The sequence below is a fragment of the Paenibacillus praedii genome (genome assembly GCF_049725345.1).
Lineage (GTDB): Bacteria > Bacillota > Bacilli > Paenibacillales > Paenibacillaceae > Pristimantibacillus.
In genome coordinates, this window is record NZ_JBMWAM010000017.1 from 1 (window position 1) to 93,377 (window position 93,377).

Below are 93,377 nucleotides of genomic sequence, written 5' to 3' on the forward strand. Positions count from 1 at the left end.
AAAAGGCATGAGTCCGGTACAATACCGAACTCATGCCGAACAGGTTGCCTAAATATAGATGTCTAACTTTTTGGGGTGTCGACGCTGGTATTTTAATAAGAGAAAAGGGAATGAAGAATGACTCTATACAGGCGTTATCAAAGCAACTTCCACGTCTTGAATGGCTGCCCTTTAGTTTCTTTTCCTCAAGAAGATTGCCAATACAATGTGAAAAGACACCTGGATAGGTGTCTTTTTTACTGCCTGGGGAAAAGATACGGGGTCAATTCCCTTGCAATAGCGCGATGCCCCCGATCATTTGGATGGATGGGCATAAATCCGCTCAACGCATCTTCAATTTTTCCATTTCGATATCCATAGATAAGATCTGCTTGTTTTCCTTCAAACCACGCATGAACGGGAGCGATATTTACATCGTAGCTTCTTGCGAGCCTGCTCGTCATACGATTTAATCTGCCAATCCACTCAACCGCAATGGGACTGTTCGGAAATGGATTGTATTGCGTGCAGCAAATGATTCTGGCACGACTTCCTTTTTTTATATGAGTTAGAATGGCGTTTAAATTTGTCTTATAGTCGTTTAAAGCTTGTTGTGCATGTAATGGTTGCTGGTTTCTAAATGAAGACAGTGCCGAGTTGGCTAAATCCACTCCTCCGATCCATATAGAAACAACAGCAGATTCACTAATAATGGATGATCCCTGCCGTATCACCGCATTTAATAGATCATTGCTGCTCCAACCAGGCAGGGCCAAAACATACCCGGTAACCTTACGGGAGCGTGAATTTAAAGTAGATACGGCCAATTGGGGATAAGCCTTTGCCATAGAGGAGGCATTTTCTCCAAATGTAATGGAATCTCCAAGAGCTGTATAGATCATAAGAATATCACCAACCCCGTTTCATTATACATACTGCGCAAATAGCCTGATGAAAAATTAATTTTAAAGATCAACTGTTTGCTTGCTCGTGTATTTCTTCAAGTGCATCTTAGAAATATAATATTGTAATCATGTGCAGTTTGTGTGGACACTAACAATGAATGCTTCATGTCCATTTCTAATCCGTTTCCCCTCCCCCCCCATGTAAAACCCCGATTTTCTTATTTCCGCGGCAGTTGCTCACTACAATGAAATAAAATACGCCAGAATGTTTTTTTGAGGAGGAGATTCAACAACAATGTTTCTCCATTGCGATGCGGAAAGAAGCGAATGCCCATATGTACGCTATTGAAGTTCCTGCTGAATTCCTCACCAAGTACGGAGAGAAATTCCAAATTAAGCTTTCAACGGAGCTGGGCAGCATGCTCCTTCGAGGAAACATGCTGGCTAATAATGAAGCGGCAGGAGAACAAGAAAAGATATCCATAATGATGGCCAAATCTGAGGTTCCGCAAAATGCCGCAATTCAAGGGAAGGTAGGAGTCGTTATAGACCTGCACGTTGAATCGGAGGGGCAAGCTCTTGCTTATAACAATAAGGATGCTGCTGTGACGGTGCAAATTCCTTATGCGCTAAGCGAGGAAGAGCTGGAAAATGTAGAATTATTGTCAGTTTGGTACGTGGATGAGCAAGGTCATGTTCAGTTGGTGCCTACTGGAAAATATGATTTTACTTCTAAGGAAATGCGCTTCCAAACAAGCCACTTTAGTAAATATGCCATTTCCTATTTAACAAAATCATTTAATGATCTAAGCCCAGTCCCTTGGGCTCCACAAGCGATTCAGGTACTAGCATCGAAAGGTATTATTAATGGCGTCACGGATCGTTCTTATCAACCGGGTTCCTTCATAACCCGCGCCGATTTCACGAAAATATTAATCGAAGCGCTGGGCATCACAGCAGCTGTAAATACATCCTTTGTGGATGTAAATCAAGATGATTATTACTATGAAGCGGTAGGAATCGCACATTCGCTAGGAATCATCGAAGGAAGTGGAGATCGCAAATTCAAGGCTTTGATCTCAGGTTATGCTGCAGATGCTGTTGCAGCATTGGTGAAGATGGGATTGGTGCGCAGGGAAGTTATGGCCGAATCGAACCTATGCAGCCTACAACGCGTGCTGAGGCTGCAGTAATCGTGTATAAATTAATTAACTATGTATTCAATTCATACAATTAATAACTGAATAACTGAATTATCCTCTCACCGTGCTAACAATCCTTTGTTGGCACGGTGTTTTCATAACCGTAAATTATTTTTCAAACGAGTAATAATTGTTGATGACGTTAATGCCCTCTCGCGGGCTATCATAATGGAAACAGAACAGAAAGAGGTGCAATCGTGGAACCTGCCATTACTGCGAACAAAAATAATCGAACGAGTGCCAGAAAAAAACGACTTCAAGAAAGCATTGCCGGAAATTCGAACAGGATGTCTTCAAGTATCCGATTGAATGGATTCCTACAAATTTTAATGGCCCTACAAACTACATGAAAGTTTGGGTAGGGGATTATCCGTTTTACCTCTATTATTGGAATACGATCAAAGTTACGCTTTTGACGACATCAGAGCGGCAGCCTTTTTAATATGGTAAAATACATTTAAGATAAGGCTATTGTTTCACCCAGTAGTATAAACTATAATGAGTACTAATTGTAGTTTATTGTCGATACATATATAGTCGTTCTGAAAAATTTCATAACGAAAGGGCACACTCGTTGAAAAATGAGGTCGCAAAGCTATAGGGGCTATCACATTTCCGGATTGGAAATGTTATGCCAGCCAGTTACCGAAGGTAAGGAAACTCTTCTTTTCGGGAGAGTTTTTTTTGTTGCTACAAGAAGATTTAAAAGGTGGTAGAGCAGTGAGTAAATGGAATAAGCCGATCTTTCATATCATAGCGCTGATTGTATTCGCACTTTTAGGCAATATGTTCAACCTGTCTCTTTTGCTTGGGGTCAATTTTATTTTTGGCAGTATATTTACCTTGTTATTATTGCGAATATACGGTCTGAAATGGGCATTAGTGGCATCAATTATTGTGAATGCTTATACCTTGCTGCTATGGAACCATCCTTATGCTTTCATTGTTTTTGTGCTGGAAACGCTATTTGTCGGCCTCTTCTCCAGAGGAAAGAAGATTGTTCTAAATGTTACTCTATATTGGGTGATTTTGGGTATGCCGCTCATTTTTGTGTTTTATCATTATGCTCTGCATATGAATGTCACTGCTTCCTTGCTCATCTCGCTTAAGGATGCGGTGAATGGCATCTGGAATGCATTGATTGCCAGCTTAATCGTTACCTATTTGCCTCTTATTAAATGGCCGGCATTCCAGAAACGTAAAATATCCAGCTCCTTTCACGAGGTTTTATTCAACCACTTTGTCACACTGATCTTCCTTTCTTTGCTTCTTGTGACAGTGATGATCGGCCGCGAACAATACCGCAATATCAAAGAGGAAATAAAATCTGAGACGGAAGCGGATTCCTCCCTCATCCGCAATGACATCATGGATTGGGGAAAAGCCCATGTGGCTGCGGTGAACCTGTTATCGATGGCAGCAGCTGAAAATAGGCTGGAAAAGCTGGACTACTTGCAGCGCCAAGCCGCTTCAGTCCAGACGTTATATCCGGATTTTATTAATTTGTACATTGCTAATCGCAATGGAACTACTAAGGTATTCAATCCATTGCGAAATAACAAAGGAGAGTCAACGATCGGCTTAAACTTCGCGGATCGGCCTTACTTTGAATACATGAGAGAATATCACCAACCGGTTGTTTCCGATGTGTTTCAAGGAAGAGGCGGAATAACCGTGCCCACTGTGATTATTGGCAATCCTATTATGATTAACGGAGAGTTTCAAGGGGCTGCCGTAGGTGCGCTTGATCTTAACTACATTACAACAGAGTTAAAAAATCTGGTGAAAAATAGCTTAATGTATGTCACGATCGTAGATCAAAATAATAAGGTCATTGCAAGCACCCGTGATGATCTAGCCGTTATGAACGAGTATGACTGGACAAAAAGCGGTGGAATACATGTATTGGATGACCGTTTGTACCACTGGTACCCAGACACCATCAAAAATCCAATGAGCAGATGGGGAGAGTCCTCTTATTTTAAAATCATGACGATTCCGCATATGGGGGATTGGCGTATTATAGCCGAGACACCGATTGCTCCTTATCGTGACCGTTTGTATAGCTTTTACATTAATATATTTAGTATCTTATTGGTCTGTGGATTGTTATCCATTCTCATTTCCAATATGATTAGTCGTATTATCGTTAGACCGATCAAGCAATTAACCTACACGACCACAGATTTGCCTGAGAAAATAGCCGAGAACCAGCTCGTGAACTGGAAGGGCAGTTTCATAGAAGAAATTAATACCCTTATTTCGAACAGCAAAGAAATGGCTTTGAGAATTCAAAGCATGTTTGCAGAAATTCAGCTTTTGGCATATTACGACAGCTTAACCGGCTTGCCCAACCGAGTCTACTTTAATCAACGACTGCAAGCCTACTTGGAGGAAGCGAGTGACCTTGGCCACACGGCAGCCGTCCTGTTCATCGATATCGATCGATTTAAGATGGTGAATGATATGTTTGGTCATGCAAATGGCGACTCGTTATTAAAGGAGGCGGCCCGGAGGATTCAAGGCTGTATTGGTCAGGACGCGATCCTCTCAAGGATGGGTGGTGATGAGTTTGTCGCATTACTTCCGAATAGGACCCGTGAACAATCGGAACAAATCGTCCAAACCGTCCTTCAGGCATTTAAAATACCGATGTCGATAAGTGATCATGAAGTGTATACCACACCAAGTATCGGAATCAGCCTCTTTCCATCGGATGGGAAAAGTGACTTGGAGCTCATCAAGAACGCGGATCAAGCGATGTATGCGGTAAAAGAGACAGGTCGTAATGGGTATAGTTTCTATGAGGGAAAGCTAAACACGTCCTTGTCAAACAAGATGAGCCTGGAGACGATGCTTTATAAAGCATTGGATAATGACGAGTTTGAACTATTCTATCAGCCTCGAATGGATTTGAAGACGGATCAAATCATAGGATTAGAGGCTCTGATTCGATGGCGGCATCCTGTTCAAGGCATGATCAGCCCAGCGGACTTTATACCGATAGCCGAAGAGACCGGTCTGATCAGGCCCATTGGAGAATGGGTGATGCGAACGGCTTGCGCGCAAAATAAAGCATGGCAAAATGAGGGCTACGAGCCTGTCTGTGTCTCCGTCAATCTATCCGTAAGACAATTCAAAGATGAGAATCTTGTTCGGATCATCTCAGATATCCTAAACGAGACCCGGCTTGATCCCCAATATTTGGAGCTGGAGATTACGGAAAATATAAGCATGAACATTGAAGACCAGGTACTTTCCATTTTACAGGAGATAAGAAAGTTGGGTGTGAAGATTTCCATTGATGATTTCGGTACGGGGTATTCTTCTTTGAATTATCTTAAAAAATACCCTATCGATTTTCTTAAAATTGATCAGTCTTTCGTTCGAAACATTCAAGGCCAATCAAATGATGAGCCCATTGTGAAGGCCATCATCTACATCGCGCACAGCATCGGTTTAAAGGTTATAGCGGAAGGCGTCGAAACAAAGGAGCAATTGGACTTGCTGCGTGAATTGCGTTGTGATGAGGTTCAGGGGTATTTTATAAGCAAGCCGTTACAAAGTGAAGGGGTAAAGGATTTCTTATTCGCTGCACAGTAATGGGATTTAAAAGACGATAACTCGAATCGAAGAAGCAGTCAAAAAGGCTTAACCCACCGGTTCAATGTCATTAAGATAAGGCGCAGAGCCAAATATCAAGAAAAAGAGCAGGTTATCAAAAAGATAACCCGCTCTTTTTCTTATGTAAGGCTCTGTTAAATTCTAATGTTGATAATTGACCATTATAAAACCGCCTTGGCGCGAAGGCGGTTATTGAGCTATTGAATTCATTTATATATGATGTCATGACTCACCACTTTGCCGTTTTCATCAAAATGAAGTTGCAATAAAGTAACCTTAACCCCTAATCCCGCACTCCCGATGTAGTACAAGAATGTTCTTGATGGTTCAGTTAACTGTTCTGCTGGTTCTCCAAGCAAGTCGATTATTTCATTCTCTGTCATACCCTTAAGTTTATACTTACTTGTTAAACTGCCCATCATATCGTGTCTCTCTTCTGGTTCTTTTAGCCATACTTCTTGGTCAAATTGGCTACATGAACAAAGAATGAGTACCATTAAAAACGAGATTATAGTTTTCTTCATCGGAACATCCCCTCAGTTCATCAAGAATAAGCAGAAAGCCGAAGCTTTTTGTTCGTGTCGGTGACAGTAAACAGGCACGATTTGACCAACATATTTTTCTTATTCGATGCTGTATTCTCATATTCCTTGCTGTCCATATAACGGAACCAAGCCAAATAATGTTGCTTGGTCCTTGCTGATACCACAATATAGGGCTTTTCCGCCTCGTTTACGTGGCTTGCGTTCGGTGATGTTCCGCTTGCCCTTTTCCGAGTACAGAAAGTAGGTCTCGTCCATGTCAACGATACCTTGGAATGACTCGGTTGGAATCTGTTTCAGGGCAGCAAGAATCTTATGTCGCCAGTAAAATAAGGTGACATGTGTGACTTCGTCGTTTACTCATCTTATGTGTATTCTTTTATCGGCGAATTTCATAAGAAATTTTATCATTCAAGCTGCCGCAGCTGATGCGATTCCGCCATCTCTGGGTCTATCTTGTAAGCTTCTGGCGCTAGGTTATCTTCCTCCGTGTTCTCCAAATCCTCGCGTATGAGTAAATGAACCCACTGGCGTATGGCCTCACTCATTTCGTTAGCCGCTTTCGTCGGCAGCTGGTGCTTTTCTTTGCTGAAAGTAACAAGCGTAGCATGGGGAAGCCCCTGCAGCAGTTTTTTGCTGTAGCGCTTAAAGCCGCTGTCTTTTCCTCCATAGAGTAGAAGGATAGGTGCTTTGATTTTGGAGAGCTGCTTCGTGCAATTATAGTTCAGACTGTAACGGTAATATTGATGGATATTGCGGGTGTTCCCGTTTTTTGTATCGTTCAGCAGATTGCGAAAGGTTTGGACGCTGTCAGCATTGCCCCATGTAATGCCCAGCATTAGTATGCGGATCGCAGACTTCCATCTGGACAAACCGATCGCGATACGAATACGATTCCGCAGCAAAACATCGCTTGCCTCTGACATGGCACTAATAAGAACCCCGCCTAAAAAACGATCCGGATAATTAAGCATGGCTTCCAATGCGACAGTTCCTCCGGTCGAATAACCGCATACGATGGCTTGTTTGATGTTCAGATGATCCAGCAGCTGTATAATATCCTCGGCAATCAGCTTATAGGTGATAGGGGTCCTTGATTCCTCGCTTCGTCCATGTCCACGGATATCAAAGGTGATGATCTGATATTCATCGGACAGCTGCGCAAGCTGATATTGGAAATTAGCACTTGTAAGCAGAGGGGGATGGATGAACACAAGGGGTGTTCCTTTACCGTTTGTGTGGAAATGGAGCCTGACTCCGTTAATTTCCTTGATGGGCATAAATATTCCCTCCTTTGATCGATCGTAAAAATTCTCATTTAGCTTTTCCTGACAACGTATTAAATTATCCCAGGTTGCTTTGTTTTTCCAGAATAAGCTCGATCTTACCTTGGAGAAGAGAGTGTGACTGCAAGCATTTCATCTCTAAGGGACGTCTTCTTCATTGGCGATAACTTTATCCATTCGCGCTTGAACATGTTATAATAGAAAGTATTCCGATTGATTAGGAATAAGAAGGGATGCTCATATGCAGGGGTTTGAAGACTGGAACCAGAAAGTGAAAAAAACATTTAATGCAACAAGCAATGAAGATGTATTGACAGTAACTGAGGCAGGACTATCGTTAGGCCTATCCAAAGACCACATGAAAATATATGTGGATAAACATAAATTAACCAAAGTTCCTATTTCAAGAAGTGTCCATAGATACCTGTTATTAAAAAGCGAGATTGATCAAATTGCGGGTACGAAATAAAAAAATGAATAATTTTCTTCAGCTTTGCAATTTTAGCAAAGCTGTGTTATAGTTAGTAAATCGTATATGAGACTTCAAGTCACATATTGGAAAGGGTTGCGATGCTGCCTTTTTCGGTATGTGACTTTTTTAATCGTCTATGTAATGTTTTATAAAAGGAGGAAATAACATGCAAACAGGTACAGTAAAATGGTTTAACGCAGAAAAAGGATTTGGTTTTATCGAGGTAGAGGGCGGCGACGATGTATTCGTACATTTCAGTGCAATCACTGGCGACGGCTTCAAATCGCTTGACGAAGGCCAACGCGTTGAGTTCAACGTCGTTCAAGGCAACCGTGGCAAGCAAGCCGAAAACGTTGTAAAATTGTAATATCCAGCTACCCTGCTTCGACGAAGTAGGGTAGCTTTTTTTTAGAGGCATAGAAGGGGCGTGCTTGTCTATGTATTACTCTCGGAAGAGACCTATAGCAGATTTTCCATGCGAAATGACGGCCATTTGGTCGTGTACGAAGGAAGGCTGCAACGGATGGATGAGAGACAATTATTCGTTTAATGACGTTCCAACCTGCTCGCAGTGTCTTTCTCCAATGAACCGCAGTATGAAAGAACTCCCCATTCTCCAAGATTCCTATGGCCTAAAAATGGCGATAAAGAAAATGGAAGCAAACGTTTAGTCTTTTGGACTGGGTTTAATTCCTGCGCCTCCACCATGTTAAACCCGACCGCATGAGGTCGGGTTTTTGTTTTTTTTTCTCGTGTCTTGCAGTACTGATAGATGAACCGAAGCGATCAGGGAACGATCCGGAAATCTAGAAAGTGCCGTCGGACGCCGGGCTGCCGGTCAAATATTTTTCGGTCAAAATAGACAGCAGCTGGATGCCAACCTCGTTGTGCCCGCCTTCGGGTATGATCAGGTTGGCGTATTTTTTGGACGGCTCGATAAATGCTTCGTGCATCGGCTTTACCGTATTCAAATACTGGTCGTGAATCGACTGAATAGTCCGGCCGCGTTCCTCGATATCCCGAAGCACCCGACGAAGTATACGAACATCGGGATCAGTATCGACGAATACTTTGATATCGAGCAGCTCGCGAAGATTTGCGTCGGACAGCACATGAAGTCCTTCGAGAATGACAATATTGTTCGGCTTAAGCTCTACCGTCTCGACTGTGGAGCGGGCATGAACCGAAAATTCATAGACTGGAGCTTGCGCGGTCTGGCCCTCTTTGAGCCGAATGAGGTCCTCAATCAGGAGTTCATTGTCAAAGGCGAAGGGGTGATCGTAATTAATTAGTTCACATTCCGACATATTGAGATGTGAATGGTCTTTATAGTAATTATCCTGAGATATGAAGGTCACTTTGTCAGATCCAAGACGGTCAATGACGGAGCGGGCAACCGTTGTTTTGCCGGAGCCGGTTCCGCCGGCGATACCAATAATAAGCATGGCGATTCAAGAAACCTCCCTAAGTTGATTGCCGTTGCAATTCTAGTATTGTAGCACAGGACACGTATTTTTTCACCTGGGCGGAACCTATAATGCGGCCTTTATGCTGCGATTGTAGTGTAGAAAGTGCAGTGGATAACTATTGCGATGCTAATTTTTCACAACGGTGCAAACCTACACGACCCAGTACGTCAATAATGAAAGGGATATGTAAAATAGATCGAAAATTCTGATTGCATTATTCGGGATGGGGGCCTATAATAGACCAAATTACATATGGAAAATATTTGTAAGATTCTAATGAAATGCTATATGGCTAGCGAAGGCCTTACGTATAACGAAAGAGAAGGGCTTAGATAAGGTGTTTTTAGTTTGCGATAAAGACAATATGGCGGGGGAGAGTGTTGGCCATGGGCATTGAGCTTTTGACAGAACGTTTAATCATTCGAGACTTTCATGTTGACGATTGGCAGTCTGTTCATCAATATGCTTCCAATCCTTCGGTAGCGAAATACATGATTTGGGGGCCAAATACAGAAGAAGAGACAAAGGCATTCATCCAGCATACGATGAACATGCAGAAGCCTACACCGCGTACGGGTTTCGAGCTGGCGGTTACACTCCGAACAAATGGCAAGCTTATTGGAGGAGTCGGTATTCATGCTTCAGACCGGCAAGGTGAGATGGGCTACTGTCTTCACCCTGATTATTGGCGGCAAGGATATGCTTCGGAGGCAGCGGCAGAGATGCTTCGATTTGGGTTTCGGGAGCTGGGGCTGCATCGGATCTTTGCGACATGCCGTCCAGACAATATCGGATCAGCCAGCGTCATGAAAAAGATTGGCATGCTATACGAGGGCCGCCTCCGCGAGCATATGTTTCATAAAGAGAAATGGCATGACTCCTTTCAGTACTCTATCCTGGAGCATGAATTCAAGGGATTGAATAACGCTTAGAAGGATGTATAATTATATACTTACCTATACTATTTTCTCATTTCGACATTTTCAGTCGTATGCTTACGGAGGTAGACCGATGCTTAATAAAAACAAAACCGTTGTGAAATCTCTGGACCTCCTTAATCTTTTTCTTTCTCATGAAAAATTAAGCCTGAATGAAATGGTGCAGCTCTCGGGTATTCCCAAAACGTCGATTCATCGTATGATCGGTTCACTCGAAGAGATGGGTTTTCTTCATAAGGACAAGGAAGGTAAATATTCGCTTGGATTATTATTTCTGCAATTCGGTCAATTGGTTGCCGAGAGGCTGGATATTAGGCAGGTCGCCAGGCCGGTAATGCAAGCGCTTCGCGATGAATTTGAAGAAGCGGTAAACCTGGTGATCAAGGACCGCAACGAATGCATTTATATCGAGAAGCTGGAATCGACCCATCCGGTTCGGCTTTACACGAAAATTGGCCGGAGAGCGCCTTTATATGCTGGTGCATGCGCCCGCATTATTCTCAGTTTTTTACCGGAGAAGGAAAGGGAGCAATATTTGAATACGATTAATTTGGCGCCTTTTGCGCTTGGAACCATCACCGATATGGAGAAGCTCCGCCAAATGTTAGAAGAGTCGAGGCTACAAGGGTACAGCATCAGTCATTCTGAGCTTGAGGATCATACCGCTTCTCTGGCTGCGCCTATTTTTGATCATTCCGGGCAAGTGGTTGGGGGACTTAGTATCGCGGGTCCTGACGTCCGCTTTCAGGAGGACCGCCTGCCTGAATTGATTGAGAGGGTCAAACGGTCAGCTAACGACATTTCTCAAAAATTAGGATGGATGAATACTATTCAAGTGTAAGTTTGAAGGGTGTTTCTATTTTCCGATGTGAAAAAGCTCATTTCCACTTATTTATAGATAAGAGGGATGGGCTTTTTTATGCTTTGCGGGAGCGCTGCTGGGCCTGTGTTATATTTTCTAACAAACCCATTGAAAAATAGTGTCGAATTAGCTATAATTCAGATATTAAGTAAAAAGTGGAATTCATATTCCGTAATTCGGAACATTAACTGAACGAATAGAGGCGGTGAAAAAATGACGGTGCCAGGTTGTACGATAGCTGCCTATCGCAGCGGTGAGCGTTATCTGTTAGCCTCGAATAGTGATAATCCATGGGATACGCGGACCAAAGTTTGCGTTGTGAATGGAGACCGCTTCAGGTATATGGGGACGCAGCTTATTTGTCCGGATGACAGTCTGCCGTGGTCCAACATGATTACCAGGGGAATTAACGAGAAGGGCATTGCTTTTACCTTTGCCTATGTCGACTGTCAGCCTGAATTGTATCAGGGGGGCGTGGGCTTCAAGGATTTTGGAGATCATGTGCTGGGCAGCTTCCAAACGCTGCAAGAAATTGAGCAGTACCTTCAAGAGCATCCTGTTCAGGTTCATGGCAATTTTCTGTTCGCTGATGATCACGGCAATTTGCTCGTAAGCGAAATTCATCCCTCACGCAAGCATTTTGAATGGAATCCGAAGCAGCCTATCATTCGCACGAACCATTTTTTGAATCTTCCCTTTGCCAATGAGCAGGAAATCTTGGAAACATGTTCGGTTATTCGTTATCAATCCGGTAGCTATAGACTGGAACAACAAGAACAGGACCAATTGGACGAGGTAAAAACGCTTTTACGCAATCATCATCTCAGGGAGCAAGGCGCGCACTGGGGAGGCTCGACCTGTAACCACGGAGAAAAGGTGGGGTCGATAAGCTCGGAAATCATTGATCCTCTAACAAGAGAGCTTCAGTATTGTTACGGGCCTCCATGCGGAGAGAGTTCGAAGATGGGAAGCTGGGGCAAATATGTGCCGTTCAAGCTGAATGATTGGGCTGGAGAAGAAACAACAGCTTTAACAACATTAGACGGTAAAATAGTACATAAGGGGGATCACTGATGCTAAACAGCTGGATTGGCTACGCTATTATGCTTGCCTTTGGGGTCATTATGGTTATTGTATCTATTCTTTCAACACGAAACAGCAAAAAAAATATCGATGACTTTTTCTCTGCCCGGGAAAGCATGAGCTTGCCGATGGCAATGGGTTCATTGGTTGTGGTTTGGGTTTGGAGCAGTTCCTTGATGGGGGCAGCTGAAGGGGCCTACAATTTTGGTGTGGCTGGTTTTTATATGTACGGCATCTCGGTACTTATATCCGCATTGCTGCTAGGCAGGCCAATTTTCAAAAGAGTTCGCAAGCTTGCGCCTTTAATCAGTACGATGCCTGAATTTATGAAGGCCAGAATCGGCAAGCAAACCCATATTGTATTTACGATTGTAGGTATTTTGCAATCGTTCTTCTGGGCCGTGCTTCAGATGACCGCAATCGGGCTTGTAATGAATGTTTTGTTTGGCATTCCTCATGCCGCATCTGTTATGCTTGGTGCAATTATCGTCATTACTTATGTGACCATCGGCGGTCTGAGAGCATCGATCGGAACGGATGTTGTGCATTTTACGATGCTGCTTGTTTTACTCGCGATCGTTATACCGGTCTGCTTATGGGTTGCCGGCGGTCCTCGTGAAATTTATCAAGGACTGGTGAACTCGTCTGTTGATACGGCGACATTGCTTTGGACAAAGGAAAGTATTACAGGCTGGCTTCTTGTCAGTGTTCTGTCTTTCATTAATTATGCGATCATTGATCAGAGCGTGTGGCAGCGGGTTTACGCAACCAAGAAAGGAAACGAATCCAAGCTGGTGCTTGGGACAACCTTTGCGTGGCTTCCAATCCCTGCGGTAGCTGGACTTATGGGTATGGTTGGCTTGGCGCAGGGATTGGATGTGAATCCATCGGAGATTTTCCCTGCCGTTGTGGGAGAGCTGCTTGGCACTTGGGGCATCTATGCGATGGCGATCATCATGATTGCTACTATTTTATCGACTACCGATTCTTGTCTCAATGCGTTATCTACCTTAATTGTAAAAGATATTTATATTCCATACTTTAAGAAAAATGCACCAATGACTTCGAATCAGGAAATGAAAATCGCCCGTTTTGTCGTCATCATTAGCGGATTGGCAATCGCATTATTCAGCTTGGCGCAATTCTCGATTCTTTATCTGAATTACGCGGTCGGCGCGTTGACGCTTGCGATGACTTGGCCGTTCGTGTTGTCAGTCTTCATGAAAAAGCTTAATAAAAATGCCGCATATTGGGGTTTGGTGATCGGTACCATCTCCGGACTATTCTTTGCCGTCATCCCTGGAGCGGGATTAATGGAACCGATCGTGCCTTTGTGGGTAGGCTATTTGATCTCTCATGCAATCGCTGCGGGCATACCGCTGATTGGCACATTAATTAAGCCGGATCATGAATTCCAATTTGAAAAGGCATTTAAACAGGAGGCGATATAAATGGAAATGAGTGAAAATGCATTCGTCATTACCGTCTATGTCCTGCTAGCTTGGTTTATTATTGCGAATCTTCTTTTGGCGGGGTTTAGTTTAAAGGATTGGATTATCATGACGTTTAAACAGCCGAAGCCTAAACAGCAGAATCATCAGAATAAAGAACTGTAATAGAATGACTGTACATATAGAAACCTAGCTGACTGAGCTAGGTTTCTATTCACAGTCAAGAGATGAAAGAAGGCAGGCGTACGATATGAACCGGATTGACTTAAATTGTGACCTCGGGGAAAGCTTTGGCGCCTATACGCTGGGTCTGGATGAGCAGGTGCTGCCTATCGTTACATCGGTGAACATTGCATGCGGATATCATGCAGGTGATCCTGGGGTGATGCGCAGAACAGTCAAGCTTGCACTCGAGAACAACGTGGCCATTGGCGCGCATCCCGGACTTCCTGATTTGATCGGCTTTGGCCGGCGGAATATGGAGATTACCCCTCAAGATGGTTACGATATGGTCCTTTACCAAATCGGGGCGCTGGACGGATTTGTGAAATCCGAAGGGGGCGTCATGCAGCATGTAAAGCCTCATGGCGCGCTTTATAATATGGCAGCTAAGAAAAGGGAATTGGCCCAAGCGATCGCTGAAGCCGTGTACCGCTATAATCCGGAGCTCATTTTATTCGGTCTCTCCGGCAGTCAACTGATACGGGCTGGGGAGGAAATTGGTCTTCAAACCGCGGATGAGGTTTTCGCTGACCGCACGTATCAGTCGGATGGTTCCTTAACGCCGAGAAATCTTCCCGATGCTGTCATTACTGATCATAATCAAGCGATTTCGAATGTTCTGCGTATGGTTAAAGAAGCTGCTGTACAGTCCCAGCAGGGAGTGGACATCAAGATCAAGGCAGACACCGTCTGCATACATGGCGATAACGCGCAGGCTTTACTGCTTGCCCGTCAAATTCGGGAACGCTGCGAAGCGTCGGGCATTTCAGTCCGCGCGGCAGGACGACGATAGGAAAGGATGAGCGTAATGAGTAATCTGGCTAATAGGAATGCAGCTGAGATCCGTTCCTTGATTCGAAACAATGAATTAATAAAGCCAACATCAGGTATGGCAAGCGGTTTTACACAAGCGAACCTGGCTATTTTGAAAAAAGAGCTTGCCTTTGAATTTCTGCTGTTCTGCCAGCGGAATCCAAAGTCATGTCCAATCATCGACGTCACGGAGCCGGGCTCCCCAATCCCGCTGCTGTCCGCTCCAGGAGCGGATCTGAGAACGGATATCCCGAAATATAGAATTTATAAGCATGGGGTACTAGTTGAAGAGGTAACGGATATCATGAGCTATTGGGAAGACGATATGGTCGCTTTCCTTATCGGCTGCAGCTTCACCTTTGAGCACCCGTTAATGAATAACGGGATTACGGTGCGGCATATCGAGGAAAACTGCAATGTGCCGATGTATAAGACGAATATCCCATGTATAAAAGCAGGAAGATTCGAAGGGCCTACTGTGGTTAGTATGCGCCCGATTCCGGAGAAGGACGTTGTACGGGCGGTTCAAGTTACTTCTCGCTTTCCGGCTGTCCATGGCGCTCCCATCCATATCGGCAATCCTGCAAGCATTGGCATTCAAGATATTCACAAGCCTGACTTTGGAGATCGCGTTACGATCAAAGAAGGAGAGGTTCCGGTGTTCTGGGCATGCGGTGTGACTCCGCAAGCGGTTGCGATGCATGTGAAGCCGGAGCTTATGATTACGCACGCTCCAGGGCATATGTTTATTTCAGACCTGCGCGATGAGCAGTTCGGTGTAATATAGTATCCTCATCAATGAAACGATAGCTGACACGGCAAGCTGAGAGCAGTGCTACTTGAAGATAAGTTCATTCGATGAATGGGCTGTCCAGGGTTTGCCCGCTTGAACTGCCGATTGTCAGCTATATTTTTTTAACGTTGATCGTCCATTTTGGGAGGGGTTCATGAAGTGTAAGGTTATGCCTTGTGAATTCAGTGTGAATCGCATTATAATGGGATTAGGATAGTTCATAATTCGGAATATCAATACCGAATATCGGAATAGAGGGGATGAAGTGAAGCAGATTATGAATAAAGATGAATTTCCGGTGCAGATCGTCCCGCTGGGGGAATCGGCGATTCGAATGGAATTGGGAAACAGCATTCATCCAGATATCCATCGTAAGGTAAAGAGAATCGTAGACGGTCTTGATAAGTATCCATTTCCAGGGATGATAGAATGCGTACCGGCGTTCACGAGCGTTACGGTATTCTATGACCCTTTGAAAATAAGAAAACTACACATCAGCCGCCCGGAGTTCGCTGATCAATCGTGTTATGAGATAGTTTCCGCCACGCTGCAGCAGCTGGTGTCAAAGCTTGATGATCATGCCGATGATAAGCCAAGGATAGTGGAAATTCCGGTATGCTATGGGGGAGAATTTGGACCCGATTTAGATGATGTGGCGGCGCATAATGGATTAACGCCGGAGGAAGTCATCGCCATTCATTCCAGCGGGGAATATCTTGTTTACATGATCGGGTTCGCCCCTGGGTTCCCCTATTTGGGTGAAATGTCTGAGCGGATTGCGACTCCGAGAAGGTCATCGCCGCGAACGGAGATTCCGGCAGGATCGGTAGGGATTGCAGGCATGCAAACGGGCATTTACCCGATCTCCACACCGGGGGGCTGGCAGTTAATTGGACGGACGCCTCTGCAGCTGTTTCGACCAAAAGAAGAACAGCCAAGTCTTCTGCGATCAGGAGATACCATCATTTTTCGTTCGATCTCCTTGGAGGAATTCGAGAGCTGGGGGGGACGAATCGATGAGTATTAGCGTGCTGCAGCCAGGAATGTTGTCGAGTATACAAGATTTGGGCAGGTTTGGCTACCAAAAGCATGGCGTGATCGTGAGCGGTGCGATGGATGCCTATTCTCTTCGTACGGCAAACCTGCTGGTTGGAAATGAAGAAGCTGAAGCCGCGTTGGAGATGACGTTAATGGGGCCTTCGCTGCTTTTAAAAGAAGATACCCTGCTCGCCATAACAGGCGGTGACTTATCGCCCACCCTGAATAAACAGCCGGTTCCCATGTGGAGACCGCTCTATGTCAAGGCAGGCAGTGTACTCGAATTTGGCGCTTGCAAATCGGGATGCCGGGCTTATCTGGCCGTTGCAGGAGGGTACCATATTCCAGTTGTCATGGGCAGCAAGAGTACATATCTGCGGGCCGGTATTGGAGGCTATGAGGGACGAGCTTTAAAAGAAGGGGACGAGCTTGCCTTGCAGCCGATGACGGAACAAAACATCCGCTTGATGAGGCGTTTGCAGAAGGAAGCGGGATCGCGCTCGGTTGCTTTCACCCCTTGGTATGCGGAAGGCTCGATTCTACAGCAAACCGGAGACATCACGGTGCGTGTTACTCGGGGCAGTCAATTTGAGCAGTTTGATGATCCTAGCCGGCAACGTTTCTATAGCCAGCCATTTCAGATTACCCCTCAGTCGGATCGAATGGGGTATCGATTGTCTGGACCGGCGCTGCAGTTGAAGGAATCGCTTGAGATGATTTCAGAAGGGGTTTGTCTTGGTACGATTCAAGTGCCTCCTGACGGCAATCCTATTATATTGTTAGCTGACAGACAAACCGCAGGCGGTTATCCGAGCATTGCTCAGGTGGCCGCGGTGGATATTGCGGTTATAGCCCAAATGAAGCCGGGTCAAAAACTGACATTTCAAGAGATTACGGTGAAAGAAGCAGAGCAGCTGTATTTCGATAGAGAACGGGACATGGAAGAGATGAAAACCGCAATCCACTTGAAGTTTACTTAGACAATTGCAGCGTAATCAGCTCAGCCTGCTAAACCAAACAAATAAGCTTGAGGGAGTTATGTAATGTCTACTATTAACGAGCTAAGAGAAATGATTAAAATGGTGGAACAGTCCTCTATCCAGCGTTTTGAGCATGAGACAACACGAATAGTTATTGTCAAAGGTGACGGATCTGCGGAGAAATCGATAAAGATGGACATCGATGTATCGCATGGTGAGCCTTCAGCTAGAAATTTAATAGCCGATGCGGTCGCAGAATTAAAGCAGCCTCAAGCAGATGCAAATCTGCACAAGATCACCTCGCCCACAATGGGGACGTATTATTCCGCCTCACAGCCAGGTGAAGAACCATTCGTCACAATCGGCCAGTCCGTGAGTGCGGCTACGGTCGTTTGTGTATTGGAAGCGATGAAGCTGTTTACTGAAATCGTTGCAGGAGTCGAGGGGCAGATCGAAGAGGTGTTGGTTAAGGACGGGGATTTTATTGAGTATGGACAACCTCTGTTCATCGTTAGAAAAGGGGAATGATCATGTTCAACAAGGTGTTAATCGCCAATCGGGGTGAAATTGCCGTTCGGATTATAAGAGCCTGCCGCGAGATGGGCATCGCTACGGTGGCTGTATACTCGGAAGCGGACCGGCATGCGCTGCACGCGCAGCTGGCGGATGAAGCCTATTGCATCGGGCCTACGGCATCGAAGCACAGCTATTTGAATATAGCGCATTTAATGACGCTAGCCAAATTCACCCAAGCGGATGCCATCCATCCGGGTTATGGCTTTCTGGCTGAAAATGCTGATTTCGCACAAATATGCGCAGCCAATGGCATTGTATTTATCGGTCCGGAAGCGGAAGCGATTAGAAATATGGGAGACAAAGCGATTGCCAGGGAAACGATGAAGCAGGCAGGCGTTCCTACAGTTCCAGGGACAGAAGGCCTCATTGAAGATCTGGAAACAGCGGCTCGTGTAGCTGAAGAGATCGGGTACCCCGTTATTGTAAAAGCAACCGCCGGTGGCGGCGGGAAAGGTATGCGTGTCGCCCAAGATAAGGAAGAGCTCAGTAAATGTATCCGTCAGGCGCAGCAGGAAGCGGAAACGGCATTTGGCGATGCCGGTGTTTATTTGGAAAAGTATTTGGAAGAGCCCAGACATATCGAGATTCAAATTATGGCTGATAAGCATGGCCATGTCGTCTATCTTGGAGAACGGGACTGCTCCATTCAGCGCCGTCATCAGAAGCTCGTTGAGGAGGCCCCATCGCCTGCAATTGATCAAGCGATGAGGGATCAAATGGGCCGCGTGGCTGTGTTGGCTGCTCATGCTGTGAATTACCACGGAGCCGGCACGGTGGAGTTTCTTCTGGATAAGCACGGTCAATTTTATTTCATGGAAATGAATACCCGGATTCAAGTGGAGCATCCGGTAACCGAGCTTGTGACAGGCGTGGATCTCATTAAAGAGCAGATCGCCGTGGCGGCAGGAGCTCCTCTTTCCTTTAGGCAAGAAGAGGTCAGCATTAAGGGATGGGCGATCGAGTGCCGAATTAATGCGGAGAATCCCGCCCTTAATTTTATGCCGTCACCGGGCACGGTTGAGCAGTACCGTCCTCCGGGCGGCTTCGGTGTCCGAATTGACAGTGCCGTGTTTGCCGGTTATGAAATTTCCCCTTTCTATGATTCGATGGTGGCCAAATTGATTGTATGGGGAAAGGATCGTCAGGAGGCGATACAGCGAATGAAGCGGGCATTAAGCGAATTTACGATTAAAGGAATAGAGACCACCATTCCGTTTCACCAACGTTTGCTGGAGCACGAACAGTTTGTCAGCGGGGATTTTAATACCAAATTTCTCGAAATGTATTCCATTATGGATGCCGAGCAACGTTAGAAAAATAGCGGTTCGGCAGGACGAGCACGGAAAGAGGGTATCCCAAAAGGTCAAACGGACCTAAGGGATGCCTCATTTTTTTTTAGTTACATCATCCCGCGTACATCTGTTACCTCAAAGTAAGGCCATGCCGTACCGAACCAATAAGAGAAGATCAGGACGATGATGAAATAAAGAGCAAACACCAAGTCTGATGCGGAATAACCGACCTTGTAATAATAGGTCCGCTGCGCATCGTTAGTGAATTGTCTGGATTCCATTGCAATGGCAATGCGTTGTGCTCGGCGGATGCTCTGTGCTAGCAGCGGAATTGCATAACGTTGGATAGTTAAATACAGGCCCCTAGGCGTATAGCTGTTGCGCACGCCTCTGACCTTCAGCGCATGCCTTAGCGTTTGGAATTCCTCCAGCAGCAGCGGGAGCATGCGCATGGCCGCCAAGAAGCTGTAAGCGTATTTTGGAGGTAATTTGTACTGCTGCATCAAGGAATAGAACAGGTAGACAGGTCTTGTGGTCAGTCCGAACATCAGACCGGCAGCTGCCATATTTAACGCTCTGAAGCCTAAGTGCAGCCCGCGAAAGAAGCTCTCCTCTGTAATATGGATTAAGCCGTAGCGAAGCCAGGTCGTACTGCCTTGACCGAACAGCATCATGCCGGTAGAGGTGGATAGGAACACGAGCAGAAAGGGCGATGAATATAACAGCAGACGCTTCCACGGATGACCGGACCATAGAGCCAATAAAAGCAGAACGCCAATCGTCAAGTTAATTAAAATATTCAGGTTGTGTACAAGAAGGACGACTACGAACAGCGCAATGAATAGCAACAGCTTCAGCCCGGGATTTACGCGATGCAGCCAGGTTTGATGATGCGGAAACGTTAATTGCATGGCTCATCGGCCTCCTTGCAGCGAACCATCGTGAGCTTTCCGGCTTGAATTTCCCATACACGGGTGGAGTAATGCTGGACGATTTCCTCGTCATGCGTGACGAGGATGATCGTTGCGCCTTGTATGCGCAATTGCTCCAATCGGTCGAGCATGGAAAATGTGTTTCTTGCATCCAGTCCGAAGGTCGGTTCATCCAGCAGCAGAAGCTTTTGCCCTCGCTCAATCGAGACCGCGACGCTGAGGCGCCTTTTTTGCCCCATCGATAGCTGATAAGGATGCCTGTTCTTGTAGGGGAGCAGGTGGAAGCGCTCAAGCACATCCAATACACGCCTTTTTCGTTCATCCTTGTCGATTGTTTCGAGTTGAAAGGAATAGGCAATCTCATCTTCTACGGAGTTCGTAATGAATTGAAATTCCGGGTTTTGGAATACGAAGGCGATGCGATCAGCGAGTAGCTCGATTTTGTTTGTAATCAGCCCGCTGACTGAACAAATGCCGTCTGTTTTAATCAGCCTCATGATGGCAAGTAATAACGAGCTTTTTCCAGCTCCATTCGCTCCGATGACGGATATCCACTCGCCTGCTGTTACGTCCATGTGGTTGACGACAATTTTAGGCAGGCCTCCACGGTAGCCTCGAAACTGCTCCATATGGAGCAGGGCGGAATTGTCCGGTTGATCTACAGGCTTCGCAGTGGATGTTCGTTTTTGGTTGTTATCCCTATGATCGCGCCAAACCCCGGGATACCAAATGCCATACTCGATAAACTGCTGCTTATGAGAAGCAAATACTTCAGCGGGCGTTCCCTCTGTCAGTAATGCTCCATCCGGACTCATCACGATCAAGCGGTCCACCCAATCGACAATTTGATCTATTTTATGTTCTACAATAATAAGTGTTTGTTCCGAGGTACTGCGCTTAATTGAATCCCATACTTGCTTGGTGCCTTCCGAATCGAGCAGCGCGGTGGGCTCGTCCAGAAATAATACGTCAGGCTCCAGCGCCATGGCCGAAGCGACGGCAAGCCTTTGCTTCATCCCTTGGGACAAGGACTGGATTAATGTATGTGTATGCTCCAGCTGCAGCCCGACCCTCGCCAACAGCCGCTCGATCCGCGCAGGCATTTCCTCACGGGGAACACAAAGGTTTTCTAAGACGAAAGCCAATTCCTCATCTACATAGGGCATGCAAAACTGGGCGTCTGGATCTTGAAAAACGTAACCGGAACGTTCAGGCACGGTAATGGCGTCCTGCTTCATAGGCAGCTCGATCGAACGCGGCACGAGACCGCTCAGCACTTGCAGCACGGTCGATTTGCCGCACCCGCTCGGACCGAGTAGCAGCACCTTTTCGCCTTGTTGAACAGAAAGAGACAGCCCCTTAAAAAGCAGGCCGTCCTCTCCTGGATATTTTAAACGTAGGTTTGTGAATCCTGCTGCTAGTGTAGGCTGCATGCTCACTACCCCAGCGTGTCGTAGTCTTTTTTGGATACGGGACGCAGCAGGTGAGTGACTCCGGTTTTCTCGAGGGCCTTCGATAGGGCATAAGCGAAAATACCTGCAATGATGATGCTGCCGAGCACCCGGAGAATAATGAGCAGGGATAAGTTCCATGCTGATAAAAACTCAATATAACCGTAGTAATTATCAACAATCAATGAGGCTGCGGCTGCGCCGACTGCCGCCAAAGAAGCGACAAATACGTTTATGGTGCGATATCGGAACAGAGCGAAGAAAATTTCGGCGCCTAGTCCTTGCGCGAGTCCGTATATGAGTGTAGCGACCCCCCACTCTGCACCCAATAACGCGGATACGGTAGCGGCTGCTACCTCAGCGAGGATGGCTACTCCCGGCTTGCGGATAATGAGGAAGGCAAGGGTTCCTGCAATAAACCACATGCCGTATACCAGCTGCTCTGCATGTGTGCCGAAGGGCTTGACTACATCGTACATAGGACCCCATAGTTTGTAAATGACTCCGAAAACGGCGGCTATTACGATGGTAACCAGAATATCGGTTAGCGTAAGCCCCTTGGACTTTGTTGAAGTTTTTGACATGGTACGGTTCTTCCTCTCGTTCTTATAATGGTTGAATCCGTAAGGAGACATAAAAAAAGGCCCTCGGAATACCGTAGGCCTCATGATATGCAAAAAAATGCACATATGCTCTCTACGCTGGCATTACCCAGATCAGATTGACGGTCAGAGGCACAAGGCCGCTATCTCAGCAAGACTTCATCAAGCTCCCGTTTATGCGATTCAATATGAATTAACTTACAGGATAAAGGTGAATTTGACAATACTTTTTTACAGAAATCGGCGGAATAGCTGATTCTTATTGTTTTTTAAACGAATATGTTCGCTTTCCGCTTTCGTTAAACCCGGAGTCATTATCAATGGTTACATAGTATAATCCATCATTCGATAAAGATTGAACCTCATCAAGAAAATTCGGTGGTAAAATGGTGGGTGTAGAGAAATGAAGGGATCGAAGCTTAGTGATTGGAGGTGTGCCAGATGAATTTATTTCAAATGAAATCAGACCTTAATGGGATCAACCGCATGGCGGAATTTCTGAAGGACAATTATGTATGTTTTGGTTTACCGGGTATCGGTGATTTGGAGCATGTCAGTAAGGAAGAGTTAAAGGAACGGCTTACCCAGGTCTGCCAGCTAGAGGAACAGGAATTAACTGTACAATGGGAGGCGGCCAGCACCTTTGCACATATCATGCAGGACGGGGACTATCTGTTTGTTGCGAATGACGACTATGTACATCTTGGGGATCTTGGCGACTATTATTACCTCGAGCATTTCGACACGATCGAGGATAACACGTGTCATCGGCGTGGCGTGACTTGGTTAAAGAGTCTTCTGCGAGAGGAGTTACATCCAGACCTGCAGTCATTTTTGGATAAGAAGGCGACAATCGCAAAGTTCGAACGTGACGTTTCTCACGAGCAGTTGGAACGCTGGCTGGAGAAGCCTAAAGAAAATAGGCAGCACAGCGGGCATCCGGTGAATATAGATTCCGATACAGTTGAGGAAGCGATAGAAATACTTAAAATGGCTATGCGAAGCGAAGACGCTGAGCGGAGGGAACGGGCGGCTATAGCGATTTTGCGGTATGCGAAATGATTGCTTCACAATTGAATCCTAGCGGGTCATATTTCTTGTCAACGGTTTAAACAGGTATAATGATAGAGGTACGCAGTAAACTAATGGTAAACCATCTGAAAGGAGTGTTGATCGTGAAGCATAGGAGACTGGGCAGCACGGATTTGAATGTGTCGGTTATTGGAATTGGAACCTGGCAGTTTGGGGGAGAATGGGGTCGGGAGTATTCGCAGGAGGAAGCCGACGCTATTCTGGATAAAGGCCAAGAGCTTGGCATCAATCTCATTGATACAGCGGAATGCTACGGCGATCATCTTTCCGAGTCGCTTATCGGCGATTATATCAGCCGCAGAAATCGCGAGGATTGGATTATTGCGACGAAGTTTGGTCATCATTTTCATGAGCGTTTCTCGCGCACCGATGTCTTTGATGCCGATGGCGTCGTCGCTCAACTGGATGCATCGCTGAAGGCGTTGAAGACAGACTACATCGACTTGTATCAATTCCATTCCGGGCCCGACCAAGCCTTTGATAACGACGAGCTTTGGACCACGCTGGACAAGCAGATTGCAGCGGGCAAAATTCGTTTTCTTGGCACTTCGATCGGCAGCAATGACAATATACATCAGACAGATGCATCTACGAAGGTAAACGCTCGTACGATTCAAGTCGTATATAACCGATTAGATCGCGCGCCGGAGGAGCGGGTCTTTCCGTCCAGCCAGCGGCAGGATTTGGGTGTGCTTGCCCGCGTTCCGTTGGCAAGCGGCTACCTGAGCGGGAAGTACAAGCCTGGCGCCGTATTCGGCAAGACGGATGTACGCCACCGGCATGATGCGGAGAACACGCTGCTCAAGCTGCAGGAGGTTGAGCGGATTAAGCGCGAGGAGGTGCCGCAAGGTATGGATATGGCCAGCTGGGCACTCGCCTGGTGCTTGAAGCATCCAGCGGTAACTGCAGTTATACCTGGCTGCAAGGATCCGGAGCAGGTTGCGGCGAATGCCAGAGCGGCGCAGCTTGTCGCCGAGCCTCATCCGCAGGATATTCGCCTATAACCCAAATTTGCATTTACAGATAAAAACGACAAGACACCCGAAAGGGTGTTTTGCTGCTTTTACCGCCATTACAATTTGAAAACATACATAGTAACATAGGATTATTATTTCTGTTTCATTTAAAAACATGATGTTATAATATTCACATCGTCAATCCTATGAGGAGATTTATTTATGATAAAATTACTAAAAATGTCATTACTTAAAAAGAATGTTCTTTTGTATCTATTACTTGTAGGCTTGCCGATTAGTTTGTTCAGTTTTACTTATTTACACTACAAAACGAACAGTGCTTACTCTGCATTGGTAGAGGAGGCGAATAAGAATGCGAGTCTGCATGCGTTATATATCGAGAATTTTATTGGAGAGACAGTCGGCCGATTAGAGAGCTTAGCGATGATTTTGTCGGATCAGCAGAATAATAATATTTTTATAGAGGACCTTTTGAAAAATATTCATGGCCAGGATCCTCGTTTTTCCGGATTTTATTGGGTGGATCGTGACGGGGATATTCTCGAAAGCTCCAATCCGCTGCTAGGTAAGCTCAACATTGCTGATCGGTTATATTTTCAAGATGCCGTTCATACGGGTCGCACTCAAATTTCGAATCCCCATATTGGAATGGTGACGGGTAGATATATTTTCTCGATCGCTACCCCTGTTATTAATAAAGATGATCAAATACAAGGCGTGCTGGTTGGAAGCGTTCAATTAAATATGATGGAAGAATATGTTCAGGAGCTGGTTTTGGATGAGGTTATTCAAGTTTTGGACGACAACGGGCAAATCCTATTGCAGACCCGCGGGCTGCTTGATCATCGGCAGTGGGCAAGCTCGTTTATTAAGCTTAAAGCGGTGCCATGGAAAGTGAACGCAATGCTGAAGCTGGATTACAATCAATCCGTTTTAAGACCTTTTCTGATCTATCTGGCAATCGCTTTAGTTCTGACAAATATTATGTTCATCCTTATTCAATCTCTTCTGTCCAGACGAGAAATAGCAAGGGAATTGAGTCAGAACGAAGCCGATAAGCTGAAGCTGATAAGTACGATCGCGGCGGGGACGGCACATGAGATACGCAATCCTTTAACAGGGATTAAAGGATTTATCTCACTGCTTAGTGAAAAATATAAGGACAGCAAGGATCAGTATTATTTTTCGTTAATCCAAACGGAAGTGGATCGCATTAATGCGATCGTAAGCGAGCTCTTGATTATCGGAAAACCTGCCGTAGCCTCGTCAGAGATTGTGGCGATCAATAATGTTCTCAAGGAAATGATACCCTTGATTGAATCGGAAGCGCGTATGTACAACGTGGAGCTGTCGGTCAGACTAACGATGGAGCCTGATTATGTGAATATTTCCAGAGATCATCTGAAGCAAATTGTACTAAATCTTGTTAAAAATGCGTTGGAAGCGATGGAGACGGGCGGGAGGCTGTCCATTGTGTCGGAAAGGGCGGAGAATCACGCGCTGATCAAGATCATCGATACGGGCCAGGGCATGTCGCCAGAAGTCGTCAAAGGTTTATTTATTCCTTTTTTCACGAAGAAGGAAAACGGAACGGGGCTTGGCCTTGTCGTTTCTAAGCGAATTCTGGACAGTTACCGGGGGGAGCTGCTAGTAGATAGCGAGGAAGGTATTGGAACGCAGATGACCATTCGTATTCCATTGGTTCAGCAGCCGAGAACATTATCCATCTAAATCCACAACCGCAAAAGGTTGTGGATTTTTTCTGTTCTATGGATAATAATAAAGCTCTGCTATGTTTAAATGCTGACTTATGCTAATTAGGGGGAGTTTTTGGTGTATAAAGTGCTTCTGGTAGATGATGAGGCGGATGTCAGGGAAGGACTCGTGCAGGAGATCGACTGGGCGGCATGCGGATTTATAATCGTTGGGACAGCTGAGAACGGGAAAGAGGCGATGGAGCTGGCGGACCGGCTGGAGCCGGATGTCGTCATCACGGATATCAGCATGCCCTTTAAGGATGGTCTAAAGCTGTCCGAATGGCTGCGCGCCCACTACCCGCTTACGAAGATTGTCATTCTGACTGGTTATGATGAATTCGATTATGCCCGGCAAGCGATCAGACTTAGTGTGGACGAGTATTTGCTGAAGCCATTCTCTGCGGACAGCTTTATGGAACTGCTTCTGAAGATCAGACATAAAATCGAAACGGAGGTGGCGGAGAGAGAGGATGTGCGGCAGCTTAAGGAGCATTATCGCACCAGTCTGCCGCTGCTTCGCGAAACCTTTCTTGCATCCTTGCTCACCCGAAAGCTTTCCAGAGCCAAAATCGAAGAGAAGACGATGAATTACGGACTCCATTTATCCGGATCAAAGTATGCGGTGGCGGTTATAGCGCTGCACCCGTCCGATGAAGCAGGGCCGGAAGTCTCCGAGCATTCGCTTAGGCATTCGGGCGATCTCGACTTAATGCTGCATGCGATGCTTAATATTGCTAAAGAAATTTGGGAGTCGCAGTTTCATGGAAGCGCTTTTATTCATCAAGACAGCATCGCGCTGCTGGCAATCGATACGATTGGCGAGGAGGAGACTTGGCTGCGCGAGACACAAGATGCGCTCGAAAGTATATTGAAGAGCATCGTGCACTATTTAAAGCTGCCCGTGACAATTGGCGTTGGTTCCGTTGTGACCAACATTGCAGATGTGAAATATTCCTACGGGGATGCACTACTGGCGCTCGATTACCGTCTGGTCCTTGGACCTGGGAAGGTTATTCTCATTCATGATGTGGAGGATCGGCGCTGCGAGAAGCTCCGGTTCGACGAGCTGAAGGAGCAGGCCTTGATTCGAAGTCTGAAGGTGGGAACGACAGAAGAGCTAAGTGCTGCGGTAGGCGCTATTTTCAATGAGCTTTCCGAATCGACCTATGCGTATAGCGACATTCAGGTCTATCTGCTGGAAGTGGTTACAGCGGTATTGCGTACGGCGAAGGATTCCGATGTCGATTTAGATGAATTGTTTGGTGCGGGATTCCAGCTGCATGCCGAGATTTTTAAATTTTCCGGCTTGCAAGAAGCGCAGCGCTGGTTCTCCGACTTATGCCAACGCATTATGAAGCATATTTCGAGTAAACGTCAGCATACCTACAAGGATATCGTCGAGAAGGCGGTACAGTATACAAAGGATAATTACAGCGATCCTGAAATATCGATTCAGCGGCTCTGCTCGCATTTGCACATCAGCACGGGTTATTTTAGCGGCGTTTTTAAAAAGGAGGTCAAAATGACCTTTGTGCAGTATTTGATGCACACGCGCATGGATGCGGCTAAGGAGCTGCTGCGAACAACGGAGCTGAAGGCTTTTGAGATAGCGGAGCGCGTCGGCTTCGCTGATCCGAATTATTTTAGCTTCTGCTTCAAGAAGCAGGTTGGCGTTTCACCTAAGGAATATCGGAGCCTTGCTTCCGAGGAGGCGCGCGATTCATGAAGGACTCACGATCCAAACGGAGAAAAACGCAGCTGCCGTTTAAGCGCCAATGGGAGAGACTTCGAGCAAGCAGCATTCAATCGATTATTATGTGGTCATTTTCCGTGTTTATTCTCATTATCGTGGCGATCGTAACTCTGCTGCTTTACAATAAGTTTTCGCGTACGGCTGAGCAAAACGTGTTTCTCAGTACGCAGCAAATTGTCGATCAGGTCAGCTACAATCTCGAGAATTATGTTGACGGCATGGCGCAGCTGTATCGTGCGATCGAGGAAAACATGCTGACGGAAGGCCAATGGGACGATGAACAGGTAACCAAGCAGCTGGATACGATAATGAGCAGCCGCGATGATATTGTATCGATTGCGCTTTTTGACGATCAAGGGGAGCTGCTGCGAAATCATCCGTCAATGCCAATTAGAGAAAGCGCTCGCGTATCGGGGCAGAGCTGGTTCCACTCTGCCATGCGGGTGCCGAATCATCTCAGCTTCTCGCTGCCGCATATTCAAAATTTATATGGCGGATCGTACAAATGGGTAGTATCGATGAGTAAGGGAATTACAGTTGTTCACGATGGCGAGCCCATGCATGTCGTCTTGCTAGTTGATATTAATTTCAAAAAAATCGACGAGCTGAGCAGCCGGATCAGTCTTGGAAAGCGGGGATATGTCTATATTATTGATGAAGGCGCAGGCAATATTGTCTATCATCCCCAGCAGCAATTGATCTATATGGGGCTGCGAAACGAAAGTGTTGAGAAAGCGCTTACGAAATCAGCTAGCTACATTGATGAATCGGCCGGCGTGAAGCGTCTGAATACGGTCAAGTCGATCGTTAATATTGGCTGGAAGGTTGTCGGTGTATCTTATTTGGATGAAATGATGACGACGCGCGAAGAAGTGAATCGTTATTTAATTCAGGTCGTAGCGGTGATCCTTGTACTGGTTGTGTTGGTCTCCAGGCTGCTTGCTTCCATGCTGGCACGGCCAATCAGACGCATGGGGAAAACAATGAAAGCGGTGGAACGAGGCGATTTCAACGTGGAGCTTCCGATGCAGGGACCGCTGGAGGTTGTTCAGCTGTCCAGCCGCTTTAATCTTATGCTCGAAAAAATCAGACAGCTTATGCGGCAGATCATCGTGGAGCAGGAATCGAAAAGGAAATATGAGCTTGAAGCGCTGCAAGCGCAAATCAACCCTCATTTTTTATATAACACGCTGAATTCGGTCGTTCGCATGGTCGGTATGAGCAAGAATGAAGAGGTTATTACCATGATCACCTCATTGTCGAAGCTCTTCCGCATTAGCTTAAGCAAAGGAAAAACAACGATAACGGTAAGCGAGGAGCTGGAGCATGCGCGGCATTATTTGACGATTCAACAAATGCGATTCAAGCGAAAATTTAATTTTGAGATTGAGGCGGAGGACGAGGCTTTGTCCTGCTTGACCTTAAAGCTCGTGCTGCAGCCTCTTATTGAGAATGCCATTGTACACGGCATTGAATATTTGGTAGACGATGGTCTAATCCGGATCAGCGCCCGTGTAGTAAAGGGGCTGCTTGTGCTGGAGGTGGCGGATAATGGCGTGGGAATACCTCCGTTGAAGCTGGAATCTATTTTGGCGGATGTTGATTTACAAAGGGATAGCTCACGCGCAGATGAAGGGCCAAGCTCCGGCTCTGGGGTGGCGGTCCGAAACGTGCATGATCGAATACGTCTTTATTACGGTGCACAATATGGTCTGGTTTTTGAGAGCGAGCAGGAAGAGGGCACAACGGTCCGCGTGTATATCCCGGCTATGCGAGCAACGGAAGAGGAGGACAGGGATGATGAATAATCGAGAGTTCATGATGAGAGGACTCGGGCTTCTTGCTGCTTTGCTGCTGACGGCAGTCGGTTTAGCGGCTTGCTCATCATCTCAGCTGGGCAATTTGGAGCCAAGCCCGAAGCGGCTTGCTCTTGTGGCACCTGTCCATGCTGAAGAGCAGGGCAATGCTATGCGGCTTGGCGCGGACGCTGCAGCCAAGGAATTTGCTGTGGAGCTCGAATATATTTCATTCGAGCCAAGCGAAGGTGAAGAGGAGCAGTTGAATGCGGCACTGAAAAATGTGGAAACTGGAGCATCTGCGGTGCTGATTGATCCCGCGAATGAAAGGGTATTGAAAGAGCTGGCAGCGCGTGCTTTTGAGAAAGGGCTGCCTGTCGTGGCACTTAATGACGAGCGCACCGCAAAGGGCGTAATGGCGACCATCGCGATAAACAATGAGGAGGCTGGCCGCAAAGCAGGTAAAGCCATGGCAGAGCTCCTTGGCGGCAGCGGAACTATAGCCATCATTAGAGCAGATCGGAACGATCCCGATCTGGAGCAGCGCGAAGCAGGCGTAAGGGCTGTACTTGCGGAATATGCAGACATTCAAATTACGGACGGGGCTTCGTGCGGCAATAGGAGGGATGCTTGCTGGCAGGCCGCGAAGCAGATGCTCGATAAAGGTCCGGCAGATGGCGCTTTGGCTCTTGAGATTCAGGCATCGCTTGGTTTAACCGATGAGGTCAAGCGGCGCAGTGAAGAAGGACAGATTAAGATTGTCACCTTTGGCAGCGAGATGGAGCAGCTGGAGCTGCTTCAGGAAGGAATTATTCATAAGCTGGTTGTACAGAATGATTTCAGCACAGGATATCTTGGTGTCAAGCAGGCTGTCGCGCTGCTGGCCGGCGAGGGATTCGACAAGTCGACCATGCTGGAAACGAAGGTCATCGATGCGGACAATATGTTTTGGATGGATAATCAGAAGATGCTGTTCCCTTTTGTCCAATGAATGCAGCATCCTTCGATTTTATATGAAGTGATGAGAATTTTGATAGAAAGCATGAGAATTTTGAATTCGAAACCGTTCATAGATCGTGCATAATGACGGTAGACGATGAAGCGCGGCGCAAAAGCGCAACTCATCGAAAACCGAAAAGAATCAGGGAGGTCTACACAGGTGAAAAAGAAATGGATGCTTGTGCTAATGACAGGAATTATGCTAACGGCAGCCGCATGCGGCAACAACGCTGGCAGTAATGGCGGCAACAGTGGCAGCAATGGGAATTCGTCAGGTTCCGGCAGCATTCCGCAGGTCGGGGTAGCCATTTATAAGTTCGATGATACGTTCATGACTGGCGTACGGAATGCGATGTCGGACTCGGCGGAAGGCAAGGCAACGCTTGATATCGTAGACAGTCAGAACGCACAGCCGACACAAAATGAGAAGGTCGATCTGTTTATTTCCAAAAAATATGATTCGATGATCATCAATCCGGTAGACCGCACGGCTGCTGGCGTTATTATCGACAAGGCGAAGGGCGCTGATATTCCGGTTGTTTTCCTGAATCGCGAGCCAATAGCTGAGGACATGAACAAATGGGATAAAGTATTTTACGTAGGAGCGAAAGCGGAAGAGTCCGGTACGATTTCCGGCCAGCTGGTCGTAGACTACTGGAAAGCGAATCCGACAGCGGATAAAAATGGCGACGGTAAGCTTCAGTACGTTATGCTGACAGGCGAACCGGGTCATCAGGACGCAGAGCTGCGGACGAAGTTCTCTGTACAAGCGATCCAGGATGCCGGCATTGAAGTGGAAGCGCTTGCTGAGGATACGGCAATGTGGGACCGTGTCAAAGGCCAAGAGAAAATGCAAACCTTCCTTGCATCGCATGGCGACAAAATTGAAGCGGTGCTAGCGAACAATGACGATATGGCGCTTGGCGCAATCGAAGCTTTGAAAGCTGCGGGTTACTTCACGGGCGACAAGTTTATGCCGGTTGTAGGCGTTGACGCAACGGCACCTGCTATTCAAGCGCTGCAGGACGGCACGATGCTGGGAACGGTGCTTAACGACGCCAAAAACCAAGGCGCTGCTTCCGTAGCGATTGCAGAAGCGCTTTCCAAAGGCGAAACACCGACCAAAGACAATACCGGCTTTGACATCACGGATGGCAAATATGTATGGATCGCGTATAAGAAAATCACCAAGGACAATATCGCCGACGCGCAATAATTTGGGATCGAACGAAGGGGCAGCGGCATCCAATGGCGTTGCCCCTCGTTCTTCATTATAGGTCCGTAATTTGGGGGGATTAATAATGGCGGAGCTAAACGTGCTGGAAATGCGGGGAATATCGAAGGCCTTTCCCGGCGTTCAGGCGCTCAGCAATGTAACGTTAAAGGTGAAGCCGGGTACCGTTCATGCACTCATGGGAGAGAACGGAGCGGGTAAATCGACTTTGATGAAATGCTTGTTCGGCATCTATAAACCGGATGAAGGCGAGATTTACATTGATGGTAATAAAATGGCGATTAACAACTCGAAGGACGCTCTGGGAAGCGGAATTTCAATGATTCATCAGGAATTGCATCCGATTCCGCACCGTAATGTGATGGAGAATATATGGCTGGGCCGGTTCCCGATGTTTGGATATGGGCCATTGAAGCTTGTAAATGAGAAGCGAATGTATCAGGATACAATCAATTTATTCCGTGACCTTGAGATCGATATCGACCCGCGGGTACGAACGGTATCGCTATCTGTTTCGAAGATTCAATCGCTTGAAATCGTCAAGGCCGTCTCATTCAACTCGAAGGTTATCGTGATGGATGAGCCGACATCCTCCTTGACGGGCAACGAGGTGGAGCAGCTGTTCAGCATCATTAACCGGCTGCGTAAGCGCGGTGTATCCATTATTTATATCTCTCACAAAATGGAAGAAATTTTGCGTATTTCGGACGAAGTGACGATTATGCGCGATGGAAAATATATCGGTACTTGGCCGTCAAGCGAATTGACTACTGATCTCATTATTACGCGTATGGTTGGCCGTGATCTGACAGAGCGCTTTCCGGAGCGCACGAATAAACCGGGAGAAACGCTGCTAAAGGTCGATCGTTTGTCCTCTCCCAATCCGAAGTCATTCCAGGATGTATCCTTTGAGCTTCGACGGGGTGAAATTCTCGGCTTGGGGGGACTCGTAGGCGCACAGCGGACGGAGCTCATTGAAGCGCTGTTCGGGCTTCGCGGCGTTGCATCGGGGAGCATTTCAATCGGAGGCAAAGCAGTCAAAATCAAATCGCCGTCCGATGCCAAAAAGCATAATATTGCGCTTCTGACGGAGGAACGGCGGGTGACGGGCATTTTCCCGGTGCTGTCGGTTTATGAGAATACGATTATCGCCAATTTGGGTCGTTACCAGAATAGGCTAGGGCTGTTGAACGAGCGCAAGGGTAGAGAGGAAGCGGCGCAGAATGTGGAGAAGCTCCGGACGAAGACACCATCCGTAAACACGTTGATTCGCAACCTTTCGGGCGGTAATCAACAGAAGGTGCTGCTCGCGCGCTGGCTGCTCACCGATCCTGAAATTTTGCTGCTGGATGAGCCTACCCGGGGCATTGATGTCGGTGCCAAATTCGAAATTTATACGATTATTACGGAGCTGGCTAAGCAAGGGAAAAGCATTATAATGATTTCTTCAGAAATGCCGGAGCTGCTTGGCATGTCCGACCGGATCATGGTTATGAGCGAAGGCCGTATGACGGGCATCGTGGAAGGCAAGCAGGCAACGGAGCAGGAAATCATGCGTCTGGCGGCACAGCAGCGGTTGTCTGAATCAGGGGGGATAACGAAATGAATTCGCAAGCAGTAATGAAAGTAAGAGCTTATTTGGCGCAGCGCGCTATATTCGTTGTGCTGATCGTACTCGTAATAGGAATCGCAATCGCAGACCCGAACTTTTTGGCCTTTTCCACGCTGCGGGACATTATGCAGCAATCATCCACAAGGTTGATTATCGCGTTGGGCGCGGCATTCATTCTGATCACAGGCGGCGTCGATTTATCCGCTGGCCGTGTCGTCGGATTAACGGCTGTCATCTCAGCTTCTATGCTTCAGATCGATACGTATGCGAACCGGTTTTTTCCGGATCTGCCGCAGCTATGGGTAGGGATCCCGATTTTGGTCGGCATTGCAGCGGGACTTCTGGTCGGTCTGGTGAACGGGGTAATTATAGCTAAGCTTCATGTCCCTCCTTTCATCGCCACGCTCGGTACGATGGTCGGGATATACGGCGTGAACTCCATCTACTTCGATATGGAGCCGAACCAGTCGCAGCCAATTGGCGGCCTTCGCGCGGATTTTACCAAATGGGGCTCGGGCTATATTGATCTTGGCGGCGGTTATTCTATTCCTTATATCGTTATTATTGCAATAGTTGTCGCGTTAATTTGTTGGGTCATCTTTAATAAAACCCGTCTTGGCAAAAACATGTACGCGATCGGCGGCAACGTTCAGGCTGCACATGTATCGGGTATCAATGTTGCCCGCAATCTCATTGCGATCTATGCGATATCAGGCGCGCTCTATGGACTCGCAGGGGTGCTTGAGGCTGCGAGAACCGGCGGAGCAACAAATAACTATGGCAACATGTATGAGCTAGACGCCATTGCAGCCTGCGTGGTCGGAGGCGTCTCAACCGCTGGCGGGATCGGTACGGTACCGGGCGTAGCAGCGGGGGTGCTGATCTTCGGCGTTATTAATTATGGCTTAACCTATATTGGCGTCAGCCCTTATTGGCAGCTGATTATTAAAGGACTCATTATTGTTGCGGCGGTTTCATTCGACATTCGTAAATATATGGCGAAGAAATAGTTAGTGCTGCGCGGATAGCCGTTCGGACATTTTAGTTCACAATTACAAAAACGAAGGGCCGCCAGCACTTGTTGTCTAGCGGCCCTTGTCCGTTAAGCAAACAAGAGGGGGGCAGTAAGTAAAAGGGGATAAATAAAGGATTCAGTAAGTCATCCGCTCGTTTCTCGCTGGTTCGAAAGCTGACAGCGGCCTTCTTCGCCGTATCGTTATTGGTCGGGGTGACCGCTGGCGTTGCGTATACTTCCTTGGACAAGCTGGATCGAAATTATACTTCGTTGCTCGAGAAGCATACGAGCTCCCTTGCAATCGTATCGGGAATTGAACTGAACACCCAGGGACAGATTAGTCTGCTTTTCGGATATTTAGTAGATCCTTCTACCGAGAAGGAAGGACAGCTTGCAGAAATGAACAGCCAGCTTGGGACTCAAATCGGCACAATGGTAAGCGCTTACGACGAGGAAGAAAGGGAGTGCGGAACGCAGGAGAGATGGCCGCCGGCAATCACCGCAGCTTCTGTGGAAGTAAAGAACCGGGATGAGATTCGCGAGCTGGCTTCCGAGAGGCGCGGTACTTGCCATTCGATCGATCGTGTCGCTGAGCAAACGGCGAACGGGTCCCGTGAAGTATATGCGCATACGGAGGAGCAGCATGCAGGTGTACAGGAGATGATGTCCGCCATGGATGCGCTCAGCCTGCTGTCGGAGGAGCTGCAGGCGATGATTGGAAAATTTAAGGTTTAAAGTATGCAGCTTACGCCATGATCAGAAAGCTGCCGATTAATAGAGTTGGATTTCAAGATGGAGCAGGGCGTATACTTACGAATATCGATTCATTAATGCCGTTAAAGGGCACATTGCGGGGTGTCCGCATTTGCGTAGCCTCATTAAATATATTTCTTTACGGCGTTTAACTTTAATATGAAATTGTGCAATTTTAGTGCTGGCATTGTTATTCATGCAAAAATGCCTTCAAACCACGGAGTGTGGATTGAAGGCATTTTCATTTATGTGCTGAGCTTCAATTGCTGTTTGGTTGCGGGGGCAGGATTTGAACCTGCGGCCTTCGGGTTATGAGCCCGACGAGCTACCGGGCTGCTCCACCCCGCGAAAGTATTATCGAGCACTGTGATCATTTACTTCGACCAGGCTTCCTATAATACAGCATTCCTCGCCAATAAGCAAACTTTACTTTAGAAGCTTTACGTAATAGCCGCCACCGTCATCCCTGAACCATCCTATTCCTCTAACGGGGAACGATAGTGAAGATGCCGCCGCGGTTATAGTAATAAGGCAACAATACCGCATATTCCCGCAAGTGTGCACAGGACTCCGCCAAATCGAATGGAACCGATATAAAATACAGATGGTCCAGTTGCATCATTTGATTTCCAGCTCTCAGTAATGGACCAGATTAAAGCGGGATTCATCAACATCAAAATTCCTGCGACCGCAAGAACAATAGATAGGACAAGCATATTTCTCCTCCTTTTTTGGGGGGGGATCCATAAATAAGGAGCACACTGAGTAAAATCATAATAGTTTCGATATGCTGTTGTTATTTAAACCGGTAAGCCCGCGGCTCTTCAAACCAGAAGCTGCCGTCCTGGGAGAAGTCTTTATAGGGACTCGCCACAATCCGATCTACCTGCTCCAAATCTTCCTCCGTCAGCTTTAGCTGCAAAGCCTGCAAATTACTTTCCAGCTGCTTCTCATTTCGGATGCCAACGACCGGAATGACGCTCGGACGGTGCAGCAGCCAAGCTAAAGCGAATTGTCCAAGCTGCAAACCTTTTGCCTCGGCCAACTGGGCAAGCTGCTCGACCTGCTGTAGTTTGGCGCTGTTTTCGGGCGAGTCGGGATTCATGCGCTCCCCGCGGGAATTGCCCGGCATAGGCTGTTCGGCACGATACTTCCCGGAAAGCCAGCCGCCATCGAGCGGAGAATACGCTAACGTCGCTAACCCATGCCGCTCGCTTGCAGGCAGAATTTCTTGCTCAATATAGCGGTTGAACATATTGTAGGAAGGCTGATTCGTTACGAACCTCTCTAAGTTCATCCTATCGCTGACCCAGAGTGACTCGACGATCCGCCATGCTTCGAAATTGGAGCAGCCGATATATCTGACTTTGCCTTGTGTCACCAGATCATCCAGCGCGCGGAGTGTCTCGTCCAGCGGCGTGTTCGGATCGGGTCGATGTACTTGATACAAATCAATGTAGTCTGTATTCAGCCGCTTGAGGCTAGCCTCTACCTGTCTCATAATACGATAGCGGCTTGCGCCTTCCCCATTCGGACCTTCTGCTGTGCGCACCTTGAACTTCGTAGCTACAATTACTTGATCCCGGCGTCCTCGCAGCGCCTTGCCGATGATCTCCTCGCTTGATCCCTTGCCGTAGGTATCTGCTGTATCGATAAAATTAATGCCTGAATCTAAGACCCGATGAATGATCGATAAGGATGTCTTTTCATCTAGATCCCAATCGCCGTAAGTCATCGTGCCCAAACAAAATCGGGATACCTGCAGCCCGGTTCTTCCTAAATAGACGTAATCCATATAGACCTCCTGAGGGTTAGTGATAGGATTGATCCTTCGTTTATATACTACCACGAGAAGGCTCCCTTTCCGAACTGCCGCTTGCCAAATTTTTCTTATCCGTTATGATTTACTTAACAAATCTAAATTGTGCAAATGTGATTCGGTCAGGAGTGAAGCGCCATGTCGGTTATTAACCGCGATCAAACCCATCAGATTCCAATCGGCATTATCGGCTCGCGGGAAGTCGTGGACAAAATATTGCGGATCATAGAGACGTTTCCCTCGTTCACGGCGGTGCCGGTTGTTTATCAGCATGAAGATGAAGCGGCAGCGCTTGCTGAGCGGTTAAGCGATGAAGTCGAGGTTATGCTGTTATCGGATTCGCGTTCCCATCGCAAGGTGAAGGAGCGGCTTAGTGTGCCGATACCGGTGCTTCATGTCCCGATCACGGATGCCGGATTATATAAAGCGCTCTTCAAAGCGCAGCTTGCCGGTAAGCTGAGCGGCGGCATATCGGTGGACACGTTGACGGAAACGATGGTCCATCGCACCTTAAAGGATTCAGGCTTAGGCGGAACCTCTTTGGTGATTTACGACGGCCCGGCGTATGCGCCGAAGGACAAGCTTGTTGCGTTTCATCAGGCTCAACATGAGGCAGGGGGATGCTCGATTGCTTTTACCGGCGTAGAATCTGTGGCGAAGCAATTAACCGGGCTTGGGATACCGAACGAATGGCTGGTTCCGTCTGAGCAGGATATTATTGTATCGTTGGAGCGCGCTCTATTATCCACAGAGACGCGCCGCAGCAGGGAAGCGCAAATTGTCGTGGGTATGATCAATATCGATGAGTTTGGCAAAATGGCGTTAAGACGCAGCAATGAACATGAGGTTCAGAAGCTGAAGCTGGATATTCATCGCATGGTGCTCGATTATGTGGAATCGCTTGACGGCTATTTGACGCATCTGGGCGGAGATGAGTATCTTTTCTTCACAACGCGCGGTATATTCGAGATGGAATCGGGGGGCTACAAGACGATTCCTCTTGCGAAGGATATGAGCAAAACCCATGGCATTTCCTTAAGCATCGGAATCGGCTTCGGCCGATCAGCAAGCGCAGCGGGAACAAATGCGAGAATGGCAATGCGCAAAGCGAAGGAAGCCGGGGGGAATGCCTGCTTTATTGTAAGGGAGGACGGCACGCTCATCGGTCCGCTGGAGATGGCCGATCCGATTCGGGACGTGCTGCCCTACACGGACGCGGAGCTGATCAAGCAAGCGGAAAATGCCGGCATGACCAGCGCTTACCTGAGCAAGCTGCTTCACCATAAAGCTCGGTTCGGCAAAGATGAATACAAAGTGCATGAGCTTGCGGCATTACTTGGTATTACTGTAAGAAGCGCACATCGTCTGCTGCTGCTGTGGATCGATCATGAGCTTGTCGAAATCTCAGGCATGGAAAAGGTGCCTCGAGGCAGGCCGAGACAAATTTTCCGTATTTCATTTTTGCCGAACAACCCGTGATGCTCCGCGGGTTGTTTTTTAATCTATTTAAAGACGATTTAAAGATTTGTCTTTATATATAATCCCTCGTTATGATGGAAACAGGAAATCACATAGGGAGGCGATTGCAATTATGATAACGGTTCAGCAATTAGAGGATGAATTGGCGAAGCCGTCTGCGCAGCTCATTGCTGATTTAAGCGCGGTAGATGGAGATATTATTGTGCTTGGCGTCGGTGGAAAAATGGGACCAAGCTTGGCCAGGCTCGCGGTCAATGCGATCCGGGAAGGCGGCTTGAACAAGCGTGTAATTGGCGTTTCGCGGTTCTCGAATGAAGAGGCCAGACGTGAGCTTGAAGAGGCGGGTGTCGAAACAATCTCCTGCGATCTGCTGAACGATGAAGAGCTGAACCGGCTGCCAGAGGTGAAAAATGTTATTTATATGGCAGGCAACAAGTTTGGAACAACGGGGCGGGAGTATTTTACATGGGCGATGAACGCTTATTTGCCGGGCAGAGTGGCGGAGAAGTATAAGGATTCGCGAATTGTCGTGTTTTCTTCCGGCAATGTGTATCCTTTTTCACCGGTTGGCAGTGGAGGCGTTAATGAAGCGGCCACGCCGGAGCCGCTTGGCGAGTATGCGCAGTCTTGCTTGGGCCGGGAGCGGGTGTTTGAATATTTTGCTCATCGGAATGGAACGCCTATGGCGATCTACCGGTTGAACTATGCGATCGATATGCGTTACGGGGTGCTGCTGGAGCTGGCAAGGTCCGTTAATGAAGGCCGCCCTATTAATCTGGCGATGGGCCATGCGAATGTGATTTGGCAGGGGGATGCCAATGAAATGGCGCTGCGCTGCCTGACGCAAACCTCAAATCCGCCTGCTGTTCTCAATATAACGGGACCGGAAACGATGTCCATCCGCTGGGCTGCTCAGGAGCTGGCAAGCAGAATGGGCAAGGAAGCGTCTTTTGTGGGAACGGAAGCGGATACCGCTCTGCTGAGCAATGCCTCCAAATCCCATCAACTATTTAACTACCCTCGCGTATCCATGCTGCAAATGATCGACTGGGTCGCGGGATGGGTGCAGGCCGGCGGGCATACCTGGAACAAACCAACGCATTTCCAAGAGAGAAAGGGGAAGTTCTAATTGAGCGCAATCATACGAACATTAGCACCAGCATTGACTAAGTCACTTCATGAAGGCTTGGTTATTCCTGCTCATCCTCTTGCTTTGGATGAAAATCGCAAGCTGGATGAACGTTATCAGCGGGCGCTGACCCGTTATTATGCCGCTTCCGGGGCAGGCGGTATCGCCGTCGGCGTGCATTCTACGCAATTTGAAATTCGCGATAAACAATTTAACTTGTACGATCCGGTGCTGCGGATGGCGGCAGAGGAAATAGAGAAAGCGCAGCTTGATCGGCCGTTTATAAAGGTGGCGGGCATTTGCGGGCCGATGGAGCAGGCTTTGGAGGAGGTCCAAACGGCTCTTGGGTTAGGTTATGATGCCGCTCTTCTCAGTATGGGCGGGCTTTCCGGACTAAGCGAAATGGAGCTGCTGAAGCGTACGGAGCAAATAGCGGAGCAAATCCCTGTTATCGGCTTTTATTTGCAGCATTCCGTCGGGGGCAAAATATTCAGCTTTGACTTCTGGAAGGCATTCGCGGAAATACCGAATGTCGTCGCCATTAAGATGGCACCATTCAACCGTTATCAGACGCTGGATGTCGTGCGCGCGGTTTGCTACTCCAGCCGCCGCGATGAAATCGCTCTCTATACTGGGAATGACGATAACATAGTAAATGATTTGCTTACGACCTATCGGTTCAACGTAAATGGCACATTGGTGGAAAAAGCGATTGTAGGAGGGTTACTCGGGCACTGGGCGGTATGGACGCGCAAAGCGGTAGAGCTGCTGGAGGAAATCAAGCGCCATCGGGGAAAAGAGCACATTTCCAAGGAGTGGCTTACTTGGAACGTTCAGGTGACGGATACCAATGCCGCTTTCTTCGATCCCGCTCACCAATTTGCCGGCTGCATTCCGGGCATCCACGAGGTGCTGCGCAGACAAGGGCTTATGAAAGGTATTTGGTGCTTGAATCCGCATGAGACGCTATCGCCGGGTCAAGCGGATGAAATTGAGCGCATGTATAACGATTATCCGCATCTTCACGATGATGATTTTGTGAAGCAGCACTTACAGGAATGGCTGACAGAAACGTAATCGTTAAAATGTCCAAAGTACACGCTGAATGAGGGATGTATTCCTCTTGGTGCATCGCTGCTCGCGGCAGTTGCTCTTCGGCGTCTGACAGAACACCGGGACAAATCTCTAATTGAGGAGAAATAAAAATGAATGAAATCCGAATTGGCATGATCGGTCTCGACACCTCGCATGCCACTGCTTTCACAAAGCTGCTGAACGATTCGTCCCACCCGTATCATGTTGCAGGCGGCAGGGTGACGATCGCCTACCGGGGAGGCTCGCCGGATTTCCCGCTTAGTATGGATCGTGTAGACAAGTATGCCAACGAGATGAGGCAGCAGTACGGTGTTCAAATCGTCGATACGCTCGAGGAGGTTGCCGCAGGCAGTGATGCGATCCTGCTGGAATCCGTAGATGGACGAGTGCACTTGGAGCAATTCAAAGCGATCGCTCCTTACGGAAAGCCGGTGTTCATTGATAAGCCGCTCGCTTTAAGCTCAGCGGCTGCCGAAGAAATCGTACAAATTGCAGCTAAACATCACATACCTTTGATGAGCAGCTCCTCGCTGCGCTATGCGGACGCTCTGTGCGCGGAGCTTGATCGCGAAGGAGCGGGCGGCATCATCGGTGCGGATGTATATGGACCAATGGAAATCCAATCTACGCAGTCGCATTACTTCTGGTACGGCATCCACGCCGCGGAAATGCTCTTTGCTCTTATGGGGCCGGGCTGCGAGCAGGTAGCGGTAATCTCTACCGATGCGCATGAGCTCATCACGGGAAGATGGAGCGACGGGCGCATCGGAACAGCAAGAGGCAACCGGAGCGGCAATTATTCGTTTGGCGCGCTAGTGCATCGGAAGGAAGGAAGCGCCTGCGTGGATATTAACTCCGCGGCAAGGCCTTATTATGCAAGCCTGGTGGAGCAGGTCATGCTTTTGTTTACGACGGGTCAGCCTCCGCTGGACAGCGAGGAAACGCTGGAAATTATCCGTTTTCTTGAAGCGGCCGAGGAGAGCCGAGCCAAGGGGACGACTGTTCAACTTATCACTTCCAAACACCTACTATAGGAGGCGAATGAAAATGGAAAAATTAAAAATAGGCGTCATCGGCGCAGGCTCTATCTCGGAATTTCATCTGGGAGGCTACAAGGAACATCCGGAGGTGGAAATCTACGCGATTTGCGATTTGAACGAGGAGCGGGCACGCAAAAAAGCAGCGCAGTACGGTGCAGCGCAGGTTTTCACCGATTACAATGAGCTGCTGGCGCTCCCGGAAATTCATGCGGTAAGCATTTGCACCTGGAACAACTCCCATGCGGAGATTAGTATCGCTGCTCTCAACGCGGGAAAGCATGTGCTCGTGGAGAAGCCGCTTTGCAAAACCGTGGAGGAAGCGCTGCAGGTAGAGGAAGCCGTCCGCAGGAACGGAAAAATACTGCAGGTGGGCTTTGTTAGACGCTATGGCAGCAACACGAAGCTTCTAAAGCAGCATATCGATGCCTCCGAGCTCGGCGAGATTTATTACGCTAAAGCTTCCTGTCTCCGCAGATTAGGAAACCCAGGAGGTTGGTTTGCCGATTTGGAGCGCTCTGGCGGCGGCCCTCTAATTGATCTGGGCGTGCATATTATTGATATTTGCTGGTATCTAATGGGCAAGCCAAAGGTCAAATCCGTTAGCGGCAACAGCTACAACAGACTGGGCAACCGCTCCAACATCCAAAACCTTTCCTTCTACAAGGCGTCAGATTACGACGCAACGTTAAACACGGTCGAGGATATGGCGAACGCGTTAATCCGCTTCGAGAACGGTGCTTCACTCTATGTGGATGTCAGCTTCACGCTGCATGCAAAAAAAGATGAGCTTTACGTCAAGCTCTATGGAGATAAGGGTGGGGCGGAGCTTGAGCCGGAATTGTCTATTGTGACTGAGAAGCATAATACCATTTTGAATATAACGCCGCAGGTGGATAATCTCTCCTATGACTTCGCAGGCGCCTTCCGCAGCGAGGTCGCTCACTTTGTGGATAGCACGCTTGGCCTGCAAACGACGTTAAGTCCGGTGGAGGATGGCGTGGATCTGATGAAAATCCTTTGCGCCATTTATGAGTCTGCTGAAACGGGCCGGGAAATTTCCTTTTCATAAACGGGAAAATCCGCTTTTGCTCTTGTTGAAATTCCTTCTATTTTTTATATATTTCTATCGCTTTATCATTTTCCACACACTGAAAAACCTTGATTTTACAAGGCTTTCAGTGGTTTTCACAAAATTGTCTAGATAAAATAAGAGACCGCTGAAATCATCATATTTACGAATAATGAGAGCGCTATTATGATGGGAATTGACTCGGGGAAAACAAAAAAAGGGAGGAATAAGAAATGTCAAGAAAGCTGCTAAGCGTTGTGCTGGTTTTAGCGATGTTTATTACCATGTTGGCCGCCTGCGCAGGGAACAACGGAGGAAGCAATGAGGGATCAGCGACGAATGCGCCTACGAATGCAGGAGGCTCGACAAACGATGCGACGGATCCGCCGGCAGAGCCTGCGACCGATTACGGTGATACCGGGGGACTTGTGCTACCGCTAGTTGACAAGCCAACGACTATTACATGGATGGTCGTAAGCGAGAACACGGGCTTGAATGAGAAGCTGTTCGCGAAGGAAATCGAGAAGCGCACAGGAATTACAATTAACTTCCAGCCTTATTCCGCTGCAACCTATGCCGATAAGCTGAAGGTTACCGTTGCCTCAGGCAAGCTTCCTGACATTTTCCACGGGTTGACGCCTGCTGAATTGAAGAAAATCGGTCAGCAAAATGCGGTTGTTGCGATTAATGAACACGCGGATATGCTGCCTAACTTCAAGAGGATGTATATGGAGGAAAATGACTGGGTCATGAAATCCTTCGCCGATGGCAGCGGCAAGCTGTACACCTGGCCGGTTGCGAACATTAGCCGCGACGTTAACCATGGCTTCTTGTTCCGCAAAGATATTTTCGACAAACATGGCATTAAGGAATGGACAAATACAGATGAATTCTATCAAGCGCTTAAGCAGCTGAAAGAAGCTTATCCGGATTCTTATCCGTACGCTTCCAAGAACAAAGAGTTTATTTTCCGGGATTGGGCTTACGGCTGGGGCATTGGCGGCCATTCCTATCCAACTTACTATGATGAGAGCGCGAAGGCTTGGAAATACGCATCGGTACAGCCGGAGCACAAAGAAATGCTCGACTTCATGAAGAAGCTGTACAACGAAGGCCTGCTTGATCCGGAATTTATAACGGATACATCAGACTCCTGGACGGCTAAAATGACGAACGACAAGTCGTTTGTTACTTGGGACTGGATCGGTCGTCTGGATCTGTTCTACAACCAGGTTCAGGCCACTAATCCAGAATATAACCTTCGTTACGGCAACCCGGTCGGTCCGACAGGCAATGGCGTCACGCTTGGCAAAATCGTCGATGGCTTTAGTATTGCCGTTGCCAATAATGACAATAAAGAAGCCGCGCTTAAGCTGCTCGATTACTTGACCAGCCCATCCGGCGCGACGCTTGTCACAATGGGTGTAGAAGGCGAAACGTTCACGATTGGCGCTGACGGCAAAGCAGTGTATCCGGAGCTGACCGACGTGCCTCTGGTCGACATCAGCGTGCTGGAAGAAAGGTATGGTCTATGGCTGCAGGGCATGTATGTAAACTCTGATCCGCGCAGCGTGTACTACAACTATACAGAAAAAGAGCAGGAAGCGCAGGACAAACGTCTTGCAGCAAATAACTTTGAGCCGATTGATCCAATCTTAGCTTTTACTGACGAGGAGAACGCCAAAATTGCCGAAATTCATACGTCTCTTCTGAAATCGGCCAATGAATTTAATGTGAAGTACATCCTCGACAAATCGTATGGAGAGCAGCAGTGGCTGGATTGGCAGAAGAATGCGGAGAAGATGGGCTCCTCTCAGCTTGCCGACATTTATAATGCGGCTCAACAAAGATATGATGCAGGGAATTAATGAAACGTGAGTTAAAATAACGGGCTGGCGGCATTCGGTTGTTCTTGATCCGGATGTCGCCGGCCATATCTAGGAGGTATCATCGCGATGCAAGCTGGAACTGAGATCAATCCAACGCCATCTCGTAAATCGTTGAAAACAGGCTTCATCTCGATGCTTCGACATATGAAACGGGACCGGCAGCTGCTGATCTTGTTTATCCCCTGTATTATTTTTTACGGATTATTTCGATATGGTCCGCTGTATGGGATGATTATCGCTTTTAAGGATTACAGTGTATTTACGGGTATTCTGGAAAGCGAATGGGTTGGGCTTAAGCATTTCAGCAAGTTTTTTGCGAGCAGTGATTTTTGGCTGCTGTTCAAAAACACACTTTTGCTCGGCTTCTACACATTAATTATCGGGTTTTGGTTTCCAATTATTTTAGCGCTATTGCTGAATGAGGTTAGAGTGAAATGGTTTAAAAAATCCGTTCAAACGCTAAGCTATCTGCCTGCGTTTTTGTCGGTCGTCATTATAAGCAGCATGATTATCGATTTTTTATCCCCTAACCAAGGTATATTCAACCAACTGCTGGCGGCGTTAGGTTTTGAAAAAATATATTTTCTGATCGACCCTAGCTGGTTCCGATCGATTTATGTGGTTTCCGATATTTGGTCTTCCGTAGGCTATGAAGCGATCATTTTTATGGCCGCTATCGCTGGCATCAGCCCTACCTTGTATGAAGCGGCGAAGGTGGACGGTGCCTCGCGTCGTCATATGATGTGGCATATTACGCTCCCAGGCATCATGCCGACGATTATCATCATGTTTATTTTGAAGACCGGCTCAATGATTCGGATTGGGTATGAAAAGGTGCTCCTGCTTTATAATCCAATGACCTATGAAGTCGCCGATGTATTTTCTACTTATGTCTATCGAAAAGGGCTGCTGGAGAGCAATTACAGCTATGCTGCGGCAGTCGGCTTATTTGAAGCGCTTGTCGCGATGATCATGCTGCTCTCGGCCAATTATTTAAGCAAAAGACTGGGAAGCGGGGGGTTATGGTAATGAAGGACCTCAGTCTTCGGAAAGTTTCTATCTTTCAGATCTTCAATACGATGGTATTAATCTGTCTGGCTATATCCACCGTGTACCCGGTTCTTTATATTACGGCCATATCACTTAGCGACTCCTCCTACGTGGTGCAGGGACAAGTGTTTTTGTTTCCGAGGGGCTTGAATTTCGAGGCCTATAAACAGGTGCTGGATGATACTCGTATACCAAGAGCTTATTTGAATACGATCTATTATACGACTCTTGGCACATTCATTAATTTATTGATTACGGCGGTCGCTGCTTATCCGCTTGCGCGGAAGACCTTTTTTGGCCGCAAATTTTTTATGATTGCAATTGTCATTACGATGTTCCTGAATCCCGGCATTATTCCGAATTATCTCATCGTACAGAAGCTGGGAATGATTGATTCGGTATGGGCGATTGTGCTGCCGAATGCGATTTGGACATTTGAGCTGCTCATTCTGAAGAGCTTTTACGAGAATATGTCGAGCTCCCTGCGGGAATCGGCGGTCGTGGATGGGGCGTCGGAATACCGCATTCTGTTCAATATTATCCTTCCGTTGTCGAAGCCGGCACTAGCCTCTATCGGGCTCTTTTATTTTATGGGACATTGGAACAGCTTCTTTATCCCGATGATTTATTTGAATGACGCTGCGCTTTATCCGCTTCAGGTCGTGCTGAGGGATATGCTCATCTTTAATGAGGGAGGCAATAACCCAAGCTTGGTCGATGCCTCCGCATTAGCGCCGCAAGCGATGAAGAACGCGACGATTGTATTGTCGATGATTCCGGTGCTGATGATTTATCCTTTCGCTCAGAAATATTTTGCCAAAGGAGTAATGCTGGGCTCGGAGAAGGGATAAACCGCCGGGTGTGGAATATGTGGGGATGACATCCAAAGAGGTGATGCTTGTGAATAAGCTGATCGCTAACCGAGGCTTGCTGCAAATTTTTTTCGCCTTGCTGCTGGTCATCATTATTATGTTCGTATCTACCTATGTCGTCTACCGAAACTCAATATCGGGCATCTACGACAAAGTAACGGAAAACAATAGTTTAGTGGTCAAAAATATTATTCAATCCTTCGACAGCAGCTTTACAGCGGTTAATAATTTGATCTTTACGATCCACGGACTGCCTTATGGCGATTTGGACACCCACGAGGATGGGCGGATCGATATGACGAAGGTATATATGCTGCAAAATCATATTGCGACGCTGGCATCCTCCTATGACTTTATTGAAGATGTGGTCGTTTTTTATGATCATTCGAACCTGGCTATTACCTCCAAGGGTACGAGCGATATGAATGTTCTCTTTCATAGCAATTATCGCCATGAGATGTATAATGCGGAATACTGGAGGGCGTTTGCGCGTACGAAGCATATCTTCACGGTGTTCCCTGCAGACCATTTCGCGATTTCGGCGGGCACGAGCTTACAAAGAAATCGGAAGCTGATGATCGCCATGGACGGCAATAAGTTAGAAATGTCCGACAAAAACATTATGGTGATCATTAATGTCGACAAGCTGCTGAATGAAATTGATCGCAAGGCGATGATCCCGGGGGCGTCCCTTATTGTACTGGACCAGAATCGCAATATCATTCTCAGTACGGAAAATGACTTGGATCTGATCGAGGTGCTGAACGATGTCTATTTCAATCCTGCAAGGGAGGCATCTCTGACCCGGGAGAACATCGAATACAACTTTTACAAATCGAATTATAACAGTTTTATTTATATCGATAAGGTGCCTTATCAATTCCAAAATATCGGCCCAGTTAACAGTGCGAATCTTATGATTATGATTAGCGCGATTATATGCGCCGTCTTGTTAGCTGCTTTGCTTAGTATTTATTTATACAGACCGGTTAAGGATATTTTGGGACTGCTGGGGGGAGGCGTCGTCAAGGGAAATGATTTCCGGAAAATTTACAGCGGGATCGTCAAGGTGCAGACGGAGAACGAATCCTTGAAGAAACAAATCGACTTTGTGGATACGGAAATTCGCAGAGGGGTTTTCCTGCAAATGCTCGATGGTCATTCCCATTCGCGGGAATATGAAATTCAAATGCAGAAATATTATCCGCATTTCTTCAAAGATCGGCAATTTGTCATGGCTGTCCTGCAGCTGAAGCGGAGTGCTGAAAGCGAACAAAACGGCGACCTCCAGATGGAAGACATGACGGAGATGATCCAAGCTGGATTACAGGATAGTAAAATGAATTCCCTTGTATATCATATGAGCAATCTGCAATTTATCGCTCTTATCGGCATTAATCAGGCTTCGGACCGGAAAACGGTGCTGGATCGATTGGAAGCCTTTATTAGGCATGCCGAGAAGGACGTATTTAAAGGTTATTCGCTCTGGGCATGCGTCAGCAGGTTGTACGATTCCAAAATAACGAACAGCCATGCGGCCTATACGGAAGTCATGAACGGCAGGGTATGCCGGCATGTGAATCCCACACGGCCCATTGTCGATATGGAGACGATTCGCTACACGACCGAGCTTTATTTTCCATTTGAGAAAATTGAGAAGCTGTCGAACTGCTTGCTGAGCGGGAAAACAAATGAAGGAATACGGATTGTGCAAGAGATTATGAGCGAGAATGCGGAGCGGAATATTCATCATCATCAGCTTGCCCATGTCGCGAAAAGCATCTTTTTCCATATGGTTCAGCATAACGAGCTTTCCGGAATAGAGGCGAGGCAGCTTCATCAGCTTGAAATGGATTTTTGCCAGAGGGTGGACCATGCGTATGACTATAAAGACATGCAGACTGCACTTATTAAAGCGCTGCAGTTTATTGCAAGCCATCGCAATCAGAATGGCGCAAGCAAGCTGAATCCGGCCTTTATCGCGCAATATATCGAGCTGCACTACATGGAGAGTCTATATCTTGATCATATGGCAGAGGTACTCGATACGAGCCCGAAATATTTTTCGAATTATTTCAAGAAGGCATTTGGGGTCAATTATATAGAGTATCTTAACAAGGTTAAATTATCGCATGCGAAGGAATTTTTGAAAAATACGGATCTCAGCATCTCGGAAATCGGGGAAAAGACAGGGTATTTGAATTCCTCGACGTTCACGACCACCTTTAAAAAATATTGCGGCATTTCTCCGAGCGAATATCGGAAGAAAACGGGTACATAGGAGGAGATCATAGTGAGAGCGGTTGCTACGCAGAGCGGAAAAATCATCATCACAGAAATTGAAAATACGAATCCTCCGGCGGGGCATGTGCGGATTCGTACCGAATATTCCGCCATCAGCCCCGGAACGGAAATGACCTTTATTAAACGGGCAGCGGAGCAGCCGGTTGTGCTGGGGTATAGCGCTGTGGGCATTATAGACCAGATTGGAGAAGACGTTACCGGCTTGCAGGAGGGGCAAAGAGTTGCTTGCTATGGCGCGCCTTATGTTCGTCACGCGGAATGGATGAACGTGCCGGCTAATCTGACGGCAGTCGTGCCAGAGCATGTCCGCCCGCAGGATGCCGCTTTCGCGGGGCTTGGAGCCATCGCGATCCATGCGCTTCGTACGGCCGACCTTCGATTCGGGGAATCGGCTATTGTCGTGGGGCTTGGCATATTGGGGCAAATCATGGCGCAAATTGCCTCGGCAGCAGCATTCCGCGTCGCGGGTATGGACCTCAATGCCGAACGCGTTCAGCTGTTAAAGCAGCATGGAATGAAGCATGCCTATGCAAATGAGGAGCTGCTGGAGGAGCATCTGGAGAAGGCTGTGGGCGGCCATGGCGCCGACTGTGTTCTCTTGTGCGCGGCCGGACCTGGGGAAGAGCTAATTAATCGCTCGTTTAAATGGATTCGCGACAAAGGGAAAATCGTCATTGTGGGCGATTTATCGACCTCCTTCTCCAGAGGACTAATGTTCGGGAAGGAAGCAGAGGTGCTTATTTCCCGCGCCGGCGGCCCCGGCAGATATGACGCAAGCTATGAAAGGGATAACCGGGATTATCCCATTGGTTTTGTGCGCTGGACAGAAGGTCGGAATATTGGGGAATATATTCGTCTCTTGGCGGAAGAACGCATTCAAGTTGATTCGCTGATCTCTCACATCTTTCCCCTGGAGCGGGCGGAGGAAGCTTATGCGAATTATTTGAAGCCGGGTGCTGTGCTCGGTACGCTGCTGAAATACGTGAACGGGGAGAGCGAGGAAAGCTGATGAACAATTACATCAAAGCAGATATCGTCATTATCGGCGGCGGCATGGGAGGCTGCGCTGCAGCCTTGGCAGCCGCAAGAGCCGGACGGCGGGTAGTCATGACGGAAGAGACAGATTGGATTGGCGGTCAGCTTACGAGTCAAGCCGTTCCGCCGGATGAGCATCCTTGGATCGAACAGTTTGGCTGTACGGCCAGCTATCGGGAGTTCCGCAGCAGAGTGCGGGAGTATTACCGCCGGCACTTCCCTTTGACGGAGGCTGCGCGCGCCGAGCGGCATTTTAATCCTGGCAATGCGATCGTAAGCGGCATCTCTCATGAGCCGAGAACAGCGCTGGCCGTCCTTCGCGATATGCTGGCTCCTTATGTGCATAGCGGGAGATTGAGGATATTAGACAATCACATCGCGATACAAGCGGAAACGGATGGAGATGTGGTAAGAGCGATCCATGCTCGTGACGAGCGTACGGGAGAGATGGTGGTGCTCACAGCCGATTATTTTCTGGATGCGACGGAGGAAGGCGATGTGCTTCCGCTGGCAGGGGTGGAATATGTGACGGGAGCCGAATCGGCGCAGCAAACCGGCGAGCCTGACGCATTGGCCGGAGAGGCTGATCCGAATGATATGCAGGCGTTTACGTGGTGCTTTGCCGTCGATTATATAGAAGGACAGGATTTCACGATTCCGAAGCCTGAGCAGTATGATTTTTGGCGGGAATATCAGGCCGATTTCTGGCCGGATAAGCAGTTAAGCTGGACGGGCGTGATCCCGCATTCGCTTGAGCCGGTCACCTATGGCTTTTTCCCTGACGGCAAATCATTCTCGCTATGGGCGTATAGGCGAATGATTGACCGCTCGAAATTTGTGGAGGGAACCTTCGAGAGTGATGCTACTATTATCAACTGGCCGCAAAATGATTACTGGCTCGGTTCCATTATCGATGTCAGCGCAGAGGAACGAGCCAAGCATCTCGAGGGCTCGAAGCAGCTAAGCCTGTCACTGCTGTATTGGCTGCAGACGGAAGCGCCGCGTCCGGACGGCAAAGCGGGTTATCCTGGACTGCGCCTGCGGCCTGACTTGACGGGTACAAAGGATGGGCTGGCCAAGCGTCCGTATATTCGCGAATCGCGGAGAATCCGTGCAGAGTTTACGGTGGTAGAGCAGCATTTGAGTCCTGTCTGCAGGACCGATGGTCGAGCAGAGTCGTATTTTGATTCTGTCGGCGTCGGCTGCTATCGGATTGACCTGCACCCAAGTACCAGCCTTCGCAGCTATATTGATGTATCAAGCCTGCCCTTTCAAATTCCGCTAGGAAGTCTCATTCCTATCCGAGTGAACAATTTGCTTGCTGCTGGTAAAAATATCGGCACGACGCATATTACCAACGGCTGTTACCGGCTGCATCCCGTTGAGTGGAATATCGGAGAGTCGTCCGGTTTCTTGGCTTCCTATTGCATAGAGCATAGAATTTCCCCTCGCGAGGTCCGCAGCAATCCAGAGCATTTGGCAGCTTATCAGCGCATGCTGACGGCTGCTGGCGTAGAACTGCAATGGCCTTCCATTCATGCGGTCTAGCAGTGGGAATTTCCTATATTCTATGACAACATAAGTTGGTATACACCAAACCCTCTTCGATGATAATGTGTTTAAACATTATAGCGGAGGGGGATTTTTTGTATGGATGGGCTGCAGCTTCTGTTGTGTAAAGAAGGGTGAAATAGAAATAAGAATAGTGGTAACATATACTTGTCTTCATTTAGATGTTGATGTGAAACTGACGCGAAAAACGATTTTTAAGGATAAATAAAATCTTAGCTGGTGTTGGAGAAGACGGTAGAATCTCAAAAGGGAGTGTAAAACAATGAATTTAGAAATGGTTATGCAGGAACTTGAAGCTCTTGGCAAGGATCGAACTAAAAAAATTTACCAATCGAATGGCGCACAGGAACCGCTTTTTGGTGTTGCTACAGGTCAAATGAAGCCCATTTTCAAAAAAATAAAAATAAATCAACCGTTGGCTGAGCAGCTTTATGCTACAGGGAACTACGACGCGATGTATTTTGCGGGAATTATTGCAGATCCCAAGGCGATGACGGAAGCGGATTATGAACGTTGGATCGATGGAGCTTATTTTTATATGCTGTCCGACTATGTTGTTGCTGTAACTTTGGCAGAAGCCGATATTGCACAAGAAGTGTCTGACAAGTGGATCGCTAGCGGAGAAGAACTGAAAATGTCTGCAGGCTGGAGCTGCTACTGCTGGCTTTTGGGAAATCGGCCGGATGATGAATTTTCCGAAAGCAAAATGGCCAATCTGCTTGAAACTGTGAAAAATACGATTCATGATGCTCCCGAACGAACGAAATACGCGATGAATAATTTTATTTACACAGTAGGGGTATCCTACATGCGGCTCCATGATAAAGCAATGGAGATCGCATTGGCAGTAGGCCCGGTAGAAGTTAATCGGGACAAGAAAAAAAGCAGTTTTTTGCTCGCTTCTGAACGAATTCAAAAGGCAATAGATAAACAGCAGCTTGGCTTCAAACGCAAGCATGTAAGATGCTAATAGTTTCTTCGTGATTTGTTTTGAAGTTGGTTGATACTAAATATTGCGTACGCTGTCTCTAAGCATGAGTTCTGTACCAAGCATGACATGGTGAATGATTTCTTTACCTTCGAGCATTTCGATAAGAATTTGCGCCGCTTGGGAGCCTAACTCATATTTATGCTGGTGAACGGTAGTAAGTGCGGGTGTGCAATAAGCCGTCAAATCAATGTTGTCGAAGCCGATGATCGATATATCATCAGGTACCTTTTTTCCCATATCCTTGACGCCCTGCAAAGCACCGAGAGCCATTAAGTCGCTTGCGCAAAATAAAGCAGTCACTTCAGGACGGCTGGACAATATTTGTCGTGCGGCCTCTCTCCCACCATGCTCGGAAAATGAACCATTCAGCACAAGTGTTTCATCAAAGGGAACACTGCTGCTTTGCAGTGCTTGACGGTAGCCCTCTAGCCTAAGCAGGCTTACAGCTGCTTGCTCATGACCGTTTATCATGGCGATATGGCGATGTCCCGATTCGAGCAGGTGGTTTGTTGCTGCAAAAGCACCCATTGTATTATCCGAAGTAACATATCCAACGTTAGGCCCTTGAAGAGTGATATCAATAAGCACGCATGGAATATCAGACGATACGATTTCCTCCAAATAAGGATCGTCTAATCGAATACCCATGATGATAACCCCGTCTACGCCTCGTTCCTGGCATAATGTTTTATACGATTTAACCTTTTGTTTCTGAGGTGTTGTACTGAATAGGACAAGGTCATAATCGAGTTCACCTGAACGATCGTTTATTCCGCAAAGTACTTCGAAAGCGATATTGTCTTTGGAGCTGTCTCTTGTAACATTGGAGAGAAGGAGGCCAAGTGTTTTTGTTTTTTTCGATATGAGCGACCTTGCAGCCATATTAGGGCTATAACCTAGCTGATCTGCTATAGTCTTAATTTTGAGGCGAGTGCCCTCGTTAACGTCGTTATAGCCGTTCAAGGCACGCGATACTGTAGTAACAGATACACTAGCAGCTTTAGCTATATCTTTAATCGTAACCATACAATACCTCCGAAATGTTGAAAAACATCTAATGTATTATGATAAAAATTAAAAAATAAATTGACTCTTGTAAATGCTTTCATCATGATCTATAATTCGATTATAACTTATCCGAAACGTTTTGGAAAGTTAGATTGCTTCGTCGAAAATGAGTAAGCATATTTTTTTGCCTCTTTTCCGAAACGTTTCGGATAAACGAATGATTGTTTGATTTAAGGGAATAAAAAAGCTATTACAAGAAGAAATGAGGGAAACACTTGGATTATCGAGTCATCAAAGAAAACGATCTATTCCTCATGACGGACCGGAATGGAGATATTCCGGAAGGTGATGTTTCAGGTCAGGGTCTTTACACAAAAGATACCCGGTTCATAAGCAGGATGGAGATCCGAATCAACGGTCAGAAGCCGATACTGCTGTCTTCAGCAGCGGATGAGAATTATATCTCTACGATTCGCCTTACCAATCCACATATGGAAGAGAAGGGCGAGCTTATCTTGTGGCGTGAGTCCGTAGAAGTTGAACGCACACGCTTCATCTATGACGGAGCATTGTATGAAACGTTCAAGCTGACCAGCTATTATCCTAAAGCCATTAAATTTGATTTCTCCGTGTTATTGGATGCGGATTTTGCAGATATGTTTGTCGTTCGCGGCTTTCAGCATGGCGATTTGGGAAGAAAGACGGCAGAGAAAAGCGGCCAACGGGAAAGAGTAATTGGCTACCTCGGAGCTGACGATGTACGCCGTGAAACGAAGATTAAATGGGATACAAATGAAAGTCGCATAGGCGAGACAGGCGAGCTTCATTTCGATGTGGAACTGAAACATCTGGAAAGTCATGCAATCGCTTTCTTTATTGCGCCAATCATTGACGGCAATGAGCCGCAGCAGCACGAACCGGTGGAAGCGATGGTTAAGCTTAGACAATCCTATGCAGATTGGAATGGATCATCCACATCCATTCAAACGGATGTACCGCTATTTAACAAGCTGCATCATCGCGGAGTGCAAGACTTAAGAGTTCTGCTTACCGATATCGGGTATGGAGCATTCCCAGTTGCAGGCTTGCCTTGGTTCTCGGTTCCATTTGGCCGTGATAGTTTAATTACTGCGCTGCAGATGTTATCCTTAAACCCGCAAATTGCTAAGGGAACGTTGCTCACGATGGCCGCTTATCAAGGCCAGAAGGAAGATGAGTGGCGCGATGAGCAGCCAGGTAAAGTGATGCATGAAATTCGGTATGGCGAACTAGCAAGCACAAATCAGGTACCATTTACGCCGTATTACGGCACGATTGATGCGACGCCGTTATTCCTTCTATTAGCTGCCGAGTATTATCACTGGACCGGAGATGCTCAGTTTGTTAAAGAGCTAATGCCTCATCTCAATGCAGCGCTTGCTTGGGTGAAAGAGTATGGCGACTGCGACGATGATTCCTTTGTAGAGTATTATCAGAAATCGTCCAAAGGAATTGCCAATCAGGGCTGGAAAGATTCTGCGGATTCAGTTGTTCACCGTAACGGCGACTATGCAGAGGCTCCAATCGCGCTTGTCGAGGTTCAAGGTTATGTTTACCAAGCGCTTACGAGGCTTGCCCCTATATTCAAAAGCTTAGGCCATGAGGAACAAGCCGCTGGCATGGAGCAAGATGCAGAACAGCTTAGAGTTCGCTTTGAGCGCGACTTCTGGATGGAGGATGAGCAGTTTTACGCGATTGCGCTTGATAAGGATAAGAAGCGCGTAGATTCCGTCACTTCGAATTCAGGACATATTCTAATGTCAGGAATTGCTTCTCCCGAGCGTGCAAGCGCTGTTGCGAAAAGACTGGTTGCTCCTGACATGTTCGGTGGTTACGGTATTCGTACGATGAGTACGGAAGCGGCCGGCTACAACCCGATGAGCTACCATGACGGAAGCGTATGGCCGCATGACAACTCCGTTTGTTTGCTTGGTCTTAGCTATTTAGGCTTCCAAGAAGAAGCGATTACCGTCATGCAAGGACTATTGAATGCAGCGGCAAAGTTTGAGTATTACAGATTGCCTGAGCTGTTCTGCGGGTATGATGATTCGCTTGGTGCGCCAGTTCCTTATCCCGTTGCTTGCTCTCCGCAGGCATGGGCAGCAGGGACACCGCTCACATTTGTGCAAGCCTTACTTGGGCTTCAGCCTAACGCTTTAACGAGGCAGATTAGAATTAAGCCATCTTTGCTTCAAGGGATGAACGAGCTTCTGGTAGAGCAAATGCAAATTGGCAGCGGCGTTCTAAGCCTGCGCGTCACTCGCGGTATCAATGGCCCAGAGGTGGAAATACTCTCTAATCTGACAGGATATGAGCTTCTTATTTCATAGGTTTCATGCTTTATGCTTTATATACAAAGTTCATATTACTAAGGAGGTTGTATGTAAGATGAAGAAAGCAGGGGTTTCGATTTTATCTTTAATGCTGGTAGTTGTTCTTATGTTAACGGCTTGTGGCAAGGGCAATGAAGGTAACAAAAACACAGGTAATACTGCAATGAATGGCGGTACAGAACAAGAGGTGACAAAAGAGCCGGCCGCTGAGAAGGTAACAGTTACACTTGCAGGATGGGGAGCAAGTCCAGAAGAGCAGGATCTGCTAAACCAAACATTGAAGGAATTTGAAGCAAAATATCCAAATATAAAGGTTAATTATGAAGTAATTGCCGATCAATACATGGATGTTATCAAAACAAGACTTATTGGCGGTGAAGGCCCAGACGTTTTCTACCTGGACGCATTCGAAGCACCTGCACTCATTGAGCGTAATGTTCTAGAGCCGCTTGATAGCTATGTGACACCAGATTTTGATGTTGCAGACTTTGAACAGCCAATGGTTGATGCTTTTAAACAAGATGGCGTTTCCTACGGTTTCCCTAAAGATTTCTCTACGCTTGCAATGTTCTACAACAAAAAAGACTTTGCAGAAGCAGGAATTACTGCTCCGCCAACAACTTGGGATGAGCTGAAAGAAGCGGCAGTTAAGCTTACTAAAAAAGAAGGCGATAAAACTGTTCGCTTCGGCTTTGGTGTTGCGCCTGAGCTTGCACGTCAAATGTTCATGATTCAAGCATTCGGCGGTAAAGTAACAGATGAGAATGGCAATGCTGCATTCGCGGCGCCAGATGCTCTTAAAGGTCTGCAACTTGTAGTTGATATGCACAATGTAGACAAATCATCCGGCGAGCCAAAAGAAGTAGGCGCTGGCTGGGGTGGAGAAATGTTCGGTCAAGGTAAAGCTTCCATCGTATTCGAAGGAAACTGGGCAATTCCATTCTTGGAGTCCAACTACAAGGATCTAGATTACGGCACAGCTGAGCTTCCAACTGTAAATGGCAAACAAGGCACTATGGCTTTCACTGTAGCTTATGTAATGAATAAGGAATCGAAGAAAAAAGAAGCAGCATGGCAGTTGATCTCCTACCTGACAGGTAAAGAAGGAATGAAAACGTGGACGAGCAAAGGTTTCGCGCTTCCAACTCGTAAATCGGTATCACAGGAGCTTGGCTACGATAAAGATGAGCTTCGCAGCGCAATTGTAGCAGGCGCTTCTTATGCAACGCCTTGGCAAGCAGGCTCCACACTTCCTACAATCACGAGCAACTTCAACAACCAATTCGTTGATACATTTATGGGTAATTCGAAGCTTGAAGATGCAATGAAGAAAGCAGAAACTGTTGCGAATAAGGAAATCGCAGCAGCGAAGTAAGCGAGGTGAAGGAGGGAGAGCGCAAGACGCTCCCTCCTTCAATCTCTGATTTTGATATGAAAGGAGAAGATGCAGCATGACCCATGTCTCTTCATGGAGAAAAAAGCTGAAAAATAACGTAACCGGCTATCTGTTCCTGCTTCCAACCATTCTAGTTCTTGGTACTTTTTTGTTCTTGCCTGTTTTCTATTCCCTTTATTTATCGGGACATAAGGTCAATCTGCTTGGCGAAGTAAGTTACAAATGGGTAGGAGTTAGTAATTTCACGCGGATGGCAGGCGATGAAAGAGCCTGGATAGCGCTTAAAAACACAGCATCCTTTGCTTTGTTTGTTGTGCCTCTGCAAACGGCGTTTGCTATTTTACTTGCTGTTATTTTGAATGCTAAGCTCAGATATAAAAACTTTTTCCGTATCGTATTTTTTATGCCGACCGTTACTTCGTCGGCGGTACTATCACTTATATTTATGTGGATATACAATTCAAATGGTCTTTTGAACCGAGTGCTTGAATTTATCGGTTTGCATGGATACAACTGGCTTGGAGATCCTGCGGTCGCCATGAAGGCGATTATGCTTATGAATATATGGTCTACCGCTCCATTCTTTATGGTTGTTTTCTTGGCTGCATTACAAGATATTCCTGATGCGCTGTACGAGTCAGCTATGCTAGACGGGGCAGGAGGCTGGAGGAGATTTATTTCCATCACGCTGCCGTTAATTAAGCCTGCGACCTTCTTTACGGTCGTAATGGGTATTATCGGTACCTTCCAACTCTTCGACCAATCTTATATTTTCTCAGCAGGTTCAGGCGGACCGAATAACTCGACCTTGACCGTAGCTCTGCTTATTTATCAATATGCTTTCAAAAATCTCGACTTCGGCTATGCCTCTGCGCTCGCTGTCATGCTGGCTGCTGTCATTATGATCGCGACGCTGATACAGCGTAAGCTATTTGCCGAAGAAAAGCTGAACTAGGAGGGCGACTAGATGGTATTTCAACAATCCAATTGGGGAAAGGCGATTCTTTATTTCCTGTTATTCTCATACGGCTGCATCACAGTTGCTCCCTTTCTATGGGCGCTTTCCTCTTCGTTTAAGCCGCTCAGTGAGATTGTTTCCGGGGGCATCAACTTTATTCCGAAACAATTCACCTTGCAGAACTATTATGATATTTTCGTGAAAGAGCCGCTTTTCCTCAGGTGGATGTACAACAGTGCCTTGATTGCAGTTATTGCCACGGTTTGCAATACACTGTTTAACTCAATGGCGGGTTATGCACTAGCACGTATTGAATTTGCCGGCAACAAGATCATGTTCATCCTTATCTTAGCGGTGCAGATGATTCCAGGCCAATTGACGATCGTACCCGCTTATTTAATTATGAAGCAGCTCGATTTGTTGAACACGTATGCTGCACTGACTTTGCCGATGATGGCGAATGCGACGTTTATCTTTATGATGCGGCAATTTTTCCTCAGCTTCCCGAAGGAGCTTGAGGAGGCAGCCGAAATGGACGGACTTAATCGGTTCGGCGTATTTTTCCGCATTGCATTGCCGCTTGCGGTACCTGCATTAGCAGCTCAAACGATCTTCGTTTTCATGGGTGCATGGAACGAGTTCCTGAAGCCGCTCATGTTCATGTCCGACAAGTCGATGTTTACGCTGACGCTCGGTCTGAATACGTTCAAAGGGCAGTACATCAGCCACTGGAACTACATTATGGCTGCATCGATGGTATTTACGCTTCCAGCGCTGCTGATTTATGCGTTCTTCAATCGATTCTTTATTAAAGGAATTACGTTTACGGGTGGTAAATAACATAGTAACGAAACGGGGCTGTCTTGAGGTCATTTTAGATCTCTTGGGACAGCCCCGTTTAATGGGTTCACGTATGCATAATGAGACATAGTGTGTTTAGATGGCAGGTTGTGAACGATAATATTTGGCTCTGCGCCTTAACTTAATGACATTGCCCGACAGGGTGCTCTGTTTTGTTTTACCGTAATTTGTCTACATGACGATAACGTCGTTCCGGTAACGCTCGAAGTCGGCCTTCCGGCATTCCAGCGTCATCCGGGTGCCTTCCGGCTCATAGCTCGTAGCGTGAACATGGGCATGCTCATTGAAGTAAGCGACTAGACGTCCCTGGTCGAACGGAATTAAAATTTCGCATTCCACATAATCATTGTAAATCTGTCCGCGAACAAGCCCGATGAGCTCATCCAATCCGCTATTTTGCTTGACGGAAAGATATACGCGGTTATCCTCCACCAGCGGATACGCCTGCTCCGTTAGATCGCATTTATTGTAAGCATAAATCGTCGGAATGTCATTTGCGCCGAGAGCTTTTAACGTCTCATTCGTGACGGAAATAAGCTTCTCGTAATCAGCGTGGGAATAGTCGACGACATGAACGAGCAGATCGGCCTCGCGCACCTCCTCCAGCGTGGAACGGAAAGCTTTGACCAGATGATGGGGCAGTTGGCTGACGAACCCGACCGTATCTGTCAAAAGAAACGATTTGTTGTCAGGCATATCAATGCTTCTAACCGAGGTTTCCAGCGTAGCGAACAGCATATCCTGGGCAAAAACCTTCTTATCCGTCTGCGGATTATATTTCTCCAGCAGCGCATTCATTAAGCTCGATTTCCCCGTATTTGTATAGCCGACAAGACAGACGACCGGCAGCTCATTTTTTTGACGCTGCTTGCGCTGGATCTGGCGTCTTGCGACGAGCTTTTCCAGCTCCGCTTGCAGCGCCGTTATCCGTTCCTCAATTCGTCTGCGGTCCAGCTCCAGCTTGGTTTCGCCAGCGCCTCTGTTCTTAAGACCTGATCCACCGCCCTGCCGTCCTAACGATTCGCGAAGGCCGACCAGCCGGGGGAGCATATATTGCAGGCGGGCGACCTCAACCTGAAGCTGGGCCTCTGTTGTCTTCGCGCGTTCCGCGAATATATCCAAAATAAGAATCGTCCGGTCGATGACCGTCCGCTCCAAGGAAGCCTCCAGATTGCGAATTTGGGATGGAGATAACTCGTCATTAAAAATAATGACTTGCGCATCATGCGCTTCCGCTAAAGCCCGCAGCTCATCAATTTTGCCGGTCCCTATATAGTGGGAAGGATTCACGCGGGCTGCTTTCTGACTAAGCTCATCGGCGACATCGATATTGCAGGCGTCAGCCAGATTGCGCAGCTCCTGCATGGAGTAGGCGAAATCGGTCTGATTCTGCAGCTGAATGCCGACGATAATTGCTTTTTGTTTAGGTTGTTCCATCTAGTTATCATCCTCCAAGTTTAAAATACACAAAAAAACACAGGCTGCTCCGCCTGTGTCCACAGTTATCCGTGAGAGGATATCAGAATGAAGCCATAAGGAGACGAGCAGGTTACCCGCATCCTTATGCTATGACCGTTTTAAAGGTGAATACGAAAAAGCCGTGATTTCCGGTCATCACTTCGCATTCTTCATTTGGGTTACCTTCAAAATGGACAGACCAATCCTGAGTCCTCTGCACGCAGGCAGAGCTTTGGCGCTATTCAATTAGCTGCGCAAAGACCTAACTCGGATAAAGTCTATCACACGTAACCCTCCGTTCCTGTAAAGTAGCTACAGTGTAGCATAATCGTCTGACTGGGGCAAATCGCCTTTTAATCAACAATAATATCCAGTCCGACGCCGAATGATAAATTGCCGCTCGAACGGCAAAAAAAAGATCTGCCTGCTACGAGTCGCTCCAATCCTGCCGCAAAGCGAACAGGTCTTTCAGCTCCTCAGTAGACAGCTCGGTAATCCAGCCCTCGGAGCTGGAAATCACATTGTCGCTGAGCTGCTGCTTGTTATCCAGCATTTCGTCGATGCGCTCCTCCAGCGTGCCGAGTGAAATGAATTTATGCACCTGCACGTCACGCGTTTGACCTATGCGATAAGCGCGGTCGGTTGCCTGATTCTCAACGGCAGGATTCCACCAGCGGTCGAAGTGGAACACATGATTGGCTGCCGTCAGGTTAAGGCCGACGCCTCCAGCTTTAATGGAAAGAATAAATACATTAGGCTGTTCAGCTGCCGGCAGCGTATGCGATTGGAACTGGTCGATCATACGGTCGCGAGCGGTTTTGGATGTGCTTCCATTTAAGTAGAGAATGGGCTCCTGAAGCTCTTCTTGCAGCACCTGCTGCAGCATTTGTCCCATACCGATATATTGCGTAAAAATAAGGCAACGCTCGCCCTCATCCCGCAGCTCCTTCACCATGGCGATCAGCCGCTCCAGCTTGGCGGAGCGGCTGATTAGCGATTCCGTATCAGGCTTGCCTTCGGCCGTCTTTGAAGCATCGGGAATCGTCCCCTTCGCCAGCAGCAAAGGATGATCGCAAAGCTGCTTGAGCTGCGTAAGCGCGGCAAGAATGGCCCCTTTGCGCTCAATCCCCTCGAGCTTCTGCATACGCTCCATCAGCTGATTAACGGTTTGATTATAAAGCGCTCCTTGCTCAGCTGTGAGGTGAATGTAGGTCTTCATCTCGTTTTTGTCCGGCAAATCGAGCTGAATGGCCGGATCCTTCTTCTTGCGGCGAAGCAGGAAGGGCTTGACCAGCTTCTGCAAATCAGCGGTCTTCTGCGCGTCCTTTTCCTTCTCTATCGCATTGGCGAACCGATTCTGAAAGGCATGAGAGCTGCCCAGAAAGCCTGGATTAATGAAGTCGTAGATAGACCACAGCTCCGACAGCCGATTTTCAATCGGGGTGCCGGTGAGCGCAATGCGATGCCTCGCATGAAAGCTTCTGACGGCAGCAGCTTGTTTGGTTTGGGCGTTTTTAATATTTTGGGCTTCGTCCAAGCAGATGGATGTCCATGTATGCTCCTTCAGAAGCTCTTGATCAAGCGTTGAGGTGGCATAGGAAGTCAGAATAATATCGGCTTTTCTGATCGCGGTTTGAAAGTCTTCTCCGCTAAGACGTTTGCTGCCATAGTGGAGTAAGACGTGAAGTGAAGGCGCAAACCGGCTAATTTCCTTCTGCCAATTGCCCAGCACCGAGGTGGGGCAAATAATGAGGGAAGGCAAGCGGTCAGCCCGATCCTCGGCTGTTTCCTTAATATGCAGCAAATAAGCAATCAACTGTACCGTTTTGCCGAGTCCCATGTCATCGGCCAAGCAGGCACCAAGTCCAAACTGCCGCAATAAAGCAAGCCAGGCATACCCTTGAAGCTGATAGCTGCGCAGGTCAGCACGCAGGCCGTTAGGTACGGCGAGCGCTGGCAATTCCGTCTGCTGACCAAGCTGACCGATGAGCTTGAACAGGTGCTCGTTCAATTCTACTTCGAGCTTTAAGCGTCCCGTATCATTTTCTTGCTGCTCTGCTTCTCCGCTCTGGTCGGTATCACCGCCCCCAAGCAGATGTAGCTGAAGCACATCCTGAAAGGATAGGCCCTCCGAGCTGTCCATGCCGGCCATTGCTTGCTTAATTTGTTTCAGCAGAGCAGGATCAAGTGAAACCCATTGCCCGCGGAAGCGAACTAATCTTTCATTGCGAGCAACCAATTCTTCAAATTCGCTCTCGGTAAGCTCGTTCTCTCCAATGGCAATGCGCCAATCGAAATCGATCAGCGAATCCAGCCCGAATAATGAGCTGCCTGTACGCTTGCCCGCCTCGGCGTTTACCTTTGCGCGCAGTCTCGGCTTCTTCCTGCTGGCCGACTCCCACCAAGCGGGAAGCAGCACTTGCCAGCCTGCATCCAGCAGCCGGTTGCTGTCCGTTGTCAAGAACCGCCAAGCCACATCATTTGTCAACGGGTGATCCAGTACATCTTCCCGGTTCCCGTCGAATTGTTCTGGCGCTAAACAGCTGCGCAATTGATCAAGCCAGCCGCGCGCGCGCTGACTTACATAAGCTGACCATGCGGCAGGCCACGCACCGAATGCCTCGCCTGCTGTCGTTAGCCGCACATGCGCCAGTGTTGCAGGCTCCAGCTTGTCCTGCAGGACAAGTCTTATCCGCCAAGCATGGTCGTCTTCCGGCTCCAGCAGCTGCAGAACGGGACGGAAAGGAGCCGCGTCGGCTCTCCAGCCGACTGCAATAAGCCAAGCCTGTGCATCTAAGCCAGGCGCCGCTGCGTGGTCCTTGGCGAATAGCAGCGGATATTCCCTTCGTAAATCTGCGGAGTCTGTCTCCGTTCCATAATAACGCTGAAATATGGAGGCGGAGAAGGCGGCCTGCAAACCCTCAATGAAGTCTGCGTTCATCTTCCCAAGCTTCTCTATTAACGCTTTTGTTTCCGTATCCTCCGCCGCGGACTCATCCCAAGTCCATTGCAGTTTTCCAGCGCGGAAAGCGGAGAAGCTTGGAACATAAAGCCGTTCTTCTATACATGCAGCCAGCAAGGGGACGAGCTGTAGGACGGGCTTCGCCTGCTCCCCCCATTCCCATTCGATATGCTCGAGAAGGTTTTGCTCGGACAGGAAGGGGATCACCTGCTCGGCAGGCAGAAGAACCAGCTCGACGCCTTCGACCTGCTGCACTTCCAGCTCTGTGCCATAAAAAGAAGCTTCATGCCAAGCGAACAGCCGATGCTTCAAATGCAAGCCGGACAAGCTGTAGCTGTTTGAGAATCCATAGATAAGAGCATCTCCATAGTTAGTTAAATTAATATGTACAGTAATGGTATCGATAAGCTTGCTCATGAAATCAGCTTTCCTTTCCGCAGCTCCTCCTGCAGTGCGCGCAGACGGCTGTGTCGGCCTCTGAATGTGCCGAAGAAGAGCTCCCAGGTCTCTTCTTTCTTTATCTTTTTATATAGTTTTGCTAATCGTTTGAGGAGCTTGACCGCTGCTTTGTAGCCGTCTCTATTTTTGAGCAGCACATATCTTTCAATCGCCTGATGATAGTACGGTATCAGCACCTCAGGCGCATTTTTTTCGATCGGAGCCAATACGCTTACACGGTAATCAAGCGGATCGGTTCCTGCGCTAAGCTGACAATCGATCCACTGCCGCCATTTGCCATAAGTAAGTAATTTATTCTCATAGACGGAACGGGCATTCGGCAGCTTGGACGTAAGCGTATCCCACATCTGCTTTTCCGCTTCGGGAAGCTGTTGAACAGCCTGATCCCAATATTCCGAATAGTCGTCCAAGCCTGAATATGCTCGGCCGCCCAGCAAAGGACTGAGCTCAACCAGCCAATCAACCAGCCGCGACCATTGCTCAGCATGAGATAAATAACGCAGGAAGGCGAGCAATTCCCTGGGATGCAGCTCATGATTGTGCTTCATCGTGAAGAGCAGCGCGAGTGCTTCCCGGTCCTGAGAGAGGTAGAAGTGCATCCAACTCTGAGCCACGGTACACGTATAAAGGGATTTTGCAGTAGTCAATTTTTTTTGTGCTATTCGTAAATGCTCCAATTCTCTCCTATACAGCAGCGTGTCGCTTTGAGCCGGTTGAATCCAGTGCGTCCAAAGCTGATAATAGGGCTCCGTATAATATTGACTAGACTTGTCTTGAGCCAGCATTTTATGACGTAAATAAATGATCGTCTCGGTAACGCGCGGCCAATGCTCTGCATCAGGAGCGATATCCAGTTTATGATCGAAAAGACGCTCTATCGCATTCAGCACCTCAGAGGCGGCCGAGTGGGTATGAAAACCGATAAAGGATCCATAATAAAGCGCTTGAGATTGTACTTGGTTCAATAGCTTGTCCAGTACAAAGAGTAAAGCATGCAGCTGGTATATTGGCTTTAACGCAAGCGGAAGCTTCGGTTCCAGCTTGTCTATCGCAGCGAGGGCATCATTGACATACTGGACGTTCCGAGTCCGATTGTCTAATGAGGCGGCACCTTGACCGAACAGCATGTGCCATTCTGTAATATTCAAAGCAGGTATATGAGCGGCTTGCTCCTTTAATTGAACAAAGCTCACCGCATCTTTGTCAGCAGCTGCTTGACGAGCAGCTGGAGCTTGGGCCGCCTGCTTCCTGATTGGCAGCGCTTCTGGTGCCGATTTCGCAAGCAGCAGCGCATGAATCGATCGCTGCGACTTGTTGGTGTAGTCAAGCAAGGCGGCAAAGAGGTGCTTGCACATCTTTGCCGCCTTGCACGTGCAGTGACTTACAGAAAAGAAGTCTAAATTAATCTCAACAGAATAGGGCATGTTTTCCTCGACTATAGCCTTTATGGATTGGGAATCGGGCATTGTAAGCTGGGCAACGCGTCCCTGCCTGTAAAGCTGAAAGCCTTCCTCCATTACGCTATTATCAAAAAAACTCGCCACATCGGAGATAAGCATATTCCATTGCATTTGATTTATTGAATATATAGGTTTCATGACGGATGAGTCTCCTGAACGAATGAGGTCTATGTTTAATTATAAATGATATCATTATTTATAACCATTGGTTCTCATTCATTGACAATGTCTGTCGTACTTTGAATAATGAAGTGAGAAGCTTCCAGGACTACACTTTGCAAGGAGGGACAGCGATGGATTTATTCAAAAAATTGAAATCCGGCGCGTCGAAGGCTGCGGATGTCGCGCAGCAGACGGTAGAGGTGACGAAGCTGACCGCACAGATTGCGGCCAGAAAACGGGAAATCGATAAATACAAAAACCAGTTAGGGCACGAGGTCTACACAGCCTATCAGTCTGGTCAGCTGACGTTGGCGGAAGAGAAGGTTAATGTGCTGTGCTTTGCGATTCAGGGAGTAGAAGCGGAAATCTCAAATCTTGAAATGCAAATCAAACGAATTCGCCATGAAAAATCCTGCAAATGCGGCAAGGTGCTTGATTGGGATACGAAGTTTTGTCCGAATTGCGGGCTCGCTCAGGAAGGATTGGCTGCGGAGATCATCACGATTGATCCGATCCGAATCGATAAGAAGTAGTTTCTTGGAGGATAGGGGAGGATGTTACCGGATGTTTTCGAATAGCATACACTGACCAAATCTCACACGGCCTTAGCGCAAAATATAAGAAACAAGACCCCTTCAGGCAGTTTTCCATGCGGATTGACTTGAGTAGCCGCCAAATAATATGAGAAAGAGCACTTCGTGAGGTGCTCTTTTTTGTCGTCTTCCTTTAATTTTTAATTAACCGAATCTGCTTCGCTGTACGAAGGTAAAAAGATATCAACCGTTGTCCCTTTATTCAGCTTGCTTTTAATCATAATTTCTCCGCCATGTTCTTGTACAATTTTATAGCTTACCATCAAGCCTAGCCCCGTACCTTTTTCTTTTATACTGTAGAAAGGCTGCCCCAAACATTTGAGGCGCTCCTCTTCAATTCCACAACCATCGTCAATTACACTGACGAGTACCTGGCTGTTTGCTTTTTTACATTGAATTATGACCTTCCCTCCATTTGACATCGAATCTATCGCATTTTGGATAATATTCAAAAATACCTGTTTTAATTGGAGCTCGTCACAATAAATACTGGGCAGTTGGTCATCACAGATCAATTCAATGAAGGTATCCTTAATAATGGCTTCGCTTTCCAACAATGATGTTATACTCAATAACAAAGGAATGATTTCATTCTTATCGAATCGTGTAGCGAGCGGTTTGGATAAAACCAAAAATTCATTTGTAAACATTTCAATTTGGTTTACCTCTTCTTTCATGGCGTCGATATAATGCTGGTGTTTATTGTCTTTGCTTAATAATTGCAGAAAACCCTTCAGTGTTGTCAAAGGATTTCTAATTTCATGCGCCACACCTGCTGCTAAGCGTTCAATCGTCTTTAACATATCGGCTCTTATTATTAATTCTTCTGCTTTCTTTCTCTTGGTTACATCCTTAAATGTAACCACTGCTCCAGTCACTCCTCCTTGCTGGACAATAGGAGTGCAGGTGTATTCAACTGCAAAATGAGTACCGTCCTTTTTCCAGAAAATATCTTGGATAATTTCTTTCGTATAACCTTCTATTGTGGATTGGTAAATGGGACAATCTTCTATATTATAGCTGGAACCATCGATTTTTGTGTGATGCAAAATATTATGGATATTCCGATCGATGATTTCATCGCTTGCAAATCCTGTTAATTTTTCAGCGGTAATATTCCAGAAAGTCGTATTTAAATTTTGATCAACCGCAAAAATGCCTTCTCCTGTAGAATGAATGAGAAGTGCTAGATCTTTATTTAATTCGTCAATTCGACGTGAGGCTAATCGGAACTCGATTTCATCCATCACGACTTTAGCAAGTGTGCGCAGGATATTGATTTCCTGCTCCGAGATTGTACGAGGCTGAAGCCCGATGACACTTAGTACGCCAATAATATGATTGTCAGGATTAATCAATGGGAAACCGGCATAGAATCGGATACCGGGCGCACCCGTGACTAAAGGGTGATTTAACGCATGGAGGTCAGTTGTCGTATCGTTGAGCACATAAGGCGTGTCGTTAAGAATAGCCGAAGCACACAACCCAAGGATGCGGTCAACTTGTTGAACGTCTAAGCCATAGTGGGACTTGAACCAAATACGGTCTGTGTCTACCAAGCTTATTGTCGATATTGGCGTATTTAACAGTTGAGCAGCTAGAACTGTAATTCTGTCAAAAGCACTGTCAGGAGGGGTATCCAGTATATGATATTGACGTAAAGCATGTATGCGAGCCCGTTCCTTCTCAGCTGGATTAGACATATTACATCCTCCTCCTCTATTACTACCTCCAGCAACATGCTGGTAACAAATTTCTAATATTTTTTATCATCTTGCATGGTTATATCTGTTTTATCTAAAAGTATTTTCGCTTTTACATTGGAATTTCCTTTTTTATACTTATAATGTTTTGCACAATCATACTCAGTCACTTGATCCTCTCCGCAAGCTTGAATGTTCTGTTCTACATCCTTAACTATAGGTTTCGTCAAACATTGTTATTTTCTGTCTTATTTTATTTTCAATCCAAACGAATTGCAACAAAGGAAGCGCTTTATGCGTTTAAGAAACCAAAGGAGCTTGAAATGAAAGGGGAGACATACTGAATGCGTTGGAATCCTGAGGTGAGAAGCGGCCAATGGTGGATTTACGCGGGCATATCTTCTTTATTAGTCAGTATTCTGCTATGGTTGATTCGATTCGTTGTATTAGGTCAGCCTTTTACTGCGGTAATTGCCTTTCGATTTATGCTGCTGGGCATAATTTTATGTTTCCTGTTCAGCTTTATGGGTTGGCTTGGCGCGAAGAGGCTGTGGCTTTTTGCGAATATAGGGATGATGCTTGGCCTCATTCTCATGGCCTTGTATTCCCGGGATAAGACGGGTTGGGAGGATTTAGTTAGTCTTCTTTTCTTTTTCCAGGCTGTGGCAGCAGGCATCGTGATCGGCCTAATTGTGGAAGGCATAGGGTTGATTGTGCGTCTGACAAAAAAAAAATTCAACTGACAGATTGTAAGCATAGTAAAGCAGGCGGCAGGAAAAAATATGTTCATCGAATTTATGGCATGAAGGCTGCGTGATAAATGATGGAGAGCAAGTATATGAGAGAAACCCGCTGCTTTAAAATTTCCAGAGTGTTTCCCACCGACGTCAATAATCATGAAACGTTGTTCGGCGGCAGGCTGATGTCGTATATCGACGATATTGCATCGATATCTGCATCGAAATTATGCCGGGTGACAGCTGTTACGGCCTCGACGGATTCAGTAGATTTCCTTCAACCCATTAGACCGTCTGATTCGGTTTCCTTAGAATCGTTCGTAACCTGGACGGGCAAAAGCTCCATGGAAGTATTCGTGAAAGTGATTAGAGAAGATTTAAGATCAGGGGATAGAAAAATTGCCGCAACTTCTTTTCTTACCTTTGTCGGCTTGGATGATGATTCCAATAAGCCGATACTTGTGCCGAAGGTCATACCGGAGACAGAAGAGGAGAAAAAGCTGCATGAGACCGCGGAGTATAGAACGCATATGAGAAAACACAGAAGGGAAGAGAGCAAAAAATTTGCCGACTACCTGCTCACGAAATATCCGTGGGAATAAATGAAAAGGGAGTACCCGTTGGGTACTCCCTTACTTCTTTCAGGCAGCTGGTTGCTAGAGTTGCTAGAACAACGAAATGCCGTATTCCTCGATTTTTCGATATAAAGTCGTTCTTCCGATTTTCAATTGGCTGGCAGCTTTGCTTAGGTTCCATTCTGCAGCCTTCAGCGCTTTTTTGATCGCGGCAATCTCCGTTTCTTTCAACGTGAGCTGAGACTCCCCGGTATTTTCTTGGGCGGCCTCATCGGACTGCTCGAGTGATAAATGCTCTGCGTCGATCGTCTTGCCATCCGCTAAGAAGGCAGCCTGCATAAGAATGCCGCTTAGCTCTCTTATATTGCCAGGCCAGCTGTAGCCGGACAGCATCGCTTGTGCTTTCTCGGTCAAGGCAAGGGGATGGCCGTTAAGCTTCAGGAGCAAGTGCTGAGCCAGAACGAGAATATCGCTCCTCTCCCTCAGCGCGGGCAGTATAATGTGTATCCCTTTCAGACGGTAGTAAAGATCGGCACGGAATCGGCCGACTTTTATTTCTGCAGCCAAATCCTTATTAGTTGCCGCAATGATTCTCACATCGATTGATTTGTTCTTCGCGCTTCCTACAGGGGTGATCGTCCCCTCCTGCAGCACTCTTAGCAAGGCTGCTTGCGCCCGAAGAGGCATATCGCCAATCTCGTCCAGAAAAATAGTGCCTTTATGCGCAGCCTCGAACTTTCCTGCATTGCCGTCTTTATTGGCCCCGGTAAATGCGCCGCGCGCGTATCCGAACAATTCGCTTTCGATTAAGCTATCCGGAATAGCGCTGCAATTCAGCGCAATGAACGGCTCCGCCGTTCGCGGACTTGCAGTATGAACCGATTGGGCAAACAGCTCCTTGCCTACCCCGCTTTCACCGAGCAGCAGTACGGGAAAGTCTGTCAAAGCCGCCTTTTGAGCAAGCTCTTTCTTTTGTATAATGGTTGGGCATGTCCCGATGATATCCTTGAAGGTATACAAGCGGGGCTCGTTTGTCGCCTGCTTGTGAATCGAAACGGACTGCCATATTCTCTGATGATTATTGTGAATCGTTTCGATGGCGAAGCCGTCCACCTTCGTAAACTCCTTGCCTATCGCATCGCTGCCTACAATACGGATGGCCGCATTGTTAGCTCGAAGGATGCGGTTATCCCGGCTGAGAGAGAGCAGCGGCAGCGTGTGGCTTTGCGCGGTATGCTCCAGCTCTCTTAACGTAATGAGATGCTCCTGCTTCGATTCTTCCAGCAGTATTTTGTTCTGCAGCGAGAAGGCCGCCATACAGGCTAGTGTAAATGTATATGCGTGGTAATGCTCTTGCTTGCCGCTAATGTTGATTACACCGATCAGCTCCCCGATAGAATTGAAGACGGGCGCTGAGGCGCAGGTCAAGAAGCGATTGGAGCTGAAATAATGCTCTTCGGCATGGACACGTACAGGTTTTCTCTCTGCAAGGGCGACCCCAATGGCATTTGTGCCTTTTCTTCCCTCGGCCCAATTGGCGCCTACCTGCAGTTGAACGGCTGAAGCTCGGTGGGAGAAATCGGCATCGCCGACGGTGTGAATAATGGTTCCCTCCGAATTAATAAACAGCGCCATCTGACCGGATTGTTTAATGCCAACGTTCATTTGCTCGAATACTTGCTCTGCATGATGTATAGTTTGCTCATTTTCTCTTAATAGAGCATGAATACGGCTTCCGGTTAAAATGTCATCGTCAACAGGGTCGGTTGGCTTTAAGCCAAGCTCGTGACAGCGCTTCCAAGATAACGCCGCCGCTTCGGACAGAAATTTATTTTCCACTGATAACACAATGAACACCTCCATCGAAATCGGTATCCTAACCTGATCATACCATAGTTGCTTATATTAATGGAGAGCTGGGAGAAAGAATGTTCCGAAATGAAACACTTCCAGTGTATCAGAATAGAACAACAGTGTTAAAGCGCTTTCAAAAAAGATTGATCTGGCCCTATTTCATTAGCTGGCACGATTCTTGCTTATTTATTTAGCGTAATCCATTTTAAGGAGGCTGAGCTATATGATTTATGCACAACCTGGACAAAACGGATCAAAGGTTACATTTAAAAAACGGTACGAAAACTTTATCGGAGGACAGTGGGTTGCACCTGTTAAGGGCCAATACTTCGACAATCCGTCACCTGTAAATAACCGCGTTTTTTGCGAGGTTCCTCGTTCTACATCCGAGGATATCGAGCTGGCTTTGGATGCGGCGCATGCTGCGAAGGATGCATGGGGCCGTACTTCCGTTGCGGAGCGCGCGCTCACTTTAAACAGAATTGCAGATCGCATGGAAGCGAATTTGGAATTGCTGGCCGTAGCCGAAACTTGGGATAACGGCAAGCCGGTTCGGGAAACACTCGCGGCCGACCTGCCGCTGGCGATTGATCACTTCCGGTATTTTGCAGGAAGCATTCGCGCGCAGGAGGGCTCGCTTAGCCAATTAGATGACAACATGGTCGCTTATCACTTTAATGAGCCGCTGGGTGTAGTCGGTCAGATTATACCGTGGAACTTCCCGATACTCATGGCGACTTGGAAGCTTGCTCCGGCTCTTGCGGCCGGAAATGCGGTCGTCCTGAAGCCTGCTGAGCAGACGCCGGCATCCATATTGGTGCTGGCGGAGCTTATCCAAGATTTGCTGCCGCCGGGCGTGCTTAATATCGTCAACGGCTTCGGGCTTGAAGCGGGCAAGCCGCTTGCCTCAAGCAGCCGGATTTCAAAGATCGCCTTTACCGGGGAGACGACGACAGGCCGTTTAATCATGCAGTATGCTTCGCAAAACCTGATACCGGTCACCTTGGAGCTGGGTGGGAAGTCGCCGAACATTTTCTTCGAGGATGTAGCCGCTCGTGATGACGCCTTCTTTAACAAAGCGCTCGAAGGTTTTGCGATGTTCGCCCTGAACCAAGGGGAAATCTGTACGAGCCCGTCTCGCGCGTTAATTCAAGAATCGATCTATGATCAATTTATGGAAAGAGCCTTGAAGCGCGTCGCCGCTATCAAGCAGGGCAACCCTCTTGATACGGAAACGATGATCGGGGCTCAGGCCTCCACCGAGCAGGTTGAGAAAATTATGAGTTACATCGACATCGGTGCGCAGGAAGGCGCCGAATGTCTGATCGGCGGAAATCGGGCAACAGTTGAAGGAGACATTTCGGAAGGCTACTACATTCAGCCAACTGTTCTGAAGGGGCATAACAAAATGAGAATTTTCCAGGAGGAGATTTTTGGACCAGTCCTTTCTGTCACGACGTTCAAGGATCAAGAGGAGGCGCTGGCGATCGCCAATGACACGCTCTATGGACTCGGCTCCGGCGTATGGACACGCGATATGAACACAGCTTACCGGATGGGCCGCGGCATTCAAGCCGGCCGTGTATGGACGAACAACTACCATGCCTATCCTGCCCATGCCGCCTTCGGGGGCTATAAGAGCTCGGGCATTGGCCGTGAAAATCACAAAATGATGCTCTCTCATTACCAGCAAACGAAAAATCTTCTCGTCAGCTACAGCCCCGACGCACTGGGCTTCTTCTAAGAGAGCTGTACGATGATGACAGAAGTGAGCAAGGTTGTTGCTACCGACGCCGCTCTGGAGCTAATCGAAACCGTAAAGACCAAGCATGGTCCCGTCATGTTTCATCAATCGGGCGGCTGCTGCGACGGCAGCTCTCCCATGTGCTACGCGCAAGGGGAATTTCTAGTCGGGGACAGCGACGTATGGCTGGGGAACATAGGCGATGCACCCTTCTATATGAGCAAAGCCCAATACGATTATTGGAAAAATACACAGCTCATCATCGACGTAGTGCCCGGCAGAGGCGGGATGTTCTCGCTTGAGGGACCGGAGGGCCAGCGATTTCTGACACGCTCAAGGATGTTCACGGACGAGGAGCGGCGTGTGCTGGGTCTATAAGCCATTTTATAAATGATTATCAAAGGGGAAGCCTGGAACTTGAAATTCAAGTTTCGGGCTTCCCCTATTCATGATGTTATCGTTACTCGTCTTGATCGCTCTGCTCGATCGCTTGAAGCTGCTTCTGGTAGGACTTGACCGCAGATGATGCGTTCATTGATTTCACCGGACAGTCCGCTGATCTCATCGTTCCCCTTGATATGAAATTTTTTCGTTAGATCGAATTTCCCGGAAGTGAACATACTTTGAGTCGTCGAGGTCAGTTTTTTGATCCGGCGTTTCACCAGGAAGAAGGTTGACAACAAATATTTCATAGCCTAATATTATACCTATAGGGGTATGAGTATAATGAAATATTAAGATCGATAATGGAGGGGATAACATTAACATAGAGGGCTGTACTGATTTCGAAGCTCTGCGGCAACGCATCACAATTCACTGAAAATAATACCTACAGGGGTATGTGTGTGGATTTGATAAAACATACTACCAGGGAATGGAGTGGCTTATGGATCTAGATTTCGTTTGGATTATTACCTTGTTTGCAATTGGATTTATTGGCTCATTCATTTCGGGCATGGTCGGTATCGGAGGCTCCATCATCAAGTATCCGATGCTGTTATATATTCCGCCTGCGCTAGGATTTCTCGCGTTTACGGCGCAAGAGGTTTCCGCAATTAGTGCGGTTCAGGTGTTTTTCGCCACAATTGCAGGCGTCTTCGCCTACCGAAAAGGCGGATTAATCAACAAAAGACTCGTTCTTTATATGGGCATTCCGATCGTGCTGGGGAGCTTTATCGGGGGCTACGGCTCCAAATTTCTTCCGGATTCAGCAATTAACCTGACCTATGCCGTACTGGCATTAATCGCAGCCATTATGATGTTTTTTCCGAAAAAAGGTATAGATCGCGACGATTATTCCAATCTTCAATTCAACAAAGGGATCGCTTCCACAGCGGCCGCCGTTGTAGGGATTCTATCGGGTGTTGTTGGCGCTGCTGGTGCTTTTATCATCGTGCCGATTATGCTCGTTATTTTAAAAATCCCTACCCGGGTTGCGATCGCATCCTCGCTGGCAATCACCTTTATATCATCAATCGGATCATCCGTTGGTAAAGTAATGGGTGGACATATGCTGCTGATTCCGTCCATCGTGATGGTGGTCGCAAGTATTATCGGTTCGCCTATAGGCGCGAAAATCGGGCAAAAGATGAACGTAAAAGTATTACAATGGGTACTCGTCGGGCTGATCACCGCAACCGTTATTAAAATTTGGATCGACATTTTGGCATAATAGGGCTTTTGGAATCGCTCGGCTACAATGTCGTCAATATTACCGGCGGTATGTCCCAGTGGAACGGTAACGTCGAGTTTGGAAAGAAGTAATTTGTGCTAAAACGTGCCCTGTTGACAGGGCAAAAAAATTTAGTTATATTATACCCATAGGGGTATAAGTATATAGAAAAATAAATGAATTACTGGAGGTCATGAACATGTCCACACCATCCGTCATTAAAGCGGATCTGACGCTCGACTGCAAAGGACTTGCTTGTCCGATGCCGATTGTAAAAACGAAAAAAACGATCGAACAGCTGAGTAGCGGCCAGGTTATGGAGGTGCAAGCAACCGATAAGGGGTCGCTGGCCGATATCCAAGGATGGGCCAAAAATACGGGCCATCACTATTTAGGCACGATTCACGAAGGGGATGTGCTGAAGCACTTTCTTCGGAAGGCCAGCCCTAGCGATGCCAAAGAAGAAATCAAATTCCCGCATACTCTCACGAATGCGGAATTAGAGCAGAAGCTTGACGCCGGTGAACCTATCATCGTGCTGGATGTACGCGAACCAGCGGAATTTGCTTTTAACCATATTCCCGGATCGTTATCGATTCCACTTGGAGATTTGGAAGAGCGGCTCGCAGAATTGCAGGCGGATCGAGCAGTTCATGTCGTTTGCCGAACAGGGACGCGAAGCGATCTTGCCTGCCAGCTGCTGGCGGACAAGGGCTTTAAACAGGTGCAAAACGTGGTTCCTGGTATGTCCGCTTGGAACGGCGCTACGGAGCAAAGTATTTAAGGCGGATCTTGAATGAAGGTCCTTATTATGCAGTTACTCTAACTTATAAACCGAAGGGAATTTGACACATGACGACGACAACGAATTTACGGGGAATGACGGCAGGGCAGGTCACACAGTTCATTTTGAACAAGGAACCGTTATTTATTCTCGATGTGCGTAATGAAGGTGATTTTAACGACTGGAAAATAGAAGGGGAGCGCATTACAGCGATCAATATCCCGTATTTTGAACTGCTCGAGGGTGTAGAGGACGTGCTTGACAAAATTCCGGCGAACGAAAAGGTGCTGGTTGCTTGCGCCAAAGAAGGGTCGTCGAAATTTGTGGCGGAGCAGCTGATTGAAGTCGGCAGAAGCGATGTATATTATCTCGAAGGAGGGATGAAATCCTGGAGTGAGTACTTGGAACCCATTAAGGTCGGTGACTTGAAAGATGGCGGAGCGCTTTATCAATTCGTACGTATCGGTAAGGGATGTTTATCCTATATGGTTGTTTCTAATGGTGAAGCAGCCATTGTGGACACGCTGAGAATGACCGAAGTGTTCGCAAATTTTGCGCAAGAAAAAGGGGCACAGATCAAACACACCATGGATACGCACCTGCACGCCGACCATATTTCAGGAGGAAGAAAATTAGCCGAGCAGGTGGGAGCAACATACTGGCTGCCGCCGAAAGACGCCGAAGAAGTTGTGTTTGATTACGAAAAATTGGTTGATGGCCAAGAAATTACGGTTGGCGACACCAAAATCAAGATTCAAGCGGTTTATTCGCCGGGGCACACGATTGGCAGTACCTCCTTTATTGTCGACGATCAATACCTGCTCACAGGGGATATCTTGTTCATCGAATCGATCGGCCGTCCCGACCTCGCCGGACAAGCGGAGGATTGGGTAGGAGATCTGCGAAACACACTGTACAACCGCTATAAAGAACTGTCGGAAGATTTAATTGTACTGCCGGCACACTTCGGTAAAATTACTGAACTCGGCGAAGGCGGGAAAGTATCCGCCCGTTTGGGTGACTTGTATGAAAAGAATCCGGGCCTTAATATTCCTGACGAAGCTGAATTCCGACGTGTTGTAACGGATAACCTCCCCCAGCACCCGAACTCATACCAGGAAATCCGTCAGACGAACATGGGAAAAATCGAGCCTGAGAACGAACAGCAGCGTGAAATGGAAATCGGTCCGAACCGCTGCGCGATTCAAGATAAATAAGGGGGAAACGACAATGCAAGCAAATCTTATCGTTGATACAAAAGGAATGGCATGCCCAATGCCGATCGTCAAAGCAAAGAAAGCGCTGGATGGGCTGCAGCCTGGACAAATCATGGAAGTGCTCTCCACAGACAAAGGCTCAGTCAACGATTTTCAGGCGTGGGTGAAGCAGACGAAGCATGAACTCATCAAGCATGAAGAAGATAATGGCGTTTATAAATTTCTTGTGAAAAAAGTGTAAACCTCACCCTGAGAGAAGCGAGCGCGTTTTAGGACGCGCTCGCTTTTTTTGCATGTGCCACTTTGTGAGGGTTGCAATTCATCAATGGCTGTTGTATTATACCTATAGGGGTATAAGTATAATAGGAAAAGGGGAAATAACATATGGAAGCGAAAGAAAAAACAACAATCGTACTATTCAGCGGTGATATGGATAAAGCGATCGCCGCGTTTATTATAGCAAACGGAGCTGCGGCTTATGATCACGATGTCACCATTTTCTTTACGTTTTGGGGTCTCAATACGCTTCGCAAAGACGAGGTTGTAAAAACGGACAAGGGACTGCTCGAGAAGGCGTTTGGATGGATGATGCCGCGCGGCGCGAAGAAGCTCGGATTGTCCAAAATGAATATGGCCGGCATGGGTCCACAAATGATCAAGCATGTCATGAAGAAACATAATGCACTAAGTTTGCCTCAGCTGATTGAACTTGCTCAGGAGCAAGGCGTGAAGCTGGTGGCGTGCACGATGACGATGGACCTTCTTGGATTGAAACAGGAAGAATTGATTGATGGGTTGGAGCTTGCGGGCGTAGCCGGTTATTTGGGCGATGCGACAAACGCGAAGGTGAACCTGTTTATCTAAAAAGGTATGACGAACTTTTTTGTCACCTTATAATATACCAATAGATGTATATCATTAGGGGGTTACGACCATGGATTACAATTATACGGACCAAATAAAGACACGTTTGAGAAGAATTGAAGGGCAAGTGCGGGGGATTCTTCGCTTAATGGAGGAAGGCCAGTCCTGCAAAGACGTCGTGAGCCAACTTTCCGCGGTTCGAAATGCCGCGGATAAAGCGATGGCACAAATTGTCGCCGAGAACTTGCAGCAATGCCTTCTTGAGGAACAATCGGCGGGCAGAGACACGAACAAATTGGTTCAAGATGCAGTTGAGCTGCTGGTAAAAAGCCGGTAAACCCGGCCGAGGGTCGGATCACAGGTATAAGCTAATAAGGAGCCGATTGATGTATACGGTACAAGTAGGTCAATTTGTTTTGAGTTTGAAAATTCTCATCTACTTGATGTCCGGTATGGCAGGAGTGCTGGGCATCCGCATCAAAATGAGACAGTGCTATCAACTATGACATTATGAAACAGACGATCCAGGAATCCGACTAATTGGGTGATCCAACAAGGTATAGAGCTAACACTATACACATAGATAACACTACACACATAGATAACACAGAGTACTTGTCATGGATTCAGGTATAATACATAGTAATAGAGAGCGTTTACAACGAAAAAGCCAGGGGGAATGCACATGGAAATCTCATTGACCGCCCTGCAGGAACAGAAGCTGCTGCTTACCCCTCAGATGCGGCAGTCCATGGAAGTCCTGCAAATGTCCGCCTTGGATTTGAGCGAGCTTATCAAGCAGCAATCAATGGATAACCCTTTTATCGAGCTTCAGCCCGCTAAGGATTTCTCCGGCCATCAAGCAAGAAGCTCCGGACAAGATTGGTGGCTAAACGTCGACCATCCAAGCGAGCCCGCGTTAGAGTCGGTATTGGTTGAGCAGCTTACTTACATGAAGCTTGACCGTACGGTTCTGGCCTTGTGCAAATGGATCATCGGCAATCTGGACGAAAAGGGCTATCTTTTATATGACAAAGATGAGATTTCCGCTTTAACAGGCGCTTCGATAAAGCAGGCAAGCGAGGCAGTCGGCGTCATACAAGGCTTAGAGCCGTACGGTGTGGGGGCTTCAACATTAGCAGAATGCCTGATCCTTCAATTGCGGCATCAACAGGATTCCGATCCCTTAGTTATTAACCTTGTCCAGCATGATTTGCTCCAAATCGCGGAAGGTAAGCTGCGATTGCTGGCGGAGAAATACGAAACAGAGGCTGCGGAAATTAATGCCGCCATTGAGAAGATAAAGTCGCTCAATCCGAAGCCAGGAGCTTTATACGGCAGGGAGAAGCCGCAATATATTATGCCTGATCTTCAGCTTGTGCATATGGAAGGGAAATGCAAAGTATTCCTTATAAATAGTTTTCTTCCAGAGATCACATTAAGCAGTTCTTATTTGAGCATAATGAAGCAGGATGCTTCGAAGGATATCCAGCGCTATTTGAAAAAAAACTGGCATGCGGCAAAAGGGTTAATCGACAGTATCGAGCGAAGAAAGGCGACACTGCTGAAGGTGTCCGGCGTTATTTTCGAGCTGCAGCCGGAGTTTTGTGAGAAAGGCTCCGTTCATATACGTCCAATGACCATGAAGCAAATCGCCGAGGTGCTGCACGTGCATGAATCAACGGTAAGCCGTACCATAAGCCATAAGTATATTCGAACGCCGTGGGGACTGTTCGAGCTTAAGCATTTCTTCTCCTCTTCTATAAAACATGCTGATGGGTCAATGATTTCATCGATTTATATGAAGGATCGAATTCGTGAATATATCTCAGCAGAGAAGGAAGCCTCGCCATTATCCGATCAGCAAATCGCATCGCTGCTGCAAAGCGAGGGCTTGCTGATCTCACGCAGAACGGTGACTAAGTACAGAGAACAAATGAACCTGCCGTCCTCCATAAGGAGGAAAAAACAATAATAATAAAATAAGGAGCTTGAAAAAATGCCTGAAATGAACAATGAAATCAAGAGCCGAATCCAAAAGACGCTGTCAGAACGCAAAGTTAAGCTGCCGGATGGCATGGAGCTGCCTAGGCTCGGTCAAGGTACTTGGTATATAGGGGATGACCCGGCCAAGAAAGCGGATGAAATTCGCACGCTTAGGCTGGGCGTGGAACTGGGGATGTCCTTGATCGATACTGCGGAAATGTATGGCGAAGGCCGGTCCGAGGATAGAGTTGGCGAGGCGATTCAAGGAATTAGGGATGATGTGTTTCTCGTTTCTAAGGTGTACCCCCATAATGCGGGACTAGAGCGGATCGTTAGAAGCTGCGATGCAAGCCTAAAGAGACTGCGGACCGATTATCTGGATCTTTATCTGCTTCACTGGAGAGGAAGCGTGCCGTTAAGCGAAACGATAGAAGGGATGGAACGGTTAGTGGCGTCAGGAAAAATCAAGCGCTGGGGCGTTTCGAACTTCGATAAACCCGACATGAAGGAGCTGACTTCCTTAGCGGCCGGCACTCACTGCGCAGTGAACCAAGTGCTGTATCATCTTGGCTCCAGAGGGATTGAATATGATTTGCTCCCTTGGCTGAGCGAGCGGCATATCCCCGTTATGGCGTACAGTCCGATGGCGCAGGCAGGGTCCTTAAGACAAGGACTGACTCATAACGAAGCGGTGATAGACATTGCGGACAGCCATGGAGTTACACCGCTTCAGCTTATGCTTGCTTGGACAATTCGTCACGAGAATGTAATCGCAATACCGAAAGCATCGACGGAAGAGCATGTTCTTCAAAATGCAGCCACAGCCTTAATCGAGCTATCGGAAGAGGATTTGCGCAGACTTGATGAGGTATATCCTAAACCGTCCAGAAAAGTGCCTCTTGATATGATATAATGCACTGAAATTGTAGTAGAGCCGACCTGCTCAGGCCGGCTTTTTTATGCTGTAACTAAAGTGAAGGATATGGAAGAATTATGTCGAAATATATCGAAACTTGTATAATAATAGTATATTGATATAATGAAGTAGAATTATTTTTTCAAAAATTTGAAAAAGGCAAAGTTATCGAAAGGTAATGACGCAAAGCTACAGGGGCTAAAGTGTTAAACTATGCCAGCCAGTTGCCGGAATAAGCTGTATTCATGCGAGCTTATCCATCTGCAGCCGGGATAAGTTTTTTTGTGTTAGGCCTTTTCGAAATCTCACAAGAAAGGAAGCGCACACAGTTGGGTCTATCAAACTGCACGAAATGCGGGCAAGTCATGCTGAATAGACAGTCATTTTTTTGCGAGGGATGCATGGAAGGGCAAAGAGACGATATTGAGCGAGTGAAAACTTACTTGAGGACGCATTCAAAGCCATCTCTAATAGAGGTACATAGAATGACGGGTATCCCGGTCAACACCATTCAACAGTTTATTAAAGAGGGCATCATTACAAGAAACTAGTTCATTTAATATGAAAATGAGGAGATGTCTACATTTGAAAAAGCTTCGTCTATGGAGTAGTTTATTGATCGTCGCCATGCTGCTGCTTTCCTTTGCAGGACAGGGCTTTGCGGCAGAGCCTGATGAGCAGGTATCCGAAGAGCAGCGTGAGGAGCTAAAGCTGGAATTTAATGACGCTGCTGAAGCAGGCTGGGCTATGGAATCCATTGGACTTATGAAATCCCAAAATATTTTGTCAGGCTATGAAGACGGAAGCTTCCGTCCTAATCAGTTCGTCAGCCGCGTTGAAGCTGTCGTGACGGCTGTCCGGCTAATGGGCTTGGAGGAGGAAGCGAAAGCGAAACCCGCCAATGAGAGGCTTCATTTTGCCGATGCGTCGATGATTGATCAGCAATATAAATGGGCGAAAGGCTACGTCATTGTTGCTCTAGAGCAAGGGCTGTTCTCTACGTCGGAGTCCAAGCTTGATCCAAGTAAACCGGCGAGCCGCATATGGGTGTCCGCTCTATTGGTGAAAGCGCTCGGCCTTGAGAAGGAAGCGCTTGCTCAAATGACCGTCGTGCCTGATTTCAAGGACGTGAAGGATATTCCAGCCGGCGCGATTGGCTATGTGAATATGGCTGTGGAGCAAGGTGTAATTGCCGGCTACCCGGATGAAACCTTTAAGCCGAACCGGAACGTAACCCGCGCAGAACTGGCCACGCTGCTGGTCAGAACAAACGACAATCTGCTGGAGCAATCCGGAGCGATCACAGTAGCTGGAAAAATTACAGCGCTTCAATTCGGCGGCAATCAACCTGCGGATGCTGCAGCGGGTTCAAGCACTTACGGCTCTATTGCAATTGAAAGTTTTAATGGAGATGCGCTTGTCTATTCGATTTCAGCTGAATTGCCGGTTCCGTTTTATGATCGGTTTATTCCAGCGTCCGGGCTCATCATTGGCGATGCTGTATCGCTGACAGTAGAGAATGGCGCCGTTCTGAAAGCCAGCTTTATCGATAAAGAGCTTGTCAATGAAACGACTGCGGGCATTCGTGAATTTGAATTAGAGCTTGAGATAGATGAGGATAACGGCTTGAAATTGGAATATGAAAATAAAAACGGCAAGCCAAAAGCCGAGGTTGAAATAAAGGTCGATGGCGATAAAGAGAAATTGAAAGGGCCGGAAGCGATTCAGCAGCTGGAAGCCTTCTTTGCGGCTGTCATGCTGACGCCAGAAATGTCCAGAGACGATATACAGTCGCAAATTTTTACAGCGCTTGAAGTAGCTGATAACGGATTTAAAGAATTCGAGATCGAAATAAGGTTTTCGAATGGAAAGAAAATAGAATTCGAAGTGGAAAATGATGAAGAGTCAGCCGAAGAAGAAAACCTTTATGGAATCGATGAATTTAAGCTGAAAGCTGAGCTATGGAGCGGCCAAAAGCTTAAGGCTGAGTACAAATATGATGATGGAAAGTCCGAAGCGAAAATGGAGCTCGATAGCCAAAAGCTATCCGGAGCCAATGCGTTACGGGCTATTGCAGCATTTTTCGAGCAAGTATCCATAACGGATGACATGAGCAAGGATGAAATTGTTGAGCAAGCGCTGGCTTATTTTGAAATTGAGGAAAGTGCGATTAAAGACTTGAGGCTCGAAATCGAATTTTCAAACGGAAAAGAAGTGAAGATTGAGCTCGAGAAAGACGACGATGACGACGATAATTAAGTCTATCTGATGCGGAAGTGAAGCCCAGCATCTTCGCCAATTACAAGTCAATGGAGAAAAGGGAGCATACAATAACTACGGTTATCGTTAAGCTCCCTTTTCTTATTCCTTATACTTGTGCAATTTTAATCAAATTAGTCGCACCTGCTTGTCCGATCGGCACGCCTGCTGACAATACAACGGTGTCCCCAGACTGAACGATTCCGGTTTGCACGGCATTGCGCGTTGCGGACTCGAACATTTCATCCGTACTTGACACGCTGTCCCCTTTGACCGGTATAACACCGGAGAGCAGACAAATTTTTGGCAACACATGATCATGCTGCGTAATCGCAATAATTGGCGCTTGCGGACGATACTTGGAAACCATACGCGCCGTAAATCCGCTTTCCGTGAAGGTAAGGATGGCTTTCGCATTCAGCTCAAGCGTGGAGCTGACGACGCCTTGGCTAATAACCTCTGTAATATTCGTGCTTTGCTTCGCTCTGCGCTTATCGAATTGCTCTTTGTAGTCGATCATCGATTCCGCTTTTTTTGCGATCGTGGCCATCATCTGTACCGATTGTACCGGATATTTGCCGGCAGCCGTCTCGCCGGAGAGCATAACCACGTCCGCCCCTTGGATAACCGCATTCGCGACATCGCTTACTTCGGCTCTAGTAGGGCGAGGGTTTTGCTGCATCGATTCAAGCATATGCGTGGCGACGATAACAGGTTTGCCAACGAGGTTGCATTTGCTGATCATTTCACGCTGCATCATCGGCACATCCTCGATCGGCACCTCAACGCCAAGATCGCCGCGAGCGACCATAATCCCATCGGAGGCTTCGATAATCGCATCAATATTACTCATGCCTTCCTCGTTTTCGATTTTCGAAATGATTTGAACATGCTCAGCATTCGATTCTTCAAGGATACGGCGAATTTCCAAAATATCCTCTGCTTTGCGGACGAAGGAAGCAGCGATGATTTCGACATTGTGCTTAAGTCCAAATGCGATATGCATGACGTCACGCTCCGTTACGCCAGGCAAGGTCGTTTTAATGCCGGGCAGGTTGACGCCCTTTCTAGGCTTCAGCGTTCCGCCGCTTATAATCTGACAGCGTACTTCGGTTTCATTTACGGAAAGCACCGTAAGATCCACAAGACCGTCGTCAATTAGAATCCGGTTACCGGGCTTGACGACCAAAGGCAGCTCAGCATAATTGACCGGCAGACGGCTGGCATCGCCAAGCACTTCTTCCGTTGTTAGAACGAGTTCTTCACCGGCTATAAGCTCGCAGGATGCTTCCTTCAGCTTGCCGATGCGTACTTCCGGTCCTTTTATATCCATCAGGATCGGCACGAAGGTATTAAGCTCCCGCGCCGCTTGCCGTATATTTTCCATACGCATAACGTGATCTTCAAGTTCTCCGTGAGCCATATTCAATCTGCCAACGGTCATCCCAGCTTTAATCATTTCCTTGACGGTTTCAACGGATTCGCAAGCGGGTCCCATGGTACAGATGATTTTTGTTTTTTGCATGTAGGTAGGCCTCCTCGTTTTTACCATTGTAACGCGAATTCTCGAAAGAAACTATGAACTATAGTATAATAGAGGAACTATAGTATTGAGGACGGGAGCGTTTATTCTGATAACCATTATAGACATGCATCAAGACAAAGGAAGCGATTGGTACGAAGAGGTCACTGGGAAGCGGACGGCCTTCCACCTTGCGCTAGTGACCTATGGAAAATGCGTTTATTGGGTCAAGCATGAGAAGCTTATTTTAGAAAAAGGCGATTTGCTGCTTATTCCCGACAATACTCCTTATTATAGTAAAAGCGTGCCTACCGTGGTTCATACGAAAATAATCGTTAATTTCAGTCTAAACGCCGCCGACAGCAGACTGCCTGTGCTTCAACGTCAAGAGCCGCTTAAGCGGCGGTTAGGCTGCTATGAGGTCATCCATGAACGATTGCGGGGTATGCTGCACCAATGGACGGAAAAGCCTGCCTATTATGAGCTTATGGCCGAGGCGCTTCTCATGGAGGCGTTAATCGGCTTGAACCAGGAATTGGACCGGGGCGCGATATCCTCTGATAAGCATCGGCGCGTCGATAGTATGAAGCAATTCGTGCAAACGCATTATCGTGAGAAGGTGACGAAGGAGGAGCTGGGCGATGTCATTAAGACAACGCCCAACTATGCCGCAGCCTTGTTCAAAAACGTCACGAATCAGACGATTAGCGAGTATGTGCATCAAACAAGGATGAAGACGGCCATCTACATGCTCACAGAGTCCCAGCTCACTGTCGCGGAAATATCCGATTATTTGGGCTATAGCGATGCTTCATATTTTCACCGCGTATTCAAGAGGAGCATGGGGAAGTCTCCCTCCGACTATTTGCAGGAAAGATCAATCCCGCGTTAATTCAAAGCTAAGCTTTCGTCCTAAACCGCTTGTGATAACGACGAACGGGTCCGGCAGTTGCCTTTCTATTCTATTGTGTACTTAGCTGGACATTTGCTTTGGCTATGACACTCGAAATTTGCTGCTCATAAGCGAATATTTTTTGCTTTTGCTCGTTCACTTGCTTCGTAAAGGAGATGAGCCTTGTAAATGAGCTTAGCGTGGCGGTCGCATCGCCTTTACGAACGACCTGGTTCAAAATTTTTGTTTCGGTCGTGAACTGCTTCTTTTGGGTGCTGATTGCGCTTTTTGCGGACCTGATTTTAATATTGACCTTGTCGCTCTCGATCAAAATATCTTTTATTCGCTTCATCGTTTTTGTCGCCGTCGCCTTTGCGGCTTTAAGCGCCGCCTCTTTGCTGCGAATATCCTGCTTCGCGATTTGCACGGCGGCCTTTGTCGTTTCAACCTGCGGATTCAGTATGCTCACGAGCGTCTTGCTTTGGTAGGATTTGGCGATGCTCAGCTGCTGCCTTATCGTATCATAATGATTGAACAGAGGTTGATATTGCTTCTTGGCACGAGACACATCCGCTTCAAGCTTTCGAAGCTTGTTAGCATCAACCTCCTTGATCCGCTGGCGCGTGGTCAGCTCAGCGTCTTCGTTTCGATAATGAAGATCGTTGATCTTTGTATCCCATTGGATCGTTTGCTTCTGAACCGTCTGCAAAGCGGTGTATTGCGACGTTAATTTCGAAGTCGTTGCTTTGTCGGCTGCTGCTTTCATTTTGTCAAAGGCAGATTTGGCGGTGACGGTAAACTCGAACGATGAAGCGGACACAGCGGTAGGATACAGCGCGATAAGCAGCAGGATGAGCAGTAAAGCTGTAGGCTTTGGAACGGTATGCATGTTAGGGAGGCCTCCTCGGATGACGGCGTATAACGCAAAAAAAAGCACCAGCAAGATAGGCGTTATACGCCATCTCTTACGGGTGCTTCCTTCGTAAGCCGTGCTTATTCAACTAATTTCTACCAATATACAGGATGCGGCTGGGATGCGTCAAGCGACCGATTCCGGAAAAGGCTTAGACTTCAGCTGGCGGCATTCCTTTTCGGAAAGTAATTATATATACTAGGGAAATAACAACAGGCGGCATACGTTTGCAACAACGAAGAGGAGAGGGACCAGAGTGGGCTACAAAATCGTATTTTTTGACATCGATGGCACGTTAATCAATGAGCAAAAGGAAATACCGGAGGATACAGTCAGAGCGATCGCCGAGCTGAAGGAAAGGGGCATTGAGCCGGTTATTGCAACGGGCAGAGCGCCCTATTTCATTAAGCCGCTGGCGGAGAAGCTTGGGATTGATTCGTTCGTAACGTTGAACGGCGCCTATGTCGTGTATAAGGGTGCTCCACTGTATAAGCGTGAAATGGAAAAAAGCAGCTTGGAGGCGTTGGTGAAAATAGCGGGCGAGCATGGCCACAGTCTCGTATTTGAAGGCGAGCATTCGTTCTTCGCCGACAAAGAGGATCACCCGTTTGTCATCGATTCGGTTAATTCATTAAAGGTGGATTTGCCCGGCTACAATCCAGATTTTTGGAAAACCGATAGCATCTATCAGGTGTTTTTGCACTGTGAAAGTAATGACGAGCATTTGTACGAGGGCCTGAATAATGAGCTTAAACTCATCCGCTGGCATCCGCAGGCGATTGACGTGCTTCCTGCGGGAGGCTCGAAGGCGCAAGGCATCGAGGCGCTGCTGGATAAGCTGGGGCTTACATCAGCGGACGCGGTTGCTTTCGGAGACGGGCTGAACGATAAGGAAATGCTTGAGATCGTAGGCTTTGGCGTCGCGATGGGCAACTCGCACCCAGAGCTGCTGCCCTATGCGGATTATGTGACGACTCATGTGGACGAGCAAGGCATTCGCAACGGCCTAGTGAAAGCAGGTCTGCTGTAATCAATGCAATGTTAATAAATAATAAATATGAGTGTGAAATTATATAAAAATAATAATAAAGGCTGAGGTGAATATCCATTCACATCAGCTTTTTTAATGCTTAAGAACTAAAATGTGAAGGAGAAATATGCTTGATATCGAATAAATAATAATAGAAAGTTTAAAATTAATTAGATTGCTTGATCGATGGGGGTAACCGCTATGACGACTCGTATCGTCCAGTTAACAGAAAGCATTCAAGTTGCCAATGATGCGCATATTCTGTATACCTACGATCATCTCGATGCGTATATTGGAAATGCAGTATCATTTATTATAGCGGGCGTACAGCAGGGCCAACAAATTATTTTTACGGATAACAGGGAAAGATTTGAGCTCATTAAGGAGCAATTGCATGTCGTCGGCTTTGGTGATGATATAGCCAGCATCAGATATGTGGACAGCTATGATTTTTATGCGCTGAACGGTATTTTTACCTCGGAAAAAGTGGTACAAAACTTCATGTATGTCATGCAGCCCTTTTTGGATCAAAGCATTCCGATTCGAGTATGGGGAAATGTAGAGTGGGTAGAGAGTGACAACATAGAGGAAGAGTTGGATGCGTACGAGAGAGAATGTGATATTGCCATCCTGCAGCTAGGCATCTTAACGGTGTGTGCCTATGCTGGACACAACTTAACAGCCAGCTTGCATATGCGGTTGATGCAATCCCATGAATACGTCATGTCGGATAAACAGTTGACACACTCACGCCTATACTACAATCCGGGTAAGCCTGCTATCTTTCCTTCTCTGGCTGAGCACGCAAAAATTCAGAATGAAATGGATTTTTACAAAAAGAAGCTGGACTTCGTCCAGGTTATTTCACACGAGGTTCGGAATCCGTTAACGGTTATAAAAGCCTACGCAACTATGCTGTTAAATGACCGGGAGCTGAAGATCAATGCAAACGCTGCCAAAAAACTGGCCGATATTGCGGATTATGTGGCTGTCATCGATCATGAGATATCGCATATTTTGAATACGGAGCAAATGCTCACGTCGGAAGCGCTGTGGCAGACAAGCGAGATTCATCCACTTCCTATTATTGAGGAGGTGGTTACGATGATGGAAGTGAAAGCGCGCACTCAGAGTATTCAATTGAACCGGAGCATCACGTTAACCGGGCAAGAGATTATGAATAGCAATGCGACTGGCTTACGCCTCATTATTTCGAACCTGCTGTCCAATGCGGTGAAATACAGCCATGAGGGCAGCTGCGTACATTTCCGGGCGGAAGTCAACAATTATACGCTGGGGCTTGAAATCGAGGATTGTGGAATCGGCATGAGTGCGGAGCAGCAGCAAAGCTTGTACCGCAAGCATGAAAAAATGAATGTAGAGAAAAACGGACAAGGGATCGGATTGTTTATGGTCAAGAAGCTGATCGACCATTTTGGCGGTGAAATACATATGGATAGCGAGATCGGACGGGGAACGATAGCCCATGTCAGCCTGCCTGTCGTAATTGGATAATATGAAATAGATGAGACTTTTTTCATGCAAGGTTTATAATAAAATATCGTTTAATGAGTAAAAATGAAAGGATTCTAATAAATTAATTGGAGGATTATGCCTAAATTAAGCGAATATTTTCATTCAGAGAAGTTATAAGAACGCCGAATTCTTGATTTACAGGAAACGGGGGAACCACCTAGGGTGAATTGTTTTTGGGAAACTCCAAGAGCATAGGGATCTTCAACCGAACCCATAAGCTAACCTCGTAGGCAACGAAGGGAGAAACAGTTTTGAAAAGAGTGTTTATTGTTTTTTTATCCTGTTTGATGTTATTTGCTGGCGGAGGAAGCGTGCTGGCGCAGAAGGCCGAACCAACAGTATTAGCAGGCGCAATTAATGATGTTGTCGGAACTCCTTACAAATGGGGAGGCACCACCACCAGCGGTTTTGATTGTTCAGGCTTTATTCTTCATATCTATAATAAATTTAATGTGAAATTGCCTAGAACGTCTAAATCACAGTCCGTAATTGGCGAAAAGGTTGATAAAGATGAACTGCGCCCGGGAGATTTGGTCTTCTTTGATACAAGCGGAAGAGGAGTCTCTCATGCCGGCATTTACATAGGAGAAGGAAAGTTTGCGCATTCTTCTTCCAGCAGAGGCGTTACGATCAATAAGCTAAGCGACAGCTACTATGAAAATCGTTATGTAACGGCTCGTCGTGTCGTAGAACAAAAAACACACGAAGCGATGATGGCAGTAAAATAATATAAAAATGGACGATTATGAAGTCATTCATAATCGTCTTTTTTTTTATGATGGATTGCAAAATAATTGAAAAATTATCGTCTGACCCGATAAATATCTTGCGTTTGAGCGGCCAATACTATGATAAACAAAACATAAGGAAGGTGTTGCTCATGAAACAGATGCCGCTGGCTTCCTGTAAAGTTGCAACTTCATCGAATGGATACTACAATATGTAGTATCGAAATAACTACATATTGTAGTGTTAAATTGGGGTGCAAACGTGAAAGCCAACATGAAAATAAACTCGAAAATGAAATTTGGCGTTGTTGCCATTATCGCTGTCCTTATTTTACTTGTAATTATTATGTTCATAAACCGGACGGATAAAGAGAGTGTATCCTTAAGGCATATACATGGACTCGGGTATACAAGCGACGGGAAGCAATTGATCATTCCTGCGCATGAAGGTTTAGTATCCTATGCAAACGATCGTTGGCAGCCATTAGAGGGCGACAAGCATGACTATATGGGCTTTAATGCTGTGAAGAATGGATTTTACAGCAGCGGTCACCCTGCAAGAAGCTCTGAGCTTCAGGACCCGCTTGGCATCGTAAGAAGTACGGACCTAGGAAAAAGTGTTGAAATATTGGACTTTCAAGGTGTGGAGGATTTTCATTGGCTTGCGGTCGGCTATGAGACGGAAACTATCTATTTGTTCAATCCACAGCCGAATGCCAAGCTTGATGCCGTCGGTCTCTATCGGTCGCAGGATGAAGCGCTCACCTGGGAGAGAAGCGGCATGAACGGGATATCCGGCGATTTGATTGCGATGGCGGCGCATCCGACCGACCCGGCGACGATAGCGGTCAGCACGAGCAGCGGGGCGTTTCTATCAACTGATTTTGGGGACCAATTTCATAAACTGCCTGTAGATCAAGTGGTGACTGCACTTGCTTTTGGCATTCACGGCGATCTTTTTATTGGAGGAAAAGGTATATTGCTGCGGCATACAGGAGATAAAACCTCATCATTATCCGTACTGCCGCTTGCCTCTGATGATGCGATCATGTATATTGCACAAAACCCAAAGCAAGAGAATGAGTTTGCCTTAGCGACCTCTAGTATGAACGTTTTTCTAAGCAAGGATAACGGGCTTAGCTGGAGTCAAATCGCAGACAAGGGTAAAGGACTTTCCAGCAGGTAAATAAGGCTGGTGTTTGGTGACGAGGAAAGTACATGGGCCGCTTGGGGTGGGGGAGGAGCAGCAGGCTTGAAAATTCAACGAATGAAGCTAAGCGGAGAAGGGCTGAATCGTTTTTTTGGCCCGTTGGAAGCTCGGATTATGGAGATTGTATGGGAAGAGGAAGATGAGGTTTCGATCAAAAAAGTGTTAGCCTTGCTTCACGAGGAGCTCTCCGTTAATACGATAATGACCGTATTGAATCGCCTGACAGAGAAGGGTCATTTAGTGAAAACATCCTCTGGCAAAGGCAGGAATAAGGCTAGTACGTTCCGGGCTGTACAGCGAAAAGAGCAGTTTATAGAAGAGCAAACCCGGCATGTGACGGAAGGATTGGTTCAGGAGTATGGGCAAATGGTTGTGAATCATTTCTTCGATGCGTTTGAGCAGACCGATCCGGAGCTCATGCGGCTGATGGAGGAACGGATCAGACAGTGGAAGCGTGATAAAGATGAAGTATAGCCGCCATCACTTTGTTTTTCTTTCTATTTCCAACGACGAGATGCCGGGCATGCATCATTAATCCATGTATACATAATACCGGTGCAAGGAGCAAACAGAAAAGACAACCGCTGACCGTTAGGAGGTCCGGCGGTTGTCTTTTTTTTCTGCAAATATGAATTCGCTGCCGATACTGTCCGTGAGTTTGCTCATCATCGCTTTGAAGGTATTAATTTGCGTCAGGTTACACGAGTTTTCTGTATGTATTACTTCTCACAAAAAACTTTTTTACACGTACAATAACCCATCAGAGTAAATGATGACTTGGAGGAAAAAAAGTGATTTTAGTTGCAGGGAGTCAGACGTTTCAGCTTAGCCCCCTCATGCTGTCGGAGCTGGAGCGGCGAATATTGCTAGACAAGCAGAGGAGTACCGCCGTTTATCGTTATCCTACTGTCGATGCGCTGGTGTTCGAGCTGAAGATGCGCACGCATATCGTCGAAGCGGCAAAGGCTATGTATGCGAGCGGGGTTAGCTTTGCAGCCTTTTCGAATTCGAGAGCCAACGAGCGGTATTGGATGGTTACCGATAACGGGGGCTTTCAGCTGAGGAGCGGCGTGCAGCCGTCGGTCGCGATTAACGATATTTTTGAGAATGGACAGCTATATGCCTTTGAATGCGCAGGAGCCATTATCATAATTCTTTATAAGGCGGTGCTTGATACAATAGGAGACAACGTGTTTAACCGAAATTTTCAAAATCTGTTTTTGCGGGATTGGCAGACCGATCGCGACCTTCGTCTCAATATGACCTATAATATCGATGAAGCCTATCCGGGCGATGTGCTTTATTTCAAGAACCCCCAGCATGATCGGGACACGCCGGAGTGGCAGGGCGAGAATGTCGTTATGCTGGACAAAAATTTGTATTTTGGTCATGGTATCGGAATTGAATCCGGGGAGGGAACCATCGCTGCGCTCAACCGAATGAGGGAGCCGGGCAGCACGATTTCCGCTTTTCTGCAGGATACGGTACTCATGCCCGATTTTGAGGGTTTACGACGATTGTCTTAAAATGTTAGAGGGATTCACAATCTGCGCGAATAACTGGTATTGTAAAGAGGGATGGTGAATAATAAAAAAACGACGATAACGGAGGGCTGCATATGTCATCTTTTAAAGCGCTTATGCTTCATAAAATAAATAATGAGGTTACTGCAACGGTGCAGCGGCTAGAGCTGAAGGATCTGCCTGAGGGTGAACTGCTCATTCAGGTGAAGTATTCCAGCGTGAATTACAAGGATGCATTAGCTACATTGGCCGGTGGCGGCATTGTGCGAAATTATCCGTTTGTACCCGGCATCGATCTGGCAGGTACGGTTGTTTCAAGCGAGCATAAGTCGTTTAAGCCGGGCGACGAGATTTTGGTCACCGGCTATGGGCTGGGAGTGAGCCACTACGGCGGTTATAGCGAGTATGCGAAGGTGCCGGCTGAATGGGCGCTAAAGCTCCCGGAAGGCTTATCGGCGAAAGAGGCGATGATTCTCGGTACTGCTGGATTTACGGCTGGGTTATCCGTATTGGAGCTACAGCAGAACGGGGTTCGCCCGGAGGACGGCCCTGTGCTGGTCACGGGCGCGACGGGCGGCGTTGGCAGTGTTGCGGCGGCAATTGCCGCCAAACTCGGCTATGAGGTGGTTGCCAGCACGGGCAAGCCGGATATGCATGAGAATTTGCTGGGTCTCGGCGTGCAGCGCATCGTATCGCGTGAAGAGCTGTTGGCAGATTCGCAGCGAGCGCTAGGGAAGCAGGAGTGGGCGGGCGTCATCGACTGCGTGGGCGGTCGGACGTTATCTGCTATTTTGTCCAAAGTCCAGTATGGCGGCACTGTAGCGGCCAGCGGTTTAACGGGCGGTTCAGAGCTGGCGGCAACGGTGTTTCCTTTTATTATTAGAGGCGTTCGGCTTATTGGCATCGATTCCGTCATGGCCGGTATGGACAAGCGGTTGAAGGTTTGGGAGCTGCTCGCGGGAGCTTACAAGCCTCTCATGTTGGACAGCCTGTGCGAGGAAATTAGTTTAGAACAAGTCGTGGAGCGAGTCGGCGTTATGCTGAAAGGAGAGTCCAGAAGGAGATTGGTCGTTAAGCTGTAATGGATTCGCTGAATAGGAACAAGGGGCTGTCCAGAAAGTCAGTGAAAACTGACTTCTGGCAGCCCCGTTTTTGTTGAATTCTAAAAATACGCACAAA

Annotated in this window: 82 protein-coding genes, 1 tRNA gene, 2 pseudogenes and 3 riboswitches; of the genes and pseudogenes, 65 read left to right on the top strand and 20 right to left on the bottom strand. The window is 47.3% G+C overall.

What is annotated here, in order from left to right; translation table 11 throughout:
- Nucleotides 1-236 precede the first annotated feature (236 nt).
- Complete coding sequence (locus ACO9K6_RS15315) at nt 237-881, bottom strand: SGNH/GDSL hydrolase family protein (protein ID WP_424768428.1); 645 nt, start codon at nt 879-881, stop codon at nt 237-239.
- Between the two features lie 338 nt (nt 882-1,219).
- Here ACO9K6_RS15315 and ACO9K6_RS15320 point away from each other — a divergent pair, with 338 nt between their 5' ends.
- The 3 genes and pseudogenes from ACO9K6_RS15320 to ACO9K6_RS15330 all read left to right on the top strand — a co-directional run bounded on the left by ACO9K6_RS15320 (nt 1,220) and on the right by ACO9K6_RS15330 (nt 5,689).
- On the top strand, nt 1,220-2,077 hold the full coding sequence (locus tag ACO9K6_RS15320; protein ID WP_424768429.1) for an S-layer homology domain-containing protein: 858 nt from the start codon (nt 1,220-1,222) through the stop codon (nt 2,075-2,077).
- Between the two features lie 283 nt (nt 2,078-2,360).
- Nucleotides 2,361-2,507: pseudogene (locus ACO9K6_RS15325) on the top strand (carbohydrate ABC transporter permease); the annotation flags it as partial.
- A gap of 133 nt (nt 2,508-2,640) precedes the next feature.
- Nucleotides 2,641-2,736: riboswitch (cyclic di-GMP riboswitch) on the top strand.
- A gap of 70 nt (nt 2,737-2,806) precedes the next feature.
- Entirely contained in the window at nt 2,807-5,689 is a 2,883-nt protein-coding gene (locus tag ACO9K6_RS15330) for an EAL domain-containing protein (RefSeq protein WP_424768430.1), read from the top strand.
- 227 nt (nt 5,690-5,916) lie between these two features.
- On the opposite strand, the gene ACO9K6_RS15335 is transcribed toward ACO9K6_RS15330, so the two are convergent.
- The 3 genes and pseudogenes from ACO9K6_RS15335 to ACO9K6_RS15345 form a co-directional block, all read right to left on the bottom strand.
- Complete coding sequence (locus ACO9K6_RS15335; protein ID WP_424768431.1) at nt 5,917-6,234, bottom strand: hypothetical protein; 318 nt, start codon at nt 6,232-6,234, stop codon at nt 5,917-5,919.
- 165 nt (nt 6,235-6,399) lie between these two features.
- Nucleotides 6,400-6,600: pseudogene (locus ACO9K6_RS21005) on the bottom strand (IS1595 family transposase); the annotation flags it as partial.
- 59 nt (nt 6,601-6,659) lie between these two features.
- The gene (locus tag ACO9K6_RS15345; RefSeq protein WP_424768432.1) at nt 6,660-7,532 is read right to left on the bottom strand and encodes an alpha/beta fold hydrolase; all 873 of its coding nucleotides are present in this window, start codon (nt 7,530-7,532) and stop codon (nt 6,660-6,662) included.
- A gap of 247 nt (nt 7,533-7,779) precedes the next feature.
- On the opposite strand from ACO9K6_RS15345, the gene ACO9K6_RS15350 reads away from it, so the two are divergent.
- The 3 genes from ACO9K6_RS15350 (at nt 7,780) to ACO9K6_RS15360 (ending at nt 8,681) form a co-directional block, all read left to right on the top strand.
- Nucleotides 7,780-8,007, top strand: coding sequence for a DNA-binding protein (locus ACO9K6_RS15350; RefSeq protein WP_424768433.1), 228 nt, complete (start codon nt 7,780-7,782; stop codon nt 8,005-8,007).
- A gap of 169 nt (nt 8,008-8,176) precedes the next feature.
- Nucleotides 8,177-8,377 carry a cold-shock protein gene (locus ACO9K6_RS15355; protein ID WP_424768434.1) on the top strand — a complete coding sequence of 67 codons (201 nt, stop codon included), beginning with the start codon at nt 8,177-8,179 and terminating at the stop codon, nt 8,375-8,377.
- Between the two features lie 70 nt (nt 8,378-8,447).
- A complete protein-coding gene (locus ACO9K6_RS15360; RefSeq protein WP_424768435.1) occupies nt 8,448-8,681 on the top strand; it encodes a cold-shock protein in 234 nt (77 codons plus the stop codon).
- Nucleotides 8,682-8,816: 135 nt separating this feature from the next.
- Here the strand turns inward: ACO9K6_RS15360 and udk are convergent, their stop codons facing one another.
- Nucleotides 8,817-9,455 carry a uridine kinase gene (gene udk, locus ACO9K6_RS15365; RefSeq protein WP_424768436.1) on the bottom strand — a complete coding sequence of 213 codons (639 nt, stop codon included), beginning with the start codon at nt 9,453-9,455 and terminating at the stop codon, nt 8,817-8,819.
- Between the two features lie 410 nt (nt 9,456-9,865).
- Between udk and ACO9K6_RS15370 the strand changes: the two genes are divergently transcribed.
- The 11 genes from ACO9K6_RS15370 (at nt 9,866) to accC (ending at nt 19,548) form a co-directional block, all read left to right on the top strand.
- The gene (locus ACO9K6_RS15370; protein ID WP_424768437.1) at nt 9,866-10,411 is read left to right on the top strand and encodes a GNAT family N-acetyltransferase; all 546 of its coding nucleotides are present in this window, start codon (nt 9,866-9,868) and stop codon (nt 10,409-10,411) included.
- A gap of 79 nt (nt 10,412-10,490) precedes the next feature.
- Nucleotides 10,491-11,258 (top strand): IclR family transcriptional regulator, encoded by a 768-nt coding sequence (locus tag ACO9K6_RS15375; protein WP_424768438.1) that lies wholly within the window; start codon nt 10,491-10,493, stop codon nt 11,256-11,258.
- Nucleotides 11,259-11,492: 234 nt separating this feature from the next.
- Nucleotides 11,493-12,353: a carcinine hydrolase/isopenicillin-N N-acyltransferase family protein gene (locus ACO9K6_RS15380; RefSeq protein ID WP_424768439.1), complete on the top strand. Its 861-nt coding sequence runs from the start codon at nt 11,493-11,495 to the stop codon at nt 12,351-12,353.
- Complete coding sequence (locus tag ACO9K6_RS15385; protein ID WP_424768440.1) at nt 12,353-13,813, top strand: sodium:solute symporter family transporter; 1,461 nt, start codon at nt 12,353-12,355, stop codon at nt 13,811-13,813. Before ACO9K6_RS15380 ends, ACO9K6_RS15385 begins: the two co-directional genes overlap by 1 nt.
- A complete protein-coding gene (locus ACO9K6_RS15390; protein ID WP_424768441.1) occupies nt 13,814-13,978 on the top strand; it encodes a hypothetical protein in 165 nt (54 codons plus the stop codon). It abuts the gene before it with no gap.
- An 85-nt stretch (nt 13,979-14,063) separates the two neighbouring features.
- The gene (locus tag ACO9K6_RS15395; RefSeq protein WP_424768442.1) at nt 14,064-14,828 is read left to right on the top strand and encodes a LamB/YcsF family protein; all 765 of its coding nucleotides are present in this window, start codon (nt 14,064-14,066) and stop codon (nt 14,826-14,828) included.
- Nucleotides 14,829-14,843: 15 nt separating this feature from the next.
- Complete coding sequence (locus tag ACO9K6_RS15400) at nt 14,844-15,635, top strand: putative hydro-lyase (RefSeq protein WP_424768443.1); 792 nt, start codon at nt 14,844-14,846, stop codon at nt 15,633-15,635.
- A gap of 283 nt (nt 15,636-15,918) precedes the next feature.
- The gene (gene pxpB / locus ACO9K6_RS15405; RefSeq protein ID WP_424768503.1) at nt 15,919-16,668 is read left to right on the top strand and encodes a 5-oxoprolinase subunit PxpB; all 750 of its coding nucleotides are present in this window, start codon (nt 15,919-15,921) and stop codon (nt 16,666-16,668) included.
- A complete protein-coding gene (locus ACO9K6_RS15410) occupies nt 16,658-17,659 on the top strand; it encodes a 5-oxoprolinase subunit C family protein (protein WP_424768444.1) in 1,002 nt (333 codons plus the stop codon). Before pxpB ends, ACO9K6_RS15410 begins: the two co-directional genes overlap by 11 nt.
- Before the next feature lie 63 nt (nt 17,660-17,722).
- On the top strand, nt 17,723-18,187 hold the full coding sequence (gene accB / locus ACO9K6_RS15415; RefSeq protein WP_424768445.1) for an acetyl-CoA carboxylase biotin carboxyl carrier protein: 465 nt from the start codon (nt 17,723-17,725) through the stop codon (nt 18,185-18,187).
- 2 nt (nt 18,188-18,189) lie between these two features.
- On the top strand, nt 18,190-19,548 hold the full coding sequence (gene accC / locus ACO9K6_RS15420; protein ID WP_424768446.1) for an acetyl-CoA carboxylase biotin carboxylase subunit: 1,359 nt from the start codon (nt 18,190-18,192) through the stop codon (nt 19,546-19,548).
- An 86-nt stretch (nt 19,549-19,634) separates the two neighbouring features.
- Here the strand turns inward: accC and ACO9K6_RS15425 are convergent, their stop codons facing one another.
- The 3 genes from ACO9K6_RS15425 to ACO9K6_RS15435 are packed head-to-tail and all read right to left on the bottom strand — an operon-like array spanning nt 19,635 to nt 22,494.
- The gene (locus ACO9K6_RS15425) at nt 19,635-20,438 is read right to left on the bottom strand and encodes an energy-coupling factor transporter transmembrane component T family protein (RefSeq protein ID WP_424768447.1); all 804 of its coding nucleotides are present in this window, start codon (nt 20,436-20,438) and stop codon (nt 19,635-19,637) included.
- Entirely contained in the window at nt 20,429-21,892 is a 1,464-nt protein-coding gene (locus ACO9K6_RS15430) for an ABC transporter ATP-binding protein (RefSeq protein WP_424768448.1), read from the bottom strand. Before ACO9K6_RS15430 ends, ACO9K6_RS15425 begins: the two co-directional genes overlap by 10 nt.
- Nucleotides 21,893-21,897: 5 nt before the next feature.
- The gene (locus ACO9K6_RS15435; protein ID WP_424768449.1) at nt 21,898-22,494 is read right to left on the bottom strand and encodes an ECF transporter S component; all 597 of its coding nucleotides are present in this window, start codon (nt 22,492-22,494) and stop codon (nt 21,898-21,900) included.
- 459 nt (nt 22,495-22,953) lie between these two features.
- Here ACO9K6_RS15435 and ACO9K6_RS15440 point away from each other — a divergent pair, with 459 nt between their 5' ends.
- The 10 genes from ACO9K6_RS15440 (at nt 22,954) to ACO9K6_RS15485 (ending at nt 35,482) form a co-directional block, all read left to right on the top strand.
- Entirely contained in the window at nt 22,954-23,574 is a 621-nt protein-coding gene (locus tag ACO9K6_RS15440; protein WP_424768450.1) for a hypothetical protein, read from the top strand.
- Nucleotides 23,575-23,687: 113 nt separating this feature from the next.
- A complete protein-coding gene (locus ACO9K6_RS15445; RefSeq protein ID WP_424768451.1) occupies nt 23,688-24,608 on the top strand; it encodes an aldo/keto reductase in 921 nt (306 codons plus the stop codon).
- Nucleotides 24,609-24,782: 174 nt separating this feature from the next.
- Entirely contained in the window at nt 24,783-26,312 is a 1,530-nt protein-coding gene (locus ACO9K6_RS15450) for an ATP-binding protein (protein WP_424768452.1), read from the top strand.
- Between the two features lie 102 nt (nt 26,313-26,414).
- A complete protein-coding gene (locus tag ACO9K6_RS15455) occupies nt 26,415-28,064 on the top strand; it encodes a response regulator (RefSeq protein ID WP_424768453.1) in 1,650 nt (549 codons plus the stop codon).
- Nucleotides 28,061-29,899: a cache domain-containing sensor histidine kinase gene (locus ACO9K6_RS15460; protein ID WP_424768454.1), complete on the top strand. Its 1,839-nt coding sequence runs from the start codon at nt 28,061-28,063 to the stop codon at nt 29,897-29,899. Before ACO9K6_RS15455 ends, ACO9K6_RS15460 begins: the two co-directional genes overlap by 4 nt.
- A complete protein-coding gene (locus tag ACO9K6_RS15465; RefSeq protein ID WP_424768455.1) occupies nt 29,889-30,878 on the top strand; it encodes a substrate-binding domain-containing protein in 990 nt (329 codons plus the stop codon). Before ACO9K6_RS15460 ends, ACO9K6_RS15465 begins: the two co-directional genes overlap by 11 nt.
- 183 nt (nt 30,879-31,061) lie before the next feature.
- Nucleotides 31,062-32,102, top strand: coding sequence for a galactose ABC transporter substrate-binding protein (locus tag ACO9K6_RS15470; protein WP_424768504.1), 1,041 nt, complete (start codon nt 31,062-31,064; stop codon nt 32,100-32,102).
- A gap of 85 nt (nt 32,103-32,187) precedes the next feature.
- Nucleotides 32,188-33,726 (top strand): sugar ABC transporter ATP-binding protein, encoded by a 1,539-nt coding sequence (locus ACO9K6_RS15475; protein WP_424768456.1) that lies wholly within the window; start codon nt 32,188-32,190, stop codon nt 33,724-33,726.
- Nucleotides 33,723-34,742, top strand: a complete 1,020-nt coding sequence (gene mglC / locus ACO9K6_RS15480) for a galactose/methyl galactoside ABC transporter permease MglC (RefSeq protein ID WP_424768457.1) — start codon at nt 33,723-33,725, stop codon at nt 34,740-34,742. The genes ACO9K6_RS15475 and mglC overlap by 4 nt, the downstream gene beginning before the upstream one ends.
- A 209-nt stretch (nt 34,743-34,951) precedes the next feature.
- Nucleotides 34,952-35,482, top strand: a complete 531-nt coding sequence (locus ACO9K6_RS15485) for a hypothetical protein (RefSeq protein WP_424768458.1) — start codon at nt 34,952-34,954, stop codon at nt 35,480-35,482.
- A gap of 289 nt (nt 35,483-35,771) precedes the next feature.
- Here ACO9K6_RS15485 and ACO9K6_RS15490 read toward each other — a convergent pair.
- From ACO9K6_RS15490 to ACO9K6_RS15500, 3 genes are all read right to left on the bottom strand, one after another.
- Nucleotides 35,772-35,848, bottom strand: a tRNA-Met gene (locus tag ACO9K6_RS15490).
- Nucleotides 35,849-36,018: 170 nt separating this feature from the next.
- Nucleotides 36,019-36,216, bottom strand: a complete 198-nt coding sequence (locus ACO9K6_RS15495; protein ID WP_424768459.1) for a DUF6199 family natural product biosynthesis protein — start codon at nt 36,214-36,216, stop codon at nt 36,019-36,021.
- Nucleotides 36,217-36,296: 80 nt separating this feature from the next.
- A complete protein-coding gene (locus tag ACO9K6_RS15500) occupies nt 36,297-37,295 on the bottom strand; it encodes an aldo/keto reductase (RefSeq protein ID WP_424768460.1) in 999 nt (332 codons plus the stop codon).
- 162 nt (nt 37,296-37,457) lie between these two features.
- Here ACO9K6_RS15500 and ACO9K6_RS15505 point away from each other — a divergent pair, with 162 nt between their 5' ends.
- From ACO9K6_RS15505 to ACO9K6_RS15560, 12 genes are all read left to right on the top strand, one after another.
- Entirely contained in the window at nt 37,458-38,798 is a 1,341-nt protein-coding gene (locus ACO9K6_RS15505) for a hypothetical protein (RefSeq protein WP_424768461.1), read from the top strand.
- Between the two features lie 112 nt (nt 38,799-38,910).
- Nucleotides 38,911-39,927 (top strand): NAD-dependent epimerase/dehydratase family protein, encoded by a 1,017-nt coding sequence (locus tag ACO9K6_RS15510; protein ID WP_424768462.1) that lies wholly within the window; start codon nt 38,911-38,913, stop codon nt 39,925-39,927.
- On the top strand, nt 39,928-41,004 hold the full coding sequence (locus tag ACO9K6_RS15515) for a dihydrodipicolinate synthase family protein (RefSeq protein WP_424768463.1): 1,077 nt from the start codon (nt 39,928-39,930) through the stop codon (nt 41,002-41,004).
- A gap of 128 nt (nt 41,005-41,132) precedes the next feature.
- On the top strand, nt 41,133-42,056 hold the full coding sequence (locus tag ACO9K6_RS15520) for a Gfo/Idh/MocA family protein (protein ID WP_424768464.1): 924 nt from the start codon (nt 41,133-41,135) through the stop codon (nt 42,054-42,056).
- Nucleotides 42,057-42,069: 13 nt separating this feature from the next.
- On the top strand, nt 42,070-43,131 hold the full coding sequence (locus tag ACO9K6_RS15525) for a Gfo/Idh/MocA family protein (protein WP_424768465.1): 1,062 nt from the start codon (nt 42,070-42,072) through the stop codon (nt 43,129-43,131).
- Between the two features lie 233 nt (nt 43,132-43,364).
- Nucleotides 43,365-44,999 (top strand): extracellular solute-binding protein, encoded by a 1,635-nt coding sequence (locus ACO9K6_RS15530; protein ID WP_424768466.1) that lies wholly within the window; start codon nt 43,365-43,367, stop codon nt 44,997-44,999.
- A gap of 87 nt (nt 45,000-45,086) precedes the next feature.
- Nucleotides 45,087-46,049 carry an ABC transporter permease gene (locus ACO9K6_RS15535; RefSeq protein WP_424768467.1) on the top strand — a complete coding sequence of 321 codons (963 nt, stop codon included), beginning with the start codon at nt 45,087-45,089 and terminating at the stop codon, nt 46,047-46,049.
- Nucleotides 46,043-46,921: a carbohydrate ABC transporter permease gene (locus ACO9K6_RS15540; RefSeq protein WP_424768468.1), complete on the top strand. Its 879-nt coding sequence runs from the start codon at nt 46,043-46,045 to the stop codon at nt 46,919-46,921. Before ACO9K6_RS15535 ends, ACO9K6_RS15540 begins: the two co-directional genes overlap by 7 nt.
- Before the next feature lie 43 nt (nt 46,922-46,964).
- Nucleotides 46,965-49,223: a helix-turn-helix domain-containing protein gene (locus tag ACO9K6_RS15545; RefSeq protein ID WP_424768505.1), complete on the top strand. Its 2,259-nt coding sequence runs from the start codon at nt 46,965-46,967 to the stop codon at nt 49,221-49,223.
- Between the two features lie 12 nt (nt 49,224-49,235).
- Complete coding sequence (locus tag ACO9K6_RS15550) at nt 49,236-50,255, top strand: zinc-dependent alcohol dehydrogenase (protein WP_424768469.1); 1,020 nt, start codon at nt 49,236-49,238, stop codon at nt 50,253-50,255.
- Nucleotides 50,255-51,829 (top strand): FAD-dependent oxidoreductase, encoded by a 1,575-nt coding sequence (locus ACO9K6_RS15555; protein ID WP_424768470.1) that lies wholly within the window; start codon nt 50,255-50,257, stop codon nt 51,827-51,829. The genes ACO9K6_RS15550 and ACO9K6_RS15555 overlap by 1 nt, the downstream gene beginning before the upstream one ends.
- A gap of 286 nt (nt 51,830-52,115) precedes the next feature.
- Nucleotides 52,116-52,823: a DNA alkylation repair protein gene (locus tag ACO9K6_RS15560; protein ID WP_424768471.1), complete on the top strand. Its 708-nt coding sequence runs from the start codon at nt 52,116-52,118 to the stop codon at nt 52,821-52,823.
- Between the two features lie 36 nt (nt 52,824-52,859).
- Here the strand turns inward: ACO9K6_RS15560 and ACO9K6_RS15565 are convergent, their stop codons facing one another.
- Nucleotides 52,860-53,870: a LacI family DNA-binding transcriptional regulator gene (locus ACO9K6_RS15565; protein WP_424768472.1), complete on the bottom strand. Its 1,011-nt coding sequence runs from the start codon at nt 53,868-53,870 to the stop codon at nt 52,860-52,862.
- A gap of 257 nt (nt 53,871-54,127) precedes the next feature.
- Between ACO9K6_RS15565 and ACO9K6_RS15570 the strand changes: the two genes are divergently transcribed.
- The 4 genes from ACO9K6_RS15570 (at nt 54,128) to ACO9K6_RS15585 (ending at nt 59,418) form a co-directional block, all read left to right on the top strand.
- Nucleotides 54,128-56,221, top strand: a complete 2,094-nt coding sequence (locus ACO9K6_RS15570; RefSeq protein WP_424768473.1) for an amylo-alpha-1,6-glucosidase — start codon at nt 54,128-54,130, stop codon at nt 56,219-56,221.
- Nucleotides 56,222-56,279: 58 nt separating this feature from the next.
- Complete coding sequence (locus ACO9K6_RS15575; RefSeq protein ID WP_424768474.1) at nt 56,280-57,599, top strand: ABC transporter substrate-binding protein; 1,320 nt, start codon at nt 56,280-56,282, stop codon at nt 57,597-57,599.
- Nucleotides 57,600-57,675: 76 nt separating this feature from the next.
- Nucleotides 57,676-58,575, top strand: coding sequence for a carbohydrate ABC transporter permease (locus ACO9K6_RS15580; protein WP_424768475.1), 900 nt, complete (start codon nt 57,676-57,678; stop codon nt 58,573-58,575).
- Nucleotides 58,576-58,587: 12 nt separating this feature from the next.
- Complete coding sequence (locus tag ACO9K6_RS15585) at nt 58,588-59,418, top strand: carbohydrate ABC transporter permease (protein ID WP_424768476.1); 831 nt, start codon at nt 58,588-58,590, stop codon at nt 59,416-59,418.
- Between the two features lie 192 nt (nt 59,419-59,610).
- On the opposite strand, the gene hflX is transcribed toward ACO9K6_RS15585, so the two are convergent.
- From hflX to ACO9K6_RS15600, 3 genes are all read right to left on the bottom strand, one after another.
- Nucleotides 59,611-60,876, bottom strand: coding sequence for a GTPase HflX (hflX, locus tag ACO9K6_RS15590; protein ID WP_424768477.1), 1,266 nt, complete (start codon nt 60,874-60,876; stop codon nt 59,611-59,613).
- Between the two features lie 448 nt (nt 60,877-61,324).
- Nucleotides 61,325-64,276, bottom strand: coding sequence for a DEAD/DEAH box helicase (locus ACO9K6_RS15595; protein ID WP_424768478.1), 2,952 nt, complete (start codon nt 64,274-64,276; stop codon nt 61,325-61,327).
- Nucleotides 64,273-65,673 (bottom strand): hypothetical protein, encoded by a 1,401-nt coding sequence (locus ACO9K6_RS15600; protein ID WP_424768479.1) that lies wholly within the window; start codon nt 65,671-65,673, stop codon nt 64,273-64,275. Before ACO9K6_RS15600 ends, ACO9K6_RS15595 begins: the two co-directional genes overlap by 4 nt.
- A 398-nt stretch (nt 65,674-66,071) precedes the next feature.
- Between ACO9K6_RS15600 and ACO9K6_RS15605 the strand changes: the two genes are divergently transcribed.
- The gene (locus ACO9K6_RS15605) at nt 66,072-66,473 is read left to right on the top strand and encodes a zinc ribbon domain-containing protein (protein ID WP_424768480.1); all 402 of its coding nucleotides are present in this window, start codon (nt 66,072-66,074) and stop codon (nt 66,471-66,473) included.
- A 200-nt stretch (nt 66,474-66,673) separates the two neighbouring features.
- On the opposite strand, the gene ACO9K6_RS15610 is transcribed toward ACO9K6_RS15605, so the two are convergent.
- Nucleotides 66,674-68,236: an ATP-binding protein gene (locus tag ACO9K6_RS15610; protein WP_424768481.1), complete on the bottom strand. Its 1,563-nt coding sequence runs from the start codon at nt 68,234-68,236 to the stop codon at nt 66,674-66,676.
- Nucleotides 68,237-68,289: 53 nt separating this feature from the next.
- Nucleotides 68,290-68,466, bottom strand: coding sequence for a hypothetical protein (locus ACO9K6_RS15615; protein WP_424768482.1), 177 nt, complete (start codon nt 68,464-68,466; stop codon nt 68,290-68,292).
- A 114-nt stretch (nt 68,467-68,580) separates the two neighbouring features.
- Between ACO9K6_RS15615 and ACO9K6_RS15620 the strand changes: the two genes are divergently transcribed.
- Nucleotides 68,581-68,979 (top strand): hypothetical protein, encoded by a 399-nt coding sequence (locus tag ACO9K6_RS15620; protein WP_424768483.1) that lies wholly within the window; start codon nt 68,581-68,583, stop codon nt 68,977-68,979.
- A gap of 80 nt (nt 68,980-69,059) precedes the next feature.
- The gene (locus tag ACO9K6_RS15625) at nt 69,060-69,575 is read left to right on the top strand and encodes an acyl-CoA thioesterase (protein WP_424768506.1); all 516 of its coding nucleotides are present in this window, start codon (nt 69,060-69,062) and stop codon (nt 69,573-69,575) included.
- 63 nt (nt 69,576-69,638) lie between these two features.
- Here ACO9K6_RS15625 and ACO9K6_RS15630 read toward each other — a convergent pair whose 3' ends face one another.
- A complete protein-coding gene (locus ACO9K6_RS15630; RefSeq protein ID WP_424768484.1) occupies nt 69,639-71,396 on the bottom strand; it encodes a sigma-54-dependent Fis family transcriptional regulator in 1,758 nt (585 codons plus the stop codon).
- 229 nt (nt 71,397-71,625) lie between these two features.
- On the opposite strand from ACO9K6_RS15630, the gene adh reads away from it, so the two are divergent.
- From adh to ACO9K6_RS15685, 11 genes are all read left to right on the top strand, one after another.
- The gene (adh, locus tag ACO9K6_RS15635; RefSeq protein WP_424768485.1) at nt 71,626-73,146 is read left to right on the top strand and encodes an aldehyde dehydrogenase; all 1,521 of its coding nucleotides are present in this window, start codon (nt 71,626-71,628) and stop codon (nt 73,144-73,146) included.
- Nucleotides 73,147-73,161: 15 nt separating this feature from the next.
- Nucleotides 73,162-73,524, top strand: a complete 363-nt coding sequence (locus tag ACO9K6_RS15640; protein WP_424768507.1) for a DUF779 domain-containing protein — start codon at nt 73,162-73,164, stop codon at nt 73,522-73,524.
- Nucleotides 73,525-74,032: 508 nt separating this feature from the next.
- Entirely contained in the window at nt 74,033-74,818 is a 786-nt protein-coding gene (locus ACO9K6_RS15645) for a sulfite exporter TauE/SafE family protein (RefSeq protein ID WP_424768486.1), read from the top strand.
- Between the two features lie 199 nt (nt 74,819-75,017).
- Nucleotides 75,018-75,602 carry a sulfurtransferase TusA family protein gene (locus ACO9K6_RS15650; protein WP_424768487.1) on the top strand — a complete coding sequence of 195 codons (585 nt, stop codon included), beginning with the start codon at nt 75,018-75,020 and terminating at the stop codon, nt 75,600-75,602.
- 68 nt (nt 75,603-75,670) lie between these two features.
- Nucleotides 75,671-76,819 carry an MBL fold metallo-hydrolase gene (locus tag ACO9K6_RS15655; RefSeq protein ID WP_424768488.1) on the top strand — a complete coding sequence of 383 codons (1,149 nt, stop codon included), beginning with the start codon at nt 75,671-75,673 and terminating at the stop codon, nt 76,817-76,819.
- 13 nt (nt 76,820-76,832) lie between these two features.
- Nucleotides 76,833-77,060 carry a sulfurtransferase TusA family protein gene (locus tag ACO9K6_RS15660; protein ID WP_424768489.1) on the top strand — a complete coding sequence of 76 codons (228 nt, stop codon included), beginning with the start codon at nt 76,833-76,835 and terminating at the stop codon, nt 77,058-77,060.
- Nucleotides 77,061-77,203: 143 nt separating this feature from the next.
- Nucleotides 77,204-77,683, top strand: a complete 480-nt coding sequence (locus ACO9K6_RS15665; protein WP_424768490.1) for a DsrE/DsrF/DrsH-like family protein — start codon at nt 77,204-77,206, stop codon at nt 77,681-77,683.
- 70 nt (nt 77,684-77,753) lie between these two features.
- Entirely contained in the window at nt 77,754-78,020 is a 267-nt protein-coding gene (locus ACO9K6_RS15670; RefSeq protein WP_424768491.1) for a metal-sensitive transcriptional regulator, read from the top strand.
- A 348-nt stretch (nt 78,021-78,368) separates the two neighbouring features.
- Complete coding sequence (gene rpoN, locus ACO9K6_RS15675; protein WP_424768492.1) at nt 78,369-79,658, top strand: RNA polymerase factor sigma-54; 1,290 nt, start codon at nt 78,369-78,371, stop codon at nt 79,656-79,658.
- A 24-nt stretch (nt 79,659-79,682) separates the two neighbouring features.
- Nucleotides 79,683-80,582, top strand: a complete 900-nt coding sequence (locus ACO9K6_RS15680; protein WP_424768493.1) for an aldo/keto reductase — start codon at nt 79,683-79,685, stop codon at nt 80,580-80,582.
- Between the two features lie 151 nt (nt 80,583-80,733).
- Nucleotides 80,734-80,817: riboswitch (cyclic di-GMP riboswitch) on the top strand.
- Between the two features lie 353 nt (nt 80,818-81,170).
- Entirely contained in the window at nt 81,171-82,844 is a 1,674-nt protein-coding gene (locus ACO9K6_RS15685; protein WP_424768494.1) for an S-layer homology domain-containing protein, read from the top strand.
- A 109-nt stretch (nt 82,845-82,953) separates the two neighbouring features.
- Here ACO9K6_RS15685 and pyk read toward each other — a convergent pair whose 3' ends face one another.
- Nucleotides 82,954-84,369 carry a pyruvate kinase gene (gene pyk / locus ACO9K6_RS15690; protein ID WP_424768495.1) on the bottom strand — a complete coding sequence of 472 codons (1,416 nt, stop codon included), beginning with the start codon at nt 84,367-84,369 and terminating at the stop codon, nt 82,954-82,956.
- A 106-nt stretch (nt 84,370-84,475) separates the two neighbouring features.
- Here pyk and ACO9K6_RS15695 point away from each other — a divergent pair, with 106 nt between their 5' ends.
- Nucleotides 84,476-85,258 (top strand): AraC family transcriptional regulator, encoded by a 783-nt coding sequence (locus tag ACO9K6_RS15695; protein WP_424768508.1) that lies wholly within the window; start codon nt 84,476-84,478, stop codon nt 85,256-85,258.
- A gap of 70 nt (nt 85,259-85,328) precedes the next feature.
- On the opposite strand, the gene ACO9K6_RS15700 is transcribed toward ACO9K6_RS15695, so the two are convergent.
- The gene (locus ACO9K6_RS15700; RefSeq protein ID WP_424768496.1) at nt 85,329-86,147 is read right to left on the bottom strand and encodes a hypothetical protein; all 819 of its coding nucleotides are present in this window, start codon (nt 86,145-86,147) and stop codon (nt 85,329-85,331) included.
- A 280-nt stretch (nt 86,148-86,427) separates the two neighbouring features.
- On the opposite strand from ACO9K6_RS15700, the gene ACO9K6_RS15705 reads away from it, so the two are divergent.
- From ACO9K6_RS15705 to ACO9K6_RS15735, 7 genes are all read left to right on the top strand, one after another.
- Nucleotides 86,428-87,201 (top strand): Cof-type HAD-IIB family hydrolase, encoded by a 774-nt coding sequence (locus tag ACO9K6_RS15705; protein ID WP_424768497.1) that lies wholly within the window; start codon nt 86,428-86,430, stop codon nt 87,199-87,201.
- A gap of 201 nt (nt 87,202-87,402) precedes the next feature.
- Complete coding sequence (locus ACO9K6_RS15710) at nt 87,403-88,716, top strand: ATP-binding protein (protein ID WP_424768498.1); 1,314 nt, start codon at nt 87,403-87,405, stop codon at nt 88,714-88,716.
- Between the two features lie 131 nt (nt 88,717-88,847).
- A riboswitch (cyclic di-AMP (ydaO/yuaA leader) is annotated at nt 88,848-88,985 on the top strand.
- Between the two features lie 3 nt (nt 88,986-88,988).
- Nucleotides 88,989-89,465: a C40 family peptidase gene (locus tag ACO9K6_RS15715; protein WP_424768499.1), complete on the top strand. Its 477-nt coding sequence runs from the start codon at nt 88,989-88,991 to the stop codon at nt 89,463-89,465.
- A gap of 262 nt (nt 89,466-89,727) precedes the next feature.
- Nucleotides 89,728-90,651, top strand: a complete 924-nt coding sequence (locus ACO9K6_RS15720; RefSeq protein WP_424768500.1) for a F510_1955 family glycosylhydrolase — start codon at nt 89,728-89,730, stop codon at nt 90,649-90,651.
- Nucleotides 90,652-90,732: 81 nt separating this feature from the next.
- Nucleotides 90,733-91,149, top strand: a complete 417-nt coding sequence (locus ACO9K6_RS15725; RefSeq protein WP_424768509.1) for a BlaI/MecI/CopY family transcriptional regulator — start codon at nt 90,733-90,735, stop codon at nt 91,147-91,149.
- A gap of 317 nt (nt 91,150-91,466) precedes the next feature.
- Nucleotides 91,467-92,201, top strand: coding sequence for a protein-glutamine gamma-glutamyltransferase (locus ACO9K6_RS15730; protein ID WP_424768501.1), 735 nt, complete (start codon nt 91,467-91,469; stop codon nt 92,199-92,201).
- Nucleotides 92,202-92,293: 92 nt separating this feature from the next.
- Complete coding sequence (locus tag ACO9K6_RS15735) at nt 92,294-93,280, top strand: oxidoreductase (RefSeq protein ID WP_424768502.1); 987 nt, start codon at nt 92,294-92,296, stop codon at nt 93,278-93,280.
- Nucleotides 93,281-93,377: the final 97 nt, after the last annotated feature.

Bases quoted from the DNA above. Each gene is read 5' to 3' on its own strand.
- ACO9K6_RS15410 (WP_424768444.1), top strand. From the start codon at position 16,658: ATGAGTATTAGCGTGCTGCAGCCAGGAATGTTGTCGAGTATACAAGAT.
- ACO9K6_RS15505 (WP_424768461.1), top strand. From the start codon at position 37,458: ATGTCGGTTATTAACCGCGATCAAACCCATCAGATTCCAATCGGCATT.
- ACO9K6_RS15465 (WP_424768455.1), top strand. From the start codon at position 29,889: ATGATGAATAATCGAGAGTTCATGATGAGAGGACTCGGGCTTCTTGCT.
- ACO9K6_RS15580 (WP_424768475.1), top strand. From the start codon at position 57,676: ATGACCCATGTCTCTTCATGGAGAAAAAAGCTGAAAAATAACGTAACC.
- ACO9K6_RS15710 (WP_424768498.1), top strand. From the start codon at position 87,403: ATGACGACTCGTATCGTCCAGTTAACAGAAAGCATTCAAGTTGCCAAT.
- ACO9K6_RS15350 (WP_424768433.1), top strand. From the start codon at position 7,780: ATGCAGGGGTTTGAAGACTGGAACCAGAAAGTGAAAAAAACATTTAAT.
- ACO9K6_RS15345 (WP_424768432.1), bottom strand. From the start codon at position 7,532: ATGCCCATCAAGGAAATTAACGGAGTCAGGCTCCATTTCCACACAAAC.
- ACO9K6_RS15385 (WP_424768440.1), top strand. From the start codon at position 12,353: ATGCTAAACAGCTGGATTGGCTACGCTATTATGCTTGCCTTTGGGGTC.
- ACO9K6_RS15335 (WP_424768431.1), bottom strand. From the start codon at position 6,234: ATGAAGAAAACTATAATCTCGTTTTTAATGGTACTCATTCTTTGTTCA.
- ACO9K6_RS15320 (WP_424768429.1), top strand. From the start codon at position 1,220: ATGTACGCTATTGAAGTTCCTGCTGAATTCCTCACCAAGTACGGAGAG.
- ACO9K6_RS15450 (WP_424768452.1), top strand. From the start codon at position 24,783: ATGATAAAATTACTAAAAATGTCATTACTTAAAAAGAATGTTCTTTTG.
- ACO9K6_RS15585 (WP_424768476.1), top strand. From the start codon at position 58,588: ATGGTATTTCAACAATCCAATTGGGGAAAGGCGATTCTTTATTTCCTG.
- ACO9K6_RS15315 (WP_424768428.1), bottom strand. From the start codon at position 881: ATGATCTATACAGCTCTTGGAGATTCCATTACATTTGGAGAAAATGCC.
- ACO9K6_RS15680 (WP_424768493.1), top strand. From the start codon at position 79,683: ATGCCTGAAATGAACAATGAAATCAAGAGCCGAATCCAAAAGACGCTG.
- udk (WP_424768436.1), bottom strand. From the start codon at position 9,455: ATGCTTATTATTGGTATCGCCGGCGGAACCGGCTCCGGCAAAACAACG.
- ACO9K6_RS15360 (WP_424768435.1), top strand. From the start codon at position 8,448: ATGTATTACTCTCGGAAGAGACCTATAGCAGATTTTCCATGCGAAATG.
- ACO9K6_RS15520 (WP_424768464.1), top strand. From the start codon at position 41,133: ATGAATGAAATCCGAATTGGCATGATCGGTCTCGACACCTCGCATGCC.
- accB (WP_424768445.1), top strand. From the start codon at position 17,723: ATGTCTACTATTAACGAGCTAAGAGAAATGATTAAAATGGTGGAACAG.
- ACO9K6_RS15660 (WP_424768489.1), top strand. From the start codon at position 76,833: ATGCAAGCAAATCTTATCGTTGATACAAAAGGAATGGCATGCCCAATG.
- adh (WP_424768485.1), top strand. From the start codon at position 71,626: ATGATTTATGCACAACCTGGACAAAACGGATCAAAGGTTACATTTAAA.
- ACO9K6_RS15375 (WP_424768438.1), top strand. From the start codon at position 10,491: ATGCTTAATAAAAACAAAACCGTTGTGAAATCTCTGGACCTCCTTAAT.
- ACO9K6_RS15525 (WP_424768465.1), top strand. From the start codon at position 42,070: ATGGAAAAATTAAAAATAGGCGTCATCGGCGCAGGCTCTATCTCGGAA.
- ACO9K6_RS15430 (WP_424768448.1), bottom strand. From the start codon at position 21,892: ATGCAGCCTACACTAGCAGCAGGATTCACAAACCTACGTTTAAAATAT.
- ACO9K6_RS15665 (WP_424768490.1), top strand. From the start codon at position 77,204: ATGGAAGCGAAAGAAAAAACAACAATCGTACTATTCAGCGGTGATATG.
- ACO9K6_RS15370 (WP_424768437.1), top strand. From the start codon at position 9,866: ATGGGCATTGAGCTTTTGACAGAACGTTTAATCATTCGAGACTTTCAT.
- ACO9K6_RS15625 (WP_424768506.1), top strand. From the start codon at position 69,060: ATGGAGAGCAAGTATATGAGAGAAACCCGCTGCTTTAAAATTTCCAGA.
- ACO9K6_RS15670 (WP_424768491.1), top strand. From the start codon at position 77,754: ATGGATTACAATTATACGGACCAAATAAAGACACGTTTGAGAAGAATT.
- pxpB (WP_424768503.1), top strand. From the start codon at position 15,919: ATGAATAAAGATGAATTTCCGGTGCAGATCGTCCCGCTGGGGGAATCG.
- ACO9K6_RS15390 (WP_424768441.1), top strand. From the start codon at position 13,814: ATGGAAATGAGTGAAAATGCATTCGTCATTACCGTCTATGTCCTGCTA.
- ACO9K6_RS15560 (WP_424768471.1), top strand. From the start codon at position 52,116: ATGAATTTAGAAATGGTTATGCAGGAACTTGAAGCTCTTGGCAAGGAT.
- ACO9K6_RS15545 (WP_424768505.1), top strand. From the start codon at position 46,965: ATGCTTGTGAATAAGCTGATCGCTAACCGAGGCTTGCTGCAAATTTTT.
- rpoN (WP_424768492.1), top strand. From the start codon at position 78,369: ATGGAAATCTCATTGACCGCCCTGCAGGAACAGAAGCTGCTGCTTACC.
- ACO9K6_RS15380 (WP_424768439.1), top strand. From the start codon at position 11,493: ATGACGGTGCCAGGTTGTACGATAGCTGCCTATCGCAGCGGTGAGCGT.
- ACO9K6_RS15475 (WP_424768456.1), top strand. From the start codon at position 32,188: ATGGCGGAGCTAAACGTGCTGGAAATGCGGGGAATATCGAAGGCCTTT.
- ACO9K6_RS15355 (WP_424768434.1), top strand. From the start codon at position 8,177: ATGCAAACAGGTACAGTAAAATGGTTTAACGCAGAAAAAGGATTTGGT.
- ACO9K6_RS15620 (WP_424768483.1), top strand. From the start codon at position 68,581: ATGCGTTGGAATCCTGAGGTGAGAAGCGGCCAATGGTGGATTTACGCG.
- mglC (WP_424768457.1), top strand. From the start codon at position 33,723: ATGAATTCGCAAGCAGTAATGAAAGTAAGAGCTTATTTGGCGCAGCGC.
- ACO9K6_RS15725 (WP_424768509.1), top strand. From the start codon at position 90,733: ATGAAGCTAAGCGGAGAAGGGCTGAATCGTTTTTTTGGCCCGTTGGAA.
- ACO9K6_RS15395 (WP_424768442.1), top strand. From the start codon at position 14,064: ATGAACCGGATTGACTTAAATTGTGACCTCGGGGAAAGCTTTGGCGCC.
- ACO9K6_RS15425 (WP_424768447.1), bottom strand. From the start codon at position 20,438: ATGCAATTAACGTTTCCGCATCATCAAACCTGGCTGCATCGCGTAAAT.
- ACO9K6_RS15645 (WP_424768486.1), top strand. From the start codon at position 74,033: ATGGATCTAGATTTCGTTTGGATTATTACCTTGTTTGCAATTGGATTT.
- ACO9K6_RS15495 (WP_424768459.1), bottom strand. From the start codon at position 36,216: ATGCTTGTCCTATCTATTGTTCTTGCGGTCGCAGGAATTTTGATGTTG.
- ACO9K6_RS15600 (WP_424768479.1), bottom strand. From the start codon at position 65,673: ATGTGCAAGCACCTCTTTGCCGCCTTGCTTGACTACACCAACAAGTCG.
- ACO9K6_RS15535 (WP_424768467.1), top strand. From the start codon at position 45,087: ATGCAAGCTGGAACTGAGATCAATCCAACGCCATCTCGTAAATCGTTG.
- ACO9K6_RS15470 (WP_424768504.1), top strand. From the start codon at position 31,062: ATGCTTGTGCTAATGACAGGAATTATGCTAACGGCAGCCGCATGCGGC.
- ACO9K6_RS15440 (WP_424768450.1), top strand. From the start codon at position 22,954: ATGAATTTATTTCAAATGAAATCAGACCTTAATGGGATCAACCGCATG.
- ACO9K6_RS15530 (WP_424768466.1), top strand. From the start codon at position 43,365: ATGTCAAGAAAGCTGCTAAGCGTTGTGCTGGTTTTAGCGATGTTTATT.
- hflX (WP_424768477.1), bottom strand. From the start codon at position 60,876: ATGGAACAACCTAAACAAAAAGCAATTATCGTCGGCATTCAGCTGCAG.
- ACO9K6_RS15500 (WP_424768460.1), bottom strand. From the start codon at position 37,295: ATGGATTACGTCTATTTAGGAAGAACCGGGCTGCAGGTATCCCGATTT.
- ACO9K6_RS15595 (WP_424768478.1), bottom strand. From the start codon at position 64,276: ATGAGCAAGCTTATCGATACCATTACTGTACATATTAATTTAACTAAC.
- ACO9K6_RS15460 (WP_424768454.1), top strand. From the start codon at position 28,061: ATGAAGGACTCACGATCCAAACGGAGAAAAACGCAGCTGCCGTTTAAG.
- accC (WP_424768446.1), top strand. From the start codon at position 18,190: ATGTTCAACAAGGTGTTAATCGCCAATCGGGGTGAAATTGCCGTTCGG.
- ACO9K6_RS15435 (WP_424768449.1), bottom strand. From the start codon at position 22,494: ATGTCAAAAACTTCAACAAAGTCCAAGGGGCTTACGCTAACCGATATT.
- ACO9K6_RS15610 (WP_424768481.1), bottom strand. From the start codon at position 68,236: ATGTCTAATCCAGCTGAGAAGGAACGGGCTCGCATACATGCTTTACGT.
- ACO9K6_RS15575 (WP_424768474.1), top strand. From the start codon at position 56,280: ATGAAGAAAGCAGGGGTTTCGATTTTATCTTTAATGCTGGTAGTTGTT.
- ACO9K6_RS15655 (WP_424768488.1), top strand. From the start codon at position 75,671: ATGACGACGACAACGAATTTACGGGGAATGACGGCAGGGCAGGTCACA.
- ACO9K6_RS15605 (WP_424768480.1), top strand. From the start codon at position 66,072: ATGGATTTATTCAAAAAATTGAAATCCGGCGCGTCGAAGGCTGCGGAT.
- ACO9K6_RS15540 (WP_424768468.1), top strand. From the start codon at position 46,043: ATGGTAATGAAGGACCTCAGTCTTCGGAAAGTTTCTATCTTTCAGATC.
- ACO9K6_RS15510 (WP_424768462.1), top strand. From the start codon at position 38,911: ATGATAACGGTTCAGCAATTAGAGGATGAATTGGCGAAGCCGTCTGCG.
- ACO9K6_RS15640 (WP_424768507.1), top strand. From the start codon at position 73,162: ATGACAGAAGTGAGCAAGGTTGTTGCTACCGACGCCGCTCTGGAGCTA.
- pyk (WP_424768495.1), bottom strand. From the start codon at position 84,369: ATGCAAAAAACAAAAATCATCTGTACCATGGGACCCGCTTGCGAATCC.
- ACO9K6_RS15555 (WP_424768470.1), top strand. From the start codon at position 50,255: ATGAACAATTACATCAAAGCAGATATCGTCATTATCGGCGGCGGCATG.
- ACO9K6_RS15565 (WP_424768472.1), bottom strand. From the start codon at position 53,870: ATGGTTACGATTAAAGATATAGCTAAAGCTGCTAGTGTATCTGTTACT.
- ACO9K6_RS15400 (WP_424768443.1), top strand. From the start codon at position 14,844: ATGAGTAATCTGGCTAATAGGAATGCAGCTGAGATCCGTTCCTTGATT.
- ACO9K6_RS15700 (WP_424768496.1), bottom strand. From the start codon at position 86,147: ATGCATACCGTTCCAAAGCCTACAGCTTTACTGCTCATCCTGCTGCTT.
- ACO9K6_RS15735 (WP_424768502.1), top strand. From the start codon at position 92,294: ATGTCATCTTTTAAAGCGCTTATGCTTCATAAAATAAATAATGAGGTT.
- ACO9K6_RS15650 (WP_424768487.1), top strand. From the start codon at position 75,018: ATGTCCACACCATCCGTCATTAAAGCGGATCTGACGCTCGACTGCAAA.